The sequence below is a fragment of the Acidimicrobiales bacterium genome, from assembly GCA_036378675.1.
Lineage (GTDB): Bacteria > Actinomycetota > Acidimicrobiia > Acidimicrobiales > Palsa-688 > DASUWA01.
In genome coordinates this window covers 1-115,343 of record DASUWA010000032.1, presented here as the reverse complement: position 1 = coordinate 115,343, position 115,343 = coordinate 1, and the positions used below count along the sequence as shown (strand labels likewise).

Below are 115,343 nucleotides of genomic sequence, written 5' to 3'. Positions count from 1 at the left end.
GCGATCCTTGACCTGTGTAGAAGTGAAGCACGATCTTCCGGCCGTAGAACTGGAAGTGTGAGTTGTAGTAGTCGGCCATCGCCTGGATGGTTCGTTGGTTGTCCGCGTTCGTGTCACGCAGCTGGGCCCCGGCGAGCTGCGCCAGGGTGTTCTGGAAGCTCTGGTCGGTCGTCAAGCGCACCGCCACGTTGACGGCGGTCGGCGTGATCCCGGTCGAGGTTGCACCGCCGTTGCTGCCCGAGAACGTGACGCACGCGGGCGAGTACGGATCTCCCGGGATTTGCTGGGTCTGCCCGTTGCATGGCAGGACCTTCCCAGGCGTGTTCACGGTGCTTCCCGCGGCCCCCGCCTGGCCGGAAGAACCGGTGGCCCCACCAGACGCGGGGGTGCCTGTAGCGGTAGAGCCGGACGCCCCGGTACTTCCCGCCGCCGACGGACCTCCCTGGAACGTCTGGCTCGATGCCCCGTTCCCTGGTCCGGTACTCACCGCCCGTTTGGTCGGCACCTTGGACGGGACGGACAAGGCGACGATAACCACCAGTGCCGCGAGAGCGGCGACTGGCCCGTATCCACGCAGTAACCGGGTACGGACACCGGGAGAGGTGCCGTTGGAAGAAACTGGCATCAGCAGCTACTCCTCAAAAATGTCGGTCTTGACGCCGTGGCGGATCATCCGCCGGTCGGCCTCAGCAAGAAGCGCGAGCAGCCCGAGAATTCCGAGACCGATTCCGAGAAGCGGGCCGGCCGCCTCGCCCGTCACGGTCGCAGCCGGAATAGCGGTGCTCGGTCCCGAACGGGCCGGGGTGCCGCTCGATGGAGTTGAAGAAGTGGTTGGGGTGGAAGACGCACCCGCGAGCGCGGTCCCCGTGTCTGACGTCCCGGCGACGCTTGGGGTGCCAGCGGTGAACTGGCTGGTTCCCGGGACGCTCAGGTCCCCGAACCCGCCGAATGCGAGGTTGTAGGGGTTGCTCGGCAGGTCGCCGCTCGAAGCGTTAACCCCTCCGAGGGAGATGTTGAAGAAGCCGCCGGCGGTGAAGGAGGCGATGGTGATGTCGGCGACGGTGATTGGCGTGTCGGTCTGGCAAAGGGCGGCTTGCAACTGGTGGGTCGGGTCGTTCTGCTCGATCGGTGCAAGCGAGTTGTAGGGGGGTGAGGTGTTGGCGAATCCGTTCTCGAGACCGCTAGCAATCGGGAAGTAGTTCGGCTCGATCACGCCGGCGATGACCGGGTCGGTGATTCCGTTCCGGGTGGTGTTCGGAACGACCTGGATCGAAAGCGGGGACTCGAACTGAATCCCCTGTGCATTCGTCGCGGTCGGGAAGTTCACAGCGATGCCGATCTGGCCGAGGACCGTATTGATCGCGTTCGACACCTGTGACAGATCAGTAGCAGGGATCGACTGACCGTTGACGTTCACCTTGCCGATCTGGAAGTAGCTGGTGGGCTGTCCCCCGCCGCTGCCCGTGGGATAGATGGACTCCCAGTGGAGACCGCTCAGGCTGATCACGCCGGCGATGGTGACCTGACCGACATCCACCGTCGCGGCGGCCTGGCGGGCGCCGTTCACCAGGCCGGACCACGCCTTGCTCACGACGTGTGAGAAGGTGATCAGGTTGCCGGGTGCCGCGACGGTCCCCCCGAAGATGGTGTCGGCCTCGCCGTAGGGGGTGCCGTCCGCTACGACGTGCTCGGTGCTGCCGTCGGAGTTGTTGTCGCTCACCGTCGGGCCGGCCGAGTGTTGGTCGGAGCCGCCGGCCGACGGCGTCTCGGCTTGCAGGGGGTCGGGGACGAACTGCGCGAGCGCAGTCGGCGGTTGCCCGCAGTTGTACCCCTTGATCGCGGCTCCGACCGCGCCGAGGTCGAGCCCCTGCGATTGGGCTCGTGCGATCTTGTCGGTGTGCCCGGCCAGGGCCTCGTCGAAGATCCCCCCTACGGCGAGCGACCCCTCGTGTGGGGTCACTTCGAAGCCTTCAGCCGAGGCGGAACCGACCCCGGGACTGTCGGCGGCGGCCGCCTTTCCACCCGTGATCATCCCCGCTGCGCCGGTTACCACCATTCCGACGGCCGCAACTGCGACCGCCCAACGGCTGTACCGCCAAAGACCACTACGCCGTGCACTCAAAATGCGCGATCCCCCGATGCTGGACTAACAACTTCCGGTCAAACGACGTGACGGATGTAACACCTAGTTCGACGGTTCTCTCTCCGGTCCTGCTTTGCGGGCGGCCCCGGTTCCCCCCGGAATGTCCGCAAAGCAACGGATTGTGAGAGTAATACCCGTATCCGGCCTATACCTGTCGGGGTTCAGAAGACGGGTTGCTGGCGGGTCCAATCGGAGACTGCCTCCACTTCCGCGGCCAGCGAGATGAGCAGGTCTTCGCTGTTCGCCGGGCCCACCAGCTGCGCTCCCACCGGCAGCCCGGCCGAGGTGAACCCGGCGGGAATGTTCACCGCCGGCCAGCCGAGCACGTTCCACGGCCAGGCGTAGGGGCATGCTCCCGCCATGAGCTGATCCGTCGCCCAGCCGCTCAGGCCCTCGAATGCTCCTATGGGAATCGCCGGCTTGGCGGTCGTAGGAGTGACCACGATGTCGAACCGCTCGAACACGGCTCCGATTCGTTTGGCAAACGGACGTTCGAGCCGTTTCGCGGCACGGAGGATCGGGCCGCCGAGAAGCCGGCCCATCCGGCCGTTAGCGCGCGTACGAGGGTCGAGGACGGCCTCGTCGGGAACCCGCCGGCACCAATCGGCCACACCGGCGGTAGAGCGGGGCACGAACGAGATGCCGACCAGACCGTAGGCCGGATCAGCCTCCTCGACCTCGTGCCCGAGCCCGCTGATTCGCTCCGCGATGGAAGCGACTGCAAGCTCCACCTCCGGGTCGAGCTTGGTGGACACCAGGCTGAACGGGATCTTCTTGGAGAAGGCGATCCGAAGCCGGGGAGGAGTGGTCCGGGCCGCCTCGGCGTACGGCCGCCGCGGGGGCGGCGGTTTGTGGAGGTCTCCGGGGTGGTTGCCCCGGAGCACGTCCAGCAGGAATGCCACGTCCGCGACGTTGCGCGCCAGTGGACCGTGGCACGTGATCCCGTTGAACGCCTCAGGGTCGGGCCAGGTGGAGATCCGGCCGCGCTGCGGCTTGATTCCGACAAGGTTGGTCCACGACGCGGGGATGCGAACCGACCCCGCCCCATCGGACCCCATTGCGGCCGCGACGACTCCCGTGGCGACGGCAACGGCTGACCCGCCCGAAGAGCCACCGGGGCTGAAGTCGGGGCTCCACGGGTTGCGGGTCGGGCCGCAAGCGGTGCTCTCGGTCCACGGCCACTGTCCGAACTCGGGTGTGTTGGTCTTGCCGATGATGATCGCCCCTGCCGCGCGGAGCCTCCGGACCGCCTCGCAGTCGGCCGTCTTCGGCGTGAAGTCGCCGGGACAACCGAACTCGGTCGTCTCACCTTCCAGGTCACTGTCGTCCTTGATGGCGATGGGAACACCGAGAAGCGGCAGCCGCTCACCGCTCGACAGCCTGCGGTCGGCTTGCGCCGCCTCGGCCGTGGCTTTTTCCTCCCGGATCATCCTGAACGGATTGAGCTTGGACTGCACTGCCCTCGCACGCTCGAGCGCGTCGCCGACCAGTTCGGCGCTGCTCACGTCCCGCGACACGAGGCGGGCGGCTTGGGATTCCAGGGTTGGCTCGGGCATCAGCGACGATTGTCGCCTCGCCGGCGAAGCACGCTCAATTGCACCGTCCCGATGCCCTTGAGCTTGTGGGCCCGGATAGGACTGACGGAATAACGGTCGTCGCCCGCAACCACCTCGGCGAGGCTGGGTGAGATCAACACCGATCCTGGACGGGCGGCCATGGTCGCCCGCGAAGCGAGGTTGACGACCGGGCCGTACAGGTCGCCCGACTGCGACACGACGTTGCCCACGGCGACACCCACCCGAACCGACGGCACATCCGGGGAGTCGAATGTTTCGGCGAGCCGAAGGGCTATCTCGGCGACCATGGACGGCTCGGCCGTGAACATCACCTCGTCGCCGATCATCTTCACCACCCTGCCGCCGCCGCCGACGACGATGTCGGTAGCGAGCCTCTCGAACCGCTCGATCAATTCCGCCGTTTCGGTGTCGCTGAGCTGCTCTGCCAACGATGTGAAGCCGACCAGGTCGGCGAATCCCACCGACACGACGTTCCCGGCATCGCTGTCGGAAGCGTCTCCCACGCGCCTCGATATCGAGTCCAGCAGGTGGCGCCGCAACAGATAGCCCACCACCACCTCGAGGTCGTCGACCCGCTTGGGAGAGGGCAACAGCCCGTCGGCATCCTCCCCACCGGCCAGACCGGTCAAGACGCGATCGGTCCAGAAACCGACGACCGCATCGGCCATGCGCGAGGCCGCCAGACCGAGCGTCCGGGTCAGATGCAGGAGCTCCGGCTGCGTCAAGCCGTCCTCATCCATGAGGATCTTCGCCCTTTCCAGGGCTTTCAGGTCGTCCTCGAAAAAGGCCGGTTCGTCCTCTGGGACGTCGGGAAGCCCCATCGCCCGGCGAAGCCGCCGGGCGAGCTCGAGGTCGACGCCTGTCAGCTCGGCTAGTTCTCTCCCGGTGTACCGGCGATTACCTGAGACGGTTCCTTGTGCGACCGACTCGAGGGCGCGTTCGAGCAGCTGCTCAGGTTCCACGCCGGCGGCGCCGTCTCAAGAGCGGTCCCGCCACCAGCCGACGAATACCCGGTAAAGAATGCTCCGCGACGGTACGTGCTCGACCACCGGCTCCTGGGCGTAGAAGCGCTGGAACGCAGCAGTGTCGTCTGATGCGGGGATTCCGCCTTGACGATCGTCCATGCAGAAACCCTACGCGGCGGCGCGCTCCAGGATGTGCACCCCACAGGCGGATCCGAGCCCGATGACGTGGGCCAGGCCGACCTTGGCGTTCTCGATCTGCCTGGGGCCACCTTCGCCCCGCAGGTGCTGGCATACCTCCCAGATGTTGGCGATGCCAGTCGCTGCGATGGGGTGGCCCTTGGACTGCAGGCCTCCAGAGACGTTGACCGGTGTCTTGCCGTCGCGCCAAGGGGCTCCCGACTCGAAGAACGGAACTGCCTCTCCTGGCGGACAAAGCATGAGGTTGTCGTAGTGGACCAGCTCCGCGGTCGCGAAGCAGTCGTGCAACTCGACCAGATCCAGGTCCTCCGGCGCGACTCCCGCTTGTGAATACGCTTGTTGGGCGGCGTTGCGAGTCAGGGTGTTGACGTCGGGCAGGACCTGGCACGCCTCCTGCCACGGATCGGTCGTCAGCACCGACGCGCTGACCTTCACCGCCCGGCGCTGCTGAACGGGCGAGAGGGTCTTCAGCTTCGCTCCCGACACGACCACCGCGGCCGCGGCGCCGTCGCAGTTGGCCGAGCACATCGGCCTGGTGTTCGGATAAGCGATCATGACGTCGTTCATGATCTCGTCGAGGCTCATCTTCTTGTTGTAGGCAGCGAGGGGGTTCAGGGTCGAGTGGGCGTGGTTCTTCTCGCTGATCCGCGCGAACAACTCGAACGACGCTCCACCGTATTGATGCCCGTATTCCATGCCTATCTGGGCGAACACGCCTGGCATCGTCTCCGTGCCGATTCGTCCATCGACCGGGACGACGGCCCCGTACCGGCCTTGCGGCTCGAACTTGTTGCCGTCCTTCTTCGCCCGTCCGCCGCCGCCCAGCAATCCGGCGCCGGCGAGTTTCTCGACCCCGACCGCGAGCCCCATGTCCGTCTCGCAGGCCTTGACCGACATGATCGCGGTCCGGAGGGCGGTGGCACCGGTAGCGCATGCGTTCGCCACGTTGTACACGGGTATGCCGGTCTGGCCGATCTGCTTCTGGAGCATCTGCCCCATCGTCTGGCCGACCAGGTTCCCGTAGGCCAGAACCCCGATGTCCTTCATGTTCACGTCGGCGTCGGCGATTGCGCTGAGCGCGGCCTCGGAAGCGAGGTCGATCGGGTCCTTGTCCGGGTGCTTCCCGAACTTGGTCATGTGAATCCCGAGAATCCAGATGTCGTCGCTAGCCATGACCGATCTCCTTACTCTGCTGGTTCGAAACCGAAGCCGATCGCTTCAGTTCCCTCGTCGTCGGTACCCACCACGTAGGTCGCGAGCCGGACCTTCATCCCGGTCCGAACGTGCTCAGCGTCCGCCGGAGTGTTGATGACGTTGCCCCGCACGCTCGTGCCGTCGCAGTCCACCACACCCGCGACGAAGGGGACGGGAATCCCCGGGGCCGCGTAGGAAACGATCGTGAACGTCCGCAACTCCCCTTCGGGGGATACGTCGAAGCTCTTGAACTCCGTGCCGCTGCACGACGCACACGCGTTCCTGCGGTCAAAGAAACGAGCTCCGCAGGATGTGCATTCGCTCGCGACCAGGTGCGGGTGGTCACCGAGCACCAGGTAGCTGACCATGGGGACCTGCTGGCCCATCTCCCCTCCGTTTCGATTCATCGGGCTAGGTTCATCGGGTTAGGCGATCGATGCACCTTACGCGTCCACGAACCGTATCGCTAAGTTCGGAAGCCATGCTCGCCGCCTACGCCGCTCGCGTCTCCTCCGACGACCCCCTGTCCGCCCTCGAGATAGGAGACCAGCCTGAACCGGTCGCTCCGGTCGGCTGGACGACCGTCTCGGTGCGAGCAGCTTCTCTCAACTACCACGACCTTTGGTCGCTCCGGGGGGTCGGTCTCACCGCTGAGCAGACTCCGATGATCCTCGGTTGCGACGCGGCCGGCGTCGACGAGGATGGCAACGAGGTGATCGTGCACGCGGTCATAGGGGATCCCGACGCCGGCAGGGGCGACGAGACCCTCGACCCGAAGCGGTCGCTTCTTTCAGAGCGCCATCAGGGTGCGATGGCCGAGAAGGTCGTCGTCCCCCGCCGCAACATGATCCCCAAGCCCGCGGCCCTCTCGTTCGAAGAGGCTGCCTGCCTGCCGACCGCCTGGTTGACCGCCTACAAGATGCTGTTCAGTCGATCCCGATTGCTGCCGGGCGACACCGTTCTCATCCAGGGCGCCGGCGGCGGGGTAGCCACCGCCGCGATAGTCCTCGCCCGGTCCGCCGGCTACCGCGTGTGGGCCACCAGCCGCAGCGAGGAAAAGAGGTCGAGGGCGCTCGAGATCGGAGCGCACGAGGTGTTCGAGTCGGGTGCCCGGCTGCCTGAACGGGTCGACTCGGTTATGGAGACGGTCGGCGAGGCGACGTTCGGCCACTCTCTAAGGTCGGTCCGACCTGGCGGCACGATCGTCGTGTGCGGCGCCACCACCGGCCTCACCGTGGCGGTCGAACTGCCCAGGGTGTTCTTCCAGCAGATCGACATCCTCGGCTCCACGATGGGCAGCCGGACCGAATTGGAAGGAGTGACCGGCTTCCTGTGCGCCACCGGAGCACGACCGGTCATCGATTCGGTGATACCTCTTTCTGACGCGAGGGACGGTTTCGCCCGGATGCTCGCGGGTGACGTATTCGGCAAGATCGTCTTCGCTGTGTAACCCGTATCCGGATGGGGCCCCAACCCCACGCCCCGGCGTGAGCCGGCTGTAGCGTGCTCACGTATGCAGCGCACCGTCTTCGATGACGAGCACGAGCAGTTCCGCTCGAGCGTCAGAGCCTTCTTCGAGAGAGAGGCCGTTCCGCACCTCAACGAATGGGAACGCGACGGGATCGCCGACCGCTCCCTGTTCAAGAAGGCCGGGGCCAACGGTTTTCTCGCCATGTCCGCGCCGGCGGAATTCGGCGGCGGAGGCGTGGACGATTTCCGATACAACCTGGTGATCGACGAGGAGGTGCAGTACCTGGGCCTCGGAGGCGCGGGCCTGGGGCTCACCTTGCACAACGACATATGCCTCCCCTACTTCCTGAGCCTCGCCAACGACGAGCAGAAAGCCCGTTGGCTGCCCGGCATCTGCTCGGGGGAGCTGATCACAGCCATAGCCATGACCGAGCCGGGGATCGGGTCCGACCTCGCATCCATGTCGACAACGGCGATCCGAGACGGCGACCACTACGTGGTCAACGGGGCGAAGACGTTCATAACCAACGGCATCAACGCAGACCTGGTGATCACAGCGGTCAAGACCGACCCGACCCAGAAACACCGAGGGATGTCGCTGCTGGTCATCGAGCGGGGCATGCCCGGTTTCGACCGCGGCCGCAACTTGGAGAAGATCGGGCTCCACTCCCAGGACACCGCCGAGCTGTTCTTTCACGACGTACATGTGCCGATCGAGAACCGCCTGGGTGACGAGGGCACGGGATTCACGAGCCTGGTCACCAACCTCCCCCAGGAACGGCTGTCGATCGCCATCGCAGGTGTCGCCGGCGCACGTGCAGCACTGGACTGGACGATCGAGTACTGCAAGGACCGCAAGGCGTTCGGTCAGCCGGTCGGCAACTTCCAGAACAGTCGCTTCGTTCTCGCCGAGTGCGAGACGGAGATCCGGATCGGTCAGTCGTTCATCGACGACTGCGTCGTAGCTCTGAACCGACGTGAGCTCTCCGCCGAGGAAGCCGCAATGGCGAAGTGGTGGTGCACCGAGCTGCAGAAGAAGGTCATCGATCGCTGCCTACAGCTCCACGGCGGCTATGGCTACATGATGGAGTACCCCATCGCGCGCGCCTATGTGGATGCCCGCGTCACGACGATCTATGGCGGCACCACGGAGATAATGAAGGAGATCGTCGGCCGTAGCCTCGGCTTCTAGGTGGCTAGACGCCTTTGGGCTCCCTCTGGCCCATGAAGCCGAACATGTAGCCGGCGACCCTGCGCATCTGGATCTCCTCGGCTCCCTCGGTTATGCGGTAGCGGCGATGGTGGCGGTAGATGTGCTCGAACGGCTTGTGCCTGGAGTACCCAAGGCCGCCGTGGACCTGCATGGCACGGTCCGCCGCCTCGCAGCAGAGCCGGTTGGACCAGTAGTTGCACATCGAAACCTGCTGGGACTGTGAGAAAGCCCCTTCGGCGTCCATAAGCCACGCGGTCTTGTGGATCAGGGCCCGCAGCATCTCGCACTGGGTCTGTAACTCGACGAGCGGGAACTGGATCCCTTGGTTCTCGGCGAGCGGCTTGCCGAACGGCTTGCGCTCCCTTGCGTATTCGACCGACTCGCTTATGCAGTACTGCGCCGCGCCGAGGCTCGACGCCGCTTGGCGGATACGGTTCTCGTTGAAGAAGTGCTGCACGACCGCGAGGCCGCGCCCTTCGTCGCCCAGAATCGCGCTGTGGGGGACCCGAACGTTGGTCAGGGAAATCCGACCGTGGTCGGTGGGCATGTTGAACGTCCAGAGGAATTCCTCGATCTTGAACCCGGGCGAATCGGTCGGAACCAGGAACCCGGTGATGCCCCGGCCGTCGCCCGGGTTGCCGGACGTCCTGGCGAAGACGAGATCGTGGCCGGCGTGGTGTATGCCCGTGTTCCACGTCTTCTCGCCGTTGATGATCCATTCGTTGCCTTCGCGCCGGGCGTTCGTCTCCATGTAGGTCGCGTCCGAACCGTGGTTCGGCTCGGTGATCCCGAACGCGAAACCACGCCTGCCCGCGGCGAGGTCGTCGATCCACTCGGACTTCTGCTCTTCGCTTCCGTAGTTGATCATCAGCAGCAGCCCGACGTTGTTCCCCACGATGGAGTGCTCATTCTGCAGGTCGTTGTGCAGGCCCAGCCCCTTGGTGGCGAGATGCTCGCGGATCACCGCCATTCCCAGATTGGTTCCGTCGCGTCCGCCGTACTCGGCGGGGAACGCGTAGCGGTAGTGACCTGCCGAGTCTGCACGGCGGCGCGCCTCGGCCAGCAGGAGCTCCCACTGCTGGTTAGGTAGGCCGCCCCTCTCCCAGTCGGTCCTGGCGTCCTCGCGACGGTGGTCGAAGAAGCGGATGTTGTCATCCTGCTGTTCGAGCGGCTTGATCTCCCGCTCGATGAAATCGTCGAGCTCGGCCAGGTAGTCGACCAGGTCCTTCGGCAGGGTGAAGTCCATTAGGTATAGGTCTCCAGGTAGGTGGGGTTGTTGACTTGCAGGCGCGCAGTTACGAGCGTCCGTAATGCGCCGCGGAGCTCCTCGTTGCCGTCCAGCTCGCCGGCTCGGATCGCGCCGGCCAGCTCCCGTTCGGATGTGACCCCAACGCTTGACAGGGCCCGTTCACGGACTGATGCGTGCGCGTCGTTGAGTTCGAGCTGCCGCTTCACGATGTTCAGCGCGTTGACCGCGACCCGCAGGTGGAAACGGCGCCGGCCCGACAGCTCACCGGCGACGTCTTTTTCCAAAAACTCGACCGCTGCTTCGACGAGCTCGGCTGCGGCTGGGACCCCGTAGGGTTCATCGCTCACGGGACGCAGTCCAGCAGGTCGAGTTCGGTCTCAGCGACGCGCCTCCCTATGGTCGCCAGCTCGACCGATCGCTCCGAACCGGTCAGATGCCTCGCGGCCTGTAGCAGGCAGATGATCCCCCAGCGAAGCGTGGCGAAGACCTCCCACCATCGCAGCTGGTCGATGTCCACCTGGATGCCGCTTTCCTTTTCGTAAGCGTCGAGAAGATCGGTGTACTCCCCCATCCCGCCGACCGGCTTGGGTCCCCGAAAACGCCACGGGCGGGCGCACAGCCAGCCGAGATCCTCCATGGGATCTCCCAGGTGGACAAGCTCCCAGTCGAGCACCGCCCTGACGCCTTCCGGCCCGACGATGAGGTTGCCGAGCCGGAAATCGCCGTGAACGACGGTCGGGTCGTTTTCCGGTGGTCGTTCGCGTTGGAGATAGCGCAGCGCCCACTCGAATGTCGGTACGGGTGCGTCGGTGAGCCGAAGGATCTCGGTCCATCGGTCCAGCTGGTCGTCGTAGGCAAGTCCCGGAACGTCCTGCTGATCGGTGGTCCGCAGGCGGGCAAGGATCCGACCGCACTGGCCCGCGAAGTTGGTTCGTGCCCCGGCGAACTCCTCGTCCCTCAATATGTGGCGGGCCAGAGTCTCGCCCTCGATCCGTTGCATGATCATGTACGGGCGCCCGAAGGGGTCGGAATCGTCACCGGCGGTCAAGATGGGAGGCACGGGAACCCCCGCCGACCGTGCTGCTTCCATCGCCGCCGCCTCGGTGCTTATCGGAACCCGGTTGGACCCCTGCGCGGCGACACGGAGGATGTAGCCCGTAGGAGGGTCCCCGTATTCGAACGACCAGATCGCGCTGGTGGCACCGGCGGAGAGGCGCAGAAGGTTGGCGGGCGGCGACGGGTGCGGACCCAGCGCCTTCTCAAGAACTTCCTGGAGCGGCCGGGGGTCGCCGGCGAGGTCGGTCATTGGGCTCGCAGAAGCCGGTCGGCGCCCAGGTCCAGCGCGTGGCGGGCGTGACGTTGAGCCATCGCCATGAACATCTCGTCACCGCGGTCGGTCTGTTCGACGAGCATCGATGCTGCGACGGCCATGACCAGGCCTGCCCAGGTCAGCCGGCGGTAGTCGTGCCAGCACCGGTCCCAGTCGTAGCTACCGATCCCCGCGGCCAGGAGACCCCGGTGGTAGCGCCCGACCAGGTCATGCTCTGCTTCTCGTCGCGTGTCGGGCATCAGACCGGCCCCTATGAAGTAGGCGACGTCCTGCATCGCCGGTCCGTGAGTACATGTTTGCCAGTCCACGACCGCGACCTTCGTAGTGTCAGGGTTGAAGAGCAGGTTGTCGAGCCGGTAATCACCATGGACCACTGTCCACGGCTCAGTGTCTGCATGCACGTACGCGTCGAGTCGTTCGAAGAGGACGCCGCCCGCGCTTCGTACGTCCGGCCCGAGCCGGTCTCGGTATCGGTCGTTGAATCCAGACCACAGCTGCGGAAGCAGACCGAGCAAGAACATCTGCTGCTGCGCACGGTCGCGATGGAGCCACGGCAACTGCTCGAGCCAGGGATCTCCCCACACCGGGGCATGGAGTCCTACGAGCTCGTCGATCGCAACCCTCGCTTCTTGCAGGTCGCAACCGGCAAGCTGATCCCCGGTGCGGGCGGGATGCAGATCCTCGAGCAACAGGACAAACGCCGCGGTGGCCACGTCGATGTCGGCGTAGAAGACGCGCGGCGTGCGGATCTCCACGCGGGGGGCGATCTGCTGGTAGAAGCGCACTTCGTTCTCGTAGCTGCCCAGGGCGAGCGCCGTGGCACGGCTGGTCGGATCGGCCGACGGAAGCTTGGCGATGATGGTCGAAGGGGCTGTCGTGGGCCGGTCGTAGCGAAGGGTTAGCCGGGCGCTGCCCGACATCTGGCCGGTCCCGATCATTTCGTGAGTGACCTGGCTCACCCCGACTTGGTCGGAGATGACTCCGGCCCATCGCAGGGCATCGGTCATCCAGCCCTCAGTGAGCTGGTCCGGCGCCTCAGCAATCGGAAGACCCGAGCGGTCCGGGGCCAGGGAAGTCATGCCTTCACCCGAAGAGCTCCGAATACCAGATCGGTCAACAGGTCCGCGGCCTGGTTGGGAGTCACCGTTCTCGTATGGCGCACGAACACCTGAAGGCAGTAGCGCTCGATCATTGCGTTCACTGCGCGCGAGGTTTCCACCGGATCCGGGCCGGCGTCGAGAATGCGAGCTTTCGACGCTGCCACGAACGATTCGGCGAACAAGTTGACGAACAGCTCTGTTACGTCGTCGCGCAGCCTCCCGAGCGCGGGATCCACCAGGCTGACCTCTTCCCAAAGTTGCTGGAAACCGGCGGTCGTGGCGTAGATAGTCACGAACCGGTGGATGAGCCGGCGCAGACCGTCAATCCCTTCCTCCGGGTTCCAGGCCTTGACCTCGGTCAGCGATCTCACCGTCCACTCGCCGACGATGGCGGCGACCATCTCCTCTTTCGAGCGGAAGTACTGGTAGACGGTCCCGACACCGACTCCAGCCCGGTCGGCGATCGCGGCGATGCTCGCTCGGTTCCAGCCCGCCTGCTGGAAAACGTCCGCGGCCGCCTTCAGAATGGTCGTTCGCGTCCGGCGCCCTTTGTGTCCCAAAGGCCGTTCGGACCCGCGTTCGAAGCGCACATCCTCCGGGGCGAGCGCAGCCTCGGCTGCTCGGAGTATCGCCTTTGCCAGTTCGTCTACCGACCGCCTCTGCTTCATCGAGCGTTGGGCATCAGGCCCGTCATCGCCGCCCGTTGTAACCTGAAGCCGCGTTCATGTCAGAAACCTCTACCAGACTCAGTCGGGCGCTGCAAGGGTCGGTGGTGGCCTTGGCAGTCCTCACGGCGGTCGGGCTTTCGGCATGTCGCGGCGACAACGCCGGCGGCACTTCCCCGCGGATAGTGGACTGGCAGAGGGCTACTGCGGCGGCGATAACGCCGATGGCGCAGCGAGTGCCGGTCATGGCCCAGGAGGCGTCGGAGTGGGAGCAGGACACCTTGAGCGCTTCTGATTACCGGCCGGAGCTTGCAACCACTCTGGCAGTGACGATCCGTGCGCGCGATGGCGTGAGCAAGCTGCCCCAGTTTCCAGGCCAGCCGTTGGTCGATTCCCTCTATCTGGCATCGATGAATCTCTATGTCGCTTCGGCGCAGGCGGATGAGGCGAGCCTCGATTTAGCAACGACGGACCTCCGGCGCCAGGTCGCCCTTCTCGCTGAACGGCTGCGGGTGCTCGGCGACCGGGTGTTCGACCAGGGACGGGTCCTGACCGGACAGAGCCTCGTTTCCGGGGGGCTATCGGGCGCGAAGGTCGAGCTGCCGTCGCCGGTCCCCGATTGGACCGCCGAGGGGCTTGCCCCCGGTCCGCCGCTCGCGCCGGCGCCACAGGCATCGGTCGCAAGGCCAAATCCCCCGGTCACCGGCGGACCGGAAGTACGTCGCCGCTTGTCGCAGCTGATCGCGGACGAGGCCAATCGGGCCTCCCGTGCCGCCGGACTGACCGCCGCGGGGCAGTCAAGTGCGCTCAGCGAACTGGCGACCTACCTCAGCGAGATCGCTCACGCTGTCTGAGCCCGGGAACTTCGCGAATCGGACTTGACCTGAGCGATGATTCAGGTCTTAGATTGGCTCGAACGCTGAGGGACGCGGGCCGTGGGGGTGGTCCAGGAGCATGACACCAACCAGCTTCACCACGCGAGAAGGAGCGAAACGCGCCTCGGCGCTTGCCGTGATCGGTGTGTTGGTGGCGGTTCTGGTGGCTGTGTCTGCAGCCGCTGGGCAGAATCGGCTCGATCGCGATCGTGGGGCGCGGCACCTTGTGGTTGGGCCTGGCGTGGTGTCGAACAGCGGTTCATCGTCGCAATCGCCGGGCGCCAACGAGTCGGCCGGCGGCTCCGGCGCTTCGAGTGGTTCTGGAGCGGCCGGTGCGGTCTCGGCAGCGTCTGCGAGCTCGTCGTCGTCATCGGGATCGGGCCCCAGGATTGGATCCGGTCCTGCAGTCGCCGGGGCTTCCGGAAGTCAGGCGGTCTACGACCCGGGGGTCACCGACACATCGATAACCGTCGGCGGTTCAACGTTCCTGTCCGGACCCGCCGCGGTCTACGGGGATCAACTGGCGACCGGCCTCCAGGCCGCTCTCAACGTCATCAACTCGCAAGGAGGGGTCAACGGGCGGAAGTTCAAGCTGATCCTCTATGACGACGGGGCGGATCCCGCCAAGCAGCTCGCCAACACGAAGCGCCTCGTGGAAGTCGACCACGTCTTCGCCTTGACCATGATCTACGCCCCGGGACAACTGGGCCAGTACGTGGCTTCTCAAGGAGTCCCGGTCTTCACCGAGGGGCAGTTCGACGAAGAGTTCATCAACCCTTGGTGGTTTGCCACGGGCGGCCCTCAACGCTCCGGATCCATCGCCATCGCCGAAAAGGCGGCCCAGATGGGCGCAAAGAAGGCGGCGATCTTCTACCTCAACGCGGGCGGCGGCAATTACACCGACGCGTACGCCCAGACGGTTGCAGGGGACTTTCAATCACTCGGGATATCCGTCGCATTCACCGAGTCGATGCAACCGACCCAGAGCGACTGCACCGACGGCATGACCAAGGCCTCGACGCAGGGAGTCGACTTCATCGACTTCGAACTCGACGTCGGCCACACCATCCCCTGCGTTCTGTCGGCTCAAGAGGAGAATTACAAACCCGCCAAAGGCTGGGGCGGATACCTGATCGGAGTTCCCGCGACGCCGCAGGGAATCGGCGCCTACTCCGCCGGCATGTGGGCGGTCGACGCGTTCGCTCCCATCTACGGAAACCCGACGTACCTGCAAGCCGTCCACAATGTCAACCCGCAGGTAGAGGCCGTTTCGTCGCCGACTGCAGGCATGTACACGGCTGCGTGGCTAATGGCGTCGGGTATCCAGCAACTCGGCAGCGACATCACCCGGCAGCGACTCCGCTCGGTACTGAACACCTTCACCGACTGGGTGCCGTCGTTCCTGAATCCGTCCGACAGTCAGGAACCCCACTACACATTCCGGCCCAACTGCCACGTCGGCTTGGGCAGCTTCTACTACCTGCAGGTCCGCCAGAACCCAAGTAACTCCAGCGACTACGAGTTCTATCAGGCATCTCCTTTCCAGCCCTTCTTGGTTGACAAGCCAGCCTCGACCAACCCGCTGTACACCTGCAGGCAGGCCGAACCGTGAGCTTGGCGCTTCCGGCCACCGGGTGGCGGAGGCAAAGATCCGGACGCGCCAGGTTGACCGGGCTAACCATTTCCGCTCCGGGCTGGCAGCGAGACCTCGACGTATGGTGCGAGACGGTCGGGCTCCAACCGCCGTTACCCCAGCAGGGCCCTCTCGGGTGGACGGGGTTGACACGGGCGAGCCGGCTGAACGTCACGCTGGTCGATAGTCCCGACGACGCGCAGCCGGTCCTTTCTCTCAGCGCGGTGACCGACGACCTCGATTCGCTGCTCGAGCGGGCCAAGTCGCGAGGTTCCGACATCCTGATTCCTCCGGCCCTGAGCCCGGAGGGAGTTCGGAGTGTGGTCTTGAGCGGTCCCGTCGGCATCCAGGTACGTGTGGAGGAGCGCAGGAGCCGGGGTCTCGCGATCGTCAATGCACCGTGGCGCGTCGAGGACTACCTGCTTCTCTCCACCGCGACCAGCGCTGTGGTGCTAGCGGCTGCCATCGGCTACTTCTGCCACCTCGCCGTTCTTCACGCTCCGCATCACCAAGTGAGCTTCGGGTTTCTCATCGGGTTCTGCGCTGCGCTTGCGGGCTTGGGAGCGGCGGTCGCGTACCCTGCCGGTCTGATCGGGGGCGAGGACGACCAGGGCCAACGCACCGTGCATCCGCTTCGCTCCGAGGTGGCAGGCACGGATCCCACCGACCTGCTTTCCGCACCGCGAGCGCGTTGGCAGGTAGCTGCGCAGGCTGGCGCGACGGCAGGTATCACCGCGGCAGCGGTTCTGGGGCTTCTCTCGTTCGCCATGCTCGGAAGGCCGGTCGGGTTCTGGCTGCTGTGGGCATGGGCCGCCGCGGCCGGCGCGACCTCTGTTTCTGTTGCATCCGCGTTCGGCCGCAAGCGGGGAATCCTGTTAGCGGGGCGCCGCGCGTACGGGCTTGTGGTCCGCTCGGAACAACCAGTCGGGATGCTTCGCCGAGTCTGGCTTATCGGTGCCCTGCCCTTCGCCCTCTCCACGACGGTGGTGAACGCCGGTCTGGCGTGGAGCGCCTACCGCTTCGGGGTCTCCACCAAGACTCTGAGCTCCGACATCTTCGGTTCGGTGATCATCACGGGGGGTCTGCTTTACGTCCTCGGTCGCCAGTCTGGGCGCACCGATTGGCAGGCGGGCCGCTTGCTGGTGCCGGATCGCCTTCGCCTGCCCGCAAAGGTCCGCCTTGGTGCTCAGGGGCTGCTGTACTTCATGATCGCCGAACTCATCGCGCTGAACCTTCTCGGTCACGCAATCCCCCATCCACCGCCGGTCGCCGCGGCGGTCACGTTCCGAGCGGTAACCAGCTTCCTGGCTGGGATTGCCGGATTCGGCCTTGGAGCAGTTGCGGGAGCCTTGAACGAGGCCGGCGAGGTGGACACCGGCGCGGTTGGTTCGGGAGCCGTTCGCGTATGACTCGCCGGCACCGCGTAGGGCTCGCCCTCGCGGCTATCGCTATCGCTCTCGCTGCATCTGCCGGCGCAGCGATGGCGGCGACTCCAAGCTCGCCACCCGGATCGGCAGGAACCCGAGCCGCGGCGCCTGAGGTGCGTGCCTCTGACGTGACCCCGCCGTCGGTTCCGGCCAGCTTCGCCGGGGATGTCCAGGCGGTTGCGATTCGGATCGAAGCCGACGAACCATTGCCTGCTGGTTCGGGCGACATCCCGAGCATGTCCGGCGAAGTCAACTCCGACGAAGGCATCTCCAAGGCGCAGGCGGCGGTGGACCTACTCGGTGCCGTCACCGGCCCCAAGCTTGCGGATCCGACCGGAGACGGGCACCAATACGCGCAGGACCCACAAGCTGCCTGCAACTTCCCGCCGGCGAGCACGGCGGCGCAGAGCTACCCGCTTCAAGGCTCGGATCAGCAGACAGCGCAGTCGGAGGTCACGTGCCGCGAGGGCCCGAGTGCTACGGCACTCGCCTACTCGGCGCAGATCGGCGGAAACGCCGGCGTCACCAATTCGAACGAACTTCAGACCCTGGGCGTTTCCGCCTTGCCTCTCGGGATCAACGGAGCCACAGAGGGGCACGCATCGTTGGCACCGGACGCAACGACAGGCACCGCACGGATGTCGGCCGATGCCGAAGCGACCAGCTTCTCGATACCGGGGATGTTGCAGGTATCCCATGTTTCCGCGACCGGGTGGACGGCCGTCGGGGGAAGGCCGGGGAGCGCATCGACGCACGCCGACGTCAGCGTCAGCGATCTCGAAATCGGTGGCGCGGCCATCTCTCTCGGATCCAAGGGAGTGAGCCTCGGTTCCTCTCCTCCCGTACCGGTCGACTCTGCTCAACCCCTCGTAGCTTCGTTCAACCAGGTGGCTTCGTCGGTCGGTTGCGAGCTGACCGTCCTTTCGAGCCCCTCCACATATCCTCAGGGTCCTCTCTTCGCGCGCCCGCCGTTGCCGAACCGCGTAAACCCTGACGGAACCGACGCTGGATCCACCGCGGCGGGCCTGGTGATTCGTTGTGTCGTTCCCGAATCCATCAACACGACCAACTTCAAGCCGCTGATCCTGCAAATCCTCTTCGGGTTCGTCGGAACCGAAGCGCACGCCAGCACTCAGGCGCCCCAGTTCGGAATCGGCCCGGGCAACGACAACGGGCCGTCAACCGGGCAGTCGACTTACTCGGCCGGGCTCGCCGCGCCTATATCGGCGTCCCCTTCTGGAGTTGCGGTCCCGGCATCGCCGTCGCTGTCCAACCCCCCTGCCCCTGCGGTGACCGCCCGCCTGACGCCCACAACCGTTGCTCCGAGGGCGACCGTCGTTACAGGAGCACTCATCGGACTGCGGAGTGGGCTCGAGCTGGGCGGGCTCGCCGTTGGAGGGCTTCTCATCATCGCCGCCCTGGCGCTTGTATCACCGTGGCGGGTGTCTCTCGCTCCTCCCGGACACCCGGAGCTGTAGGAATATGCGCCTCGCACTGCCCACCGTTATCGCCCTGGGTGCCATCGCCGGGGCCGTGTACTCGATCATGGCGCTGGGAATCGTGGCGATGTTCAAGGCCACCAGGGTTCCGAACTTTGCTTTCGGGGCGACCGCGACGTTCATCGCGCTCTTTCACTATCAGGCCGTCGGCGGCCACACCTACGGGCTCCACATCCACGCGTGGTTTTTTCACCTGAACTGGCACGAACACTTCCATCCGCAGTTCTGGCAGATGGTTCCGATCAGCCTCGCCCTCGCGGCGCTCGTCGGGCTGGCGGTGGAACGGCTGGTCATGCGACCATTCGCCGAGTCCCCCACCATCGCCCTGATTATCGTCTCAGTCGCGCTGTACCTGGTGATAACGGGGATATCTGGGAAGCTCTTCGGCCTCAACGATCGCTTCGTTACGGGCAACGAAGCGCCTTTCTCGAGAGCGCACACGGTGCACGTGCTCGGTGTGTACCTCACATACGAGCGGCTCGGGATCCTGTTGATCAGCCTCGCGATCGCGGCGGCGATCTTCGCCTTCTTCCGCTACGCCCGCACCGGGCTGGCGATCCGGGCTCTCGCGGCGAGCCGTGATGTCACCCAACTCTGTGGTGTTTCGGCGCGGCGCCTGTCGGTGCTCACCTGGGTCGTAGGGACCATGCTCGCCGGGATGATCGGGATCCTCCTGTCGGCGGAGCAGGTGACATTGAACACGACCAACCTGACTGTGACCTCGGTCGCCGGTTTCATCGCCGCAGTGATCGGCGGGATGACCTCGCTGCCGATCGCCTTCGGCGCCGGGATCGGACTCGGCATCGTGCAGGAGCTGGTCCAGGCCTACTACCCGTCAGGCGGCATCCACTTCCTCGGCCACACATTCAGCCAAACCGGCATGCCTGAGGCGGTGAGTGTGCTCCTGGCGTTGGCGGTGCTGGTATCCCGGCCGAGATGGATCTTCGGAGGTTCTCGCGAAGACGAGGACTCGGGTGTCACCTTGCGGCCGCTGTCGCAGCTGCCCCTTCTCGCTCGCGCCTTCGATCCGGTTCAGGGCTGGAGATCTTGGCGATCGGCCCTCGGCCTCGATTGGACGTCAGTGGACGAGGGTCGTGGCCGGCTGGTGCGCCGCGGCTTGGGCGTTGTGCTTGCCGCCGTGCTCCTCGGCTGGCCGTTGGTGGGGCTGAACCACGATGTGTACGGGCTCGACTTCACCATCGGGCTGGTGTACTTCCTTCTGGCTCTGTCGCTGGTCGTGTTGACGGGGTGGGTTGGCCAGATCAGCCTCGCGCAGGGCGCTTTCATCGCTGTTGGTGGGGTCGGGACGTTGATCGGCGCGAACAGCCTGCACTTGCCGTTCCCGCTTCCCGTGGTGTTCGCAGCGTTGTTTTCGATGCCGTTCAGCCTCCTGATCGGAATCCCCGCGCTGCGCTTGCGAGGCTTGTACCTGGCCATCGCGACATTGGCGTTTGGGTACGGCGCTTCCCGGCTCGTCGCCGGAAATCTGAGTCTGGGTCGCGGCACAGCTCCAGTCGTCAACCTGTTCGGCTGGCACGCGCGGACGACGTTGGAGGAGTACTACTGCCTCGCAGCGATCGCCTTGGCTGTCACGTTGCTCTGCTGGAGGGTGTCGAAGACTCGCCCGGGCCGTGCCTTCTTCGCGGTCCGCGACTCGGAAGCCGTCGCTTCTGCCTACGGGATCAACACCACGAGGACAAAGATCGCCGGATTCGTGCTCGCCGGCGCCGTCGCAGCGGTAGCCGGGTCGGTGCTCACGTATGTCATCGGCCAACCAGGCCAGGGATACACGGACATCTTCTTCTCGATCACCTGGCTTGCCTATGCGGTCGTGGCGGGCATCGGCTCGATCGGGGGCGCCGCGCTGGCGGCGGGAGTCTTCGGGCTCCTCCCGCTGGTGTTCACATCCCGTGCAAGCGCTACTAGCACCGGATCGGGGTCGCTCATCGTCGCGGGCGTCCTCCTGATTCTCGTGATGATCATCAACCCCGGTGGGATCGCCTCGATGCTGCGGTTCGTGCGCCGGCGCGCCACCGTACACGGCGAATCGCCGGCGTCAGAGACCGTTTCCATCAGTCCGGTGGTCGGTCGATGAGTTCCGCTCCCCTGTTGGAAGTCGACGGCATCGCCAAACGTTTCGGCGGTGTGGTGGCGTTGGACGGCGTCAGCTTCGCGGTCGGCGACGAGGAGGTCGTCGGGATGATCGGTGCCAACGGCGCCGGCAAGACGACCGCGTTCGACGCCATATCAGGGTTCGTTCAACCTGATCGGGGGTCGATGGTCCTCCGCTCCGCGGACGGGTCGTTGGTCGACCTCGCTGCGCTGCCCGCCCACCATCGTGCACTGCTCGGCGTGGGCCGGACCTTCCAGAACGCTCGGCTGTTCGGATCCTTGTCCGTCCTCGACAACCTGAGGACGGTTCAGCATTCGCGGGCATCCACCGGCTTCTGGTCGAGTGTGTTCGGGCTGGGCCGGCGGGAGGAGCGAGAGATCGCCGATCGGGCGCGGGACGTGCTCGTCCTGGTCGGGCTCGAAGCTCATCTGGACAAGCCGGTTCAGGAACTGTCGTACGGGATGTTGCGGTTGTGCGAGCTGGCGTGCGTGGTCGCGCTGGGCCCCCGATTGTTGTTGCTCGACGAGCCGTCCAGCGGGATGGCTCAACGGGAGGTCGAGGCGCTCCCGCCGATCCTCGAGTCGGTCAGGGCCCATCTGCGGGCGTCGATCGTGTTGGTGGAGCACGACATGCCGTTCGTGCTGAAGATGTCCGATCGGATCGTCGCCATGGCCAAGGGCGCCGTCATCGCGTCCGGTTCGCCGGCGGACGTGCTTTCCAATCCTGCGGTCGTTGAGAGCTATCTGGGTGATCAGTGGCGGTCAGAGTCATCGAGGCCCGCTCGCAGGTCCCGCAAGAAGGTGGTGCCATCCGGTGCTTGATGTCCGCGGGCTGGAGGTCTCCTACGGCGCGATCCGGGTGATCGACGGAGTCGACGTAAGCGTGCGTCCCGGAGAGATCGTCGCCCTGCTCGGCACGAACGGCGCCGGCAAGTCGACGATCTTGAAGGCCGTGTCGGGAATCATCCCCATCGGCGCCGGGAGCATTTCTTTCGATGGCATGGAGCTCGCAGGTGCGGCCCCGGAGGTGGTGGTCCGCGCTGGAGTGGGTCACGTGCCCGGTGGAAGGGGGCTTCTGTCGTCGTTGACCGTGGAGGAGAACCTGCGGCTGGGCGGTCATCTGCTTTCACGGTCTTCGCTGGGAAGGGCCGTCGAAGAGGCGGCTTCCCTTTTTCCTTGGATGGCCGAAAGGCGCAGGCAGACGGCCGGAACGCTGTCGGGTGGGGAACAGCAGATGCTGGCGATCGCTCGCGCGCTGGTTTCCTCGCCGCGCTTGCTGATGGTGGACGAGCTCTCACTGGGGCTGGCGCCGGCCGTCGTCGATGATCTCATCGCGTTGCTTCGTCGGCTTCGGGACGACCGCGGCGTGGCGATCCTGCTTGTGGAGCAGCACGTGACCCTCGCCTTGTCCGTCGCAGAACGGGCGTACTTCCTCGAACGCGGCCAGGTACGTTTCGAGGGTCCGAGCGCTGACCTGCTCGAGCGGGACGATTTGCTGAGGTCGGTCTTCCTACAGGGCGCGCCGGCGGAACAGCGGGCGTCGGCGCTCGAGCGGTTGTAGCCCGCGCTTCCCGCTCGCGCGTCTACGCCTTGTAGGTGAGGATGTAGTAGCCGTAGCCGGCGAGACCGACACCGATAGTCAGCAGAAGGGTCAGGGCCGCGCTCAGGAGGATCGGATACCTGCGGACCTCGTGGAGGTTCTCCTTCAGGTAGTTGTACCGGGCCTGGAACACCGGCGGGTGGTACCAACGCAACGGTTTGCCCGACGCGGCCCGCCGCCCGGCGAAATACGCCTGGGTCCTGTCGAAGAGGATGTGAAGCGGACGACGGGCGACCAGGGCAGCGACGAAGCCGAGCGCCTTCTTGTCCCAGTTGGAGTTCCATAGCGTCAGGGTCCGGTTCCAGATCGACCCGGTCACCTTGTGGTTGGCTGCGTGCACCGCGGCGGTGTGAAGGATCAGCTCTCCGATCGCGAAGGCCGCGGCACCGATGAGGGTTGCCGCGGCGACCGAGAGGATGCCTACCGGGACGTGGTACTTCTTGCTCCACTCGCGGAGCGTGTGGCCCGCGCGCAGGTGGCTGCGGGTAAACGAGTTCCAAACGATCGCCTGGGCGAAGCAGGAGGCCAGGACACCTTCTCCAACATCGCGAATGTCGTGTCGAAGGCTCGCCGGAGTGACGGTCGTGTCCCACCAGTGTTTTACGTCGTGATTGGTCTGGGTTATCAGGAAGTAGAGAGCAGCGACGACCAGGACACCGATGTGGGCGAGGACGATTGCGTCGAGTAGCAGGATCGCCTTGTTCTTGACCCACCGGATCGGGTGGCGGTAGAGGTGGACCAGGGGCGGTGGAAGCGGCGGACGGGCGGTCGTGCTCGCACCGGCCTGGGCCTGGACGCCGGTCGGGACGGCTTCGGAGGTGCTCATCGGTGAGGCGTTGTTTCGCAGGCAAGCGAACCCTTGTTCCGGTCCACCCGATGAGTATGACGCATTGCCGGATTGGCGTGCCGTCACATTCCGTCTTGGGACCCATCGTTGTCGTCACACCCCTTTCGTAGACTTTCGAACACGCGTTCTGAGGTTTGTTGTTAGGAGGTCCCTCTTGAGCTTGTTGCTCGAAGAACGGACCGGTGAGTGGCTGGTTGCTCATCGGTTGGAAATGGAGCGCGGCGAGGCGGTCTGGCTCCAGCGCCTGGCGGAGTTCGACTTGACCGGTGAATGGGCTGCAGATGGTCAGTACACGTGCGTCGACTGGCTTTCATGGCGGTTGAAGATGGCCCGTTCCACCGCCTACGAGAAGCTCCAAGTCGCTCACGAACTACGACGCCGGCCGATTATCGCTGCGGCATTTCAGGAAGGCAGCCTGTCGTACTCGGCTGTTCGCGTGATCACCCGTATCGAGAATCCGGATCCTGAGGTCGACGAGGCTCTCGTAGATCTGGCAGAGGCAGGAACCGTCGCCGATCTAGAAAAGGCGGCGCGCTTCTACAAGCTGCACGCCGACCAGGAGCGGCCGCTCCGGAGTCTGGCGCCACCTCAGACGCTTGGCGTGCGCTCGAACCGCGACGGGACCGCCACGCTTCAGATAACGCTGCCCGAAGTTGAGATCGAGGAGTTGCTCGCCATCGTGCGTGCCTTTGTCGATCGAGCGGATGCCTTTGGCAAGTCAAACTTCAGCGGACTATGGCCCGCTCCGGCTGTGGACGAGTCCGCAGCTGCGGAAAGCCCCGCTGACGATTGCGGGTTACACGACGAGGCTGTGGATGATTCCGCAGCTGCGGACTGCCAACTCGATCCCGCCGATGAGGCACCGTTGTGGACTCGAATGGCGCGGGCGTTCGTAGACATGGCGCGAGTCGCTCTTCAGCACATCGACGGCCCTCCAATAGCCGGCGCCGACCGTTACATGGTCCATCTAGTTGTTCAGGACGGCCATACCTTCATGCTCGACGGCACCCCGATTGAGGACGACCTTGCCAATCGGATCGCCTGCGAAGCGTCGACGGTTACTCACCTGGTCGGTGAGGGCGGCGAGCCGCTCGCTCTGGGTCGCAAGACCAGGGAATGGAGCACCGCTCAGAGGCGGGCCATCATCGTGAGAGACGGCGGCATATGCCGGTTCCCCGGCTGCACCCACCGCCAGTTCGTCGATATCCACCATCACCACTGGTGGTCGAAGGGTGGTCCCACCGACGTGGCCAACGGGTATCTCCAGTGCACTCACCATCATGACCTGATCCATAAGGGTGGGTACATCGTCGAAGGTGAACCAAACGGAGTTCTGACCTTCTACCGGCCTGACCGGACGCTCATCGGGACGAGCCAACCTCGCCGGCCAGTCGTAGCAGCGATCACTACCCACCAACCATGCGCCGGTTAAAGGAATCGCTCCTAGGAGCAGGTGTACGAGTTACCAGACACATGCACGATCGTGCGCGGGCCCGAGGCCGATGATAGGCCGCCGGTCCAGGAGCCAGTAGTTGCCTCAATTTTGAAGTAGTACGTACCAGCGTTCAGATTGTTACCGGAGTTTGCGCTCGTTGTGCTGCCACCAGAGACAGTTTGCAATTGGCTATAAGTTCCACTGAGCGTCGACGAGTCGAGGATGGTGTAGCCCCCCGCATTCGTCACCGTGCTCCACGAAAAGTCTATTTGACGAGAGGTGCCACTGTGGCACGTCGCAGCAAAGCTACTTGGCGTACCTAATGTACCCGCGCCCGCGGCGCCGTTCCCGCTACCGGATTTGTTGGTCCATGCGGCGAAAGCGACGCCCCCGGTGGAGAGAAGGCCTACGACCGAAAGGATCGTGACGACACACTTCGACCACCGCCCAAACGACTTCCGTTCGGCGCCTCCAACGTGTCCTAGTCTTCCGCTCATTGTCTTAGATATCAACCTGTTCATGTATGAGGGCACGATCTCGGACGAGTGATGAAAGAACCTCATCGCGGTCGATCCCACCACCCGTCGAGCCTGGATCTGAATTCTTCTCTTCCTCCTGCTACATGCTGATCGAGAGGATCACGGGCATTGTGAAGGTTGCACCCTGGCAACCATTTGCTGAGCTGGTCGCCATTGATACAACGTTCGGCAAGGTGACCGAAGTGTTGGTGGCGTTGGCTGCGACGGTGACCGCCGAACCTATGGTGAACGTTGTGTAGACGGTGGGGCTCGTGCCGGTCGGTTGCGTCGCGCTGATCCACACGCCACTGTTGCCAAAGGTAGAAATGTTGAATCCACCGGAACTATTGGCGGTGCCCTGAGTATCGCTGGTGCAAGCTGGCGAACCCGAACCACCCGATTGTGTCACCGGGCCGTTCTGTGTGACCGCGGTGATCTTGACAGCAAAGTTCTGCGGATTGGTCACGTTCAATACGAGGTCACCACCCTCGGTGGCACCTGAGGCTTGACCAGCGACGGATCCAGGGAACAGCTTGTTGGTGAACGAGGAGCCAGCGGACACGACCGTCAGACTCAGCGTCCCGCCACCGGCAGCGGAGCTACCAGTGGCGGTGTTGGTCCAAGTCGCCCAGGCAATGCCTCCGGCGGAGAGGATTAAAACGGCGGTCCCCCCTGCGACGACATGACGGAGATAGCTCTTGCGGCCGGGCTTGGACTCGCCCAAACCTTGGTTTCGGTGGCTGCGGAGGTTCATTAGGACTCGTTCCTTCGTGGTTTCTTTGACTGGTTAGGAGGTCTGCCCTGACAAGGTCAGAGAGACTGTGAAGGCGACCCCCTGGCAGGCGTTGGGGGCCGTACCGGACATGGAGATCAGGGTGGAGATCGTTTGCGTCCCGGTCGTTTGACCTGATGTCACCGTGATCTTGGAGATTGTCAGTGGCAGGGTGGCGACGACGATGTTGCCGGCAGGGCAGCCGCTCGGGTTACCCGACGTGACCGTGGCGCCCGTGACAGAGGTGAAGTTGGCGGTGAACGAGTTGGTGTTCTTGAGGGTGAACTTAACGGTGCCAGACTGCCCCGGGTAGAGGTCGTTGGCAGCCGTGGCTGCGGCGACGGTGACGGCTACCGGGTTTCCAACGGATGCGGTGCCTGAGCCGGATCCAGATGACTTGAAATAGGCGAAGGCCAATCCGCTGCCGATTGCGAGAACCGCGACGGCGACCGCCAGACTGACTACAAGTTGTCGCTGCCTGCGACGAAGAGTTGACATCAGAAGCCCGCCACGCATTGGCCGGAACTCTTGCCGGACACCTTGTTGGGCAGCCCGTCGCTCGTGGGGGCCGGCGTATTCGAGGAGCACGCCAGCCCACTGCCGACGGTGTTCTTCTCAACCTCAGGAACGGAGTTCTCAGTGCTGGGTCCCGTGCCGGTCGTGCCGGTCAGGCTGATCCCGCCGGAGACGGTGTTGCCGCCGATCTCTGCCCCGGCGGTGCTGTTGGTCAGGGTGAGGTTGCCGCTGATCGTGTTGCCGGCGCAGGCGGGGCTGCCGTCGTCGCCGCCGTCGCCGACTAGGGCGAAGGCGGTGGAGCCGGTCGCCGACAGGTTGCCGGAGACCTTGGCACCGCATACGGTGAAGTAGTTGGGGCTGGTGGCATTGAGACTTCCGCCGATGGTGCCGGTCTGAACGTTGATGCCACCACCCGAAGCGACGGTGACGTTGCCTCCGACGCTGCCGCCGAGGATGTCGAGGCGTCCGCCGGTGCTCACGGTGATGTTGCCGGTGACGGACCCGGTCGACGTGATCGCCACGTCCTGGCCGGACGCGACCGTCACGTTTCCGTTGCTCTTGCCGCTGATAGTGGAACTGAAGTTGACGGTCTGGCTGACGACCGGCGAGGTGCTCCCAGAGTCGCTGGTGCTGCCGGCGTAGACCGCATACAGGCTGTCGCTGCCGCCGGGGAGTGTTGTGGTCGAGACGGTCGCCTTACCCGAGGCGTTGAGCGTCCCGGAACCGATGAGTGTGTGGTTGGCGGTCGGCGCTCCGAGGTAGAAGCTGACCGAGCCTGCCGGGGCAGGCCCAGATGAGGGTGTGACAGTAGCGTTCAGGGTCACCGACTGGCCGTAGTTCGACGGGTTCGGCGAGGTCGTCACAGCAGTGGATGTCGTCGCCCGGTTGACCACCTGGTTCAGCGTGGAGGAGGTGCTGCCGGAGAAGTTTCCGTCGCTGTTCGAATATGCCGCGGTGATCGGATGAGTGCCGACGCTCATGTTGGCCGGAGCCACGCACGAAGCCGTGGCCGTGGTGGTCGATGCGCTCGTGACCGCCACTGCGTTGCAGATCGTCGCGCCGTTGTCCTTGAAGGTCACCGTGCCGGTCGGGCTGGACGGCACTGGGTCCTGGCTGGCTGTAGCCGAGGCCGTCACCGTCGCCGTGTAGGTGACCGGCTGGCCGAACGCCGACGGGTTCAGAGAGGAGCCGAGCGCTGTCGAGGTGCCATAGACCTCGGTGTAGGTACCGGCGCCTGTGTAGTTGAAGGTGTACTTGACCCCTTCGCAGTCGCTCTGATTGGACGCCGGCAAATCCGTGAACGAGAACGGCTCAGCGACCTGATCACTCTGGTTGTGGCCACTCGGGTGAAGCGTTAGCCCAGTCCAGGTGTAGCTGTAGGGATAAGGATAGCTAGGCGATGACAATGGAGCGGCGGTGAACTTCGGGCTGAGGTAGGTAACACAGTGACTAGGTGCCGCGCCCGAATCTGCGTACACCGCGGACGTGATCTGCGCTGTGATCTGGGTAACGGAAATCGCTACCTGCAAGTTGTCGGTCACCGACAGCAGTAGACAATCGGACCGGCCTGGGGCAAGAGATGCAGGGCTAGCACCAGCGCACGAGGGCCACGGGTAAACAGTGCCGTGGATGGTGAAATCTCCTGCGGTGGAGGTCAGAAGGGAGTACTTCGGTAGAGCCTTGGGAGCCACACCGGAGCCAGCCGCAGCAAGCGCGGCAAGGACCAGCGCCATCACGCTGACCTTGACTGCACCTCGCATGTGTCTCGACTTTCTCACTCACAGGCTCCTACGACTCGCAAACAACTGGTGAGATCACCGACAATCCCCCGGGGAAACCAAGGGAGAATGTCGCTGTCCTCAGCGGACCGAAGATGCTTCTGGGGGACGGTGCCTGCACCGTCCCCCAGAAGGCACGCGAGTTGCTAGTTGCTGCTGTAGTGGATGGTGACGGTTGCGCCCTGGCAAGCGTCCTGGTCCGTGGTCGGGAGGTCCTTGAAGCCGACCGTGTCGGTGCCGTTGTTAGAAGCCTGCGAGCCATGATTGATGTCCTGGGCGGTCCAGTTCAGGGCCTGCTTGCTGCTGGAGCTTGTCCCGGCGGTGCCGTCAAGGGTGTAGTCGGCGGAGGAGCAGTAATAGGTACCCTGCGACCCAGCCGAAGATGTGGAGGGATCACCCCAAAGAGCGATCTCGCTGGCAGTTTCGGTGACGGTGAGGTAGGCCGAGAGGCTGCTCACATAGGAGTTCTGCGTCCCGGTATTACCAACCGTGGCGGTGAACGTCGCCGCCGCAACCCCCGGACCAAGCCCGCTGATCGTGGTGTTGGAGTAGGTGAGGCTCGAATGCGCAGTGTCGGTCGAAGCCGATCCGGTACCGCTACCGGACGAGCCCCAGTAAGCGAATGCGCCACCGCCGGCGGCGCCGAGGACAGCGGCACCGGTAGCAACACCGACGCCGATCTTGTGACGCAACTTGAGGTTGCTGAACTTGCTCATTGGTTGAATGTTCTCCTTGGGAGTTGGTTGGTTACTCGACTAGGGCGTCGGGTTCGCCACTCACTCCCCACGGGCCGGGCGACCAAATTGGGCCCGTGGTTCAACGTGTCGCCCTTCTCCAGGAACCGCTGGGGTCCTGTGTTGGAATCAGCAGGCGCAGAGCCTGCGACTGGATCCCCCAGCGGACTCACCCACCGGTGCGGGGTGGCTGAGGGGGAGACGGTCGGGGGTAACCCCCCAACACCGTCGGTGGGACAAGTAATCGCCAAGGAAGAGAAGCGGGCGCGGAGTGCTGCTCGTGTTTGAGCGGCGTGCTTCAACGGCTTCTGCCCCTTCGTGACGACGACTTGACCTTTAACTAAGGCGTCGGTTTCGCCACTAGCTCCCCTCAGATCAGGCGACCAAATGCGGCCTGAGGTTCAAAGCTCTCGCCCTCTTCCGAGCATTCGGCTCGGCGACCATCAAGATGCTGTATCAATCACTACAAAAGAGGTGGGTTTCGGCAATACGGGAACAACGATGAACCAACCGCGAAGCGCGGTTTAGCCAGGCGGGAGTCGATCCGCGCGGGCGACGGGAAAGTAGCGATGATGGTGAGCACCCGTGAGTTCATAGATCGCGCTACCAGTTCGACCATCGTTTGTCCGCACTTTCATAAGGTGCTGTCCCCCACCAACCGGACCATATGGGATGGCCCAGGTTCCTACTCCGACGACGACGATCGAGGTCCCGCCAGCCAGCGTGAATTCAACTGAACCGGAGAGCCCCCGCACCTCTAGACCGTCACGGTCGTAAGAAACCGGTTTGCCATCGGCATCGGTCCAGTTGAGCTCGTGGCGGAAATCGACGACCGGGATCGGGTCGGAACCATCGGCCGGCGCGAAACATCCGTCGGTGAAGACCCGCGCTCCGTTCGCGTACTCCCAGTGCCAGACGCCGAGCATCCCGTCCGGCAATTGAATCGCCAGCCACATCCAGAAAGGGCAGCGAGCATGATCGCGAATGCCCCAAGAGTGATCGCGCTGGCCGACCCAGTTCTCGACGCTGTGAGTCTTTCCATCGCGGGCGTAGGTGCCATTGAAGTTCCCGGACTGAATCATGTGGGATTGGTCCCAGATGATCTCCTCCCCCCGCTTCATGGTTCCGCGACGCAGCCCGTACGCGGCGGTGCGGGCCTCGAACGTCAGGTCGAGCGCGACGGGAACTCCTTGTCTGTCCTCGACCTGAAGGCGAACCGCGCGGTACGGCTCGAGGATCTCGACTGAGAGGGGACCCGCGACCGTCGTCTGGGGGTCGTCACCGTACGGCCGGCTGTGCCGCGCGTATATGAACTCGCCGTCGACCCGACCCAGCTGCAGCGAGTCCAGCTCCTCCCTTGCTGGGAAGGTGGCCATCGTGAGGATGACAACGTCGCCCTCACCCGAAGGCGGGTGGAGGACAAAGAAGTAGCTCTCCCGCCAATGCTCATGGTGAACCGCGACGTTCGGGAGCGGTTCGGGGATCTGGTGAACGAACAGCTCGTCAGCAGCGGTCAGGCGTGGCACGCCGGACATCCTGGCATGCCACCAGATGACGTTCTCGCTCGGCGTGGCGAAGTCCCAGCCCCGCCCCGGTGCACCGGCAGATCAGTCGATCAGCACCCAGAGCCCTCAGGACCGGGACTCAACGCCACGACCAAAGAGAGCCACAAGCGGCGTTCGAGATACAGTGCCGGGCCCGACCAGGTGCTTCGTGAGAGCGGACGACGGGATTCGAACCCGCGACCCCAACCTTGGCAAGGTTGTGCTCTACCAACTGAGCCACGTCCGCAGCGGCTAGCAAGGCTAGCAGAGACACCTAGTTCGCCGGCAGTGCCGATTACTTGATGCCGCCCTGCTGAACAGGTTGCAGGCAGAGGACGTGAGGGTACTGAACCCCCGGATAGAGCTCTTCGTAACCAATGGTCCCGGACGGGCAGAGAGGGCTACCTGGGTTCGAGGGGACGACCTGCACGACCTTTACGGCCGCTGACGGCGAAGAACATGGGACTGGGTCGGGCGAGTAGCGGGGGTGACCGTTTTCAGTGCCGTGCTGGGCGAGGCACTTTCCGAGCGTTGCCGCGGTGGCTGCCGCCTCCTTCTTGACCGCGTTCGATGACGGGCTCAGCACTTGAAACAGAGCGATTACCACCACTAGCACGGTGACAGCCAGCGGGACGAGTCGCCAGGCCGTTCGCCATCCGGGACGGGGAGGCCGAGCACCAGAAACCTCCCAATCAGGCGGCCTCGGCGGCGCATCGATACCCGGCGCCCAGTCGACCCACTTCTCGCCGTCGGGATCGAAGAATCGAATTGAGCCGTCGCCGGAGCGCTCCCACCGGATTCCCCGATGGACCGTCTCCTCGATCGAGGAACCAGAGGATGTCACTTAAGAAGACGCGAGAGCCGGCGATCGGCCAATGGTTTTCCGCCGGTCTGGCAGGTAGCGCAGTACTGCATTGACTTGCTCGAAAACGACACCTCCCTGACGGTGTCGCCACAGACCGGGCAAGGTTGGCCAGTGCGCCCGTGCACGGACAGCCCACTCTTTTTCTCCGACTTCAAACCGCTGGCCGGCAGACCGAGGGAACGATCGACTGCGTCGCGCAAGACCCCGACGAGAGCTGCATAGAGAACCGCGACCTCGGCGTCGGTCAGCTTCCCCGCCGGTTTGTACGGTGACATCTTCGCCGCGTGGAGGGCCTCGTCGGAGTAGGCGTTTCCGACTCCGGCGATGATCGACTGGTCGGTGAGGACCGTCTTCAGATTGCCAGGCTGACCGTCGAGCAGTTTCCCGAGTGCAGCCGTGTCAAACGAGGGATCGAGAGGGTCGGGACCGAGACGCGCCACGCCCTCGACCTCCGTAGGAGAACGCACGACCCATACCGCCAAACGTTTCTCGGTACCTTGCTCAGTCACGTCGAATCCGGACCCGTCATCGAGGCCGACACGCAAGGCGAGCGGGCCCCTGCCCGGTTTGGCCCGCGCCGGGGCCAAGGAATCTCGCCACTGCACCCAGCCTCCGCGGGCGAGGTGAAGCACCATCCACGAGGGCGCAACATCGAAGAGGAGGTACTTCCCTGTGCGACTTACGCTTTCGATCTTCGAACCACGAAGTGATTCGATCGGAGGGTCGTAGGTCTTCAAGGCGGACAGGGCCGCGACCTCGATCCGCGAGAGCGTTTTGCCGGCGCAGCGCTCGTCCAGAAAACGAGTGAGCGCCTCTACCTCAGGAAGCTCGGGCATCTACAGCCCCGTGTGCCCGAAGCCGCCGAGACCCCGGTCGGACTCTGGAAGTGCGTCGACCTGAATGAAGCTGGCATGCTCGACTCTTTGGATGACCAGTTGGGCGATCCGATCGCCGCGGTTGATCTCGAAGTCTTTCTTCGGATCGGTGTTGATCACGATGACCGCCAACTCATCGCGGTACCCGGAGTCGATGAGGCCCGGGCTGTTGGCGAGGGTGATCCCGTGGCGCAAAGCGAGTCCGCTGCGCGGCTGCACGAAGCCGGCATATCCCTCGGGTATGGCGACCCTGACACCAGTGGGAACCAGGGCCCTCCCGCCGCCGGCCTCGACGAGCGCTCCGGTGCGGGCGACCAGGTCGGCGCCGGCGTCGCCGGTCCGGGCGTAGACGGGTGGTGGAAGGTCGGGGTCGAGAAGCACCATCGGTATGTCCACGCTCCGAGGGTACCGAGCACAGACCACCTCACCGTATTTGGGTAACGTCCCCGCCATGTTGGCGTGGCTCGATCTCGAGATGACGGGGCTGGACCCGTCCGTCCACACCATCGTGGAGATCGCCACGCTGATCACCGACGACGATCTGAACATCATCGCCGAGGGTCCCGACATCGTCGTTGCGGCGAGCGCCGACGACCTCGGCCACATGGACGACGTGGTGCGGGGGATGCACACCCGAAGCGGGCTCCTGGACGCGGTCAAGCAGTCGACGACGACACTGGACGAAGCCGGAAAGTTGACCATGGACTTCCTCCGCGAGCACATCTCGACCCCGAGCACGGTACCGCTGTGCGGGAATTCCATCGGGACCGACAGACGTTTCCTCGCAGCCCAGCTCCCTGAGATCGATTCCTACCTGCACTACCGGTCGATCGACGTCTCGACGGTCAAGGAGCTGGTGAGGCGCTGGTACCCGTCCGTGTACGCAAACGCCCCCAAGAAGCAGGGTGCCCACCGTGCGCTGGACGACATACGGGAGAGCGTCGACGAGCTGCGCTACTACCGACAGATGGTTTTCAAACCCGCAGAACAGGAAGGCGACCCGGAGTAGCCACGCAGAACTTTGAAAGTCTGTTAAATCCGGCCATTCCTCCCTAGCGCTTCGGGCCTGTCCATGGCACCATGGTTTTTACGGGCCGGCGGGGACTCTCGCCGGCGACATAGCAGGGAGGTCTCGTGCGCGTAGAGCAGGCGAGCGAACCAGCCAACCATGTCGTCGAGGATGCCCCCGGGCACAGGCGCAGAACCGCCCGGGTAGCACGCCACGAAGCACGAATACGGCTTCACGAGCTGGCCGGCGATGACGAACTTCTCGAAGACGCCGACCTACTCTGCCCACAGGTCCCTCACGATCTTGGGCGCAAATCATCACCGAGGAAGAAGGACGAGCCAAAGCCCGGAAGGCGTGCCGGCTTCAAGGTGTGGAAGACACCTTTCTGGAAGCGACGCAGGCAACTGTGGGCTGAACGCAACGCGGCCACCCGGCGCATCCTCGAACAGGAGTAACTAGCTCTTCGGCTCGAACTCCAGAGCCAGCGAGTTCATGCAGTAGCGGAGCCCGGTCGGTTGGGGGCCGTCGTTGAAGACGTGCCCGAGGTGACTGCCGCAACGACGGCACCGCACCTCCGTGCGGATCATGCCGTGACTGCGGTCCTCGATCACCTCGACCGCTTCGGCGACAGCCGGCTCGAAAAAGCTCGGCCACCCGGTCCCTGAGTCAAACTTGGTCGACGAGCCGAACAGGACGGCCCCACAAGCCGCGCACGCATAGGTGCCGTCGTCGTGGTTATTGACGTATTTGCCTGACCACGGGCGCTCCGTTCCTGCCTTACGCAGTACCTCGTACTGCTCTGGGCTCAACTGGGTTCGCCACTCTTCTTCAGTCTTGGATACTTCTTGTGCCATACCTCCAGGGTACGGCTACCACGTGTCTATCCAGGGCCTCTTCTTGCCATCACGATGGGGCGGAACGGGCGCCGCTCGCAAGACCGAAATCAGTCGGGAGCGTGTTTCCGCCGGGTCGATGACGTCGTCCAGCTCGAAGTGGGTCGCCGCATTGAGGGCTTTGCCGTTGCGGTATGCAGAGGCAACCAACCGCTCGAACAGTGCCTGACGCTGACCTGGATCCTCCTCCGCTTCCAGCTCCTTCCGGAAGCCGAGCCTGACCGCGCCCTCGAGGCCCATCCCTCCGATCTCGCCGGTAGGCCACGCCACGGTCAGCGCCGGGGCGTGGAAGCTGCCGCCGGCCATCGCTTGCGCCCCGAGCCCGTAGCCCTTTCGGAGCACGACAGTGGCGAAGGGAACTGTGAGGCTGGCGCCGACGACGAACATTCGGGAGAAGTGGCGCACCTGCGCCGTCTTCTCCGCCTCGGGACCGACCATGAACCCCGGGGTGTCACACAGGAAAACAATCGGAAGATCGTGCGCGTCGCACAGCTGCATGAACCGGGCTGCCTTGTCAGCACCGTCAGAGTCGATCGCGCCGCCCAGATGCCCGGGATTGTTGGCGATGACACCGACGGGCCTGCCTTCGAGGCGGGCCAGCGATGTCACGATTCCAGGTGCCCACCCTCCGCGCAGCTCGAGCACAGACCCGATGTCCGCCACCCCCTTGATCACCCTCCGGACGTCGTAGACGCGCAGCCTGTCTTCGGGGATCGCGGCCCGAAGTTCGCGTTGGTCGGCGGCCTCCCAATCGCCAACTTTCCCTTGGAAGTAGCTCAGGTACTGCTTGGCCGCGCTAACAGAAGCGGCATCGTCCTCTACGAGAACGTCGATCACGCCGTTCGGGTACTGCACGCTGACGGGGCCTACCTCATCGGGCTCGAACTGGCCGAGCCCTCCGCCTTCGATCATCGCCGGCCCGGCCATGCCGACGCTCGCATCCTCGGTAGCGATGATCACATCGCAGCACCCGAGGAGCGCGGCGTTGCCCGCGAAGCAGCGCCCGGAAGCGATGCCGACCATCGGCACCAGCCCGCTCAGCCTGCCGAAGAGTGCGAACGCCATGACGTCGAGCCCGGAAACGCCGGGCGCGTCGGTGTCGCCTGGACGGCCCCCGCCGCCTTCAGCGAACAGAACCACCGGGAGACGAGAACGCTCGGCCAGCTCGAACAGCCGGTCCTTCTTCCGGTGCCCCTGGTATCCCTGAGTGCCGGCGAGAACCATGTAGTCGTAGGACATGACTGCGCAGCGCGAAAGTTCATCCGAAAAGAGGTGGCCGTTGATGTGCGCGGTGCCGCCGATGAAACCGTCCGCGACGGTGTTCATGATCAAATCGTCAACGGTACGCCGGGCGCGCTGCGCGGCTACTGCGAAACCCCCGTACTCGACGAATGTGCCGGGGTCACACAGGTCGTTGAGGTTCTCCCTGGCCGTTCTCCGCCCATAGGAGTGGCGCTTGGCGACAATGTCGGGTCTCGCCGCGTCCTGCGTGGCGGCACGGCGGTCGAGAACCTCTTGGAGATCGGGACGGATCGCAGTCGGGTCGGCACTCTGGACAGGGCCCGCCGTCGATTCGGCAACCACACCGTCTTCGATCAAGAGAAGCTCGTCTCCAGCCCCGACGGTTTGGCCGAGGCTCACGATCACGTCCCGCACCGTGCCACTCGATGCCGCCACTACCTCATGCTCCATCTTCATCGACTCGATGACGACGACAGGACGACCGGCGACGACCTGATCCCCTGGCGACGCGAGCACTGCAGCGATGGTTCCGACCATCGGCGCGCAAGTGGGAGTCAGCGTGGCCATGGCTGGGTCAGTATGGCCGGGTTGGTGGATTCAGACCAAAGCGGGAAATGACACGCCGACTCCGCCTCTGGTCGAGCCTCCATAGCGAGCCTTTTCCGCCGCCAGGTCGAGAGGCTTGGTGATGGCGTCGATCTCAACAGGCAACCGGTCGGCTGGCACGAGCCAGCACACCTCGAACTCGAGACCGTCGGGATCGTGGGCGTACAGCGCCTTCGTGGTCCCATGGTCGGACGCACCCACCAGAGCGCCAGCGTCGCGGAGCTTGCCGGCGGCCCGTTCGAGTTCGTCCAGGGTGTCGACCTCCCAGGCGATGTGGTAGAGGCCGACGGTGCCGCGCCCCGCCTCGGATGGACGCGCGTCCGCGCCGATCTGGAACAGCCCGAGATCGTGGTCGTTCTGGCTCGCCGGGGCCTGCAGGAAGGCCGCTTGCCCGGGGATCTCGAACTTGACCCGGAAGTCAAGCACGTCCTTGTAGAAGGCGACGGTCTTCTTGACATCTCGCACGTACAGGACGGCGTGATTCATGCGGGTGACGGGCATGACATCAGGGTACGGCGATACAAGGGCTTTGCTTGAGTCGTCTAGGTTCAAGGTGTGCGGCCCATGGCGGCAGTAGGGGTATGCGTCCTTGTCGGCGCGGCGGCGTGCAGCGGGGCTGCCGCGTCTCGCGGGACTCCTCCAGCCGTGACGGTGCCCCCTACGGCTGGTCCATCGACCACATCGACCTCGTCCACCTCGTCGACCACGCCGACGAGCGCGCCGCCTAAGCCGACTCTGCCGCCCGGTCCGCCGTACCAGGTCGGATCGACGACTGTGCAACTGGTCGACTCCAGCCGGCCGACCGTGAGCCACGGTCACACCGTAAGCAACTCCCGTGCCTTGACCACGTTGGTCTGGTACCCACTGGTTTCGCGGCGGTCCCCGCTCATCGTCTTCGCCCACGGTTATCAGGTCGGACCTGCGCCGTACGAGTCGATGCTCCAGGCGTGGGTCGCCCACGGGTACGTGGTCGCCGCGCCAGAGTTCCCTCTGACCGACCAGGACATCGCAGGAGCGAACCTGGACGAAAACGACATCAACAACCAGCCCGACGACATTCGCTTCGTAACCGACTCACTGGTGGCAACGGGATCCGCCGTGGCCGCGCGAATCGATCCTCTACGTGTCTGCGTAGCGGGCCACAGCGATGGAGCCGAGAGCGCCCTGGCGGCGAGCATCGCACCAACTCCCGCGGGCGAGCCGGCGTTTCGGGCGCTGGTAGCGATGTCGGTACAGGAGCTCCCGGGGGTGAGCCACACCTCCAACCCGCCGATGCTCGTCACCCAGGGAGACGCCGACAACATCAATCCGCCCTCATACGGATATACGACGTACCAGGACGGGGCTTCGCCAAAGTTCCTGCTCGTCATCAAAGGTGGAGGACACCTTCCCCCGCTGCAAGCCGGGAGTGCGTGGCTTGCGGGGATCGAGGCGGTGACCGAGGGCTTCGTCGACGCGTACGTCGCATCCGACGGTCCAGTGGCCCGGATCGGATCCGCGACTGCCGGTTCACCTTTGTTCGCACTCTCGTCAGGTTGAGAGTACGTTCGGCTTCGTGACAGTTGACATGGGCACCGGCAAGTTGGGGGAGCTGTTCGCCTACCCCGGGGAATGGGCGGACATGGACCGTTGGCACGCACAAGTCGCCGAGATAAGGAGGTCGACTCCCGTCCTCTATGTAGAACTCGACGGATTCACCCCGTTCTGGGTGCTGACGCGTTACGCGGACGTGTTCGCCGTGTCCCGCGACAACGACCACTGGATCAACACCACGCGCTCGGTCCTGGGGCCGGACGAAGACTGGCACCGGATGCTCGCCCAGGGAATTCCTGAGCCGAAGACGCTCATCCACCTTGACGGCCAGGACCATCGCGAGCATCGCCAGGTAACCAACGACTGGTTCAAACCTGCGACGGTCAAGCAACGGCAACCGCGCATAGAGGCGATCGCCGACCATTTCATCGGCAAGTTGCGCGAAATGGGCGGTGGGTGCGACTTCGCCAGTGACATCGCCCAGCCGTACACCCTTCGAGTGATCATGGACATCTACGGCGTCCCCGAGGCGGACGAACCACTGATGCTCGAGCTGACCCAGGGGCTGTTCGGTGCAGCCGATCCCGAGTTCATGGGCGAGGCGGCAGACCCCGAGGCGCGCTTGATCGAGTCGGTGATGAAGTTCATCCAGTACTTCAACGAGCTCACCGACGAACGGCGCAGCCATCCAACCGACGACCTCGCGACCGTCATCGCCAATGGAAAGCCAGGCGGGCACGAAATGGACGAGGCTCACCGGCTCTGGTACTACATCATCGTGGCGACCGCGGGCCACGACACGACGTCGTTCGCCCTTGCCGGCGGCATGGAAGCAATCCTGCGGGATCCTTCGCAGCTGCAGCTCATCGCTGACGACCCCTCGCTTGCGGGGAATGCCGCGGACGAGTGCATCCGGTGGACGTCACCCGTTCGTCATTTTCTCAGGTACGCCACCGAAGATTCGGCCGTGGGTGGCGTAAACATCCCAGGAGGGGGCAGGGTGCTGCTTTCCTATCCGAGCGCCAACCGGGACGAGGACCTGTTCGACCAACCGAACTCCTTCGACGTCCGCCGCCCCAACGCGGACAAGCTCCTATCCTTCGGCCTCGGGGCGCACTTCTGTTTGGGCAGCCAATTCGCGCGCCGGGAGATCCGTACGATGCTTGCGAAGCTGGCACCACAACTCGATCACATCGAACCTGCCGGGAAGGCCGAGTGGTCGGAATCGGCGTTCGTGTCCGGGGTCAAGCACCTCCCCGTGGCGTACTCCTTCAAGTCTTGACCGCTGACTCAGACCAGCTCCTTGCCGACGCCGCCCGAAGAGCGGCGCGCTATCTGGACCACATCGACGACCGGGCCGTAGCGCCGGCACAGGCCGCATTGGAGGCTCTCGGACGGTTCGACGAAAAGCTGCCGAGTCGCCCCAGCGATCCCGCGGAGACGATTGCTCTGCTTGACGAAGCTGGGTCGCCCGCGACCGTCGCGACAGCCGGGAGTCGCTACTTCGGCTTCGTGATCGGCGGCGCCTTCCCGGTAGCCGTCGCGGCTTCCTGGATCGGTGCGGCCTGGGACCAGAACTCAGCGCTGCCGGTCATGTCTCCTGTGGCCGACTCTTTGTCAACAGTTGCCCGGCGGTGGCTGGTGGAACTGCTCGGGCTGCCAGAAGGCACCGAAGCGGCGTTCGTCACGGGCGCGACTGAGGCGAACGCCTCGTGCCTGGCTGCCGCCCGCGACCACCTGCTTTCTCGTCGGGGTTGGGACGTTCAAGCTTCCGGCCTCTTCGGGGCGCCCGAGATTCCGGTCGTGGTCGGTGCGCAGGCGCATTCGACGGTGCTGAAAGCACTTGGATTCGTCGGCCTGGGCCGCAGCCGGGTGATCACGGTCCCGACCGACCACGCGGGACGCCTGCGTGCGGAGCTCCTACCGGATATCGATGGTCCGGCGATTGTCTGCCTTCAGGCCGGCGAGGTGAACGGTGGGGCCTTCGACCCGTTCGCAGAGGTCGTTCGGTGGGCCCGCTGGCGTGACGGTTGGGTTCACGTCGACGGCGCGTTCGGCTTGTGGGCGCTGGCTTCGCCGGCCCTGGCCGACAGGCTCTGCGTGGGGTTGGCGGACGCTGACTCGTGGGCCACCGACGCCCACAAGTGGCTCAATGTGACCTACGACTCGGGGATTGCGTTCGTCCGTAGGGGCGAGGATCTTCGGCGCACGTTCGCCTCTGTCGCCGGCTACCTCCCGCCCGACGGTGGCTACGAGGCGATGCACCACACCCCCCAGTCGTCGCAGCGGGCACGCCAGATCGAAATCTGGGCGGTTCTCCGGACCCTGGGCCGATCCGGCGTGGCAGCTCTTGTGGACCGGTGCTGCACCCACGCGGCGACCATCGCCCGGGGTCTCAGTGACTCTGGGCTCGAGGTCCTCAACGAGGTGGTCCTCAACCAGGTTGTCGTTCGTGCCCGGTCAGACGAGCTGACGTCCCGATGGATCCGGTCGATTCAGCAGGACGGCACTTGTTGGTGCGGGCCGACCAACTGGGACGGACACGCGGCGATGAGGATCAGCGTTTCGGGGTGGTCCACGACGGAATCAGACGTGACAAGGAGTGTCGAGGCGATGGTGCGCTGCGCTCGTGGTATCGGAGCGATCTAAGGGGCCTCCCGGCGGACCCGAGTCAGCCTCTCAGGGTCACCATAAGACCGACGTCAACTCCCCCACCAATTCGGCTGGGGTGGAGATGTATTCGTCCAGAACTTTCGACGATTTAGCCACGCGGGGCCGCTGTCGGACCCCAATTCGGGGGGACTAGGCGTTGTTATGGCCCTACTGGATGGTGCGACACGAACCCGCAGGTGGATGCAGTGGGGAACGAACCCGAAATCCAGGAACGAATCGGAGAAAAGCCAGAACACAGGAGCCTCCCAGCCACCTGGAGAATTTTGACGGTTCGTACCTTTATGGGCCGATTTTTTGGCCCTTTCTGGCACGAATTCGGAGCCGTATTTGGGTGTTGAGTGTCCGTTGGGTTTATCCCTCATTGTCCTTGTCATGGGACTTTTACCGTTCTTATCGAACTCATTCCAAAGAAGCGAGCGAGGGTCACCGGACATGACAATCCAGGCAGACAATCAAACGGCCAAGCGGCACTCACGGGCAGCACGCCACGGTGCCTTCGGCGGCCGGCGACTCCCGGTCGTCAAGGCCCTCTCGCTTGTCGGTTCCATGACCCTCGCGACCGGCGGGTTGCTGACAGTCTCCAGCGTGTTCGTTCCTTCCGCCAACGCCACCCCCTCCCTTTGCGGCGTCCCAACCGGCTCCGGCCTACAGCAGAACATCAACACGTCGATGGGGTGCGACGTGGCAGAGGGCACCTCCCTAATGAGCGGATACCTGGCCGACACGGGTCTTCAGCCCGGCCAGGTATTGACCCTCGAGGATGCCTATGAAGGTCTGTCGTCGCACAACTTCTACTACGGGAACTACACGCTCGTCCTCGGCTGTGTGTCCGGGTCGGCGAACCCCGTCACAAGCCACTACGTGATCGCGCCGGGCTCGGGTAGTTTTCCTCAGACTCCCCCGACGATCAGCAGCGGCAGCCTTCCCCAAGTCACCGCTGACTCGAACGGGAACATCGTCTGCACTTGGGCCCTCACGGTTCTGAACCAGCCGAGTGGCCAGCTGAACAGCTCGAAGAGCGACCTGTGGGTGATCTCTGGGGGTTCGGGAAACGTTGCGACGGTCAGCGTCAAGCCGCCGGTCCTCGGTGCATCGGATTCGCCGACCACCACCGTCGACCCGACCACCACCGTCGACCCGACCACCACCGTCGCACCCACGACGACCGTCGCACCCACGACGACCGTCGATCCGACCACAACCGTGGCGCCGGCCACGACCGACGATCCCACCACCACCGTGGCGCCGACCACCACCGACGATCCCACCACCACCGTGGCGCCGACCACCACCGTCGATCCCACCACCACCGTTCCGGTTGATCCGGGCACAAGCTCTCCGACCACAGCTCCGGTCCTGCAGACTGCCACGGTCTCGGATCCGGGGAACGGCCCGACGTCCAGCCACGTCCCGCCGCCGACCGACCCGGCGACTACCGATCCCGCGCACGCTTCAACTCCCGGTGGATCCAGCACGACGAGCGCCCCGGCGAGCACGACGCCCGCCTCGCACCCTGTCTCGGCCCTCGCCTTCACCGGTTCGATGTCTGAGGAGTTGGCGGCGATCGGGCTCATCCTGGTCCTCGCCGGCGGCCTGGTCCTGGGCACGAGCCGGCGCTGGATCCAGTCCCGCTCGTAGCAAAACGCGACCACTCGGGCCTGCGCACGCGGGCCCGACATACCCTGTCGATCCCCGGAAACTTCGGGCAACCCCGGGTAGACAAAATGTCCTTCAGTGATCATTGCGTCAGGCCGATCAGAACCGAGTGCCCGGATATCGCCGAGTCGTCCCCTTCGCGGTAAGCGTGGTCCTGGTTCTCGCTACGGGAGCTCTGGGCGTAGCGCTTTCGTCATCTGCGGGTTCAAAGTCCGCAGCCCTGCATCGGCATGATCGAGAGGTCCTCCAGGCGACCCTGGCTTCGCTCGGCAAGCAATACGTGCTGTTCAGCCTCAAAGAGGGTCTCGACTACTCCTCCACCGGGACTTGGTCGCTTCGCCCCGGGGACCCCGCCGACACCTCCCGGCTTCAGACCTTTGTAACCCACGCGGTCCTGCTCAACTATGGCGCAGCCCTGGTAAGTCTCGACGGAAAGACGATCAACGCGTACACGAGTGGTCCCGGCCTCCCTCCGGCTGGCGACCCGGGTTACCAACCCATGGTGGCATCCCTCACGTCGGGTCAGCCGGACGTCAGCTCAGTCATGGAAGTTGGCCGAATTCCCGTCGTCGCGATGGCCGTCCCTTTGACGGTGGGAGGACAGACGAAGGCGTTGTTCGTCGGCTTTGTGCGACTTGATCGGTCGGCGCTGGAAACCTACGTCCAGTCGATTCGTTACGGAAAAACCGGCAAGTCATACGTCGTCGACTCCCACGGAACGATCGCCGCAAGCACGGATCCTGCCGACGTCGGGAGATCGATTGGTCAACCTCGTGCAGTCCTTGCTCTGCAACGCAGCCTGTCCGGGGATTACACGCAGAATGGCTCCTTGGTCAGCTACGCACCTTTTGGTGTCAGCGGATGGTCAGGCTTCACCATTCAAGCCTCCACTGAGTTCTTTGGACCGATCCACGCCAGCAACCTTCGGGTCGAAGTCGCCATCACGGCTCTCCTCGCGATCGCCTCGGTATTGATCATCATCCTCGGGTATAAGCGCGAGATGGCGCGGCGGAAGTTCCAGGAACAGCTTGCTTACCAGGCGTACCACGACAGCCTGACCGGGCTCGCCAACCGGCCAATGCTCCTCGAACGTCTGAACCAGGCGCTGTCGAAAGCGCGGCGACAGAACCATGCTGTCGCAGTCCTTTACCTGGACCTCGACCGGTTCAAGACAGTCAACGACACAAAGGGGCACGAAGTCGGGGATGCCCTTCTCCGCGAAATCGGCAGGCGCCTTGCGCAAGTCGTGAGACTCGAAGACACGGTTGCGCGTATGGGCGGTGACGAGTTCGCCGTCGTCATGGAGGACATCGGGACCGTCCAGAACATTCAATGCGTTCGTAGTCTGGCAGAACGAATCGTGGCCGAAGTCAGCCGTCCCGTAGATATCGGGAACCTGACAGTTACTGTTGGGGCCAGCGTCGGAGTCGCGGTCAGCCGTTCTGGTCACGATGACGTCGAGACGATGCTCCGCGACGCCGACTTGGCCATGTATAGCGCCAAGGACTCGGGCAGAAACGGATACCTGATCGCCGGAGAGCACGAAGTCTTTCCCCAAGCGGAGGCCGCGCCGTCTGCGGGGTGAATCAAGCCATAGTCAACAGATGGGGTTAGGGCTGCGCCTGAGGCTTCGTTCCATGTAGATGACAGTCTTGGACGGTTCAGAATGCAGGGGCTCCCGCGCTCCTGTCGGCTCGAAACCCGCTCCTCGGTACAGGCGGAGGGCTGTGGCATTGTCCTCCACAACGCCCAGGCGCACGACGGTTGCACCCCGGTCGCGCGCCCATTCGATACCCGATTCCAGCAGTCTTCTTCCGAGGCCGAGGCCTCGACTGCCCGGATCCGTCCACATCGAAGCCAGATGGCAGATCGAGTGGTCCTCGCCGTCGAGAAAGACGGCTACCAAACCGAGCCATCGATCGTCACCCTCGACAACGAATACGCATCCCTCGTCCACCCAAGGTCGCCAGCACAGTGGACTCCGAACCACCTCGAGTTCGTAGGTGCTGCCGAAGGCGCCCGGAGAGTCGAGAAGCGCGCGAAGCCGTAGGTCCTTCAACCGTTCAAGTTCATTGATCCCGACTTGCCGTAGGAGCACATCACAAGAATGGCCAAGACGTGGAGCCAGTGCATCCGAGTTACGTGCGATTGCATATGTCAGACACGCGAGATTTGCACTACAGCGATAGTGTAAATAGGTGAGCCTGGACGATGGATTTCACCGGATCGGTTCCGATCCATATGCCGTTCCATCGGACGCCAAGGATGGCGCCAGACGACTGCGCGGTCAGTTACCTGCCCCAGTCACCGTGTGGACTGCGTACGGACCAGGCGGGACCCAGACCGGGATTACCGTGTCCTCGGTTCTGGTCGCAGAGGGGGACGCCCCAACAATCCTGGGGTTGATCGCCCCTCTGTCGGAGTTCTGGGACGCGGTGCAGGTCAGCAAACGGTTCGTCGTTCACGTTCTCGGTGCAGAGCAGACCCGGGCTGCGGACCAGTTCGCCCTTCGCTATCCGGTCAGTCCATTCGACGGTCTGAGAGTCTCTGCATCCGAGTACGGTCCCATCCTCGAGGACGTCGGGACGCGAGCCGAGGCCACCCTGACCTCGTATGTCGACGTGGGATATTCACTCTTGGTCCGAGCAACGCTCGGTGAATTCGAGTTTGCCGATGAACCGCCTGCACCTCTCATCCACTACAGGGGCCGGTACTTCACCGCGGCGTCCAGGAACAGACAGCTACCGTAAGCAGGGATGCCCTCGCCGACCGATACCGTCGAGCAGTTCATGGCGTCCTTCGTCGACGCCTGGCCACGGAGGGACGCCTCGGAACTGGCGCCGTTTTTCAGTATCGACGCCGTGTACCACAACATCCCCCTGGACCCTGTCCGTGGTCGCGATGCCATCCGTCAGACACTCGAATCCTTCATGGAAATGGGAGGATTCGTCAGTGTCGATGTAACCAACATCGTCTCCGACGGTGGACGGGTCGTCGTAGAGCGCGTCGACCATTTCACCGTCTCTGGGAAGACGTCATCCCTGCCGATCATGGGCATATTCGAGGTCCAGGACGGACTGATCACCGCCTGGCGCGACTATTTCGATCTCGGTCAGTTCGAGCGGGAGTAAGTCTTACGAACAGCCGCTGGTGGTCCCGCAGGACGGGCAGGCGTGGCAACTGCCGGCCCTCTGCATCTGGACACCACATTGGAAGCAGTACGGCGCATCAGACTCAGCCTTGACAGGCATGGCCGGCTGGTCAGCCGGCGATGATGCCCTTGGTGGCTGCATATCTGGTCCAGCGTCGAGGCTCAGGTTCTGAGTAACCGTCTCCTCGATGCCCGGCAGCGTCTGCTGGGTCCGTTCAGCCGTGGTGAGCACGCCCAGCTCAGCCCTCTCCTCGAACGGCAGGTAGTCGACGGCTAGCCGGCGGAATATGTAATCCATCAGCGACTGGGCAATCCGGAGATCCGGATCGTCGGTCATACCTGCGGGCTCGAAGCGCATGTTGGTGTACTTCTTGACGAAGGTCGCCAAGGGGACACCGTGCTGGAGCCCGAGGCTGATCGCGATCGAGAAAGCATCCATGATCCCTGACAGCGTTGACCCCTGCTTCGAGACCTTGATGAATACCTCGCCCGGCCGGCCGTCCTCGTACTCCCCGACAGTTACGTAGCCCTCGCAGTCGGCGACCCTGAAGGCGAAGGTGGACGACGTCCGCTTCCGCGGCAGCCTCTCGCGGATCGGCTGCTTGACGACGACGGTCTGGCGCTGCAGCGCGTTCTCGAGCTCTGCAACCTTGAGCGCCAGCTCAGCATCGTGAACCTCCGCCGGAGAAGCGGTCGGATCAGCAACGGTCTTCTTCGCGGTCGCCAACGGCTGCGCAACCTTGCAGTTGTCCCGGTAAATCGCAATCGCTTTGAGACCTAGCTGCCAAGCCTCGATGTGCAGTTGCTCGAGGTCCTCGACCGTGACCTCTTCGGGAACGTTAACCGTGTTGTGGTTGACGATCCCATTACCAACAAAAGCATGGGTGACAGGCACCGAGATATCGAACACCTGACGCTCGCCCGTGTCTTCCGCAGCCACGACGGGGCTGAAATGCAGGTTGTCCTCGAGGACGCTCCACAGCCACTCCGGCAGGTCTGCTCCCGCAGCCGCTACCTGACACAAGGTGTGATGAGTGACGAACTTCGTGCGTGGATCGCACAGATGACCAAGCCGGGCTCGAACCCCCGAACCACGGCCCGACCTGCCTGACCGCCCCCGAGGTAAGAGGGCATACAGTTCCTTTGGAGTTATGCCTGGTACTACGTCGGCGGTGGCATGATTCTGGAATTTCCGACCAGCTAGGGCGTGGGCGCGAGCCGCCTTATCTGGTTCGGGGAAGGGGACCAGCCTGAGAAGCTTCTGGGCCTGAGCCCCAGATGCATAGACCTCGTCATATGACTTGCGGTACGTGGGGTTGTACTTTGAAATGCGACTGTGAACGATGTTTAGGTTCGTCAGTATGGTCTGGAGGTCATCGAGTAGTCGGGATGAATCCAAACAAATCGCCCATTTTGCTGCTGATCCTGTGTAGACGTAGGCGTCCAGCGCGAGTCCTCGGAGGAATGCGAGCACCACCTGACGAGGTGAACGCAGCACTGCGTCAGGAATGCGCTTGGTCCCAGCATCCGCTCCGCAACCGAGGTACTCGAAGAACTCCACGATTGCCTTCGAGTGGACCTGAACACTCATGCACCGATCGATTGGGCGCCTAATAACCGCGTCGACGCCGAAGACCTTCTTGAAGGATTCAACTATCTCCGTAAGAACTGACTCAACCGAGTTGGTGATATTGATTGTCCAGACCGACCGAGTGATGTGTCCCTCCGAAGCGAAAGCGCCTAAGAGAAACGCGAGCTCCTCCGTCATCGCGGATGGAATGTGGACCGGCGTCTGAGAACCATATGCCGGAGTCGGGACAAAATTGTCGAACCGAGCGGGTAACGATGACCACATGTTTTGTCCGTACCTGACTGCTACCTGGTCACCAAGATCGATTTCATCCAGTCTCTTCCAGTCGAGTCCGTTCTCACCTGCGACAAGGACTCGATGATTCGGAGTGCCGGTCACTCGGTGGCCGGATCGAAGCTCGATCCTCCGGACACGCCGAACGCCGCCGTAGTAGAAGGCGTCAGTCTTGGCTGGGCCACCCAGAGACGCGACTTCGATGATCTCGTCCCTGAAAGAATCCGGGGTTTCGTCCTCGTAGAGGCTCTCGATCCTTATCAATCCGTCTGCGGTGGACACCAAGGTGTCTCCCACCACACACTTTGATATAGCGCCGCTGATGAACGGCTGCACGGCGCCCATCATTCCGATATGTCCGCGGTAGTGGATCGTGTTGTCACCCATGGAGCAAGCGAACACCGGAAGGTGGTCCGACGAGAGGTGTGGTGCGCCCACAATCGACTTATGTTCATCTACATATGCAACGATGTCGCCGATCTCTTGGTCGTCGTAGCCGAGTCGCCTTAATGCTCGGGGAACAGTCTGGTTGACGATTGACATCGTCCCTCCGCCCACGAGCTTCTTCATCTTCACGAGACTGAGGTCTGGTTCTATGCCAGTCGTATCACAATCGAGGAGCAAAGCGATGGTGCCAGTCGGGGCCACAACACTCGCCTGTGAATTGCGAACCCCGTACTGTTCGGCGGTCTCGACGGCAGTGTCCCAGGCTTCTTGAGCGGCCGAGAGAAGCTCCGGAGGCACCAACTCTTCGTCGATTCCGGCCGCCCCGTCTCGATGCATACGAAGGACGTTGAGCATCGGCTCTTTATTGTCTTGGTATCCCGCAAAGGGACCCATCCGTGCGGCAGTTCTAGCCGACGTTGCGTAGGAATGTCCGGTGAGGAGGGCAGTGAGAGCGCCAGCCCAAGCACGGCCGCCGTCGGAGTCGTATGGCAGACCCTGTGCCATGAGCAGCGCTCCGAGATTGGCGAATCCGATGCCTAGTTGCCGGAAGCGCCTGGACGTCTCCGCGATCTTCTCCGTCGGATAATCAGCGTTTCCGACGATGATCTCTTGAGCGGTAAATATCACCTCAGTCGCCGCTTTGAATCCCTCGACATCGAAGGTGCCATCGGCCCGAAGGAAACTGAGCAAATTCAGGCTGGCGAGGTTGCAGGCTGAGTTGTCGAGGTGCATGTACTCACTACAAGGATTACTTGCGTTGATCCGGTCAGTATTCGGTGCGGTGTGCCAACGGTTGATCGTTGTGTCGAATTGCATCCCAGGATCCGCACACTCCCACGCCGCCTTCGCAATCTGACGGAACAGGTCCCGAGCTCTAACGGTCTCGAGAACTTCACCGGTGCTGATACCTCGAAGGTGCCAATCAGCATCGTCCAGAACGGCTTGCATGAACTCGTCGGTGACGCGGACGGAGTTATTCGCGTTCTGGTACTGGATCGAGTAACTGTCCTTGCCATCGAGATCCATGTCGAAGCCGGCGTCACGCAGCGCACGCGCCTTGCGCTCCTCGATCGCCTTGCACCAGATGAAGTCCTCGATGTCTGGGTGATCGGCGTTAAGTATGACCATTTTTGCGGCGCGCCTCGTTTTTCCGCCCGACTTGATCGTCCCCGCCGACGCGTCGGCGCCCCGCATGAAGCTCACCGGTCCGGACGCAGTTCCTCCACCCCGGAGACCTTCCTTCGAAGAACGGATCTTGGACAGGTTCACACCTGCCCCCGAACCGCCCTTGAAGATGATGCCTTCTTCGGTGTACCAGTTGAGAATCGAGTCCATCGAGTCTTCGACAGCGAGGATGAAACAGTTGTGCACTCGCAGGTTGCCGCTGAGGTACTCGCCGCTTTCGGTTTGAATGTCGTAGACCTCGTCAACGCCGAGTTCCTCGATCCTGTCGATCTTGAGGAACTGAACGTCGGCTCCGTCCGATAGCGGATAGATCTCGCCTATCTCGCCAGTGCGGTGCCAGGTCAGCTGATCCCCGGGAATCAACTCTCCGGCCTCCACAAATCGGCCCGTCCCGTCGCCCGATGCCCGCCAAACCAGATGGTCGGGGGTGACATCGAGAGTGACGCCGGCTTTGGTGTGGATCCGCAAGACGGCCTTACGACCGTTGGCCTTGACCGCCACGATCTTGGTCAATCCGTGAGCGTCGTAGACCTTGGTGCCGACAGCGTTGGTCTCGACGAGCTTGCCGATCGGGATGAGACCCTCCGGCGTGCAGACAAGCGCTCCGTAGGGCTGGCACGCGCTTCCCTGCTGAGGTACTCCATGCACACCGATGTTGAACCAGACGGGCGAGTTGAACGCCGCCTTCTGATGGATGATCAGATACTTCAGCTCGTCGGAAAACGTCTCGGCTTCCGCGTCGTCGACGAAGTACCCATCCTTACGGCCCCACGCGGTGATGGTGTCGACGACCCGGTCGACAACCTGCTTGAGCGACCACTCTCGTTCCGGCGTGCCGAGAGTTCCCCTGAAGTACTTCTGGGCGAGGATGTTGGTCGCATTGAGGCTCCATGTCGAAGGAACTTCGACGCCCAGTTGCTCGAATGCGACTGCCCCAGTAGCAAAATTCACGATGCGCGCGTCCCGCCGATCCCAGACGACCGTGTCGTAGGGATGCTGACCAGGCGAGGTGAACCGCCTCTGGATGCCGATGCCCATTCGTTCCGGGGCGATTGCCATTACCCACCTACCTTCTAGAGAGTGTCCTGGTGCTGCGACCACAACCTGTAGTGGTGGACGGCCCCATACCAGACCGCTGCCCACAACATGAGGAACAGATTACATCACCGTAGTTTCATCGATGTCAATGGTCTCCAAGCCGCGAAAATGCTGGTCAGAGGGCGCTCGCGAAGGTTTGCACTCTGGCCCGCCCCCTCGTCCGGGCGACCTGCCTTCCAACGTTAAGTAGTTGGCGCTGTGGAGCAAAAGAGGGGTAAAACTGTGGAAGACATCTGTATTAATTGGGGGTTTTCCACAGTCGCGAAGTTCTCCGAAAAAAGTGGACGGAAGTGCGTGTAACCGCAATCGGATGCGGGTACAGTTTTTGGAGAGCCGCCGAAGCTGCCCCCTCGGCGGTCTATAACCCTGGCGCCGGCCCTCTCGTCCCCGCCCCTTCGACAGGGGGCCGCGCCGGGGAACTTTTCATAACGCGCCCAAACTTGGCAACTTCCGGTTGCCGGTAACGTCGGCGCGCTATGGGAGCGGTCCTCACAATTGACGCAGGAACCACCGGCGTCAGGGCGATGGCGGTTGGGGAAAACGGGGTTCCGAGAGGCACCGTCTACCGCGAATTCCCGCAGTACTTTCCGCGACCGGGATGGGTGGAGCACGACGCCGGCGAGATCTGGCGGACCCTTGAAACGGTCATCGCGGAGCTGGTCGACGAGCTCGGCAAAGACCGCGACAGCATTACCGCGATCGGCATCACCAACCAGCGTGAAACCACGGTGGTCTGGGACCGGGCGACGGGAAACCCGCTAGCCCGCGCCATCGTGTGGCAAGACCGCAGGACCGCGGCGGAATGCGAAAGGCTCCGAGATGCCGGCTATCTGCCCCTCATTCGGGAGAGGACCGGGCTGGTCCTCGACCCGTACTTCTCGGCGACGAAACTCGCCTGGCTGTTCCGAGAAGGAGGCGTCGAGCCCGGTCCGAACGTCGCCTTCGGAACCGTTGACAGCTGGATCATTTGGCGCCTGACCGGCGGAGGGGCGCACGCGACGGACCATTCCAACGCGTCGCGCACCCTTCTCCTCGACATCAACAAGCTCGCGTGGGACCAGGAGCTGTGCGACTTGTTCGGCGTACCAACCTCGGTGCTGCCCGATCTGGTGCCGTCGTCCGGTCGCATCGGAGTCACTGCAGCAGGGGTCGTTCCAGGCCTCCCGGCAGGCATCCCGATCAGTGGGTGCGCCGGCGACCAGCAGGCAGCTCTCTTCGGCCAAGCGTGCTTCGAACCGGGCATGACCAAGAACACCTACGGGACCGGGAGCTTCGTCCTCATGAACATCGGGAGTGAAGCACCTCCCCCAGTTGACGGACTTCTCACGACAGTCGCATGGACGGGCATCCATCCAGGCGCCACCTACGCGCTCGAAGGATCGATCTTCGTTACCGGTGCCGCTATCCAATGGCTCCGAGACCAGCTCGGGATGATCACCGAAGCCTCTGAGATCGGCCCCCTCGCGGAATCGGTCACCGACACGGGCGGTGCCTACTTGGTGCCCGCGTTCACCGGACTGGGAAGCCCGTGGTGGGATCCAGACGCGCGCGGCACTCTTGTCGGCCTCTCGCGCGGGGTTGGCCGCGCCCAGGTGGCGAGAGCCGCTGTCGAGGCCATGGCCTACCAGACGAAGGACGTAATCGATTCGATGTGCAAAGCGATCGGGTCCTCCGTATCTGAGCTTCGGGTGGACGGCGGAGCTTCCGTCATGGACTTCCTGCTGCAGTTCCAGGCCGACCTTCTCGGTGTGCCAGTCGTTCGGTCGGCGGTCAGCGACACGACGGCATTGGGGGCCGCGCTGCTCGCCGGGCTGGCCGAAAAGGTGTGGGCGTCGACGAACGAGATCGGCGCCATGTGGCGCAGTGACCGCACCGCGACGCCTGGGGAAGCCGCACCGGTCGCTGATGCTTCTTACGAGGTCTGGAAGCGAGCCGTTGCGCGCTCGCGCGCCGGGGATTGAGTCTCAGACGCCGAGGCTGGTGTGCTTCAAGCGTTCCACCGACAGGTCGTCGCCTTCGTACACGACGCGTGCGTGCGCGCCACGGCCGAAGGCGGCCAGCACCAGCTCTCCCGGAGAGCCACGCAGGACCACCAGCGGGGCTCCTCCCTTCAGTGACATGTAACCGAACCCCGGCGATTCGCCAGCAACTCCGACCGGAGACTTGCGGGTCAGCAGGCGCCCCATGACCTTCAGCCGGCCCCACAATGCTTCGTCTTGCTCCGGCTCGACTTTCCGCGGCTCCCAGCCGGACGTGGCGCGGCGAACATCCTCGTGATGCACGAAGAACTCCACCGTGTTGAACGGTTCGTCCACCAGGCGGAGAGGGGCCGGCGGGCCGGATCGGATCAGCGACACCAGCTCGTCCCATCCGTGCCCGTGCAACGCCGAAACCCGAACCTTCTCGCTGTGACCGGATAGGGCAGAGAGGACGTTGCCGGGAAGGGAGTCGGGACGCCGTTCGCGGACTACCAGATGAGCGGCAAGGTCGGAAGTACTCCAGCCGGAGCAGAGGGTTGGCGCGTCGGGACCGACTTCGATGAACAGGTCACACAGCGCCTGCCGCTCCGCCTGAGCAAAGTGACCGACCTGCGGGATCCTGTTGGCCTCCACCCGGAGCTCAGCGGAGCGCACTTGGATGAGCCTGCCTCGTAGCGCGCACGACCAACTCCGACCAGCGGGCGTCGACGATCCGCGTCAGCGCGGTGAGCTGCCGGCGCTCCCGGGCCCGAAACGGACGGCCCTGCCGGCCAAGAACGAGCACGAGCCCTGCGGCGTCCATGTCGGCCCAGGCAACGTCGTCCGGACCGTTCTCCCCCACCCTGGGAGATATGGACGCCCGGCTCCCGGCAAGGAATGCCGACAGCCACTGACCGGAGGGAACCTGCCCGACCGACACCACGTGCTCCGGTGCTCCCGGCTCGACGACGGCGGCCCAGTCTGATTGGAAGTCGCGCATGCTTCCGCGCGCCAGAGACCTCAACAACGACACCACCGATTGCTGCCCAACTAACCCCGCCGCCGTCTCGAGCGCGTCGAGCCTCGGGTCGGCTAGGGAATCTTTCGCCCGGCGCACGTCCTCCACGTCGACGCCGTCGACCTCCGATACTTCCGAGACGAGCAGCTGCACGAGCCCCTCGTCCGGAAGTTCCACCACCAGCTCGTCGATAGCACGGCCCCCGCCTCGTTCGAGGATGTCGATACCGATCAGGTCCCCCCGGACGGCGCCGATGCGGCTGGCCACCGCCCCCAAGGCCCCGGGGCGGTCGGGGACCCAGACGCGCAGGACGAAAAGTGGCACGGCCAGACGCTAGCGCTGCTGTATGAACCGGTTGTTACGTAGAGGCCACGCCAGTATTACGAATACACCGGTCCAGCGAGCGATTCGGGCGCGTCCGGAGGAATCGGTTCCGCCTCGGATCCCGGTGCAGCCCGCAGACCGCGGTCTCTCTTCGCGTAGTGGTGGACGCGTTCCTGACCCGACAGATCCTGGATCGCATCCATGATCTGCTCGGTGAAATGCCGAAGAGACGAGCCGTCTGTCCCGCCATCCTCCGACACTTCCCCTGGCCACCTCAATGGCTCCCCCATCTTGATCCTGACCCGCCGGAACGGCTTGATTGCGCGAGAGCCGATCGGCTGCACCTCGGCCGTTCCGAACTGAGCCACGGGGATCACCGGTGCCCCGGTCTGCATGGCTAGGCGCGCGACTCCGGTGTGGCCTTTGTAGAGGCGTCCGTCCGGGGACCGGGTCCCCTCCGGATAGATGCCGAGGGCGCCGCCCTGCTCGAGGACCTCTCGAGCCGCCAGCAAGGCGCGCGTCGAGGCCGAACCACCGTCCCGCTTCAAGGGGATCATCCCGACCGCACGGAAGAACCAAGCGGTCTTCCAGGTCTCGAAATACTCGGCCTTGGCCACGAACGTGACCCGCCGGCGCACCACCAGCGGCAGGAAGATGCTGTCGATGAACGACTGATGGTTGGACGCGAGTATGACGGGCCCGGTACGCGGTACTCGGTTCGTCCCCTCTCGTCGGACCCGGAAGAGGACGTACAGCAACGGTGTGAGCACGATCTTCAACGCCCAGTAGGCCATGGCCGAAAGCTACGCGTTTTGCGCGGCTTGTGTTGAAAAGAGCTGACTAACCGAGCTTGGTGAGCGACTTCTTCAGGTTGCGGACGGCCTGATGGATCCGCTTCTCGTTTTCGATCAGGGCGAAACGAACGAAGCCCTCGCCGCCCCGACCGAAACCGACGCCCGGAGACGTTGCGACCTCGGCGTCGGTGACCAGGAACTTGGCGAACTCGAGCGACCCCATCTCCCGGTACGGCTCGGGTATCGGCGCCCACACGAACATCGTTCCCTTGGGCTTCTCGAGCTCCCAGCCGATCCGGTTGAGCCCCTCGCAGAGAGCGTTCCGGCGGGAGTGGTAGATCTCGTTGACTTCCTTCGGGTACTCGGATGCCTCGTTGAGCGCGACGATCGAGGCGATCTGGATCGGCTGGAAAGTCCCGTAGTCGAGGTAGCTCTTCAGCTTGGTGAGAGCCGAAACGATCTCGCGGTTGCCGACCATGAACGCCATTCTCCAACCGGCCATCGAGAAGCTCTTGGTCAGCGTGTAGAACTCGACGGCGACGTCCTTCGCGCCCGGCACCTCGAGGATCGACGGAGGCTGGTAGCCGTCAAAAGACGTGTCGGAGTAGGCGAAATCGTGGACAAGGACGACATCGCGCTCGCGAGCAAAATCGACCAGTCTCTGCATCCACGCCAGGTCCACGCATTCGGTGGTCGGGTTGTGCGGGAAGGAAAAGACGATCACCCTCGGCCGCGGCCACGTCGATTCCCAGCTCTCCATGAGGTTGCCGAAGAAGTCCTGATCCGGGCCGAGCCGCACCTGCTGGATGTCGGCGCCGGCGAAGAGCGGGGCGTAGATGTGGATCGGGTAGCTCGGTGTCGGCACCAACGCGCTGTCCCCCGGACCGACCAGGGTCCACATCAGGTGCGACAGGCCCTCCTTCGCCCCGATCGTGGTCACAACCTCGGTATCGGGATCCAAGTCCACACCAAAGCGCCTCAGGTACAGGTTCGACACCGCCAACCGAAGCTTGGGGATTCCCCGCGACGCGGAATAGCGATGGTTGCGCGGGTTGCGTGCCGCCTCGGCGAGCTTCTCGACTGCTACGTCGGGGCTCGGGATGTCGGGGTTCCCGAACCCCATGTCGATCACATCGCGACCTGCGTGGCGCGCTTGGTCTCGAAGCTCGTTGATGATGGCGAAAACGTAGGGGGGAAGCCCATTAATCCTGCGAAACTCCACTGGAGAAGACTACTTGACCGGCACCCCCGCTCCCCCGGCATTAACCTCCGTCTCCGCTCGGAGGGCTGCCCCGATCGCTCCCGCTGCCGCCCCGAGCGCCGCCGGAACCATCCGCAGTCTCGTCCTCGCCTCCGGCGCCTCCACCAGCTCGTTGAAAGCCCGGCGGATCGGGGTCATGAGCACATCGCCCGACGTGATCAGCCCGCCGCCGATCACGATCAGCTCCGGATCGAGGATGTTCGCGAGGTTCGACAGGCCCAAGGCCACCCACCACGCGAAGCGGTCCATGATCTCCTGAGCCGACCGATTGCCCTCTGCCGCGGCAGCGGTCACGTGCTCACCGCGGACGGCTTCTGGATCTCCGCCGGCCAGCTCGACGAGCCGGTCGGCCGTTCCCGCCAGCGCCGCCTCGCGGGCAAGCACGCCAAGCCCGCTACCCGAAGCGAAGCGTTCCCAGCAGCCTTTCTTGCCGCACGGGCACAGAGGTCCATTCGGGTCGATGACCATGTGCCCGAACTCCCCGGCGTAGCGGTGGGCGCCTTCCAGCAGCAGCCCCCCGCTGACGATCCCCCCGCCGATCCCGGTCCCGAGGGTGACCATCAGAACCTCGTCCGACCCCACGGCGGCGCCGCGGGTTCGCTCGCCCCAGCAGGCACCGGTCGCGTCGTTTCCCACCCATATCGCCGACCCGGCGAAGGCGGATTCGAGCGCGGGCTTCAACTCATGGCCGGAGAGCCCGTGGAGGTTCGGAGCGAACCTCACCGTTCCGACCTCATCTACGAGTCCTGGTACACCGACTCCGATCGCGGGCACGGAACCGTCGCAGTAACGATCGACAGTGTCCCGGATCGCAGCCACAAGCGACGGTCCGTCTTTTGGGCTGTGCTGCGTCGTCTCGGTCGTCGCCGACCCGTCAGCGTTCATCCTGACGGCGAGGAGCTTGGTGCCCCCGACGTCTACCCCGAGAGCCGATGGTGCCGGCACGCCGGGCTAAGGAAGGTTGGCTTCGATCGCCCCGACGAGCTCGTCCGATGCCGGATCAACGAGAGGCCGGAACCTGCCGACGATCTTGCCGGCCGGCGACACCAGGAATTTTTCAAAGTTCCATTGGATGTCCCCCGCCTTGCCCTCCGGGTCCGGCGTCTCGGTCAGCAGGTCGTAGAGGGGATGCCTTCCCTCCCCGTTTACTTCGACCTTCTCGGTCAAAGGGAACGTCACCCCGTACGTGGTTGAGCAGAAGGTCTGAATCTCGTCGGCGCTCCCCGGCTCTTGGCCGGCGAACTGGTTGCACGGGACTCCGAGCACGGTGAACCCCTTGTCCCCGTAGCGACGCTGAAGCTGCTCGAGGCCCTCGTACTGCGGGGTCAGTCCGCACTTCGACGCTACGTTGACGACAAGGACCTCCTTGCCGGCGAGGCTGGACAGTTCCATTGGCGAGCCGTCGAGGCCCGAGATTGCCACGTCGTAAAAAGACATGGCCACACAGTAGAACGCCCTGCCGGACTATGCCTCCGCCGCGCGCTGGGGCGCGCCGGCGTTCTCGACTCGAGCCTTCAACTCGCGTAGAGCAGTGCCCATGATCCGGCCTTCCGCCCTGCGCTTCACGAAGCCGGGAAGCGGAACGATCAGGTCGACGATGAGGCTGTAGATGATCTCCGCACCGCCGTCACCCGACGGCAGCAGTTCGTACGAACCGTCGAGGCGCCGGGTTATGTCGCCTCGCTCCTGCTTCCACGAGAGTTTGGTGGGTGCCTCGCTGTAGTCGTACCGTAGCGTGTACGAAGTGCTCCTTCCGAAAGCTGCGGCCCTGAACGTAACGAGCGACGCCCGGCCCTCGTCGTCGCGCTCGGCGATCACCACGGACTTGATGTCGGCGGCCCACTGCGGATAGTCATCGAACCTGGTCAGGACCGCGTAGCACTGCTCGGGAGTGCCCCGGATGAGCATGCGCTCGGTAACCTGCTCCTGCACTGCCGGTTTACCTCCTGTGACGCTTCGCCGAGACGGTAGTCCGATACCCGCGCCCGAGGCTCATCGGAAGGTCAATTCCCAGTCAACTCGTTCCCGCCAGCTTGGCGAGCGCCTCGGCGAGGCGGCCGGCGAGCACGTCGTAGGAGTACTCGGTTTCGGCCCGGTGGCGAGCTGCCTGACCCTGCCGGCTGGCGAGAGCCGGGTCCGAGAGGAGGTCATCGACCGCCCGGGCAACCGCGGAAGCATCTGTCGGATCGCGGATCACGATGCCCGTTTCGCCGTCGACGACAGCCTCGGCCGCGCCTCCGCTGTCACCGGCCACCGCAGGTATGCCCGCCGCCCCGGCTTCGAGAAACACAATGCCGAACCCCTCTTGTTCGAGTCCGCCCCAGCGCGACCGGCAACTGAGAACGAAAACGTCTGCGCACGCATACAAACCCGCAAGGTCAACGCTCGGGATTCGCCCGAGAAGCTCCACGGGGGCACCCGTTTTGTGGATCAGGTGCTCGAGCCTGGTCCGGTCGCGGCCTTGGCCGGCTATGGCGACGTGCAGGTCCGGTTGCCGTCCCGAAGCCTTGAGACGGGCGGCCGCCTCGATCAGCACGTCCATTCCCTTGCGCGGAACGAGCCGGCTGACGCTCAGGACCAGTGGGCCGGTGGCAGGGAGGCCAAGGCGCGCGCGGGTGCTGGCCTTCTCGATTGGAGGCAGCGGCACGAACTTGGTTATGTCGACACCTGGGGGGATCTGCACGACGGGTGGAAGGTCGCGCTCGATGCGGCGAGCTTCCGTTTCGGCGTACCCGCCGGCCGAGATGATCAGCGACGCCTGTCGAAGGACGTTCGAAAGCATGCGCTTGCTCCCAGGTAGCCGGCCCGGGACGGTGACCTCGGCGCCGTGCAGGACAACCGCATAGGGAAGCCCGAGGTTCGGCCCGATCATTCCGAGAGGGATGGCCGGGTCGAGCACGACGAAGTCGGAACGTGTCCTCGTAGCGAGATCGCGCACTCGCCTGCTCAGTAGAGGATTCGGAAGCAGAACCGGCTCCCGCGTGCGCTCGATTCGGAACGATTGCTCGCGATCGAAAAGGTCGGCGTCGACGTGGGGACTGGTGAGGACGGTCACCTCTTCCGGGGGAAGCCGGCGCCACAGTTCCCAGAGATACGACTGAATTCCGCCGATCTTCGGTGGGAAGTCGTTCGTGACCAGTACATGCCGGGCGGGCGCGGGATGGATCACGCGTGGACCGTCCTCGAGTGGATCGTTGCCGCTGCGTCTATCTCGTCTTGAACTTGCGGGTCATTGTCTCTCGATGGGATCAGGTCGTTGTAGCCGAGGCGCGCCGCGGCCCAGACCGCGTGCGTCCGGATGATCGGGTCTGCGTCCGCGATGGCGCGCTCGATCGCACCCTTTATCCTTGGCGATGTTGCGTCGCCGGTGTTGCCTAGAACTATGAGCGCGTTCCTCCGCAAGTACTTCGCATCGCGGTTGGGGATGTACCACCTGCCGAGCTTGTTCAGAAGTTCGCGGTCTGGAGCTTCGAGGATGTAGAGGATGTCGACCCCGGTGAGAGCGTCTTGGGCCGGTTCGGGTGGCGCCTGACGGCGTTCCGCGAGACGGTTGATCGGGCAGGCCTCCTGGCAGTCGTCGCATCCGTACATCCGGTCGTGTAGTGCGATGCGGTATTGCCGCGGGAAGATTCCCGGCGCCTGGACAAGCCACGCGAGGCACTTGTTCGCGTCGAGATGGCCGGGCTCGTCGTGAGTGAGCGCGCCCGTCGGGCAAGCGTCGATGCAGCGCCGGCATGCACCACAACCGTCTTCGACTGGGCCCGGCGTGCGGGTGGTGGGGCCGGTAGTGGCACCGATCCGGCACTTGCGGGCTTCGTTTGGGTGTGGGTCTGCCTTTTGGGCGTGACTTTCGTCGGTATTCGGTCGATTTCCACTCCCGAACGACGAATCACCACCCAAACCGCCCCGCTCTGGCTCGTTGGCGCGGAGCGGAGCGTCAGTGACAACCGAGCCGAGCACGAAGCATGACCCGGCGCCGGGGATGAGGACGTTGGTGTTCTTGCCGTACCAGCCGAGGCCTGCGCGGACGGCTGCCGCGCGGTCGACCAGTGCGTTGTCGTCGACAAGGACGGCTGCACGCCAACCGTCCGCGCGGAGCCGGTCGGCCACCTGGTTCAGGGCCCCTCGCAAGGTGCCGTAGTGGTCCTCCCACGCGTAACGAGCCACCAGTCCTTTGGGGCGGGATTTATCGTGGGATTGTTGCCTGTCGGGAGGCGCCGGCGGCTGTCTCGCATACGTGAGCGCGCCGACGACTATGGCCCGCGCACCGGGAAGCGCCCGCGATGGGTCCGTTGATCGAGCCGGATTGCGATAGGTGAATTGCATGCCGGCGTCCCAGCCGCGCAGGCGCCCGTTGTTCAGTGCCGCCCGAGCCTCTTCGAACGGAGCCGCGTCGCAGACGCCGACGGCGTCGAGCCCGGCTCGCTTTCCCAGCCGGCGAAGCTCGCTGGCGAGATCCGCGAGATCGGCGAGATCAGCGAGCTGCGCGGAGCTGGAGGGCGCGGACACCGTGGGTCGAGCCGTTTCGGGCACCGCCCGTTTCTACCCGATGGGCGCGGAGCGGGCGTACGCGGGGGACGTTTGGGCTGATCCCGGCCCGCTTGGCGGACGTCGCCTTTCTTGGCCTCCCGGCCCTCTTGGCTCCCGCGGCCTTCCTGGTAGGACTCGCCTTCTTGGCGCGCGCGGCTTTCTTGGTGACCGGGGCCTTCCGGGTTGCTGCCGACTTGCGTGCGCCGGCGGTCCGCTTGGACGGCACCACTTTGCGGGTCGCCGCTTTCCCGCTTGCCGCCTTGCTGGCTGCTCTGGCCGTCTTGGCGGGCAGGCGCTTCTTCGAACTCGACGAGGATTTGGCTGGGCGGCGGGTCGCCGGCCGCGCGACCTTGCGAGGCGGCGCTGACTTCTTCGCCGGCGTCGCCCGCTTCTTGGCAACAGTCTTTCGGGCGGCAGATTTCTTGACGGCAGCCTTCTCCGCAACGGTCTTCTTTGCTGGACCCGTCTTCGAACTACGAACTCGCATCGGAGGAAGCTCCCGAACCGCCGGCGCGTGCCGGCCCGGATCCACGTAGCCGAGTTCGGTGCCAAGCCGGTTGTTCGGGATCAGGCTTCCCGCCACCGTTTCAAGAAGGTACTCGGCTTGCTGATCGCGTCCTCTGGCGTGGTAGCGGAAGCGAATAATCCACTCGCTGTCGCCGAGCTGGAATGCGGACCACGCCGAGTCGAACTCTTCTTCCAAGAGAAGGATTCCGCGATCCGCGAGATTGCGCCTGATCGACGGAGCGAGAGGCCGATCGGACTGCCCTCGTCTCGGCGTGTGCAGTACCAACTCCTGAGCGCGTCCGATCGCCGCGGCCTGCTCGGCGAGAACCGGAGCGGCAAACCGTTCCACCCATTCGATATCGACGCCTGCTTCGGCGGCAACTTGCGCCACCGTTCTTCCCCCGCGCAGCCGCATCTGCATCTCACGCGGGCTGAGGGCGCTTTCAACTCGCTGTCGGGGAGGTGGTGGCGGAGCAGCGGGCGCGGCAGGCAGGTCATCGATCCTTGCCAGCCGGGCCTCTTCGATCTGTTCGAGCAGATCATCATCGAGCTTGATGACGAAGTTGCCGTTCTTTGCGCCGCGGCGGCCCGCGAGTATCAGCCCATCGTGGTCCGAGGTCAATCCGACGATGTGGAGCTGTCGCACAGGCGCCCCCGGCGCGCTGAGCCCGCCGTTCGGGCTCTTCTGGGGCAAAGTAGCAGCTTGCGGCGTATGTGCTGGGGGATCCTGCTTGCTACTTCCTAGCTGGAGCGCGTGCCCGCAGCCGGTCTTCCAACGACTGTGTCCGCCGTGCGTGGCGAGGCAACTTCGACCGGATCACTTAATCCGCGCAGGACCAACGATCCCTGTGACTCCCAGTTCACCCCTTCTGGACCGGCCGAGTCGACGGTTCGCGCAGATGCGAGCACACCGGCCGCGGTGGATTTGGCGGCATCCGTCAGCCGTGCGGCCTCATTGACGGGGCGACCGATCACGGTGTATTCGAAGCGGCGGCTAGTCCCGACGTTGCCGGCGACAACTTCTCCGGAGGAAATTCCTATCCCGGTCTCGATTCCAGAGGCTGCGAGGCGAGCAGCCAGAGACCGAGCTGCCCGGAGAGCACGAGCGCGATGGTCCTCGAGGCGGGTGGGCGCGCCGAACACACAAAGACACCCGTCTCCCTCGAACTTGTTGATCCATCCGGCCTCCGCCGCGACCTCCGCCGCGACCGCATCGAACAGCGCGTTCAGCACGGCGAGGACCTTCGTCGGCTCCTGTTGCTCGGCCAATGCGCTTGACCCGATCAGATCTACAAAGAGCACCGAAGCGTCTCGCACCTCGCCCCCCAACTCGACGCCGGAATCGAGCGCCTGGCGGGCGACCTCCTCTCCGACGTGGCGTCCGAAAAGGTCCTCCAGGTACTGGCGGGACCGCATCGCTTCGACCATGTCGTTGAATCCGGCTTGAAGGGCGCCGAGCACTCCCGGGGAGGTGACCGTCACCGCCGCATCGAGCTCTCCGTCACGCACCCGTTCGAGTCCTGTACGTACCGCGTTTATGGGCTCGGTCACCGATCGGGCAGCCAGAACGGCCGTGACGCCTCCGACGAGGACTCCGCCAATTGCCATGTACAGCATGGGAGCAACGATCGGCAGTTCTTTCCGGTGCCCTGGCCGCAAAGGGATGACCGCGATGAATACGAGCGGTACAGCCGACCCGACCGCCCAGGAGATGACGAGCCGGGGCAGGACTCCGACCGTTCGTCGGCGGGGAAGGGATGTCGCGAATGCCAGACGGTAGAGCGGCCGGAGAGCCCGCTCTGTCTCGAGGTACACGATCGTTGCGAAAGTGAAACCGGTCAGGAGGAAACCGATTACGTAAGCAAGCTCCTGGCGGGTGGACGTGCCAGCAGCGAAGTTACCCGCGGCTCCGAAGACCACGGCGACGATATTGACCCAGAAGATCCAGGTCGCGGTCCGAGCTGGCAGTGAAACAAGGGCTTCTCTTAGCTCGGGGGTAATGGGTTCTCCGTCAACCGCCCATCTGTCGTGCGGTTTGAGCCATTGCCGTAGCACCAGATTGCCAATACCGAGAATCAGAATCAGGTAGCCGACGGACTCGCCGACGTTGATGAGAAGCTGCACAATCCACGGGTAGCTGCCGAACACCGGCTGCCATATGGCGAAGTATGCGGAGACGAAAAAGGCGACCGGTGCGGCCACCGTCGCGCCACGCACCAGAATTGCCCGCCTGACACCGGCGAACTCTGGCGCACTCAGTGTCACCCCCATGTTGGGAGTCTAGGTTTCGGATGCCTGGCGGAACCCTCAACCGCTCGCAGTCTGATGTTTCAGCGGAGGAACGAGCCCGGACCGGCCTAGGAGTCGGATCGCCCGCTCCTCTGCCACGTCGATAATCACCGCGTCATCGGGCTCGCGATCGCAAATGAACGAAACGACGCAGCCGTCGCACGCTTCGGTGTGGCGCATGACGCAGTCGTCGCAGCTGATCGTCAGGGAGGTCATGCCCGCATCATCTCAGGCGGATGTGACGGTCTACCCCCGTCAGGTCCGTCCCCGCCCCACAACGGCGAGCAATTGATCGACGGTGATTACGTTGGCGCCCCTCCTTGCCGCGCTCTCCCGGACCTGACGGTCATTGGTGGCCACGACCACAGCTCTCTGGGCCGGCAGCGAGTCCACCAGATCGACGATCGCCTCGTCAGCCTCGACCTCGGACGCCGTAAACCTGACCCGCATGCGGCCTCGCACCGACGAGGGCATCTGCAGACGGTTCCCGTCGTCGATCCCGTCGAAGATCACAAGCACCTCCGTGCCTGCCCGCATCGAGAGCTCGGCGAGCGAGTCGACGAGTCGCCGGCGCTGCGACGGCAAATCGCTACCCGACCACGAGGAGAGGGTGACGTTGTACCCGTCGACAACGAGAACGGCCCCCGGCAAGCGGACCAGGTGCTGCGCTGCCTCCGGCGACTCGTCGAAGATCGCGGGCGGGAGGCGAGCCGGGACCCGCCGCGCAGAGCCCGGGACCGGTCCGGACAGCATCTCGTCAACCCGCGGCGGTGGTTCGGGCGCTGCGCCGGCGCCGTATTCCGCCCGAGTCTCTGTTTCAGCGTCGATTGTTTCAGCGTCGATTCCGGCCTCGGACGCCGCCGTACGAGCCGCAGCGAGGACGTCCGCCAGCAACCGGCGGAGAGAGTCGGCTTCGGCGTTCCCTGAAACCGTTTGCCGCTGCGCCTGCGCCAGGGCCAGGTCCAGCACCTCGACTTCGCGACGAGCCTCGTCCCGCTCGCGGTCGGCTTTGGTGGCTCGATCGCGAGCGGCGCGCTCGTCGTTTTGGAGCTCCTCTACACGAGCTGCGAGTTGGGCGGCCGTGGCCCGGAGCTCCTCCTGCCCGGCTCGGGCGTCCTCGAGGGCGGACCTAATCTTCGTGTCCGCCTCCTCCGCCTCTCGGCGGCCCTTTCTGGCCAGGCTCACCTCAACCTCAAGTTGAGAGTTGAGGGTTTGAAGCGATGCCATCTCAGCTCGCAACTTTTGGAGCGCGGCGTTGGTTTCGTCGAGATGGCGCTGCGTCGCCCTCGTGGTCCTTTTTTCCTCCTCGGCTTCCTCCAACCGCGCAGCTTCGTCGACCAGCTGTCCGAGTTCCTCCTCCCAGCCTTCCGGCCGGGTGAGCCACAGCCATGAGGGCCGACCGAGAATCTCCTCTTCGGCCGCGTGTACGACCCGCTCGCGAAAGGCGCCGTCGCCTTCCAGCACGTCGCGGACCGTGTTCAGCATCCGATCCGGAAGCCTGCTGGCCTTCATAAGAGGGCGCAGACGGCCGGGCACCGGCAGAGGCGGCCTCGACTGGCTGCCAACCTTGGCCACCGCCCAAGCCAACTCCAGCGCAGGCCGCAACATGGAGACCGGAGGTTCCGCCGCTGCCACCCGGGGGATCGTATCGGCGCGAGCCAGTTTCCGGCGCAGGACAAGGCCGGCGCAGTTCGAACGAAGGGCCTGCACCTTCCGACCAAGGGCCTGCACCTTCCGACCAAGGGCCTGCACCTTTCGACCAAGAGATAGCCTCGACGGCCATGGTTCACGCCTTCGTGCTCATTGACGGGGAGCCCGCACGGGTCGCCGATCTGGCCGTCGAGCTAGCCGAACTCCCCGGAGTGGCTGAGGTGTACTCGGTGGCCGGGCACGCGGACATCGTCGCGGTCGTCCGGGTGCGGCGCCACGACGAACTCGCCGATGTCGTCACAAGAGGGATATCTCAGCTCAAGGGTGTGGTCGACACCCGCACTCTGATCGCCTTCCAGGCCTACAGCCGCCACGATCTCGAAGCCATGTGGGATCTGGGATCGGACTAGGACCCCCGGGACCGTACCGAAGCGTTCGGGCTAAAAGGTCAAACAGCCGGTATCAACGGGATCGCTCGATGTACTGTCCTGCGGTGGCGCGGGGGAACCATGTTTCAACGAGCTCAGCGACGCTCCAGCCGGCCGGCCGGCCGGGCTCGAACGCTGACGATATGGATGCAGACAACATCGACGCCTACATAGCCGGGGATCGCAGGAGAGCCCTCGCAGACCGCCGCGTCATGCCGGACAGAGTCAGCGGATCGGCTTTGTTCGCGGACATTTCCGGGTACACACCGCTCACCGAGGCCTTTGTCGACGAATTCGGACCACGTCGAGGTGCGGAGGAGATCACGATCGCGATCAATCGCGTTTTCGACGCGGTGCTCGGCGAGCTTCACCGTTTCGGCGGAAGTGTGATCTACTTCGCAGGCGACGCGGTCACATGCTGGCTCGACGGGGACGACGGCTCGTTGGGGGTGGCATGCGGCTTGGCGATGCAGGAAGCCATGACCCGCGTGGAAACCATCACGACACCCGGAGGCAGAACCGTCCAGCTGGGAATGAAGGTGGCCATAGCGACCGGAAACGCCCGGCGGTTCGTCGCCGGAGATCCCGAGATCCAGAGGATCGACGTGCTGGCGGGATCGCTTATGGACCGCTTGGCCAACGCCGAACATCACTCGGAGACAGGCGAGGTGGTCGTCGACTCGGCCACGCTTGACCGCTTGGCCGGACAGCTTGACCTCGCCCTAATACGAGGCGAGGCGTTCGAGCGCGTCGGTGTCGTCATGTCGCTGAAGGGCCCCCCTCCTGGTCTTGCGCCCCCTCCCCCGTACCCGGAGCTGTCCACCTCCATCATTCGAGAGTGGCTCCTTCCGCCGGTTTACGACCGGGTTGCGGCCGGGCACGGTGACTTCCTCGCCGAACTTAGGCCTTCGGTACCGATGTTCGTCCACTTCGGCGGCATCGACTACGACAACGATCCCGACGCTCAGCAACTGCTCGACGAGTTCATTCGAAGCGCACAGCGCGTGGTACACGGTTACGGCGGGAGCGTGCTTCAACTGATCATCGGTGACAAAGGGGCATACCTGCACGCGGTCTTCGGAACTCCTGTAGCCCACGAAGACGACGCGGGACGAGCTTGCGCTGCAGCTCTGGACCTGCTGGCTCTCGAGGGGGTCACGTCGGCGACCGACATTCAGGTCGGGATCTCGCAGGGTCGCCTGCGAAGCGGCACGTGCGGCCATCACCACCGGCGGGCGTTCACCTGCGTCGGCGACGCGGTGAACCTTGCCGCTCGCCTGATGTCCAACGCACCGATCGGGCAGGCCTACGTCACCGCCGGGATCGTCGATGAGGCGGGCGGCAGCTTCGTGTTCGAGCAGCTTCCGGATCTCACGGTTAAGGGTAAAGCGGCTCCGGTCCGGGTGAGAAGGCTCGCAGAAAGAAGCCGGTCGTCTCTTGCCAGAAATCGGCGTCCATCACATGAGCTAATTGGTCGCGCCTCCGAGCTGAACACCCTCCTCGATGTGGCCGAACAGGCTCGTCTCGGAAAGGGCCGGGTCGTTGGCGTCGTGGCCGATGCCGGGATGGGAAAATCGCGTCTCGTCTCTGAAGCAGTCAAAGTGCTCGAAGACGGTGCCCTGAGAGTCTTCCTTGGGGCAGCGTCGTCGGTCGGATCTGCCAGCTACCTCGTTTGGCGGGACGTATGGACCGGCCTCCTGGAGGTAAGCGCAGATGGCGATCCGCTGGCCGCCGCAACCCGGGCCATCGCCGCAATCGACCCCGGTCTGCTTCCTCGCCTGCCGTTGTTGGGGCCCTTGCTCGGGATGACAATCGACGACAACGACCTGACCCGGACCTTCGAGGCCAAGTTGCGCAAGGAGTCGTTGGAGTCGCTCCTGCTCAGGTATTTGACCCTCCGGGCTGCGCAGGAGCCGCTCCTGCTGGTCTTGGAGGACTGTCATTGGGTTGACGCGCTCTCTTTGGATCTCCTCGAAGCTCTCAGTCGAGTCGTGCAAGCGATTCCTGTGCTGGTACTACTCACCTACCGCCCGGGTTCGTTCACCGCAGAGAGCCTCCGAAATTCCACCGTTCTCGATCTCACCCGGCTCGATCACGCGAGCAGTCGACAGTTGCTCGCTTCGCGGCTGAGCGAACTCTTCGGCGAGATCACTCCACCAGAGTCCCTGCTCGATCGCTTGTCCGATTTGGCCGACGGCAATCCCTTCTATCTCGAAGAGCTGGTCAACTACCTGCGCGCGCACGACGTCGACATCAGCGACAGGACGTCGGCTGCGTCGGTCGAGCTGCCCGACAGTCTCGCGAGCCTGGTGTTGTCGCGCATCGACATGCTGGCGGAGTCTCCGCGACGAACCTTGAAGGTCGCCAGCGTGGTCGGGCGCCAGTTCGCTGTGGGGACTCTTATTGGCGCGTACCCGGAGTTAGGCCGAAAAAGGAAGGTCGACGGCTACCTGCGCAATCTGTGCACCGAGGACTTGGTGCAGCCAGAGGACCCCGCACAGTCGGCTTACGCGTTCAAACACGCAGTGACCCGTGAGGTTGCCTACGACAGTCTCCCCTTTGCTCAACGAGCCGTCCTTCACGGTCGGGTCGGGAGCTGGCTCGAAAACACCAGCCCGGAAGCGCTCGACCTTCTCGCACACCACTTCTGGTTCAGCAGCGACGATGACAAGAAGCGGGAGTATCTGGTCAGGGCCGGCGACGCAGCTCAAGCTCAGTATGCGAACGAGGCAGCGGTCGACTACTTCCGTCGAGTCGCGCCGCTGCTGACCGATGTCGATCGAATTGCGGTGCTGATGAAGCTCGGCGCAGTGCTCGAGCTCAAAGGAGAGTGGGCCGAGGCAGAAGCAGCCTTTACCGAAGCCCTTCAGCTAGCAGACACGCTCGCCGACGACCGTGCTGCAGCGCAGGCCCGGACCGCCAGGGCCGACCCAATCCGAAAGCAAGGGCGCTTCGACCTCGCGGTGGACGAACTCGACATCGCCGGCCAAAGCTTCGATTCGCTAGGTGACACTGCCGGGCTCGGACGGGTTGCCCACCTCCGCGGCACCATCGCAGCCCAGACCGGCGATTACCCGGAGGCCCGCCACCAGTACGGGAAGAGCCTGAGCATCCGCGTCTCCTTGGGCGACCACAAGGCCGAGGCATCCGTTCTCAGCAATCTCGCCATCGTTGCGGAGTACGAGGAGGATTACGACCAAGCGCAGTCCCTCAACGAACAGGCGCTGGCGCTCCGAACCCGGATCGGCGACAGATGGGGAATCGGCGTATCACGAAACAACCTCGGGATGATCGCCTTCCTCCGCCACGATTACCCCTCGGCGAGAGATCACCTCGAGGAAGCGCTCCGAATCGAGATGGAGGTCGGTGATACATGGATGATGGCGATCGCGCGGCACAACCTGGGTAACGCTTCACGTGAGCTTGAGGATAAATCAGCGGCAGGCCGCCACTATGCAGATGCGCTGAGCACCTACAGCATCGCCGGAGACAAGTGGGCACAGTGCCTCTTGTTTGAGGACATAGCAATGATGGCCGCGGAATCGGATCCCCTCTCGGCTCTCCAGCTCCTTGGTGCGGCGTCGGCGCTGCGCGAATCGATCGGATCGCCCCGGGTAGCGGCACAGGAGGCGGAGATAGAGGCTCAGTTTTCCAAGGTCCGGCAGCGACTGGGCGAAGACGCCGTCAAGCAGGATGCGGCGGGACGGGACCTCGACGAGGACGCTGCTCGTGACCTGGCTATATGCCTCTGTACGTCCAACCAGTAGATAGGACGCCTAAGACAAACGGCCATTTCGCCCCAGGCGCCACCTGTGTCTGAACTACCGTCCCCCCGCACTGACGATTTTGAAGGGGCGAGAGAGGCTCGTCCCCCACCGTATGGGGGTCGCAAATGAGGTCGGTTCGTACCTATCGCCGGGGAATCCCTGCCTACTTGGCAGCTTTCGCGGCTGCATCGACCATCGTCGGTACGAGTCTTCTGGTGCAACCAACTTCCGCCGCTTTCGCGGACGGCGGCGTGCCGGCACCGACCATCACCGCCCCCGCTTCCAGCGCGACACCTACGGTCCCCGTGAGTGGAACCGCGTCCACCGGAGCATCCGTCGGCGTTCTCGACGGTGGAGTCCTGGTCGGCACAGCTACTGCCGACTCTGAGACCGGCAATTGGTCCACCGTCCTGAATCTGTTGCAGGGGAACCACTCGCTCACCGCTGAGCAGACCGTCTCGGGGCAAACGGGCCCTGCGTCTGCTCCCCCCGTGAACGTGAACGTGACCAGCAACCAGGTGGCGACGAACGGATCGTTCGAGCAGCCAGTGATCGGCCATGGTTTCCCTGGAGAAACCTTCAACGGGAACTGGTCGAACTTCTCGACGGGAATCCCGGACTGGGCAGCGACCAACGGATGCGGGATAGAGCTTCAAACGCAGGCAACCGTTGGTGTGACCCCATTCGACGGCAACCAGTACGCGGAGCTCAACTCCAACTGCGTGAGCGGCATCACCCAGACGGTCGCCACCGTTCCCGGGACGCAGTACATTTTCAAGTTCGCATATCAAGCCCGCCCGAACACCAGTCCGGCTGACAACACGATGGCAGTGCAGTGGAACGGATCGTATTTGGTGGGCAGCGCTCAGCCGGGAAGCGGACTTCAAGGCGGTACAGGTTGGACGGTTGCGCAGTATGCGGTTACTGCGACTGCGACAACAGCGGCCATCGAGTTCGACAGCACGGAAAACCCCAGCCTGGGTTTCCCGGACAACAGCTTGGGTGACTTCGTCGATGGCGTGTCGCTCACACCAGCCGCGGCCCAGGATTCCAACACTTCGTGGTTGACCGCCAAGTACCTCGGCACTCCGGGCCAGGTCGGCGCAAGCCAGTCCCTCAACTTCCAGGGGGAAGCCCTCTGGTACGACTTCTCAGTCACCCCCGGAGAGCAACTTCAGGTCTCACTCAGCAATGTTGCTGGCGATTACAACATCGCTGTCTTCTCGGATATCAGCCAGGCCTTCAATGCGCTCAACAATTCGACGCCTAACCTCGCCGCTTTAGGAGCGGAAGCGCCCGGCAGCGCCGCGTCGCCGTCGGCTTTCTCCCCTTCGGCGTTCAGCCCCTCGGCGTTCAGCCCGTCCGCGTTCAGCCCGAGCGCCTTCTCGCCGTCTGCCTTCTCACCTTCGGCATTCAGCCCGAGCGCATTCTCACCCAGCGCTTTCAGCCCGTCGGCGTTCAGCCCGTCGGCCTTCTCGGCCGCTTACTCAAGCGCGCAGCTCGACAGCCTGTTGGCCGTGTCGACAGCACCGGGAGCCGTGGATAAGTCCGTCACCGTCAATACCTGGAACAACACAGGCAACTTCTACGTCCGAATTACCGGAAACAATGGCGCCTTCGTGCCCTTCTCGCCCTACACACTTACCGTGACGAACTTGGGTGGGCCGTGTGGCGGCGGCTTGAGCAGCTTCTCTGGCGATCCAACCATTAGCGGCGCCGGCGGGCCGAGCTACTCGACAGTCATAATCGCTGATTCAACTCTCATGCCCAACGTTGGTCAGACGTACACCGGGGGGAACCCCTTGTACACGCCGTTGCAGCAACTGGCGCTGGCGACGGGCGGTGTCGTGGTCGACGTCGGCAAGAGTCAGATGGTCAACGACCTTCAGGCCCAGGCAGCAGCGAATCCAGGCTGCCCTTATGCGCCCGATCTCGAAGCGGCCGCGATACAGAACATCATCAACTCGTACCGAGTGACCCCCACCAACCTCAAGAACGTTGTCATCGTCGGTGACGACGACGTCATCCCGTTCTTCCGCTATCCGGACAACGCCGGGCTTGCGGGCGAATCCAACTACCAGCCTCCGCTGTTGTCGACGTCATCGCCAGAAGCTGCGCTGGTCAACAACTACTACGTCAGCGACGACCAGTATGGGGCTGCCAACCAGCTGACCATCCAAGGGGTAACCGTGCCTTTGTCGACGGCGGCGGTGGGCCGCTTGGTCCAGACCCCGGCCGACATCCTTGCCACGGTTAACAACTACCTCGGGGGCGCAAGGACGATTTCCCCTACCTCGTCACTGTCGGTCGGCTACGACTTCATGGGCCCGCCTGCCACACAGGTTGCGAGCGCATTTCAGTCGGGTATCGGCGGGACGAACAACTCGACCCTCATCAACAACGGTTGGACGGCGTCAAACCTGCAAAGCGCTCTGTTCGGCAGCCACCATGATCTCGCGTTCTTGGCGGCGCACTTCAGCGCCAACAACCTCCTCGCGGCCGATCAAGCCACGACGATGACCACGAACCAGTTCGCAACTCTCGTCGGCACGACGCTTCGCAACTCCCTTGTCCTCGGCGCGGGCTGCCACGCGGGATACAACATCGACCCCGCTGACGCCATCCCCGGCGTTACCGACCCCCTGGCCTGGCCACAGACGTTCGCCCAAGCGGGTTCAACCCTGATCGCCGGCTCGGGCTACCAGTACGGCGACACGAACTACGTGGCCTACAGCGACCAGCTGTACGTGGACATCGCGCAGCAGCTGGGCTACCAGCCGTCCAGCGGGCCAGGTCCGGTTCCTGTGGGCTTGGCCATGCTTGCCGCGAAGCAGAAATACCTGGCCGGCGTGGTCCACCTCGGCGGTATCGAGGAGAAGGCGCTCCTAGAGACCACCCTGTACGGGCTGCCGATGATCGGCGTGCAGGAACCGCATCAGGCACCGGCTCCCGGAGGCTCTGCGAGCGTCGCGACCGCTTCCCCCGTTGACCCGAATCCCCCGAATCCCCCGAATCCCGCCAACCTGTTGGGCCTGCAACAGGCCAATATCGACTTCTCTGGCTTCAGCCTTAGTCCGACCACAGTTACGCCGCCGGGCAGCAACACTTCGTTTACCTACGACTCGGGTGCCCAAGGTGTGACCGCGGCGCCTGGCGGACCCGTGCTCCCCGTCCAGACCTACAACGTCAACGTCACTAACGAGACCCTGAGGGGCGTGGGCTTCGTCAGCGGCAATTACACGGATACGACCGGCACCAATCCGTTGACAGGGGATCCCGCGACCGAAACCGGAAACCCGCAGGTGGTCCCCTTCGGATCCCCCGTGTTCTTCCCGCAGACCACATGGAACCCGAACTACTTCGGGACCCTCCTGAATGGCGGCGACACCGAGCTGGCCCTGACGCCCGTCCAGTACATGTCGGACTCAAATGGCGCCTCAACGGACACGATGCGTACCTTCAGCGATGAAGGCCTTCGCCTCTTCTACAGCAACAACACTCAGAAGTACGGAGCTAACACCCCCGCGCTTGCCGCGCCACCCACGGTCAGCAATGTGACCGGTTCGATTAGTGGCAATACTGTCACCTTCTCGGCCAACGTGACCGGTGATCTGTCAGCCGGCATCCAGGATGTCTGGGTGACGTATACGGGTCTTCCGGGAGATCCGAACCACGGCAAGTGGCAATCGCTCGACCTAACCCAGAACGCATCAGACTCGACGTTGTGGACCGCGCAGATGTCCTTCCCCAACCCGAGCGGCATCGTGTTCATGGTGCAAGCGGTGAACGGCGTGGGCGAGGTCAGCATGGACAACAACAACGGCTACTACTTCACTCCGGGCGTCACTGTAGGAGCGGTCGTACAGAACCTAACGCCCCACACGCTGGCGTTGAGCGGAGGCACAAGCGGCACCTTCCTGAGTTCGGCCACCGTGTCAGCGACTCTCTCGCCGGGCCTGACCAACGCCCCGATAACCTTCGACCTCGGCCCGTCTTCAGTGACGGCACCCACCAATTCGAGCGGCGTGGCTACCGCCACGATCCCGCTAATTGAGCCTCCCGGGACCTATACGCTTACAGCAAGCTTCGCCGGGGACGCCAGCGACCAGCCGGCAGCGGCTCATGAGAGCTTCCAGATCAGCAAAGCAGCTACAAGCCTCACGCTCTCACCGCCGACCGGCCAGATTTCCTTTGGTGTCAATAGTGGCGCCAAAGCCACGCTGACCTCAGGAGGCACTCCCCTCGCACAGAAGGCGGTGTACTTCGTCATTTCACAGTCCGGGACGCCGATCGGTGCCTCCGTAGGGATCACCAACAGCAAGGGTGTCGCTCAGGCAGGCATCATCAACTTTGTCCCAGGTACCGGCGCAGGCGGTTACAGCCTGACGGCATACTTCGGGTCGAGCACAACGCCGCTACCGGGTGGCACCTACAACGCCACAGACCCGGACTACCTGGCCTCGACATCGTCTGCAGCATCTGTAAACGTAACCGCATTCACGCAAGTGATTAGTGGCACGCGCTCCGGCAGCCTGACGATCAACAGCGGTCAATTAGTGCTTATAACCGGGCACGTCACTTCGTCAGTCACGGTCAACTCTGGCGGCGGCCTCGAGGTGTACGGCGGATCAATCTCTGGAGCAGTCAGCTCGAATGGCGCAGTTGTTTTCATACTCTGCAACGCCACTCTCGGTAGTTCCTTGTCCGTCAACGGCAGCACCGGGTTCGTATTCATCGGAGGAGGAATGGGAACGGGGTGCGCGCCGAGTTCTGTCGGAGGCACTACGACTCTCAGCAAGAACACCGACGGCGTGGAGATCGCCAACACCTCGGTGAACGGATCTCTGACCGTGAGCAACAATACGGGGCCGACCTCATCGAACAGTGGTCTCCCAGCCGAACCAGAGGTCGCGGGCGATTCGATCGCCGGCTCCCTGTCGTGCGACAAGAACCAGCCCGGTGTTACCAACGCGAACCAACCGAATACCGCGTCGAGCAAGTCGGGGCAGTGCGCCGCTCTCTAGTCAGCGCCTGTTCCGCCTAGCGGCGCCCCAGCTTCATCGACACCCGAACCAACCGGTCCAACCGTTCAGCCGCCGCCCCGCTGTCAAGCGAGGCTGCGGCCTGAGCCAAACCCTCTTCCAGATCACCGGCGATCCCGGCCACGACCAGACCAGCGGCTGCATTCAGCACGACGATGTCACGGTGGGGTCCCTCATCACCGGCGAGCACTGCGCGGGCGCACCCGGCGTTGGTGGCTGGGTCTCCTCCGACGAGCTGATCCAACATCGCCGGCGCAAGACCCAACCCCACGGGATTGACCACCTCCGGTTTGATCTCCGCCGCCGGGTCCAACCCATCCGAAGCACGCCACCGGTACATCGTCGACGGGCCGGTGGTCGACAGCTCGTCCAGACCGTCGGCGCCGTGGACCACCATCACTTCTGCCGCGCCGCCGGCGGCAAGCACTCGAGCCATCTTCTGTGCCATCGCCGGGTCGCCCACACCGACGACCTGCCTGCGAACCCGAGCCGGGTTGGCCAACGGCCCCAGGAAGTTGAACGCAGTCGGGACTCCGAGCTCGCGCCGCACCGGGGTCGCGTGCCTCATCGCGGGATGGAAACGGGGCGCGAAGCAGAATGCGATACCCGCCTCTTCGATACAACGGGCGACCCCTTCTGGCCCAAGATCGATCACCACCCCGAGTGCCTCGAGAAGGTCAGCCGAGCCCGCCTTGGACGAGGCCGCCCGCCCGCCGTGCTTGCAAACCGGCACGCCGGCGCCGGCGACAACCAGCGCGGCGATGGTTGAGATGTTGATCGTCCCGCTCCGGTCGCCGCCGGTCCCGCAGGTATCGACCAACCGGTCTGCCAGCTCCGGTGCGACGACCACCCGCTCGGACGCTGCGAGCATGGCGGACACCAGACCGGTCATCTCCTCGACGGTCTCGCCCTTGCAGCGCAACCCGAAAACAAACGCGGCCACCTGCGCCGGCGTCGCATTCCCCTCGAGCACCTCACCGAGGGCGACCGCCGCCTCGAGGCTGGTGAGATCCGAACCGGTGGCGATCCTACCCAGGACGCCTGGCCAGCCGCCCAGATCGTCGATGGTCAGGCCGGCTCCCGGACGCTCCGTGTCGCTCAACCGGTGCGCCGTCTCTCGGCTCAGGCAGTGCGACGCCGCCGGCGAAGGATCCGCCGCCGCTCGCGCTCGGTCGCCCCGCCCCACACGCCGTCCTTCTCCCGGACCGCCAGAGCCCATTCCAGACACGCTCGCTGCACCGGGCACGAGGCGCAGATCGCCTTGGCGTCCTCGGCGTCCTCATCCGACACCGGGTAGAAGATGTCCGGATCCACGCCACGGCACGCTGCCTTCTGCCGCCACGCAAGCGCCCTGTTGTCCTTCAAGTCACTCATCAGCGATCCCGTCGTGCCGGTCTTTCCGGGGTCAACCGGTCGGAAACCGTAGTTTGGCCGAACGGTCTGTGGGTGTCTAGCCCGTTATTTCCCCGACAAGTCCTCTAGCAAGCTCATCTTGGTGTCCTCGGAAAGGAGGGTCTCCTCCCTGTATTCGGGATGATCGATACCAAGCTTGACCGGTTCATCACGAAAACGCGCCACCTGCGCCGGACCTAGAGAGAACGCCACGTAGTGCACCGAGGCGGTCGTTTCTTCCCTGGTCAGCTGCGCTGCGTGGGATGTATCGACCCTGGCCGGGACGATCTCGGCGCCAGAACCTTCGCCGATCACCAACCGGGGAGCTTGCTCGATCCCGGTCAAACGAGGCAGCCAGTACTCGAGCTCCTCCTTGGAGGTGAGCTCGATGAACATGGTCGCCGAAAGCTCGCCGACGCCGGGAATCAGCGGGTTGTAGGTGTTGAGCTCTTCCTGGATTGCCTCGTCGCTATAAAGCTTCTCGGCTCGCGCCATCTCCTGGATCTGAAACCGGATCGTGTCGCGGTTCTCGAAAACGAACGTCACGATGGCGCCCACCGGCACTCGTCTGACCTTCTTCAGCTGGATGATGCGGTCGCGAAACTCGGCGCGCTCTCGCTCGTAGGCGCGGGCGTCGGCGATATCGCCGAGGGTCAGCGGGGTGCTAGCCGGCGACATCCGTCACGCCTCCTCGTCGGCGGTGATTCCGTAGGCCCGCGCGATGAACTGCAGGGGGTGGAGCGCGTTTCGCCCCGTCTCCTGCGCTATCGCGCCGTTGGCTAGATGGCAATCCCCCACCACAGCATCGGGTTCCGCCCGCTCTATGGCCTCGCGGAGAGGCTGCGCCACCTTTCGGGCCAGTTCGTAGTTCTCGCTGCGCAAGCCCCAAGTCCCGTCGATCCCGGAACACTTCTGCACAAGGATCACCTGGGTCCCGGTGAGCTTGATCAGGTCTCGGCTGCGAAGGCCGATGTTCTGCGCCTGAAGATGGCACGGGGCGTGGTAGGCCGTTTTCTCGGGCACCTCGCCCTTGAACTCCGTGTCGATGCTCGTCTCTTCAGCCTTGTGCAGTCGCCAGACGAACTCGGCAGCGTCGTAGGTGTGCTCGGCAACGAGGCGCGCTTCGTCGGTGCCGAGGTACTCGGGATAGTCACGCTTCAACACGTACCCGCAGGTGGGTTGCGGCACAACCACATCCCGACCCTGACGAACCACGTCGGCGAGAGCGGCAACATTGCGAGCCGCTTGCTTTCGGAAAGGCTCGAACTCCCCGCTGTGCAACCAGGGGGCGCCGCAGCAACCGACGCCTTCGGCGAGCTGACAATTGACCCCGTTGTGCTCGTACACCGCGACAAGATCCTTGCCCACGTCCGGGTTCTGGTATTCGACCATGCACGTAGGAAAAATGGCGACCTTCGCCTGCTCGGACCTGCCCAACAGTTCACCGCTCCGCGCGACACGCTTCTTGAACCACGTCGAGAAGCGGACCCGCGCGTAAGGGGGAAGCAAGCGCTCGGAGGCGATGCCGATGGTCTTGTCCATCATCTTGCGGACAAGTGACCCCGGCTTGCCGGTCATGGCATTGACGACCGGAGCGCTCGCGGTGCCGACCCTGCCGAGCAGGTCGGTCCGGCCGAGCGCCTGTGTGGCCAGCTTCCCGCGAAGCGTGCCACCGGTCTTGTTCTTGACCGCTTCGGCACGCAACATCAGCCTCGGGAAATCGAGCTGCCACTCGTGCGGAGGAATGTAGGGGCACTTGATATAACAGAGCTTGCACTGGTAGCACTCGTCGACGACCTGGTCCTGCTCCTGCGATGTCAGAGCAGCGACGTCGCCGTCCTTGGCATCGATCAGGTTGAACATGGTCGGGAACGACGGGCACAGCGACAGGCACAGCCGGCACCCGTGGCAAAGGTCGTAGACGCGGGTCAGCTCACCGCGGAGGTCCGCCTCGTCGAAATATGCCGGATGGTCAGGGTCGTATGTGGTCGTCAACGGCTACTCCAGAGAGGATCCAAGGCGGAAGCGCAGGCATCGGAGGTAGGTTCCGCCGTTTGGGCGTGAATTTCGACAGGGTTCGGTCCGAACCCACACCCAAACGCAGATTCCACGCCCAATCCACGGATCGGGCCGGTGTTTTCGACGGCGAGCGGGGGCGGAACCGCCACCAGCGACGGTTCGCGCACCCGCTCGAAGTTCGGACGAAGAAAACGCCTAGCTGACGCCGGCGAGCCCGTTGCTGAACCGGCCTGCGTGGCTCTTCTCGGCCTTGGCGAGGGTCTCGAACCACTCGGCAATCTGGTCGAAGCCCTCCTCGCGGGCGGTCTTGGCGAAGCCCGGGTACATCTCGGTGTACTCGTAGGTCTCGCCCTCGATGGCGGACTTCAGGTTGTCCTCGGTGGCCCCGACCGCGACGCCGGTGACCGGGTCGCCGACCTCGGCGAGGAAGTCGAAGTGCCCGAACGCGTGGCCGGTCTCGCCCTCGGCGACGGAGCGGAAAAGCGCGGCGACGTCGGGATAACCCTCGACGTCCGCCTTCTGAGCGAAGTACAGGTACCGGCGGTTTGCCTGGCTCTCGCCGGCAAACGCTTCCTTCAGGTTGTTGTGTGTCTTGCTGTCCTTGAGGGCAGGCATCAGCTGATTTTCTCCTTTGTTTTGTTGCTCGAGATCTTGGTTTGGCTGCTTGGGCTACCCGGGCTATCCGGACCCGGGGCCTCCGGTGCCGGCTGCAGAGGCCTCGAGGGCCTGGCAGTCGGCGCACAGCCCCCGGAGTACGACCTGGGCGCTGCCGACGGCGAAGCCTTGACGTGCCGACGCCGGCACCTCCACCGTGGTGTAGTCGGCGTAGAGGTCGCGAACCTTCCCGCAGCGGTTGCAGACGAGGTGGTGGTGCACGTCGACGTTGGGGTCGAATCGGCTGGAGCCGGTCCCGAGATCCAGCTGATGGATCTCGCCCATATCGGCGAGGTCGTTGAGAGTCTGGTAAACGGTCTTCAGCGACATCGTCGGCATCCGGGTCCTTGCCTCCGCGTACACGGACTCCGCGGTCGGATGGGTTTCCGCGCCCCACAGGACGTCGAAGATGCACTCCCGTTGCGGGGTCACCTTCAGGCCCCGCTCCCGGAAGAGCTCAACCATCTCCGCCGGCGACCTCATACGACAAATATTAGTAGATAACAATCATTGTTGGCAGAACCTGGGCCAAGTTCTCACGAAGAACTCACCTCCGCGAGGTCGGTGACCTTGGCCTTGGTCAGCCGCTGTAGGACCGGCGGAGTTATCCGGAACACCGACCGTGGAGTGCCGGCGGCGGCCCAGACCTCGTCGTGGTCAAGAAGCGTCTCGTCCATGTAGACCGCCAAGGGCTGCGAGTGGCCGATCGGCGCGACCCCACCGATCGCGAATCCGGTGCGATCCCGCACGTACTTTCCGCTGGCCTGCTCGACCGGCTCCCCTACCAGCGCCGCCAGCTTCTCCTCGTCGACGCGTATCGATCCAGATGCGAGGACCAGCACTGGTTCGTCGCGCTCGACGGCACGAAATACCAGGGACTTCACGATCTGGGCCACCTCGCAACCGATAGCCGCGGCTGCCTCGGGGGCGGATCGGGTGCTTTCCGGCATCTCCATGACGTCCCCCGCCATACCCAGCTGACGCAGTTCTTCCGCAACCCGGGCGGCGCCGCCCACCAGTTCGGCCACTCTTGATTTGTAGTTGATCCGCAACCACGCCGCGAAAGAACCGGGCTAGCTAGGGTGGAGCGCCGTGCCGCCCCCCTTCGACCGTCGGTTGTCGCTTGAGCGAATCGCCGGCGAGGAATTCGACGTGCTCGTGATCGGCGGCGGAATCACCGGTTGCGGTGTGGCGCTCGACGCCGCCAGCCGAGGACTTCGAACTGCGCTGGTCGAGGCCCGGGATCTCGCTTCGGGAACGTCGTCGAAGTCATCGAAGATGGTCCACGGAGGACTCCGCTATCTGCAGCAGCACGACTACCGCCTGGTGTACGAAGCCCTGCACGAGCGCCAGCGCCTCCTGGAGAACGCTCCCCATCTGGTGCATCCGTTGCCCTTCCTGATTCCTCTCTTCGGCAAGGACGGTGTCATCGCCAGTTCCGTGGCTAAGGCTTACTCCGTAGCCCTGTGGACCTACGACCTGACCGGCGGGTTACGTATCGGGCACCGTCACCGCAGGATCGCTTCGGACGAAACCTTGAGGCACATCCCGATGCTGCGGACGGACCGCCTGGTCGCGTCCTTCCTGTACTGGGATGCCCAGGCCGACGACGCACGGCTCACCCTTGCCGTGGCCCGAACGGCCGCCGCACACGGAGCGGCGATCGCCAACTACTCCCCCGTCGCCGAGCTGATCGAGGAAGGCGGGCGCGTGCGGGGTGCCCTACTCGCAGACGGAACCCGGATCCGCGCCGGAGTCGTGATCAACGCCGGCGGCGTATGGTCCGAGCAGATCGCTTCCCTCGGGGGGCATAGCGCCGGCAGCCCGGTCAAGATCCGTCCCGCTAAGGGGATCCATGTCGCGGTCCCAGCCGAGAAGCTGCCGTGCGACTTCGCATCGGTACTTACGGTTCCCGGTGACCGGCGATCGGTCTTCGTCGTTCCCTGGGCGGCTAACGAGATCGGCCCATCGAGCGAAAATCGATCCGGCCCGGCGCGCTACACCTACATCGGCACGACCGACACGGACTACGACGGGCCGCTGGACGATCCCCAGTGCACCCTCGATGACGTCGAGTACGTATTGCGCGCGGTGAACGCCTGGACGACCGCCGGCATAACGCCCGACGACGTCACCGGAAGCTGGGCCGGTCTGCGGCCGCTCATCAGCGACGCCAAGAGCGCGCGGACCGCCGACCTCTCCCGCAGGCACAGCGTGACTACCTCCGCAAACGGTCTCATCACGGTCACGGGCGGGAAGCTCACCACTTACCGCTTGATGGCCGCCGACACGGTCGACGCGGCTGCGAAGGTTCTGAGCCCGCACCGTCGAATCGGGGCCAGCCGCACGAGACGTCTTCGCCTAGTGGGAACGCCGAGCGGGCGAGCCTGCAACGGTCTTCTGGAAAACCGGTATGGGACCGAAGTGAGCGATGTCCTCGCGCTATCCCGTGATGAGTCCGTGTTCGCGGAGCCCATCTCGGAGAATCTTCCATACATCGGGGCGGAAGCGGTATACGCGGCCCGGCACGAGATGGCCCAAACCCTCGACGACATCCTCTCGAGACGAACCCGGGCACGGATCCTGAACCGGGACGCGGCAGCCGAGGTGGCGCCCGCCGTCGCGAAGCTCGTGGCGAAGGAACTCGGTTGGGACGAGGCCGAGCAGGCCAGGCAGGTTCAGGCGTTCCGAGCTGCGGTCGAAACGGAGCGGCAGGCGATGAGCGCCGAGCCCGAAGAGCGCGCAGCCGCCAACCTGTGACCCGACCACCGCTTCCTGCCGAGCTCGGGCCCGACGCGGCAGCGACGCCTCCGAGGTTCGGCAAACCGGCCGAACTCGACGGAAAGTTCCTGGACCGGCTCGCCGGCGAGTGCGCCAAAATCGATGACGGCGCCGCAGCCAGAGTTATCGCGGGCCGCGATTGGTGGCCGCTGTCGGTGCAATGGGCGGTCGAGGGCGTCAACCCGACCCTTCCCGCGGTGGTTGCGACACCCGGCGATGCCGCACAAGTCGCTGCAGTCCTGAAGCTCTGCAACGAAGCCAGAGTTCCGGTCGTGCCTTTCGCGGGCCGCAGCGGAGTCTGCGGCGGGAGCTTGCCCGTCTTCGGTGGGGTGGCGCTCGACCTGACCGGACTCGCGGGCATCGTCGAAGTCGACGACACTTCCCTCCTCGTGAGAGTCCAGGCCGGAACCTGGGGAGACGAGTTCGAGGCGACGCTTCGTTCGAAGTACGAGAAGACCGCAGGTCATTGGCCGCAGTCGATCGCGCTGTCAACCGTCGGTGGCTGGGTGGCGTGCCGCGGCGCCGGCCAGTACTCCACCCGCTACGGGAAAATCGAGGACATGGTCGCCGGCCTGGAAGTGGTACTCGCCGACGGGTCCGTACTTCACACCGGAGGGAAGGCGCCCCGCGCCGCGACTGGACCGGATCTCACCCAGCTGTTCGTAGGAAGCGAAGGCACCCTCGGTGTTATCACCGAGGTGCTCCTCAGGGTTCACCCCGTCCCGCCGGCGGAGCGGCGAGCGGCCTACGGTTTTCCAACCTTCAACGATGGGCTCGAAGCGTGCCGAACGATCCTCCGTCGCGGAGCCACACCGGCGGTGCTCCGGCTCTACGACCCCACCGAGACGCAGCGAAACTTCGAGATCGACGGCACGGCTGTGCTGATCGTGGTCGACGAAGGCGACCCTGGTCTCATCGACTCGGTCATGAAGGTCGTGAACGAGGAATGCCTCACCGCCGGCGCCAGCACCCTCGACGACGTGATCGCCGAGCGGTGGCTGGACCACCGCAACAACCTTCCGCCTCTCGAGTCGCTCGCCCGCGCGGGCGTCGTCGCAGACACGATCGAGATATCTGCCAAGTGGGCCGCACTGCCCGGCATCTACAACGACGCGATCGCGAGAGTCACCGCGATCGAAGCCACCCTCGCGGTGTCCGCTCATCAGTCGCACGCGTACACCGACGGGGCGTGCCTTTACTTCACCTTCGCCGGGAGGCCGGCGACGGCCGTGATCGAGGAGAAGGAGCGTTACTACCGGGCGGCGTTCGACGCGGTCACCGGGGCGACCGAGGACAACGGGGGTGCGATCTCCCACCATCACGGGATCGGTCTCAACCGAGCCCTGTACCTCGAACATCACTTGGGCGCCGGATTCGGGCTCCTCACCAAGCTCAAGGAATCTCTCGATCCCAACGGAATCCTGAACCCAGGCAAGCTCGGTCTCTCCTCGCCGTTCGGTGATGGCCCGCTGCTATGACGCAACTCGAAAGGGTGACCAGCAACCGATGAGCATCCTGGTGGTGGACGTCGGAACCAGCAGTGTCCGTGCCGCAATCGTCAGACCCGACGCAACCGTCGAACAAGTCCGGCGCCGGTCCCTTCCGCCATCGGTTCCCATGCCGGGACTGGTCGAGTTCGACCCTGCCGCGATGGCGACAGCAGTCCTTGAAACTGCGCGCGAGGCGCTCGCTGCCGGCGGCCCGGTCGAGGCGGTCGGCATAACCGCGCAGCGAGCCTCCGCGATCGCGTGGGATTCGAACACAGGTCAACCTCTCGGGCCGGGACTCGGCTGGCAGGATCTGCGCACGGTCGGAACCTGCCTCGAGCTTCAGGCCGAAGGAATCCGCTTCTCCCCCAGCGAGTCGGCGACGAAGTTCGCGTGGCTCCTCGACCAACTCGCCCCCGAACAACGAGAAAACGCGAAGCTCGGCACCGTCGACTCGTGGATCGCGTGGACACTGAGCGGCGGCCGTCTGCACATAACCGATCCGAGCAACGCAGGGGTCACTGGTCTCTACAGCACCGACGGGAGTGGCTGGCACAAGGCGCTGACCGAACGTCTCGGCATCTCTCTTTCGGCCCTGCCGCAAGTCGTCGACTCGACCGGCAACCTAGGGACCGCCGGCGAGCTGGCCGGCGAGTTGCCGATCTGCTCCCTCATCGGAGATCAGCAAGGATCGCTTGCCGGCCAGGGATGCACCAAGGCCGGGCTTGCCAAAGTGACCTTCGGCACCGGAGCGATGCTCGATGTCTGCACCGGGGATGCGCGACCGAGTTTCGCCACGCGCGGTCGAGGTGGATGTTTTCCCATCATCGCTTGGACCCGGAAAGGCAAACCGACCTGGGGAGTCGAAGCGATCATGCTCGCTGCAGGGACAGCAGTCGACTGGATGGTCGAGGACCTTGGCATCCTCTCCAGCGCCGCAGATTCTGAGACGGTCGCCGCGCAATGCGACGACACGGGCGGCGTCGTGGCTGTCCCTGCTCTTCTCGGCTATGGGACGCCTCAATGGGACTTCGGCGCGCGCGGCGCCGTGTTCGGCCTCACCCGAGGATCGGGAAAACCCGAGCTGGTACGGGCAGTGCTCGAAGGCATCGCTCACTCCGGAGCGGACCTTCTCGAAGCCGCCGAACGCGACGCCGAGCTGAACGTCGAGCACCTGAGGGTTGACGGAGGCATGAGCGCCAACGTCGTCTTCGTGCAGGCACTCGCCGACGCGTGCGACCGTCCGATGGAGATCTCCCGGGAGCTCGAAGCGACCACCCTCGGCGCCGGACTGCTAGCCGGCCTGACAACCGGCGCGTGGAGCGGCTTCGACGACATCGCGGCAACATGGAAGCCCCGCGCCGTGATCGAACCGAGCGGACGGCCCTCAAACCGGGACCGCTGGCGCGCGGCAACGGAGAAAGCCGCTCGCTGGTACCCGGAGCTCAGCGAACTCGGCTTCTAAACCGGGAGCTCCTGCTGAACATCGAGCACCGGGGCGTGAAGATCCCCGAGACGGTCGACTCTCTCCACGACCTGCTCGGGCTCGAAGCGCAGCATCGATGCGTCCTTCGACGACAAGGCGTTATCCAGCTCGTCCCACGTGACCGGTGTTGAGACGCTCGGACGCTCCAACGCCCGCACGGAGTACACCGCGACTGTCGTTTTGGATGCGGTGTTCTGGCTCCAATCGATGAACACTTTCTTTTTCCTTCGGGACTTCTCCATCACGCTCACGATGAGGTCCGGATGCTCCCGCTCCAGCAGCTGCGCAACCGCCTGGGCAAAGGGTTTCACCCGGTCGTAGTCGGCGCCGCTGTTGAGGGGTGCGTAGACCTGGATTCCCTTGCTGCCTGATGTTTTCGGCCAGGCCTGCAGCCCGAGCCGGTGAAGGGCGTCGCGAAGGATGACCGCAACCTCCGCGCACGTGATCACGTCGGCCGGGGCGCCCGGATCGAGATCGAACACGACAGCGGTGGGCACCTCCAGGTCGGGGGCTTGGGCCAGACTCGGATGGACCTCGATCGAAGCGAGGTTGGCCACCCACACGAGCGCGGCCGGCTCGTCGATGAGGCAGTAGTTGACGTCCCCCATGAGCACCGACTCCACCCAGGGAGGCTTGTGCGACGGGCAGTTCTTCTCGAAAAAAGACGTCGCGTTGACGCCGTTCGGCCACCTTCGAAGCGTTATCGGTCGCCGGGTCAAGTGGGGAACCATCACCGGCGCGATCCGGGAGTAATAATCGATCAACTGACCCTTGGTAAAACCGGTTTCGGGCCATAGCACTTTGTCGAGATTGGAGAGGCTGAGGCTCCGCTGCCCTATACGAACTTCTACACGCTGTGGCTGCGGCACCGGATCAGGCGGACCTCTTCTTCGCCCGGGCGAGGCTTTCCTCCAACGCCGCCATCAGATCGACGACCGGTGCAGCCGGTTCGGGCGCCTCCGGAGCCACGACCTCCTCACCCTCGGCCTTGGCGTCGATCATCGCGAGAACCTTCTCCCTGTAATCGTCGTGGTACTTCTCGGGCTCGAACGGCGCCGACAACGACTCGACCAACTGCTCCGCCATCTTCAGCTCCCGCTCGCTCGGTTGAGTGTCCGCAGTCTTCGGCACTTCGAGCTCCCCAGTGTCGACGACCTCGTCGGCGTACAACATGGTGGAAAGAACCAGAACGCCGTCCTTGGCGCGGATGGTGGCGAGGTACTGCTTGGTGCGCAACACGAACCGGCCCATGGCGACCTTTCCGGTCCGGGCCATCGTCTCCGCGAGCAGGGCGAACGGCTTCTCTGCTCGCCCGTCAGGAACGAGGTAGTAGCTGTGCTCGAAGAAGAGCGGATCGATGTCGGAGAGATCGACGAACTCCTCGATGTCGATCGTTCTCGTCGCCGCCGGGTCGAGGCCGGACAGCTCCTCCTGGGTCACCGTCACGTACCGGCCCCCGCCGATGTCGTAACCCTTGACGATGTGGTCGTAGGCGACCTCCTCACCGTCGATCGAGCACACTCGCTTCTGGTTGATGCGGCCGCCGTCCTCGTCGTGCAGTTGGTGGAACCGGACGTCTTTCGGAGATGTCGCGGTGACAAGCTTGACCGGTACGTTGACCAGCCCAAAGCTGACCGAACCGCTCCAGATGGCCCTAGGCATGACAACATTCTTCCCTGATGTCAGACGCTCTGCATATCCTCACGCCGGAAGGCGGGCATTTCCTCACGCCGGAAGGCGGGCATCCTGACGCCGGAAGGCGGGCATTTCCTTGAGCCGCAAGGCGGGCATTTCCTTGAGCCGCAAGGCGGGCATCCTGACCCCTCCGTGAGCGCGGCCGGCGCCCGGATCGCAGAACTGCTCAGCGGTGCGGTTGCCAGCGGCCTTCGGGACCCGTCCGGCTCCGATCTGGTGTTCGAGGAGCGGATCGCGCTGTCGCCCCTCGGTCGTGGGTCCGCCCCGATGGACGTGTGGGCGGTGGACGGAGGTCAGGCGCTGATCGCCGACGCCCGGTGCCTGCAGGTGTACGCGGCCAGAGCGGCCCGCGTCCGCTGGACTGGCGGCAGCTCGGTCCTCGAGGACGAAGGAACCCTGCAAGCGTTCCTCTTCGGTTTGGGCGAGGAAAGGCGATCTTTGTCGGCGTTGGGGGCTCCGGTCTCGCCCGACTCTCCTGTCGACGTGAACCTGGTGAGGGACTGGAAGGAATGGTCGATGGTCGCCCGTTGCGTGGAAGAGGCGGACCCGGGCGGAATGGTCCTCGTGGACGGCGACCTTCAACCGGATTGGCGGATTCCCTCGTCGTGGCTGGCGTCGTTGTTGGCCCGGGCGGCGGAGCGCGAGGTGTTGGTCGCCGGCGTCACCAAGCACACCTCACTTTCGTGGAACGGCGCTCCGCTTCTCGGCCAGCTGGAGCGGATCGCGGACGAGTCACTGGGACAGCGTCAGTGCTGGTGGGTCCCGGTGGCGCGGACGCGTCCGGATGTGGGCGCCGGCATCCAGGTTGTCGTGGCGAGGATGGATCCTGACGCCCGCTTCTCGTTCAGGGTCGACTTGCCTGCGGATTGCGATCCCGCGCCGGCGTTGTCTTCTTTGTCGGCCCTCTGCGACGACGCTGCCTTCCCCGGATACCCGTACCCGCTCAGCGTCGCCGACCGGCTCGCCGCATGCGGCTCACACGTACGCGAAGAGGTGTGGAACCAGATCGAGGAGGAGCTCGACCGTCTGGGCGTGCCTCTCGACGTCCGGGAAAGGGCCTTCGCCGACCGTCACCGGCTGATGGAGCGGGCCTAGCGGGCCTGGCGGGCCTAGCGGGCCTATCGCGCCCAGCGCGCCCAGCGGTCCTGCTCTGGTGCGGGCGGTGTGGGGCCTCGTGAGCTGCGAAATCTGGTACATCCGGTTTCTCCGGTACATACGCGACCTAAACCTCGTCGTTTGTCCCACAGAAACCGGATGCACCACAAAAACTCGGCACCCCCGACGAGACAAGCGGTCACACAGGAGCGTCGCACCGGGCTGACAGACTGGCCCCGTGACGGACCTGACCGTGGCCGACCAGACACGACCGGACCTGCTCGCCGGCGCGCGCCACATCCGCGGCCGCCTCTACGGGCGCAGCGTGCTCGAGGGGGTGTTCAGGGCAGCGCCGGACGAGGACCTGTTCATCGGCGAGCTGCTCGTCGCGGTGGACGAGGCGACCGACCGGCGTTACCTGTTCCGGGTTGTCGACGTCACCTACGGAAGCGAGCACCGCGAGCCCGGATGGGCGGAGCGCGTCGCCGGGACGCTGCTTGCCGATGACGAGCGCGGTGAATCGGGCCTCCACCCGTTGCACGAGCAGGGCCGGCGAACCTACCGGGTGGCGGAGTGCCGCTGCCTCGGATATCTGGCCCCACCTGAACCGGGATCGGGCGGGGTGCGGACGGCGTTTCGAAAGCCGAAGAGCCTGCCCTCGCAATTCGCAGCTGTCGTCGCGCCGCAGGCGGAGGACTTCGCGTTCCTGGCGGGAAGGATGGGCGACCTTCCGATCGGACGGCTGCGCAGCGGCGAGGCCGTCGTCGACTTCACCGTCGGGATCCCGGGAGAGTCGCTCGCCACCCACGTGGGGATCTTCGCGACCACCGGCATGGGCAAGTCCAACCTGATGCAGGTCTTGGCCGCCGGGGTGATGCGGGCGAACGGGCGCTACTCGCTGCTGCTCGTGGATCCTCACGGCGAGTACCGAAACGCGCTGGCCAGGCATCCGTGGGCCGGCGAGATGCTGCGGGTCTACGCCAACCGCTCGCTACCGGGTTCTTCGGCCTTGCGCATAAGCCTCGGCGAGCTGACCGTGGACGACCTGAGAACGGCTTACGAGTGGAGCCGTCCCCAAGAGGAGGCACTTTACGAACTCGAACGGCACTATGGCGTCGATGGTCTCTCTTGGCTTGCCGACTTCGCGGCCATCGAGGACCTCGCCGGTTTCAGGGACGTGGAGATCTCGTCGAGGGTCGCGCTGAACACCTTGCAGGTGGTCCACCGGCGCGCCCGCCGGATAGTGGACCTTCGGTGCATCGCGACGGACAGCGGGTTGTCAGCGGGTCAACGGATCATCGACGAGCTGCTCGCCGGGCGGGTGGTTCTTGTCGACGTGAGCGGCTTGGGTTCGACGGAGGAAGTGCTGGTTGCATCGTTCCTCGCGAGGCGTGTGCTCGAGACCTGGCAGGGCGCGTACCTCGACGACCCGGATCGACACCTACGGATGCCGGTCGTGTCTATCGCGCTCGAAGAGGCTCAACGAGTGCTAGGGGCGAGCAAAGACAGGGAGTCGAATGTTTTCCCGCGAGTCGCACGCGAGGGAAGGAAGTTCAACGTCGGGCTGTGCGCGGTCACGCAGCAGCCGAAGCTGCTCGAGGACGAATTGCTCAGCCAGTTCAACACCTTCTTCATTCTCGGTCTCGCCGACGAGAAGGACCGCAACATGCTTCGCTCGTCGTCGAAGCAGGACATCGGCGCGCAGAGCGCCGAGATACAGACGCTTATGCCCGGCGAGTGCCTGCTCGTCAACCTGCACGCACCGTTCGCAGTCCCCGCGCTCATCGATCTCTACAGCGATCTGGTCAAGCGGACCCCGGCGCCTCCCGCAGCCAGGCCGCCCGCTGCCGCCAACACGGCAGCGCTGGTCGATTAGGAGTCGAATAGGAACAGCCTCGCTGCCGCGCTAAGTGGACTCGAAATCCCCGGCGCCGGCGCGCAACTCACCAAGCAGGCCGACGAGCTCGTCAAGCTGAGCCGCAGTCAGCCCCGGCAGGTCGAACACCTCACGATTGACCGCATCGGTCGCCTTGAGGGCGACGCGCCTGCCCTCCTCGGTGATCTCCGCAAGGGTGGTGCGTTTGTCGGTTGCGTGCGGGACCCGGCGGATAAGGCCCTGCCTCTCGAGGCGGTCGACCGCGTTGGTCACGCTGGTCGGGTGGACCTGTAGCCGGGCGCCGACCTTGTTCAACGGGAGGGCTCCCGTCCGGCTGAACGACAGAAGCATCAGGACCTCGTACCTCGCGAAAGTCAGTTCGAGAGGACGTAGGACCGCGTCGATCCGTGCAAGGAAGATCTGCTGCGCGCGGAAGACGGAAGTCACCGCCGCCATCCCACCGGCCGCCTCCGCCCAGCCGTGGGCCTCCCACTGACGCCGCGCCTCGGCGATCGGATCGAATCGCAAAGGTCGGGGGCGGGCCATGCCGGGCGAACCTACCCGTCGATCTCCACCCGCCACCCTGCGGGTTGCATCCACAGCCGCCGGCGCGGGCCGGGCCTTCCGATGTCGCCGTCCTCGTAGCCCGCATCCCCCTGCCAAAGGGTCGCCGCGAGCGACCCGTCCGATTCGAACCCGAGGTGTGTTGCGAACCGCTCTGGCGTCCGGGACGCCGCTTCTGACAGCGCCGACTTCACGTCGTCCTGGCGGCCCACCCACCACAGCGTCGTATAGGTGGGCGGCGCCAGCTCCACCTCGCCGGCATCCCTCGCTGCCATCGCCGCCGATGGGGACATCCACTGATGGTCGTGGATCTCTCCCTGGTCCACCACCACCTCGCCGTCGGCTTCAGCGAGGAAGAACCAGGTGGCAAACCTCCTTGGGGCTGCGGGCGGGGGAATCCAAAACGACAGGGTCACCAGCTCCCGGTGGGAGAGGTCCAATCCCGCCTCCTCCCAGGCTTCGCGCACCGCGGCCCGCCTTGCAGCAGAGATCTCGGCGCTCTCGTCGTGTCCGGTCACGCCTCCCGGCTCCAGCGCCATGTCGCCTGGATCGACCTGCCCACCGGGGAACACCCACATCCCCCCGAACGCACCTCGCGAGTTCCGGCGGAGAAGCAGAACCTCGATTCCGCCCGGGCCGTCGCGAAGCGGGACAACCGTCGCCGCGGGTGTGGGCTCAGTCACGGACCCAATTCTGCCGGGCAGACGCGGAAGCGGGCCGGAAATGCTCCAACACATCCCCGGCCAACGACTGGACGTCCCCCCGCCTGAGCCGCCGGCGACCGCGCTCGAGCCGTCGGGTGAGGTCGCCGGCGAGAATGATGCGAGCTCCTCCCCGCCTTACGCCCTGCCGCGAGAAACGGGGGGCACCCGCAGGCGAATCGCAGTGGATGGCAATCACCGGCCTCGCTTTCACGCCGAGCCGTTCGCCAACTATCTCCGCCTGCCACCTGACCGCGTCGGTTTCCAGCCGGCGCTCCCCGAAACGCACGGAGAGCACTCCTATGCGAACCGGGGCCCGGGTCGTCTTGCTGTCGATCACCCAAACCCCGGTCGGCCCGATAGCGAGATGATCGATGTTGGCTTTGCTGCCCGGGACGGCCAGGTCGTGAAAAATCTCCCACCGCTTGGGCGGAAGCTCCTCGAGAACCGACGCGGTGGCGACCTCGCCGCCGGCGCCGCGAAGCCACCGTTTCGTATCGGAATCACCCCGCCACAGGAGAACCCCGACCAATAAAAGAGCCAGCGAGCCCTCGATCACGAGACGCCTCTCGCCAGCGGCCATCCGGTAAACCAGCCAACCGGCCGCCACGACTCCGGCGGCAAGGGTGACCCTCAGCCCGTCCTTTCGGCGCCGGCGACCGCGTGCGTGCTGGTAGCCCTCCCGAGCCGATTCTCCAGCGATACCCCGCGACCCCACCCCACCAGGATAGGGTCGAAACAACATGCTTGTGATTCGTCACACCCCTCTGGTTTCCTGGAGTCGATGAGGATCGCTGCGATCGGAGACGCCCACCTCGGCCGCTCCTATCTCCCGCTCACCACCGAGGGTGGGGTCAACCAGCGTGAGTACGACTTCGAGCGGTCCTTCGAGGCAGCGGTGGAGCTCGCTCTGGCCCAGTCGCCCGACCTGGTCGTGTGGCTCGGTGACATCTTCGACCATCCCCGGCCGACCTATCGCTCCTACCGGGTTGCCCAGCGCGGCCTCTCCCGAGTCCGGGACCACGGGATCAAGGCCGTCGTCATCAGCGGGAATCACGACACGCCGCGGCTTCCCGGGACAGGCAGTCCCTACTCCGCGCTTGCCGACACCTTCCCTGAGATGCACTTCGCCCACCGGTTGGCGTACGAGAAGTTCGACTTTCCCGGCCTGGTCGTCCACGCAGTGCCGCAGATGATGACGGTGGACGCGGCGCTGGAAGCCCTCGACGAGGCCGCTCGCAGGCGCGAGCCCGGGAAGACCAATCTGCTTATCACTCACCCGCGGATCACCCAGCTCCAACCGAGGCACGCCGACATCAACGAAATCGAGGTGGACGCCGGGAGGCTGCAGTCCGACTTGGTGCTGCTGGGCCACTACCACACCTTCGCCAAGGTCGATACAGGTCTCTGGTATGCCGGCTCGACCGACACCTTCACCTTCGCCGACGACCCCGACAAAGCGAAGGGCGTGGTGGTTCTCGATACCGACACCGGCGACTGCACGCACCTCCCGCTGAGCGGTTGCCGCCCCCTGGTAACGGTGGAGACGGTCTTCGCTCTCGGCTTGTCGCCGGCGGAGGTGCAGGACCGCGTGATGACCCGGGCCGCCCAGGTGCCGGCGGGGGCGGTCGCCCGCCTTTATATCGACGGCGTCGATCCCGAGGTGTACCGCATGCTCGACATGCACGCGATCCGCGAAGCTGCGTCGGCGGCTCTGCACCTCAAGCTCGAGCCCCAGTTCGTAGCCACCACGATGCACGCGGAGCTTCCGAAGGTCACCACGCTTGGAGCGCAATGGGACGGCTACATCGGCGGGCAGGACCTGACCGGGCTGGACAGGGACCGGATCCGGTCGCTCGGGCACGACTATCTGGACCAGGCCATACTCGCCGCCGGCGGAGGTGCGTGAGGCCCGGATGCTCCTCACCAGGATCTACCTGCGCAACTACCGGGTCTACGAGGACGAGCTCGAACTGGAGATCCCTCCGGGGCTGGTCGGGATTTACGGGCCCAACGGTTCGGGCAAGTCGACGCTCCTGGAAGCCGTCCTCTTCGCCTTGTGGGGCAAGGCTCGCACCACCAAGGAGCAGATCCGCTCGACAGGCGTGGGCGGAGATTGCCTTGCCGAGGTGGAGTTCGAGCACGAGGGGCACCTCTACCTGGTCCGGCGGGTGCTGCGCGGGATCAACTCCACCGTTTCGGTGGAAGTCCAATGCGATGGTCTGGTCATGTCCACCGGGACGCGCGACGCCGAGCGTTACGTCGAATCGGTGCTCGGCATGGACGACTCCGCGTTCCGGGCATCGGTGTTTGCGGAGCAGAAGCAGCTCGCCGCCTTCTCCAACCAGTCGCCCGCGGATCGTCGCCGACTTGTTCTTCAGCTGCTCGGGGTAACTCCCCTCGACGCGGCGAGGGACGCGGCCCGGCGCGACGCCCGCGAGCTGAACGATCGCCACGAACAGGTTCGCAGAACGCTTCCCGATCTAGCGGTCCGCCAGGTCGAGGCCGAGGACGCCGAGGCCAAAGCCCAGGCTTCAGAGGTGCTGGCCGAGCAGGAGCGGGCTGCGGCAGCCGCAGCAGAGGAACGACTCGCCGCGGCCGAAGCCGCCTTGGCCGTGCTGGACCGATCCCGCCAGGTCCACGAGTCTCTCGTTCAGGAGGGCAAAGCCGCTCGCGGCGAGCTCGACTTGCTGAAGGACCGCGTAGCCGCCGAACGCGCCGAGCTCGCCGAGCTCGAAGCTGCCGCCGGCGACCTCGTCCGTCTAGAAGCAGAGTCCTCCGGTCTCGAGGAGTCCGAAACGGAGCTCGACGCGATGCGCGAGGCCGCTGCCGCGGCCGAACGCCTGGCCAAGGCGCCGCTGCCGACCGAGGTGCCGCCCGTCGATGAAGCCGCCATCGAGGCTGCTCGAGCCGAGGCGGGAGAAGCTCGCGACGCATCTGCACGGCTTACCGCCCTCGTCGACGCGGCAGTCGCTGACGCGGATGGGGCGAACGAGCTGTTCCGGCGATCCGAGAGCCTGTCCGGAGAAGCGGACTGCCCAGTATGCGGCCAGGCCCTCGGTACCGCGTTCGAGAAGGTCCAGGCGCACCGCGCAGAGGAACTGCAGCAGGCCGAGCAGCGAAAGGCCGAGCTGACCGAGCAGAAGGCCCAAGCCCTGCGCCTGGCACGCGAGGCCGAGGGTCGGTTGGCCACGCTCGTCAAGCAGGCCGACGCCCGGCGCGCCGAGCGCGCGGCGTGGGAGCAGGCCGCCAACCGCCACGCCGAGGCAAGCGCGGCTCTTGCCGGCGCCTGGGTCAAAGTCCTGGATGCTTCGCCGCCCGCGAGGCAACGCCCGGCGCTCCCCCCGCTGGCAGGGCAGCTCGCCGGCGAGGTGGCCGAGCTCCGGCGAGCCGTCGAGCGGATCCGCTCGGCCATGGCGGCGGCGGACCGGGTGCGCGGGCGGCTGGAACGCCGCCCGGTGCTGGAGCAATCGCTGGCCGACGACGTGCAAAAAGTCGGGGCCGCCGAAGAGAGGGTCGAACAGCTCCGGGTCCGAGTACGCGAACTGAATTTCGACCGGTCCGCTCTGCAGGCCGCGGAAACCGCGCGGGATTCCGCGGCGAGCGCGGCCAGGGCCTCGGCGGATGCGGCAAGGGAGGCCGCTCTTGGCGCGGCCACGCAGAGGGAGCGCGCGTCTGCGGCGGCTCAGCGGCTGGCCGATGCCCAGGAGCAGCACGCCAAGCTGGCCGGCGTCGAATCGGAGGCCCGGCACGTAAGCAGGGTCGCCGATCTCCTGTCCGAGTTCCGCAACACGGTCGTCGCGTCGGTGGGACCGCGGCTGTCGCTGCACGCGGCGCAGCTCTTTTCGGAGCTGACCGATCACGAGTATGACGAGCTCCTCGTCGACCCCGAGACCTACCAGCTACAGATAAGCGACGGGGGCCGGGTGTTCGGCCTCGAGAGATTCTCCGGGTCTGAAGTGGACCTCGCCAACCTTGCTCTTCGGGTCGCCATCAGCGAGCACATTCACTTCCAGTCCGGCGGATCGGTGGGCCTGCTCGTGCTCGACGAAGTGTTCGGACCCCTCGACGAGGACCGCAAGGCACGCATGCTCCTCGCGCTCGAACGCCTGAGGGGGCGCTTCCGCCAGGTGCTGGTGGTGACCCACGACTCGGAGATCAAGGAGCAGCTCCCCGGGGCGATCGAGGTGGTCAAGCTCACCGGCAGGCGCGCCGCCGCTTGTGTCGTCGGGGGCTGGGGCGACTGAAGCCGCTGATTCCGGACCTATCGGACGGTGGTGGACATGGCGCTCTACGTAGCGCGGGCGTCCACTACTGTGCCCCGGACACCGTGGTTACCCGCCCCATCAACGCGTCCCGTTTTCCCTGTTTCGACGGTCTTCGAGCGCTGGCCGCGCTGTCCGTTGTGGCTGTTCACACGACCTTTGTCTCCGGGTTCACCGGCCGGAGCGGGATCGGCAACTACACCTCACGGCTCGAGATCGGCGTCTCGGTCTTCTTCGTGATCTCGGGGTTCCTCCTCTACCGGCCGTTCGCGGTCGCGCACTTTGAAGGGCGAGACGTGTCGATCCCGCGCTTCTGGACACGCCGGCTCAAGCGGATCATCCCCGCGTACTGGGCGGCCTTCATCGTGGTCACCTACGTGATGCATGCGGACAAGATCCGCCACGGCTGGGCGGCGGTGCCGGTGTATCTAGGTTTCGCCCAGATCTACTCGCCCTACTACGCCCTGTCTGGCATCACCCAGGCGTGGTCGTTGTGCACGGAGATGACTTTCTATCTGGCGCTGCCGCTGTGGGCCTGGTGCATAGGCCGTCGCCGGCGAAGCCCGGACAGCCAACTGCGGTTGGAGCTTCTCGGCCTCGGCGGATGGGTCGCAGTCAGCTTCGTCTACAGGTCGATCGTCCTCACCGCCCACGGGCAGCTTGCGCTCACCATGCCCAACTGGCTGCCGGGCTACACCGATCTGTTCGCCCTGGGGATGCTTCTGGCGGTCTTCACCGCGTGGACTGCGAGCACCGGACGCTCGCCGAGGTCTCTCGACCATCCGTCTGTTCCCTGGATCAGCTGGGCGATCGCCGGAGGCTTGTTCGTGTGGGTTTCCAACATCGGTCTACCGGTCAAACCGGTGACGGCATCTCCGCTCGGCCTGAGCCTGGCCCGCCAGACCCTTTACGCACTGTTCGCGTTCTTCCTCGTCGCGCCGGCGGTCGTCGGCCCGCAGGATGAGGGCCTGGTGCGGCGACTGCTTCAGACACGGCCCCTCGTGTTCCTGGGCACCGTGTCGTACGGCATATACCTGTGGCACGAGGCGTGGATCGACAGGTTCCTGCATTGGAGCGGTGATCGGTTGTTCACGATGTCGTTCCTCGAACTTCTCGCATTCGTCGTCGCCACGGCGACGGCCGCAGCGAGCGTCAGCTATTTCGCGATTGAACGTCCGATGCTGCGCGGAAGCATCCGCATACCGAGACTCCCGAGGCGGCCCCGAGCGATCCCCGTCTCCGCGGTGAACACCGAACCCGATACGGCTGCATCGAACGTCGCCACCGTGGGAGCCGCCACATGAGCGAAGACCCTATGCTCGGGGCCGACCTCCGCGGGACTCCACTGGTCGCGGTCGACTCGGGCGCTTCGAAGATCGGCGACATCGCCGCATCGTCAGGCTTGCGAAGCATCGACATGTTCGCGTGGAGGGATCTCGACCATCCCGAAGCGGGCGGGTCGGAAGTGCACGCAGCGCGCATCGCGGAAAGGTGGGCGGCAGCCGGTCTGGACGTGACGCTCATCGCTTCGCGGGCTCCTGGTGCGCCCCGGAACCACGGGAGAGACGGCTACCGCGTGGCGCGCCCCGCAGGCCGGTACCTGGTGTTCCCGGCCGCGGCGGCAAGGCGAATTGCGAGGCGCAGCGCGCCCGCTGATGGGGTGGTCGAGGTGTGGAACGGCATGCCCTTTTTCACCCCTGTTTGGAGCCGGCGACCGAGGATGACGTTCCTCCACCATGTGCATGGACAGATGTGGAATCTGGTGATGCCCGCGCCGCTCGCCTCGCTGGGCAAGGCATTGGAGGCTCGCGTCGCGCCGCGCTTCTACCGCCACGATCCCGTCGTCACCCTGTCCGAATCGTCACGGGTCGGGATCGTGGAAAAGCTCCGCCTCGATCCTTCGCGCGTGACGGTCGTGCCTCCCGGCGTTGACGACCGGTTCCGCCCGGCACGCCACATCAATCCTCGACCGCTGGTTGTCGCTGTCGGGCGTCTTGTTCCCTACAAGAGGTTCGACCTGCTCATCGAGGTGCTGGTTCGGCTGCGCGAGCAGCACCCGACTATGGAAGCCGTGATAGCGGGCGAGGGCGCGGAGCGCACGGCGCTGGAGGCACTGATCGCCCGCCACGGGGCCGCCGAGTGGATCAGCCTTCCCGGTCACCTCGACGACGACGCGCTGGTCGCTCTGTACCAAGGCGCGTGGGTGCTGGCTTCGACCTCAGCCTACGAAGGATGGGGCCTCACCATCAGCGAGGCGGCCGCCTGCGGAACTCCCGCAGTCGCCAGCCCAATCGCCGGCCACTCCGACGCGGTGCAGGACGGCTACAGCGGATACCTCGCGCAACCTGGTGACGCGATGGTCGCCGCGATCGGAGCGCTTCTCGACAACGACATCCTGCGCCGCCGCATGCGCCAAGGGGCCATAGCCAACGCGGGGCGACTCAGCTGGGATCGAGCGGCATTCGAATCGATGCGAGTGCTCGCGTCTGCCGCCACGCCGAAACTCGGCGCACGAAACCGCGCGCGCGCAGGATCCGTCTAAGTCGCTTCCATCGACGCCGGAGGAGCTGGGCTTCGCCGACGGCCTCTACGACCGCAACCGCTGACAACAGGACGAGCACCGGCTCGAGGGTCGCACGGAAGCGCGTCTGGCCATAAGTCAGCAGCACCGCCACCACCACGTCGACAGCCACGGCGGCCATCGGAAAAATAGGTACTCCTCTGCGCCGCAGGACCACCGCCCCAGCTACCGAGAGCGCGGCGAACCCATAAAACGAGCCCAAGCCGACTTGCGCCCACAACAGCGGACGGCCCTCGATGAAACTGTCGAGCTGGAGCTGGTTTTCCGGAGCGTAGAAACCGAATGTTCGCCCGAGCCTCACCGCCTCGATGGCCGGCAGTCCGCTCAGGTGACCGCTCACGTAGTGAAGGCCGCGACGGAGCGCGACTGGGTCGACTGCCGATTCGTCCCCGTGAACACCGACCGCCGACCGGGCTGCGCACTCCATGGACCAGTACCCGCGCAGCGGGCCGTGCCACATCGAGTCGCAGTTCGCCGCGGCGACTGTCACTCCGAAGCGATCCGAGATGAGCACCGGGTGGGAGAATCGGCTGAGATTGAATCCGATCCACGGGGCGACCACAACCACCACGCCTGTCACGCCGATTCCCGCGAGACGCAGTCGCTCCGGTCGGCTCGTGCTCTTCGCCAGCCAAGCGACGGGCACCAGCACGAGAAGGGCGAGCAGGATGAGCTCGTCACGGGCCAGCGCTGCGAGACCGACGGACAGGCCGAGCAAAGCGGCTGCGGTCCGCGTCGGTCTGCGCCACATCCGGTAGGCGGCCCAAAGCGCGAGCATGGTGAGGATCGGCGATACGGTCTCGGACATTGCAAGCCCGTCGCTCATCCACATGTTTGGGTAAACCGCGATACCGAACGCGGCAACAACTGCGACCTTGCGGCCGGCTACTTCTTTTCCGAGTCCAGCGGCGACGGGAACGGCAAGCGATCCCAGGATCGCAGACCAGATCCGGTGCGCGAAGAAGCTCTTCAACCCGACGACGGAGCAAACCGCCATGAGCAGTGTGAAGAGCGGCGGGAGCTTCGCGGTCTGGAAGTGTGCGCCTGTGTGGGCATAGACGAGCGGCTCGATCCAGCCCTTTCCGTCCGAAAGAAGATTCGCCTGGCCCACATATTCGAGTGGATCGCCTCCCGCGGCGAGATGAGGTCGCGCAAGAACCGAAGCCAAACGGATTGCGAGACCGAGCAGGAAGGCGGCCGCGAGGAACGCTCGCCAATTCCGTTCCCACCCCTTCAGCTGTTCGGGCGCGGGCCGGGGTTTGGTTTGCACTACGACAACGCCGCCTCGACCCGACGACGATCAGCCCCCAACAGAAGAAGGGCTCCGGCTACCCCGGCGAATCCAGCCAGCCTCGCAAGCGACCACCAGCCCGAAGGGAGAAGCATCTCTCCGAACACCATGCTCGCACCAGCCAGCGCGCAGACGCTCGAGACGACATTCGAGATCGTGGCAACCATGGACGCGGCGTGGCGTTGTAAAGCGAATTGGAACACCACCATTCCCGCGAAGGTCACGATGACAAAGACCCACGGATAAGGGGACGCCAGCGAGGACAGGGAACCGCTCACAATGCCTTGCCCGACCACTTTCGCGGCGACGGCTTTCTCGGCGACCGCTCCCAAGCCGTAGAGCATTCCGGCCGACGCCGCGAACGAGACAGCCGACAGGGCTGGCGCCGCCTTGGCGCGGGCACCGAGCCAAGCCGCGCTTGCTGCTGCCAACGCAACCGGGATGGCCAGCGCCGTGAGCGAACCTGTTGGCACGGAGCTCGCCAAATGAGCCCCGGGTCTGGAGGAAACGGCGATCGCCGCCACCGCCCCGATCACGAGGAAGAGAGCAGATCGTTCCCGTCGACCCAATCGCTCCCCCAGCAGCGGCCCGCCCACCACTACGAGAGCAACGAGCCCGGCCGCGAGTACCGGTTGCACCACCGAGACAGGGGCCATGGTCAGCGCGGCGACCTGCAGCAGCAGGCCGGCAACCATCGCCGAGAATCCGGCAAGCCACAGGCGGGAACGGCTCACCGTTCTGATCAACGTTGCCGGATTTGCCCCTAGTGGCGGAATTTGAACGAGGGCCCGCTTTTCGAGAATGTACCCGGCGTCGTACAGGACCGCGGAGACAACAGCCACCGCCGTCCCTGCGATCAGTTTTGGGCCGCCGGCGGGCGCCAGCGCTGCTGTGACGACGGTGCTCAACTCAGCGGATTTCCTCCGGTGGGAGCGTATGCGAGCGGGACCGTCGGGCGTAGGCAGTGGCGGCGCCGGCGGCGGCGTCCGCCCCCAGCATTGCCAGGCCGAACCAAGCGATGTCGTTGGCTGAGCTCAGCGCGCTCGGCCAGTCAATCGTGGGCAGGTAATCGTGGGCGACTTGCTGCTGGACTACGTAAACCGGCAGGAGAATGAACGAAGCCGCGGCGAGGAGTCTGACGGCGAGCCTCCCGCGAGCGAGTAGGCATCCGGCCGCCGTTGCGGAGAGCGCGGCCGCACCTATCGCCGGTCTGCTGGCGGTGGTGATCGCGATGCCCCAGACAAGTGATGCAACGACCGCTGCGATGATCGACGGCTTCAGTCCTCCGGGTGAGACAGCCGCACGCAATGAAGCCGGCAAGATCCCCGGCTCGTAGAAGCGGTTTCGGCTCCTGCTACCCGAAGACCGTGAACGCCGGTCCCGCGCCGGCCAGGCCGCGAGACCCAAACAGAACAGCAGCGCAGCCGCCGACGCAGCGATCGCTGCCCAGACGACGCGCTGCGGCCGCCATTCGATGTGAACCGCCGTTGCGCCCCTGAGGGCTCCGGCCGGGACCAGCCAGCCCGTCGCGTAGCCGTCGACGAGCTTCGGAGCCCCGAGCGAGTGCCCCGCTGCCGTCGCAGACCATCCGCTGCTGAAGCTTTGGCCCAGCACCAGCCAGAACGGATGCCCGCCGGAGCGGACGGTGAGGTCCCAAGAGGTGCGGTCGTGGTGATCGATCTTGACAGTGGCGGGAGGAGCGACTCCGGTTTCCGGAGGTGCTGAAGCTGGCGTGAGCTGGTTGGGGCAGACGGATGCAAGGGCCAGCGAGTCGATCGACCACCCCGACGGCAGGCGGGGGCTGGTCGAGACCTTGTGCGCGCCGGGCCCGAGGGTGATGCCCTTAGTTGAGTTGCCACACGCGCGGAGCTGAAGAGGCTGCCCGGTGAGGGCGTCGTTGGTGGAACCCGCAACTTGGATGTCTACGGGATTCCCGTCGATGCTCAGAAGTCCGTGCTGGCACGCTTCGGGGAGCTGCGTGGGAGATGGGGGTTGAATCACTCCGGGAACGCCGAGCTCGGCTATGCCGACGGGCATGACGTCGGTTACGCCCGCGAACGTCGAGTAGTAGTCGACTGAACGGACGTCCCTGACCGCATCGATCGTGACCTTCACGCTCGACCCCGAGATGGGTGCGAAGTTGACGGTCACCTGCGTGGTCGAGTTCTGCGGCCGGCCGTAGCCCACGCGCGGAACTTCGACGTCGACTGTTCTCGACCCGGACTCGGTGCCGATGGTAAGTCGCGCCGGGAGGGAGTGGCGACCGTCGTTCAAGACTTGAAGGTTCAGATGGTCGAACGTGATCGGTTTGTTGGCCTGGAAGCCCAGCCACTCGCCCTCTTGCGGCCCGGTCTCCGCGATCCAGGCGGTTGACGGATCGCCGTCGATCGCCTCGTTCGCGCGCGCGAAGCGGTCGCCGTCGAGCCGGGTCGAAGAGTTTGCTGCGACGACGATTGCCGGATTTGTTGTCTGGGCCGGCGACCCTTCTGGCACTGCCGGTGGGGTCAGCCCGATCAACCGGTTGATCAGGTCGTCGGCATCGCCGGTATTGATCTCGGCCGTTCCATCGACGGAGAACGTTCGCCCTGTGGGCAAGGTGAATGTCCGGGACATCTGCGGCTCGGGATCATGGCGCGGAACTTGGACCTGCCTGTGTCGGTTCATCAATATATAGAGCGGGTCGGAAGCCGACGCCGGGCCCAGTGCTGACAGAAGATCCCGAGGCATCCGCAGCGTTTCGGTGGCCGGTTCTACGCCCGGGATGCCGATCTCGGAGAAGCCGACCTCGGGAAGTCCGTCGTAGCGTTTGTTCCTTCCGCCGCTCGCAGCGTCGACCGTCACTTCGAGGCGCTCGAAGGTTCGCAGCGGGAAAGACACCTCCTGGCCCGGCGCCGAGTACGAGTCCGCGTTCAGGTTCACGACGACAGGCTTCCTGCCGTCGAAGGTGAGGGTTACCTTCGTGATCCTCCGGTTCGGTCGTTCCAGCTGTGCCTGCAAGAGAGTTATGTGATCGGTGGTGACTTGATGCAGAAGGTCGATCCGGATGCGGCCGCCCGCAACCGGCGAGTGCGCGCCGAACGTCCACGCAGTCGACGGGTCGCCGTCGAGCGCGTTGATGGGTCGATTTTCGGGGGTGAACGACAGCGGATCGCCGTATCCGGTCGCCCGGACGTCCTTGACGCCGGTCACGTCGGTCACGGTCTGGGCCGCGGTCCCGGCGCCTGGGAACAACGGCAACGAGTAGTCCGACGGGTTGTTCGTCAACGGCTGAACGCCCGGTTGGTCGATCTGGCCGACGTTGTCCCGAAGGCTTCCCCAACGCGACGATGCGAGCGCGTTCGTGTCGGTAACGACGAGCGTCGCGCCATTCGCGGCCGCCGCGCGAAGGCCGGCGGCGTCGCCGGCGTACGACGCGCTGTAGATGATGGGTTGATCGAGAGAGCCACCCGAGAGGAGCCCCGCGGAAGCCGCTTCGACGAGGCCGCTCCCGTCGCCGGCGAGGATCACCGGTTGAGAAGCCGGCTCCGCGCGAACCATCGCCCTCGGACCGGTCACGTTGAACACGGCAAGCGCGGGCGGCTGCGGAGTTCCCGTTGGGATGGCAAGCCGCTGCTCGCTGTTCAGTGGGTACCTGACCAACGGCGCCGGGTTCGGGGCACCGAACAAGGTGGGATTGCCGAGGTCCGCCCTTTGGGACGTCATTTGTAGCCACATCACTTGCGGCAGAGGAAGGTGGTAACGCTCGTACTGGAGATCGGACTGAACGAGAATCTGGCCGGCGCTCATCAGCCTCGCGATCGGAGCGACCGCGCCCACGTCGAGGTTGCCTTCTTGCAGCGGCTCGTCGAGAGCCCGCAACAGGTTCGCCGCGGCGGGCGTGCCGGTGGGAACGACCTGCCTTTGCACGTACGGCCGGTCGAGAAGCCCGCTTGCAACCGGGTCCTGGGTCACGCCCCACGAGTACGCCGCGAAGTCTTCCCCGGGAAGGCCGAGGACACGATCGCTTCCTGCCGAATCGAGGTAGGCGGAAGCCTGTTTCCAATACTCTGGGAGTTGCGAGGGGCGGTCGAGGTTCGCGGCGATGAGGTTGCCCGACCACAGCGGCGGAAGATCCGCGGCGATGAGCCCGAAACAAGCGCCGGCCGCGACCAATCCGACTCCTGGACGAGCGAGCCGCAGCGATGAAACGCCCGCGCCGATCATCAGCGCCAACCCCAACACGACGATCGGCACGATGCGGTCGACCGACCGCAACGCGAGAGCGATCGTCGAACCCGACGACGCGCTCTTCAGAAGGTCGCCGTAAAGGGAGGCGTGCCCATATGGGTAAGCGCCTACCGCGATGACCGTTCCGATGAGAACCAGAGCGACCGAGTAGCTGCGGTAGGCCCACCTCGCGAAGAATCCGAGTACGACCGCGACCGCTGGGACCAGATAGCTGACCGACAGAAGCCAGGGCGACTGGCTGTACCGGACGGACGCGAGGGTCCAAGGCTGGACCTTGTCCCATCCGTAGAAGTACCAGTAACCAAGGCCGCGCAGCACTTCAGGGGCGGACGACGTGTGTGAAACGGTCGGGACGGTCTCGGTGACACGGAGGACGTTGATTCCGTAGGCGCCCTCCGCCCAGAGGCCGGCGGCCCACCACAACGACACGGCAACGCTCAACAGGGCGATCCGGCCCCCGACGGCTGCAGCGCGACGGCCGGTCACCTCATGGGTCACGAACGCGGCGTAGATCAGCCACGACGCCGGGGCAACCAGCACGAGGACGATCGACGTGGCGTTGACTCCGCCCACCAAGGCAACCACGAGAGCGAACAGCGCGGGATGCCGCCAACGACCCGACCTCGCAGCCATAACGGTCAGACCGACCATCCACCCGAGCGCGGCCCACGGCATGACGATGGCTGACGTGCGGCCGAGATAGTCGATCAGGTAGGGGCTGAACGCGTAGGCAAAGGCTGCGACCCATCTGCCCGGTCCTTCCAAACCGAGACGGCGCGCGCAGTACGCGACGCCGAGTCCGGCTGCCAGCACAAGTGACCCCATCCAGAGACGCTGGGCAACCCAGACGGGGATGTGCAGCCAGCTTGCCGCGGCGTAGAAAGGCCCCATCGGGAATAGGTAGCCGATGTTCTGGTGGGTGACCGTCCCCAGTCCTGTGTTCGGATCCCACAGCGACGCGGCGCTTTCTGTGAGCCTCCCGGGATCGAGGTACAGGTACTGCTTGGTGTCCGCCGCGACCATCCCCGGCTTGCTGAGAAGTAACGGGATATAGCTGGCCGCGGCGAGCAGGCCGGCGAGGATCAGGTCACTCCGTCGGCTTCGCACAGGGGCGGCAGTGTAGGTGCGGAGCGAGAATCCGCCGAGTCACCGGCCAATATGGGTACTTTTCTCATGTGGCCGTGACCGAAATCGGCACCACCAGGCCTCGTCTCGCTCTGGCGGTTCTGTCGCTGGTGCTGTTCGTTACCTTTCTTGACAACACGATCGTCGGGGCCGCCCTGGCGCAGATCCAGAACGAGCTTCACGCGGGGATTACCGCGCTGCAGTGGATCGTGAGCTCGTACGCGCTCGCCTTTGCCGCGCTCATGCTCACTTTTGGAACGCTCGGTGACCACCTCGGGCGCCGCCGGATGATGGTGGTCGGCCTCGTCGTGTTCACGGCCGGTTCGATCCTCTCTGCTGTCGCGACGACCTCCGGAATACTGATAACCGGACGGGTGATCATGGGTGTCGGCGCGGCCGCCTCCGAGCCGGGGACCCTTTCGATGATCCGGCAGCTCTACCCCGGCGGCGAAGAGCGTTCCCAGGCGCTTGGGGTGTGGTCCGCGGTTTCCGGTTTGGCGCTTGCCCTCGGACCGGTTGTGGGCGGGGCACTGGTCGGTCTGTGGTCGTGGCGGCTCATTTTCGTGTTCAACGTGGCCGTGGGCGTCATCGCGATCGCGGGCGTGCGTGGGGTGCTCCCGGAGATCGTCACGCCTCAACGGCGTCGTTTCGACGTGGCCGGATTCGCTCTCGGTGCGCTAACGATTACCTGCGGCGCGTTCGCGACCATCGCCGGCGAGACCAACGGCTACTCGACGGCCTGGGTCGAGCTCCTCTACGCCGTGTCTGCTATTGCGTTTCTCGCCTTTATCTGGGTGGAGAAGAGAGCCGAAGAACCGGTCCTGGATTTGCGGTTCTTCCGCTCCCCGATGTTCGTGAGCGGAAACACCCTTGCGTTCACCGGATACTTCTCCACCTTCTCCGTGTTCTTCTTCATCCCCCTCTACATCGGGCTTCTCGGCAATACCTCGCCTTACCATCTCGCGATCGACTTCATCCCGATGGCGGCGTGCCTGATCGCGGCATCCGCGCTCAGCGGGTTCTGGATCGGCCGCAACGGGCCGGGTTTACCGATGGTCATCGGCTCGATTGCCGCCGGCGTGGGGATCCTGCTGACCAACGCGTACATCAAGCCGACGTCCGGAATCGAGCTGTTCGGGTGGAGCCTGGTGCTCGTCGGCGTTGGACTGGGCGTGGTGATGGTTGCAGTCACCAGCGCAGTCCTGGGTGCAGTACCGGCCGAACGATCGGGAATGTCCGCATCGTCGGTCAACACCAGCCGCGAGTTGGGTGCAGTTGCGGGTGTGGCAGTGCTCGGAGCGATCCTTTACGGCCAGATCACCAGCCACCTTCTGCACGAACTCGACCGGATCCCGGGCCTCTCGCACGCCGCCCGCGACCAGGCAATCGTTGCGATCACCACGGGCAATATCCCGACTACCGGTCCTCTGGTCAAGGTCGTCGGCCAGGTGCTCCCCAGCGTGACGTCCGCGTTCACGCAGGGGCTCAACTTCGTGCTCGCAGCCGCGGCGGCGCTCATGCTTGCCTCTGCTGTGCTCGCCGCAGTCCTGGCGTCCCGAGACCGCGCCGCTACCCCGACGCGCTGATCGGCCGGAGCGAGTTGGGCGTAAATCTCGCGTTTGGGAGTGGAATTCGGCCGGATCGCGCACGATTCCACACCCGAACTCGCGTCTGGCCCACCAGGCGGCGTCCCTCGACCGTACCCCGACCCACTCCGCCGGTCTGGCAAAATGGTGGTTGACGGTGAGTCGGTCGGGTGGCCGCGGCCGGGCACGACCCGGTCGAGGAAGGTCGGGACTCCGCAGGGCAGGGTGCTGGCTAACGGCCAGTCGAGGCGACTCGCAGGAAAGTGCAACAGAAAGCAAACCGCCGATGGACCGACGGTCACAGGCAAGGGTGAAACGGTGCGGTAAGAGCGCACCAGCGCACGGGGTGACTCGAGCGGCTATGCAAACCCCACTCGGAGCAAGGTCAAGCGTGGGACGGCCGGCCCGGCCAATGTCCCCAGGTAGACCGCTCAGATGGATGGCCACCGATCCGGTTTCGGCCGGAAAACAGAATCCCGCCTACAGACCGGCTCACCGTCACTAGCCCTCTGAGCAGGGATTTTTAGGACCCCGCCGCCCACACCTTGTGCGGGGATTCACAGAACGGGCGCAGGGATTCTCGAGGATTTCCCCCATTCGATATCGAAGCGCCCGTGGGTACATTTGATCTATGGGGGAAACAGCGGTCGATGTCCTGGAGCGGGAGCATCACGACCTGCGCGCGCTGTTCGAGCGGGTACGAGATCCGGACGCAGATAGGGGCGCAGCGTGGTTGGAGATCGTCAAGCAGGTAGCCACTCACGTTGCCATTGAACGCACTTTCATTTACCCGGTAGTGAAGCGTCGCATGGCCAACGCGCCCGGGCTGGCCGACGACCTCCGTCACGACTACAAGCGAATGGAACGCCTGCTCGTTCTCACCGAGCGGCGAAAGATCAACTCGCCGGACATGCCCGACCTTGTCAACGACCTGCTCAATGTGTTCGAGTCCCACCAGGATCGGTGTACGCGCATCCTGATCCCGACCATGCTCGAAACGCTCAAGCCAGTTGAACTGGACGAACTTGGCGACAGGATGCGAGGTGCTGAAAACGTGATCCTTTCGCATCCACACCCCCACCTACTGGCACTTGGCCCGGTCTACCCGATGACGACGCGGGTTGCATCCTTCTGGGACCGAGTAAGGGATCGCACGGTCCAGAACCGCTGACTGGGGTAATCACCGGCGGCATCGATCCGCGAGCGATCAATCCGACGTGGGCTATCCAAAGTAGAGCGGGTCGGTTCGGTCTCGCTTCGGCGACGGACCTTCGGCCTCCTTGGGTCGGACCGTTTCAGCCGGGATGGAGCGAGTCCACTCGCGCACGGCCCAACGCTCAGCGATGCGCCACTCGCCATCGCGCCTTTCCATCCTGTCCACATAGCGGAACCCTGACACGAAGTTCAACGCGGGATCGCTCGCTGGCTCCCCCCAGTGATGGGCCATCCCGTAGGTCTCGCTGCGCGCGGTGTCGCCATCTACCTCTATCAGCTGGTTTCCGACCATGTGCATGGTCCCCGTAAACCGGGGAAGCACCTTCCCGAGCCAGCTCACGTAGCCGTCCGCGTCACCGTCGAATCCTGTGTGGTGGTCTATCGCGCCGTCGTGATAGCAGGACCGGATCAGAGCAAGGTCGAGCCGGTCCACGCCGCGGCAATAACGAAGGACGACTTCGGAGATCTTCTGCTTGTCCTCGTAGGGAGCATCCACGATCGCGCCTAGAGGTCCGCCTGATCCGGGAGACAGTCCATCGCCCAATCGGGCCAGCTGCGCGGCGGCTCACCCGAGGCCTGCCTGCTGAACTCGCCGAGGAACCACCGGCGATATGCCACGAGGAGAGGTGGTGTCCGCAGCGCAAGCAGGTACTTGCCCTCTTCGCAGTAGCGATCGACCTCGTCCCACATTTCGCCCAGTTCGTTCGCCGCCTGACCGGAATCCTTGGGGAGCGTGAACGTCAAATCGATTTCGGCGTCTCCCCGGGCTACCGCTTCGTCGAGCTCGCTCGACGTTGTGTTGGTGAACCCGGCGTACCTCTCCTGTAGGGCTCGATCCAACGAGAGGAGGCGCGAGGGAACATGCGAGTCGGCTCCTCTTTCTGCCAGGTGAGCGAACTCCCGCATCACCTCAGAACTGTGTTCGGTCGTCTGCCGGTGGATGTCCAGCGGGATCCTCATCAAGTGGACCTCACCGAGGCCTTCGGTCACGTTGCCGGCTCCAAGCTCGAGCAAAGGAACGGCGAATCGCCTTCTTCTGACGTTCCCAGCCGACGAAGCAGGTCGTCGAGGTCGGGAACCGTCGAGCCGACCCCTTGTCCGGAAACCGTGGCTCCGGCCCTCGTTTCGACCGCTGACCCGGGGGATCCGTGATCGAGGCAGAACCAGACCCTCTTGCCAGCCGCCGTGGGTTCGGTACCCCACGACTCTGCCAGTCGATCGACCAAGCGGAGTCCCCGCCCAGTCGTTGTGTCGATGGAATAGTGGTGAACCCGGGGCATGACCGGCGACCGGTCCTCCACCTCGACGCAAAGGCGATCAGCGGTCGTGTTCACGACAACTGAGCACCCGGTCCGAGCGTGCAGGGCCACGTTCGCCAGTAGCTCGGAGAGAAGCAGTGAAGCGTCATCGAGCCTGTCCTCCCAACCGAGTTGGATCAGGGTCTGGGCGAGAAAACGGCGCCCGACACGAACGTCTTCTCGCTCACCGTTGAGTTGGAGGACCTCGCGACGTTCTTCGCCGGCGTCCACGCCACTATTCACCTTTCCCACCCGAACAACTCAAACGCTCCAGACGGCCGAGGAGCTTACTGCCGATAACCCGTGGGCGCGGGCGTCAGCGGGGGGACACCGGGGAGATCTTGATGTAGGCCCGGGTCTGGTCGGACATGGGGAATGCTCTTTGATACAGCTTCCTGCCGAGGCCGAATGCGCTTTCCAGCGTCTTCTCGGCGTATGGCCATTCGTCTGCGTCGAGGACTCGGGCATGTCCGATAACGACCATTCCGGTTGGCTTGCCGCGAAACGTCGCCGGCGCCACCAGGACCTGCGGGTTGTTACGGATCCGCTTGACCTTGCCCGAACACGCTCTTTTGGATCGTCGACTCGCTGTGATTCAGCCGAGATAAGACGTCAAGACGGTTGGCATTGGTATGAACGCCTGACTCTCGTCCGTCATGACAGGTCCGAAAACTTCGGTCTCGACCGACTCCGGACTGCCGGGTTCCGTCGACGGCCCGATCTCGCGGATCTTGCCTAACACCGCCGCGAGCTCGCCCGTCCCGACGACCGGTTGATCGAGGACCTGTCCGATCGCCGCATGAGCTGCGCGGAGCCAGGTACGCAGCGCTTCCTCGGTCGTCCTGAGCTGCTCGACGTTGGTCTCCTCGCGGGCGACGATGCTCGCCACCTCCTGTCGCGCGGAGGAGAGGGTGTCGGCGGCCTCTTGGTCGGCTTCTTGCCGACGCTGGGAAGCCCACGCCTCTGCCTCCGCGCGTATGGAGTTGCCTGCGGCGACTGCGATCTGCAGAACTTCGGTGACTTTTTCCCCGAACGCCCTCACGGCGTCCTGCTGCGAGTCGGGAACGGATTCCGGCTCGGCTGATCGCCGTTCCGATTCCATATCCTCCAGGCGCGCCTGGGCCTCTTGATACTTCTCGTCAGCCGACTGCAACAGGCCCTCGACAGACTCGAGACGGGCCCGTAGATCGTCGAGCCGGTTCTCGGCTTCAGAGGCTCGATCGATCAGAGCCTTCTGCTGTCGGGCGAGGTCGGCCAGAAAACTGCGGACTTCGTTCTTGTCGTAGCCACGGAACGCACCGGTGAAGGAACGACCGGCGATTCCGTCGGCAGAAACACGTCCGGGATCGTTGACTGATGCCGTCATGCTCCCCTCACCCACTTCTTGATGCGAGTTCCGGTGAGACTGAAGGTTCCGGCACCTCCCAACAGCACGCCGCCCACGATCAGTAGCACCCAAGGAAGCGGCGATGCATTGATCGGACGGAAGAGTCCAAGATCGGTCCCGGCGCCCGACGGAGTAGGTCCGCTGGTAAACGCGAGCCCGGACCGAGATCCAGGCGCCGCGCCCGCCGCCGGCTTCAGCGTGGTGGTCGTCGTGCTTGCGATCTGACCCACGCCTCCGTGTGTAGTGGTCGGTGGCGTCGATGTCGACGTGGTTGGGTTCCGGGGAGCTGTCGTCGGACTGGTCGTGGTCGTCGATCCAGTCTGCGGAACGCTGTTGGTGACCGGCGGCACCGTTGTTGTGGTTGTCGTCGTCGTACCTCGGTGCTTCACTGTCGTCGACGTCGTCGACGTGCTTGACGTGGTCGACGTCGGGACGATGCACGGCTTGTACCAGAAGACCTTGTACTTGTCGTCGGACCCGATCGAACCGGTCACTTCGACGTCGACCTTGATGTGATACCCCTGGTTGGGGTTGGCTTTGAGCCCGGTCACGTCGAGCTTGTACGGCTCACTCCAGTCGAGTGCGGGGCCAGGTCCGTGTCCCTGGAACGCGAAGCTCCCGCGGCCGAGTGTCGGCGCCACCGGCCCGAACTTGCCGCTGGGCGGCTGAGCCGAATAAGCGACGGTGGTCTGGCGAAGACCTGTATCAAAACCAAAGAACGAGAGCGCGAACTGGCACGACACGTGCGGATGGTTGGCGTGATCCACCTTTCCGACGTCCGTCAGCACGTTCTGGTCGATCTTGATGGTCCCGTTGTTTCCGGGAGGAGCCCCGCCTTTGTTGCCTTTTCCCCCCGATCCCTGCGCGGCTGCCAAGCCGGCGGAACCCACCGACATTGCGGCCACTCCAAGGAGTACTGCCGCCACTCCCAGCGCCCTTCTCATGCCCACCTCGCGATCTGTTTCCGAGGTAAGTGGGTAAGTTGGCGGATTCGCCCCTCTCCCCCGCTTTGCCCCGGAGTATACCCATCAAGGTATTAGGCGAAGAGTCCGAATTTCCTGCTTAATCAGGTCAATAAGTACTTTCGGCTCGATCCTTACGGATTCGGGGACGCAACGACATAGACGTTGTCGGCGAAGTGACCGGCGCGGAACGGCGATGTGTAGTCGCACGTGATGAGCATTAAGTCCTGGTCGTACTGATCGGAGAAGTACTGCTGCGGTAATGCTCCTTTCACCGCGCGGCCGACGACGCTGACGGCAAACGCCCGATCGCCTGAAGGGAAGCCCACGACGATGACGTCGCCGGCGGCGAGCGAACCAATGAAGGCCAGCGGGCCTGGGTCATTGCGATAACCGACATGGCCGTCCAGGACGAGCGCCCCGGTATCGCCGTGGCGGTACCAACCGAGCTGGTGGTAGTTGGTCGGAGCGTCGAGAAGGCCCGTTTCTGGTCCGGTCGTTTGCACATGCACCTCGCCGGCCACCGCCGCATGCGTGCGGAGGCGCGGCACTGAAAGCGATGCCGGGGCCTCCGGCTCCGACACAGCTGCCGGAGTGGAAGTCGGCGGCGAGGTGAGTGGAGGTTGGGTTGTGCCGGCACCGCCCGAAGGACGCTGAAGCTCCACGGTGAGCGCGTGGTCTGTGTGGCTACCCGTCAGAGCAGCGAGCCCGGCTCCGAGAAGGGCGACACCGGCCGCCGCCGGTACAAGAGCGAGCAGACGGCGAGAAAGGCCATGAGTCGGTTCGCCAATGGGCCGCGTAAGAAACCCGGGATCGTCGGGAAGCGACCGATACAAGACCGGCTCCACACGGCTTCCCGCATGAGCGGTTGGAGCCTCGGCGAGAATCCGGCGTGCCTCGGCGATGAGTTCTCGACTCGATGCCAAAAGAGCCGCGGTATCGCCTGGCGTATTTTTAGGAATAGCGGAGCGCTGACCGTCAAGATCCGGGACTATCCCGCCATCCCTCATGCTCATCTCCCCACACTACCTACGCCTCCAATTTCGACCATGTGAGCGGTATCCCTCCGACCGAACTGCTCCATAAGGCTTCGAACGGGCCTTGACTGTTACCGCGACGCCGAGGAGAGTCGCGAAGTGACAACTATCCAGCAAGCGGACTTCGGTAGGACAGGTCACCGCAGCACCCGGGTGATATTCGGCGCTGCCGCGCTTGCGAGGATGCGACAGGCACGAGCCGACGAGATCCTCGAGACGCTTCTCGAGTTCGGCATCAACCACGTAGACACAGCGGCCTCGTACGGCGACTCGGAAGTACGGGTGGCCCCGTGGCTCACGGCGCACCCAGGCCGTTTCTTCCTCGCCACCAAGACCGGCGAGCGATCGGCAGACGGCGCACGAGCCGAACTCGAGCAGTCACTCTCCCGACTAGGTGTGGACCACGTCGACCTGATCCAGCTCCACAACCTGGTCGAGGAGGACGAGTGGCAGCACGCCCACGGTCCGGGTGGCGCAGTCGAGGGCTTGGCACGCGCCCGGGACGAAGGGCTCGTTCGGTTCATCGGGGTCACCGGGCACGGGTTGCGGATCGCTTCGATGCACAGCAGGAGCCTCGATCGGTTCGATTTCGACTCGGTCCTGCTCCCCTACAGCTACCTGCTGCTCACCCTTCCTCGCTACCGGGAGGATGTCGAACGGCTGCTCGAAACTTGCGCGGAGAGGCGCGTCGCGGTTCAGACGATCAAGTCTGTCGCGCGCAGGCGGTGGGGTGCCGACGCCGCGCCCAGGTACAGCTGGTACGAGCCGATCACCGATCCGGACTCGATCGAGCGATCGGTGCGCTGGGTGATGTCGAACCCCCAGGCGTTCCTCAACACTTCCAGCGACGCCCGGCTTTTGCGGCCGACCCTGGAAGCGGGCTCACGAGCGGCATCGTCTCCGTACGGACCGGGGGAAGATGCAAGCACCATGCACGACGATGTCGAACGACTCCAAATGGTGCCCCTGTTCGACGGCGCCGACCTCGAGAGGATCTGATCGCCGTTCCTTGACCGAGGTCAACTAACCGGTACCCTGGTTGAGGTGAGCGACGATCAAACCGGCGATACAACCGACGCCGTCACCGCCGCGATCCAGACGCTGTTCCGGCTAGAGGGCAGCAGACGCATCCATCAACAGCTGGCCGCGGCCGCCGGCGTGTCGATATCGCAGCAGGCCTACCGGCTCCTCGGACGGGTCGTGGAGTCGGGACCGACGTCTCCCGGTCAGCTCGCCGTGATGCTCGACCTCGACCCGGCGATCGTCGCACGTCTGCTACGCCAGCTCGACGAAGCCGGGCTGGTGAATCGCCGGCGCCACGACGACGACGGGCGCATGACCGTCGTCGAGGCAACCGAGATCGGTCAGGAGACCTTCGACAGGATGCGCGAAGTCATCTGGCGGCACATGCGAAGGGCACTTGCCGCCTGGCCGGCCGCCGACGTCGCGACGCTCTCGTCTCTACTGGACCGTTTGGTCGAGGATGTCCAGCGCCACCCGTACCCCTCGCTGGACGAAGCCGATCACGATCCCTTGAGCGCTCCCAGCGGAAACGTCTTCTCGAACGTTCCCTCCAGATAGCCCGGTCCGTCGGCCGTCGGGAGGAACCATCCCGTCGGGCACATGGTGAGGACTTCCACGAAGCTGAAACCCTCACCCTCGACGGCGACTTGGAACGCCCTCTTCATGTAGCGCTTCGTCTTCGCTATCGAGCCGGCGTTGTTGACCGCCCCTCGGGCGACATAAGCGACTCCGGGCAGGGCGGCAACCAAGTCAGCAACGGGTACCGGGTAGCCGTGATCCTCTGGCTCGCGCCCGTCGAGGCTGGTCTTGGTCCTCTGGCCCACCACGGACGCAGCCGTCATCTGCCCGCCCGTGTCCCCGAACACGCCGTTGTTGAGCATGATCACGGTTATGCGCTCGCCCCGGGCGGCCGCGTGCAGGACTTCGGCAAGACCTTCACTTGCCAGATCGCCGTCGCCTTGAAGGGTGAAGACGGCGGCTTCGGGCCGCACCCGTTTCACGCCGGTCGCAACGGCAGGGGCGCGCCCGTGAAGACACTGCAGGAAATCGATGTCGGCCAACGAGACGATGTTCGTGTAGCACCCGTGCCCGACAACCCCGATCGCTTTGGTCGAAAGTTCGAGCTCGGATATCACCTCGAGAAGCAGCCGCCATGCGACCGGATGCCCGCAACCGGGACAAAGGTGGTGCTCCCCGGAAAGCTGAAGCGGCGCAAGCGCTTCGGCGACCTTGCGGGCCGCCGCAGAAGGCGGGCCTCCCGAAGTGCCAACACTCATCTCAGCGCTCCTTCACCGATCAAGCCCCTCACACGGTCACGGATCCACGGCACAGTCAGAATCTCGCCCTGGCGCATCCCGCTGAAGTCGATGCTGACCCTCCCGATAGGAACCACCGGAACGCGACCTCCGATCGCCAGGCGCACATCGTCGATCATCTGCCCTGCATTCACTTCGAATACCAGGACCTTCGATGCCGATGCACACGCGTCGGAGAGAGCAGCCTCTGGAAATGGCCAGAGACTCACCGGGCGAAAGGCTCCCACGGGGCAACCGTCGCTGCGCAGCTCGCCGACAACCTGCTCGACGAAGGGCGCCGCGGTGCCGAACGACACGATCACCGTGTCGGCGTCCTCACAGGAAAAAGACTCCCACCTCTGCTCCGCCCGCGCGACATCCTCGAACTTGTCGGCGATGCGTTGCCAGTGAAGGTCGGGGCCAGGCCCGGGATCGTTGGCCTTGCCCATCGCCCAGGTCCAAATCTGCCTCGACCGGCCAGTTCCGCCTCGGGTTCCATCGAGTGCCCAGTCCTTAGGGGGAAGAGGCCCGAACTCCACGGGCTCCACGTCGACGCTCATGTAGGTGTGCGAGATGAGATAGTCGCCGTACATGATGACGGGGGCCCGGTACAGGTCGGCCAGATGGAACAGAAGCTGAGTCTGTTCGACCGCTTCGGTGACATCCTTCGGGGCGAGGCAAATGGTTCGGTAGTCGCCCCAACCGCCGCCGCGGGTGCACTGGAAGTAGTCCTGCTGTCCTCGCGCCATGTTGAACACGACGAACGGCACCTCGTTAAGCGCGGCCTCGGCAATTGCTTCTTGCATCAGCGCGATCCCTTGCCCGCACGAGCCCGTCGCTGCTCGAGACCCCGCGGCTCCGGCGCCGAGGGTCATGTTGACCGCCTCGATCTCGCTTTCGGCATTCATGCAAACCCCGCCGGCCGCCGGCATCCTTTTGGCCATGCTCTCCAACAGGTCTGTGAAGGGAAGCATCGGGTAACCGGCGAAGAAGCGGCAACCCGCAGCAATCGCCGCTTGGGCGACGGCGTCGCTCCCCTGCAACAACCTGGCGGGCATCAGCCGGCCTCCACTTGAGGGGTTTCGAACTTGAAGACGTCGAAGCAGAAGTCGGGACAAACATCGCGGCAAGCGCGACACGCGGTGCATCCCGGTGACAGAAGCGGGAAGTGGTAACCGGTCGAGTTGACCTCGCCGGACATGGTGAGCACGCCTGGGCGGCAGGCCGTGATGCAGAGCTCGCAGCCCTTGCACCGCTCCACGTCGATGGTGACCGTGCCTCTGCTTACGGCGACCCTGCCTTCGAAAGTCGGGCTCACGCCGGCGAAACCGCCCAGGCGGGATCGGAGAGGGGCGTCGCGGACGCCGCCCCAGCACGGATAGCCTTTTCGTTGTTCTCGATGTGCTGGACGCGGTAGGGAGGGACAAGTTCCCTCATCGCACCGACCAGAGCGTCGGCAGTAACCAGGCCGGTGATGGAGGCGAACGCTCCGAGCAGCACGAACCCGGCCGCCATCGGCGCGCCAATCTCGTCGGCAATGTCGCCGGCTGGCACCCCAACGAGGGGCCACTCGCCGGGTTCGATGTCGCCTGCGACGCTCGAGTTGTACACGACGGGTCCTCCCGGGCGGATCCGCGCGGCGACTCCGGGCCAGTAGCGACCGTGCATGACGAACGCCGACCACGCGGATTCAACGATCGGAACCGCTCTCAAACCCTCGTCCGCGACGATCACGGACGCCTCGGTCTGACCGCCTCGCATCTCGCCGCCGTAGTGGGAGCTCATCAGCACCTGCCGCCCCTCCGCCGTGGCGGCCATGGCGAGGGTCTTCGCGGCCAGCTGGATGCCTTGGCCGCCAATCCCCGTCAACAGGACCTCTCGCTGCACCCCGCCAACGCTACCACGTCGACCCCAAGACTGGAATCCGGTTCCACCTCGCACGAGAGACCCTTGCTAGGTTCTCGGCCGGATGCAGTTGCTCATCGGGGACCTCCTGGCGGACGCCGCCAAAGCCAGACCGGCGGGCATCGCCGCGACCATCGACGACCGCAGCACCACCTTCGGCGAACTCGACGCCGGCGCCAACCGCCTCGCCAACGCGCTTCGGGGCGCAGGCGTTTCTCCGCGGGACGTCGTCGTTTGGTCCTCGCCGCCCAGCTTCACTTTGATCGAGGGCTTCGCCGCGACCGCCCGTCTCGGCGCGGTCTTCGCGCCGTTGAATCCCTCTCTGAAGCCGGACGAGGTTGCTGGGGTGATCGAGTACCTCGACCCGCGGCTTGTCGTCGCCGACGACGCGCCGCGTGAGGCCGCTCGGTCCCTGGCTGTCCCGACAACCGCGGTCGACGAGCTCGTCGGCGCGAGCGCTCCTTCGAGTTCTGCGACCCCCGTCGCCGATGTCGCATTCGACGACTCATCGACCCACGTCATCTACCTCACCAGCGGGACCACCGGGCAGCCGAAAGGAGTGGAGGTCAGCCACCGGGCAAGCTGGCTTCGCTCGTTTCCGGGGGGATCTACCTTCGCCGCGGGCCTGCGGGGTGACGGTGGGATCCTCGCCAGCTTCCCGCTGTTTCACTACGGAGGATGGCATTACGTTCTCGAGGCCTGGCATCACCGGTGCGCGATCCACGTTTGCCGGCGCTTCGACGGTGAGATCCTCGTCGAAACCGCCGACCGTTGGAGGCCGTCCGCGATGTACTGCATCCCGGCCGTTTGGCAACGGGTACTCGCGGCGCTCCCCGAAGGAAGCGATTCCCTGTCCTCGGTGCTTCACGCAGACACGGGCACGTCAGCCGCTTCCCGGGACCTTCTCGACCGGCTCAAGTCGGCGATGCCGCAAGCCACCCGATCGGTGCTGTACGGATCGTCCGAGGGCGGCCATCACACAACCCTGTTCGAGCGCCAACTCGACGACCATCCTGGAAGCGTCGGGCGGGCTTCGCCTCCCGGAGTCATCATCGTTTCGGCCGAAGGAGAGATCCTCTACCACAGCCCCACGGTCATGAACGGTTACTACCGGTTGCCGGACGTGACTGCCGCCGCTGTCAGGGATGGGTGGTACTACACGGGCGATGTCGGGGTGATGGACGACGACGGCTTCGTGTACATAACCGGGCGCCTCCGGGAGGTGATAAGGACCGGGGGCGAAAGCGTCGCCCCTACCGAGGTGGAGGCTGCTCTTGCCGGAATGCCGGGCCTTGCAGACGTCGCTATCGTCGGGATGCCTGACCCGACTTGGGGCG

At 64.7% G+C, this 115,343-nt stretch carries 102 protein-coding genes, 1 tRNA gene, 1 other RNA gene and 1 riboswitch (1 of these 105 running past the window's edge); of the genes, 38 read left to right on the top strand and 66 right to left on the bottom strand.

Going from position 1 to position 115,343, the window contains the following annotated elements; translation table 11 throughout:
* The 7 genes from VFZ97_11875 to VFZ97_11845 form a co-directional block, all read right to left on the bottom strand.
* Positions 1-625, bottom strand: the start of a protein-coding gene (locus VFZ97_11875; protein HEX6394133.1) for a hypothetical protein. 1,052 nt of this gene lie to the left of the window's left edge; the window shows 625 of its 1,677 coding nt (coding positions 1-625); the start codon lies at positions 623-625; its stop codon lies off the left edge, out of view.
* A 6-nt stretch (positions 626-631) separates the two neighbouring features.
* Positions 632-2,122, bottom strand: coding sequence for a hypothetical protein (locus VFZ97_11870; protein ID HEX6394132.1), 1,491 nt, complete (start codon positions 2,120-2,122; stop codon positions 632-634).
* A gap of 182 nt (positions 2,123-2,304) precedes the next feature.
* Positions 2,305-3,699, bottom strand: a complete 1,395-nt coding sequence (locus VFZ97_11865) for an amidase (protein ID HEX6394131.1) — start codon at positions 3,697-3,699, stop codon at positions 2,305-2,307.
* Positions 3,699-4,682, bottom strand: a complete 984-nt coding sequence (locus VFZ97_11860; protein HEX6394130.1) for an adenylate/guanylate cyclase domain-containing protein — start codon at positions 4,680-4,682, stop codon at positions 3,699-3,701. Before VFZ97_11860 ends, VFZ97_11865 begins: the two co-directional genes overlap by 1 nt.
* Before the next feature lie 15 nt (positions 4,683-4,697).
* Positions 4,698-4,844, bottom strand: a complete 147-nt coding sequence (locus tag VFZ97_11855; protein HEX6394129.1) for a hypothetical protein — start codon at positions 4,842-4,844, stop codon at positions 4,698-4,700.
* Positions 4,845-4,853: 9 nt separating this feature from the next.
* Entirely contained in the window at positions 4,854-6,056 is a 1,203-nt protein-coding gene (locus tag VFZ97_11850; GenBank protein HEX6394128.1) for a thiolase family protein, read from the bottom strand.
* A gap of 11 nt (positions 6,057-6,067) precedes the next feature.
* Positions 6,068-6,484 (bottom strand): OB-fold domain-containing protein, encoded by a 417-nt coding sequence (locus tag VFZ97_11845; GenBank protein HEX6394127.1) that lies wholly within the window; start codon positions 6,482-6,484, stop codon positions 6,068-6,070.
* Between the two features lie 74 nt (positions 6,485-6,558).
* On the opposite strand from VFZ97_11845, the gene VFZ97_11840 reads away from it, so the two are divergent.
* Positions 6,559-7,527: a zinc-binding dehydrogenase gene (locus VFZ97_11840; protein HEX6394126.1), complete on the top strand. Its 969-nt coding sequence runs from the start codon at positions 6,559-6,561 to the stop codon at positions 7,525-7,527.
* Positions 7,528-7,590: 63 nt separating this feature from the next.
* Positions 7,591-8,739 carry an acyl-CoA dehydrogenase family protein gene (locus VFZ97_11835; protein ID HEX6394125.1) on the top strand — a complete coding sequence of 383 codons (1,149 nt, stop codon included), beginning with the start codon at positions 7,591-7,593 and terminating at the stop codon, positions 8,737-8,739.
* A 4-nt stretch (positions 8,740-8,743) separates the two neighbouring features.
* Here the strand turns inward: VFZ97_11835 and VFZ97_11830 are convergent, their stop codons facing one another.
* The 5 genes from VFZ97_11830 to VFZ97_11810 are packed head-to-tail and all read right to left on the bottom strand — an operon-like array spanning position 8,744 to position 13,107.
* Positions 8,744-10,006, bottom strand: a complete 1,263-nt coding sequence (locus VFZ97_11830; GenBank protein ID HEX6394124.1) for an acyl-CoA dehydrogenase family protein — start codon at positions 10,004-10,006, stop codon at positions 8,744-8,746.
* On the bottom strand, positions 10,006-10,356 hold the full coding sequence (locus VFZ97_11825) for a DUF6285 domain-containing protein (GenBank protein ID HEX6394123.1): 351 nt from the start codon (positions 10,354-10,356) through the stop codon (positions 10,006-10,008). Before VFZ97_11825 ends, VFZ97_11830 begins: the two co-directional genes overlap by 1 nt.
* The gene (locus VFZ97_11820) at positions 10,353-11,315 is read right to left on the bottom strand and encodes a phosphotransferase family protein (protein ID HEX6394122.1); all 963 of its coding nucleotides are present in this window, start codon (positions 11,313-11,315) and stop codon (positions 10,353-10,355) included. Before VFZ97_11820 ends, VFZ97_11825 begins: the two co-directional genes overlap by 4 nt.
* Positions 11,312-12,418, bottom strand: coding sequence for a phosphotransferase (locus tag VFZ97_11815; GenBank protein HEX6394121.1), 1,107 nt, complete (start codon positions 12,416-12,418; stop codon positions 11,312-11,314). The genes VFZ97_11820 and VFZ97_11815 overlap by 4 nt, the downstream gene beginning before the upstream one ends.
* Complete coding sequence (locus VFZ97_11810) at positions 12,415-13,107, bottom strand: helix-turn-helix domain-containing protein (GenBank protein HEX6394120.1); 693 nt, start codon at positions 13,105-13,107, stop codon at positions 12,415-12,417. The genes VFZ97_11815 and VFZ97_11810 overlap by 4 nt, the downstream gene beginning before the upstream one ends.
* Positions 13,108-13,211: 104 nt before the next feature.
* On the opposite strand from VFZ97_11810, the gene VFZ97_11805 reads away from it, so the two are divergent.
* The 7 genes from VFZ97_11805 to VFZ97_11775 all read left to right on the top strand — a co-directional run bounded on the left by VFZ97_11805 (position 13,212) and on the right by VFZ97_11775 (position 22,211).
* The gene (locus VFZ97_11805; protein ID HEX6394119.1) at positions 13,212-13,958 is read left to right on the top strand and encodes a hypothetical protein; all 747 of its coding nucleotides are present in this window, start codon (positions 13,212-13,214) and stop codon (positions 13,956-13,958) included.
* A 100-nt stretch (positions 13,959-14,058) separates the two neighbouring features.
* Positions 14,059-15,591, top strand: coding sequence for an ABC transporter substrate-binding protein (locus VFZ97_11800; protein HEX6394118.1), 1,533 nt, complete (start codon positions 14,059-14,061; stop codon positions 15,589-15,591).
* Between the two features lie 167 nt (positions 15,592-15,758).
* Positions 15,759-17,021: a hypothetical protein gene (locus tag VFZ97_11795; protein HEX6394117.1), complete on the top strand. Its 1,263-nt coding sequence runs from the start codon at positions 15,759-15,761 to the stop codon at positions 17,019-17,021.
* On the top strand, positions 17,018-18,517 hold the full coding sequence (locus VFZ97_11790; GenBank protein ID HEX6394116.1) for a hypothetical protein: 1,500 nt from the start codon (positions 17,018-17,020) through the stop codon (positions 18,515-18,517). Before VFZ97_11795 ends, VFZ97_11790 begins: the two co-directional genes overlap by 4 nt.
* Before the next feature lie 4 nt (positions 18,518-18,521).
* The gene (locus tag VFZ97_11785; protein ID HEX6394115.1) at positions 18,522-20,633 is read left to right on the top strand and encodes an ABC transporter permease; all 2,112 of its coding nucleotides are present in this window, start codon (positions 18,522-18,524) and stop codon (positions 20,631-20,633) included.
* Positions 20,630-21,472: an ABC transporter ATP-binding protein gene (locus VFZ97_11780; GenBank protein ID HEX6394114.1), complete on the top strand. Its 843-nt coding sequence runs from the start codon at positions 20,630-20,632 to the stop codon at positions 21,470-21,472. Before VFZ97_11785 ends, VFZ97_11780 begins: the two co-directional genes overlap by 4 nt.
* On the top strand, positions 21,465-22,211 hold the full coding sequence (locus tag VFZ97_11775; protein ID HEX6394113.1) for an ABC transporter ATP-binding protein: 747 nt from the start codon (positions 21,465-21,467) through the stop codon (positions 22,209-22,211). The genes VFZ97_11780 and VFZ97_11775 overlap by 8 nt, the downstream gene beginning before the upstream one ends.
* A gap of 22 nt (positions 22,212-22,233) precedes the next feature.
* Here VFZ97_11775 and VFZ97_11770 read toward each other — a convergent pair whose 3' ends face one another.
* The gene (locus VFZ97_11770; protein ID HEX6394112.1) at positions 22,234-23,076 is read right to left on the bottom strand and encodes a hypothetical protein; all 843 of its coding nucleotides are present in this window, start codon (positions 23,074-23,076) and stop codon (positions 22,234-22,236) included.
* A gap of 175 nt (positions 23,077-23,251) precedes the next feature.
* Between VFZ97_11770 and VFZ97_11765 the strand changes: the two genes are divergently transcribed.
* Entirely contained in the window at positions 23,252-24,529 is a 1,278-nt protein-coding gene (locus VFZ97_11765) for a DUF222 domain-containing protein (protein HEX6394111.1), read from the top strand.
* 621 nt (positions 24,530-25,150) lie between these two features.
* On the opposite strand, the gene VFZ97_11760 is transcribed toward VFZ97_11765, so the two are convergent.
* The 9 genes from VFZ97_11760 to dut form a co-directional block, all read right to left on the bottom strand.
* On the bottom strand, positions 25,151-25,804 hold the full coding sequence (locus VFZ97_11760) for a hypothetical protein (GenBank protein ID HEX6394110.1): 654 nt from the start codon (positions 25,802-25,804) through the stop codon (positions 25,151-25,153).
* Between the two features lie 33 nt (positions 25,805-25,837).
* The gene (locus VFZ97_11755) at positions 25,838-26,320 is read right to left on the bottom strand and encodes a hypothetical protein (protein ID HEX6394109.1); all 483 of its coding nucleotides are present in this window, start codon (positions 26,318-26,320) and stop codon (positions 25,838-25,840) included.
* Positions 26,320-28,116, bottom strand: coding sequence for an Ig-like domain repeat protein (locus tag VFZ97_11750; protein ID HEX6394108.1), 1,797 nt, complete (start codon positions 28,114-28,116; stop codon positions 26,320-26,322). Before VFZ97_11750 ends, VFZ97_11755 begins: the two co-directional genes overlap by 1 nt.
* A 146-nt stretch (positions 28,117-28,262) precedes the next feature.
* Positions 28,263-28,832 carry a hypothetical protein gene (locus VFZ97_11745; GenBank protein HEX6394107.1) on the bottom strand — a complete coding sequence of 190 codons (570 nt, stop codon included), beginning with the start codon at positions 28,830-28,832 and terminating at the stop codon, positions 28,263-28,265.
* Positions 28,833-28,868: 36 nt separating this feature from the next.
* Positions 28,869-28,952: riboswitch (cyclic di-GMP riboswitch) on the bottom strand.
* A gap of 422 nt (positions 28,953-29,374) precedes the next feature.
* Positions 29,375-30,376: a hypothetical protein gene (locus VFZ97_11740; protein ID HEX6394106.1), complete on the bottom strand. Its 1,002-nt coding sequence runs from the start codon at positions 30,374-30,376 to the stop codon at positions 29,375-29,377.
* A 192-nt stretch (positions 30,377-30,568) separates the two neighbouring features.
* Positions 30,569-30,641, bottom strand: a tRNA-Gly gene (locus tag VFZ97_11735).
* Between the two features lie 48 nt (positions 30,642-30,689).
* Positions 30,690-31,238, bottom strand: a complete 549-nt coding sequence (locus VFZ97_11730) for a hypothetical protein (protein ID HEX6394105.1) — start codon at positions 31,236-31,238, stop codon at positions 30,690-30,692.
* Positions 31,235-32,095: a DNA-formamidopyrimidine glycosylase family protein gene (locus tag VFZ97_11725; GenBank protein HEX6394104.1), complete on the bottom strand. Its 861-nt coding sequence runs from the start codon at positions 32,093-32,095 to the stop codon at positions 31,235-31,237. The genes VFZ97_11730 and VFZ97_11725 overlap by 4 nt, the downstream gene beginning before the upstream one ends.
* Positions 32,096-32,530, bottom strand: a complete 435-nt coding sequence (gene dut / locus VFZ97_11720; protein HEX6394103.1) for a dUTP diphosphatase — start codon at positions 32,528-32,530, stop codon at positions 32,096-32,098.
* 55 nt (positions 32,531-32,585) lie between these two features.
* Here dut and orn point away from each other — a divergent pair, with 55 nt between their 5' ends.
* Positions 32,586-33,143: an oligoribonuclease gene (gene orn, locus VFZ97_11715; GenBank protein ID HEX6394102.1), complete on the top strand. Its 558-nt coding sequence runs from the start codon at positions 32,586-32,588 to the stop codon at positions 33,141-33,143.
* A gap of 125 nt (positions 33,144-33,268) precedes the next feature.
* Positions 33,269-33,598 carry a hypothetical protein gene (locus VFZ97_11710; protein ID HEX6394101.1) on the top strand — a complete coding sequence of 110 codons (330 nt, stop codon included), beginning with the start codon at positions 33,269-33,271 and terminating at the stop codon, positions 33,596-33,598.
* Here the strand turns inward: VFZ97_11710 and msrB are convergent, their stop codons facing one another.
* Genes msrB through VFZ97_11695 form a run of 3 tightly spaced genes read right to left on the bottom strand, consistent with a single transcriptional unit; the run spans position 33,599 to position 36,385 of the window.
* Positions 33,599-33,997: a peptide-methionine (R)-S-oxide reductase MsrB gene (msrB, locus tag VFZ97_11705; protein HEX6394100.1), complete on the bottom strand. Its 399-nt coding sequence runs from the start codon at positions 33,995-33,997 to the stop codon at positions 33,599-33,601.
* 15 nt (positions 33,998-34,012) lie between these two features.
* Positions 34,013-35,845 carry a carboxyl transferase domain-containing protein gene (locus VFZ97_11700; protein ID HEX6394099.1) on the bottom strand — a complete coding sequence of 611 codons (1,833 nt, stop codon included), beginning with the start codon at positions 35,843-35,845 and terminating at the stop codon, positions 34,013-34,015.
* Between the two features lie 30 nt (positions 35,846-35,875).
* The gene (locus tag VFZ97_11695) at positions 35,876-36,385 is read right to left on the bottom strand and encodes a VOC family protein (GenBank protein HEX6394098.1); all 510 of its coding nucleotides are present in this window, start codon (positions 36,383-36,385) and stop codon (positions 35,876-35,878) included.
* Positions 36,386-36,448: 63 nt separating this feature from the next.
* On the opposite strand from VFZ97_11695, the gene VFZ97_11690 reads away from it, so the two are divergent.
* From VFZ97_11690 to VFZ97_11670, 5 genes are all read left to right on the top strand, one after another.
* A complete protein-coding gene (locus VFZ97_11690; protein ID HEX6394097.1) occupies positions 36,449-37,423 on the top strand; it encodes a hypothetical protein in 975 nt (324 codons plus the stop codon).
* Positions 37,424-37,439: 16 nt separating this feature from the next.
* The gene (locus VFZ97_11685) at positions 37,440-38,699 is read left to right on the top strand and encodes a cytochrome P450 (GenBank protein HEX6394096.1); all 1,260 of its coding nucleotides are present in this window, start codon (positions 37,440-37,442) and stop codon (positions 38,697-38,699) included.
* On the top strand, positions 38,696-40,066 hold the full coding sequence (locus VFZ97_11680; GenBank protein HEX6394095.1) for a pyridoxal-dependent decarboxylase: 1,371 nt from the start codon (positions 38,696-38,698) through the stop codon (positions 40,064-40,066). The genes VFZ97_11685 and VFZ97_11680 overlap by 4 nt, the downstream gene beginning before the upstream one ends.
* Before the next feature lie 456 nt (positions 40,067-40,522).
* Positions 40,523-41,728: a hypothetical protein gene (locus VFZ97_11675; protein HEX6394094.1), complete on the top strand. Its 1,206-nt coding sequence runs from the start codon at positions 40,523-40,525 to the stop codon at positions 41,726-41,728.
* 127 nt (positions 41,729-41,855) lie between these two features.
* Complete coding sequence (locus tag VFZ97_11670) at positions 41,856-43,331, top strand: diguanylate cyclase (GenBank protein HEX6394093.1); 1,476 nt, start codon at positions 41,856-41,858, stop codon at positions 43,329-43,331.
* Between the two features lie 12 nt (positions 43,332-43,343).
* Here the strand turns inward: VFZ97_11670 and VFZ97_11665 are convergent, their stop codons facing one another.
* Positions 43,344-43,805: a GNAT family N-acetyltransferase gene (locus VFZ97_11665; protein HEX6394092.1), complete on the bottom strand. Its 462-nt coding sequence runs from the start codon at positions 43,803-43,805 to the stop codon at positions 43,344-43,346.
* Positions 43,806-43,944: 139 nt separating this feature from the next.
* Here VFZ97_11665 and VFZ97_11660 point away from each other — a divergent pair, with 139 nt between their 5' ends.
* Both VFZ97_11660 and VFZ97_11655 read left to right on the top strand, forming a co-directional pair.
* A complete protein-coding gene (locus VFZ97_11660; protein ID HEX6394091.1) occupies positions 43,945-44,496 on the top strand; it encodes a flavin reductase family protein in 552 nt (183 codons plus the stop codon).
* 6 nt (positions 44,497-44,502) lie between these two features.
* Positions 44,503-44,877 (top strand): limonene-1,2-epoxide hydrolase family protein, encoded by a 375-nt coding sequence (locus VFZ97_11655; protein ID HEX6394090.1) that lies wholly within the window; start codon positions 44,503-44,505, stop codon positions 44,875-44,877.
* Positions 44,878-44,880: 3 nt separating this feature from the next.
* Here VFZ97_11655 and VFZ97_11650 read toward each other — a convergent pair whose 3' ends face one another.
* On the bottom strand, positions 44,881-49,452 hold the full coding sequence (locus VFZ97_11650; GenBank protein ID HEX6394089.1) for a vitamin B12-dependent ribonucleotide reductase: 4,572 nt from the start codon (positions 49,450-49,452) through the stop codon (positions 44,881-44,883).
* Positions 49,453-49,967: 515 nt separating this feature from the next.
* Here VFZ97_11650 and glpK point away from each other — a divergent pair.
* Positions 49,968-51,452, top strand: coding sequence for a glycerol kinase GlpK (gene glpK / locus VFZ97_11645; protein HEX6394088.1), 1,485 nt, complete (start codon positions 49,968-49,970; stop codon positions 51,450-51,452).
* Between the two features lie 3 nt (positions 51,453-51,455).
* On the opposite strand, the gene VFZ97_11640 is transcribed toward glpK, so the two are convergent.
* The 13 genes from VFZ97_11640 to VFZ97_11580 form a co-directional block, all read right to left on the bottom strand.
* On the bottom strand, positions 51,456-52,124 hold the full coding sequence (locus tag VFZ97_11640; protein ID HEX6394087.1) for a TIGR03085 family metal-binding protein: 669 nt from the start codon (positions 52,122-52,124) through the stop codon (positions 51,456-51,458).
* Complete coding sequence (locus VFZ97_11635; GenBank protein ID HEX6394086.1) at positions 52,111-52,791, bottom strand: hypothetical protein; 681 nt, start codon at positions 52,789-52,791, stop codon at positions 52,111-52,113. The genes VFZ97_11640 and VFZ97_11635 overlap by 14 nt, the downstream gene beginning before the upstream one ends.
* Before the next feature lie 56 nt (positions 52,792-52,847).
* Positions 52,848-53,585, bottom strand: a complete 738-nt coding sequence (locus VFZ97_11630) for a lysophospholipid acyltransferase family protein (GenBank protein ID HEX6394085.1) — start codon at positions 53,583-53,585, stop codon at positions 52,848-52,850.
* Between the two features lie 46 nt (positions 53,586-53,631).
* Complete coding sequence (locus tag VFZ97_11625) at positions 53,632-54,807, bottom strand: aminotransferase class I/II-fold pyridoxal phosphate-dependent enzyme (protein HEX6394084.1); 1,176 nt, start codon at positions 54,805-54,807, stop codon at positions 53,632-53,634.
* A 9-nt stretch (positions 54,808-54,816) separates the two neighbouring features.
* A complete protein-coding gene (locus VFZ97_11620; GenBank protein HEX6394083.1) occupies positions 54,817-55,791 on the bottom strand; it encodes an ROK family protein in 975 nt (324 codons plus the stop codon).
* Between the two features lie 6 nt (positions 55,792-55,797).
* Entirely contained in the window at positions 55,798-56,283 is a 486-nt protein-coding gene (locus VFZ97_11615) for a glutathione peroxidase (protein ID HEX6394082.1), read from the bottom strand.
* Positions 56,284-56,310: 27 nt separating this feature from the next.
* Positions 56,311-56,778: an SRPBCC family protein gene (locus tag VFZ97_11610; GenBank protein HEX6394081.1), complete on the bottom strand. Its 468-nt coding sequence runs from the start codon at positions 56,776-56,778 to the stop codon at positions 56,311-56,313.
* Between the two features lie 82 nt (positions 56,779-56,860).
* Positions 56,861-58,015, bottom strand: coding sequence for a glycosyltransferase family 4 protein (locus tag VFZ97_11605; protein HEX6394080.1), 1,155 nt, complete (start codon positions 58,013-58,015; stop codon positions 56,861-56,863).
* Positions 58,012-59,379, bottom strand: coding sequence for a QueG-associated DUF1730 domain-containing protein (locus VFZ97_11600; GenBank protein ID HEX6394079.1), 1,368 nt, complete (start codon positions 59,377-59,379; stop codon positions 58,012-58,014). The genes VFZ97_11605 and VFZ97_11600 overlap by 4 nt, the downstream gene beginning before the upstream one ends.
* Positions 59,321-60,577: a septation protein SepH gene (gene sepH / locus VFZ97_11595; protein ID HEX6394078.1), complete on the bottom strand. Its 1,257-nt coding sequence runs from the start codon at positions 60,575-60,577 to the stop codon at positions 59,321-59,323. The genes VFZ97_11600 and sepH overlap by 59 nt, the downstream gene beginning before the upstream one ends.
* 47 nt (positions 60,578-60,624) lie before the next feature.
* Entirely contained in the window at positions 60,625-62,154 is a 1,530-nt protein-coding gene (locus VFZ97_11590; protein ID HEX6394077.1) for an adenylate/guanylate cyclase domain-containing protein, read from the bottom strand.
* 36 nt (positions 62,155-62,190) lie between these two features.
* On the bottom strand, positions 62,191-62,388 hold the full coding sequence (locus VFZ97_11585) for a hypothetical protein (protein HEX6394076.1): 198 nt from the start codon (positions 62,386-62,388) through the stop codon (positions 62,191-62,193).
* A gap of 39 nt (positions 62,389-62,427) precedes the next feature.
* Complete coding sequence (locus VFZ97_11580; GenBank protein ID HEX6394075.1) at positions 62,428-63,807, bottom strand: NYN domain-containing protein; 1,380 nt, start codon at positions 63,805-63,807, stop codon at positions 62,428-62,430.
* Between the two features lie 146 nt (positions 63,808-63,953).
* Here VFZ97_11580 and VFZ97_11575 point away from each other — a divergent pair, with 146 nt between their 5' ends.
* The 3 genes from VFZ97_11575 to VFZ97_11565 all read left to right on the top strand — a co-directional run bounded on the left by VFZ97_11575 (position 63,954) and on the right by VFZ97_11565 (position 73,041).
* Positions 63,954-64,232 (top strand): Lrp/AsnC ligand binding domain-containing protein, encoded by a 279-nt coding sequence (locus VFZ97_11575; GenBank protein HEX6394074.1) that lies wholly within the window; start codon positions 63,954-63,956, stop codon positions 64,230-64,232.
* A gap of 161 nt (positions 64,233-64,393) precedes the next feature.
* Positions 64,394-68,017, top strand: coding sequence for a tetratricopeptide repeat protein (locus VFZ97_11570; GenBank protein HEX6394073.1), 3,624 nt, complete (start codon positions 64,394-64,396; stop codon positions 68,015-68,017).
* Positions 68,018-68,142: 125 nt separating this feature from the next.
* Positions 68,143-73,041, top strand: coding sequence for a hypothetical protein (locus tag VFZ97_11565; protein HEX6394072.1), 4,899 nt, complete (start codon positions 68,143-68,145; stop codon positions 73,039-73,041).
* 16 nt (positions 73,042-73,057) lie between these two features.
* Here VFZ97_11565 and trpD read toward each other — a convergent pair whose 3' ends face one another.
* The 7 genes from trpD to VFZ97_11530 all read right to left on the bottom strand — a co-directional run bounded on the left by trpD (position 73,058) and on the right by VFZ97_11530 (position 78,152).
* On the bottom strand, positions 73,058-74,161 hold the full coding sequence (gene trpD / locus VFZ97_11560; protein HEX6394071.1) for an anthranilate phosphoribosyltransferase: 1,104 nt from the start codon (positions 74,159-74,161) through the stop codon (positions 73,058-73,060).
* A 20-nt stretch (positions 74,162-74,181) separates the two neighbouring features.
* The gene (locus VFZ97_11555; GenBank protein HEX6394070.1) at positions 74,182-74,433 is read right to left on the bottom strand and encodes a WhiB family transcriptional regulator; all 252 of its coding nucleotides are present in this window, start codon (positions 74,431-74,433) and stop codon (positions 74,182-74,184) included.
* Positions 74,434-74,517: 84 nt separating this feature from the next.
* Complete coding sequence (locus VFZ97_11550) at positions 74,518-75,129, bottom strand: DUF3501 family protein (protein ID HEX6394069.1); 612 nt, start codon at positions 75,127-75,129, stop codon at positions 74,518-74,520.
* A 3-nt stretch (positions 75,130-75,132) separates the two neighbouring features.
* Positions 75,133-76,446, bottom strand: a complete 1,314-nt coding sequence (locus VFZ97_11545; GenBank protein HEX6394068.1) for a heterodisulfide reductase-related iron-sulfur binding cluster — start codon at positions 76,444-76,446, stop codon at positions 75,133-75,135.
* Positions 76,447-76,665: 219 nt separating this feature from the next.
* Positions 76,666-77,085 carry a rubrerythrin family protein gene (locus VFZ97_11540; protein ID HEX6394067.1) on the bottom strand — a complete coding sequence of 140 codons (420 nt, stop codon included), beginning with the start codon at positions 77,083-77,085 and terminating at the stop codon, positions 76,666-76,668.
* Between the two features lie 63 nt (positions 77,086-77,148).
* Entirely contained in the window at positions 77,149-77,607 is a 459-nt protein-coding gene (locus VFZ97_11535; protein ID HEX6394066.1) for a Fur family transcriptional regulator, read from the bottom strand.
* 53 nt (positions 77,608-77,660) lie between these two features.
* Complete coding sequence (locus tag VFZ97_11530; GenBank protein HEX6394065.1) at positions 77,661-78,152, bottom strand: YbaK/EbsC family protein; 492 nt, start codon at positions 78,150-78,152, stop codon at positions 77,661-77,663.
* A 64-nt stretch (positions 78,153-78,216) separates the two neighbouring features.
* Between VFZ97_11530 and VFZ97_11525 the strand changes: the two genes are divergently transcribed.
* The 3 genes from VFZ97_11525 to VFZ97_11515 are packed head-to-tail and all read left to right on the top strand — an operon-like array spanning position 78,217 to position 82,857.
* Positions 78,217-79,884 (top strand): glycerol-3-phosphate dehydrogenase/oxidase, encoded by a 1,668-nt coding sequence (locus VFZ97_11525; protein ID HEX6394064.1) that lies wholly within the window; start codon positions 78,217-78,219, stop codon positions 79,882-79,884.
* Positions 79,881-81,383, top strand: a complete 1,503-nt coding sequence (locus VFZ97_11520) for an FAD-binding oxidoreductase (GenBank protein ID HEX6394063.1) — start codon at positions 79,881-79,883, stop codon at positions 81,381-81,383. The genes VFZ97_11525 and VFZ97_11520 overlap by 4 nt, the downstream gene beginning before the upstream one ends.
* Positions 81,384-81,411: 28 nt before the next feature.
* Positions 81,412-82,857 carry an FGGY family carbohydrate kinase gene (locus tag VFZ97_11515; protein ID HEX6394062.1) on the top strand — a complete coding sequence of 482 codons (1,446 nt, stop codon included), beginning with the start codon at positions 81,412-81,414 and terminating at the stop codon, positions 82,855-82,857.
* On the opposite strand, the gene ligD is transcribed toward VFZ97_11515, so the two are convergent.
* Together ligD and VFZ97_11505 are read right to left on the bottom strand one after the other, a co-directional pair.
* Complete coding sequence (gene ligD, locus VFZ97_11510) at positions 82,854-83,747, bottom strand: non-homologous end-joining DNA ligase (GenBank protein ID HEX6394061.1); 894 nt, start codon at positions 83,745-83,747, stop codon at positions 82,854-82,856. The two genes, VFZ97_11515 and ligD, sit on opposite strands and share 4 nt — an antisense overlap.
* A 4-nt stretch (positions 83,748-83,751) precedes the next feature.
* Positions 83,752-84,540: a Ku protein gene (locus VFZ97_11505; protein ID HEX6394060.1), complete on the bottom strand. Its 789-nt coding sequence runs from the start codon at positions 84,538-84,540 to the stop codon at positions 83,752-83,754.
* Positions 84,541-84,705: 165 nt separating this feature from the next.
* On the opposite strand from VFZ97_11505, the gene VFZ97_11500 reads away from it, so the two are divergent.
* Together VFZ97_11500 and VFZ97_11495 are read left to right on the top strand one after the other, a co-directional pair.
* Positions 84,706-85,668 carry a DNA double-strand break repair nuclease NurA gene (locus tag VFZ97_11500; protein ID HEX6394059.1) on the top strand — a complete coding sequence of 321 codons (963 nt, stop codon included), beginning with the start codon at positions 84,706-84,708 and terminating at the stop codon, positions 85,666-85,668.
* A 238-nt stretch (positions 85,669-85,906) separates the two neighbouring features.
* Positions 85,907-87,544: an ATP-binding protein gene (locus VFZ97_11495; GenBank protein ID HEX6394058.1), complete on the top strand. Its 1,638-nt coding sequence runs from the start codon at positions 85,907-85,909 to the stop codon at positions 87,542-87,544.
* Between the two features lie 30 nt (positions 87,545-87,574).
* On the opposite strand, the gene VFZ97_11490 is transcribed toward VFZ97_11495, so the two are convergent.
* The 3 genes from VFZ97_11490 to VFZ97_11480 are packed head-to-tail and all read right to left on the bottom strand — an operon-like array spanning position 87,575 to position 89,527.
* Positions 87,575-88,090, bottom strand: coding sequence for a MarR family transcriptional regulator (locus VFZ97_11490; protein ID HEX6394057.1), 516 nt, complete (start codon positions 88,088-88,090; stop codon positions 87,575-87,577).
* An 11-nt stretch (positions 88,091-88,101) separates the two neighbouring features.
* A complete protein-coding gene (locus VFZ97_11485) occupies positions 88,102-88,791 on the bottom strand; it encodes an NUDIX hydrolase (protein HEX6394056.1) in 690 nt (229 codons plus the stop codon).
* Positions 88,784-89,527: a nuclease-related domain-containing protein gene (locus tag VFZ97_11480; GenBank protein ID HEX6394055.1), complete on the bottom strand. Its 744-nt coding sequence runs from the start codon at positions 89,525-89,527 to the stop codon at positions 88,784-88,786. The genes VFZ97_11485 and VFZ97_11480 overlap by 8 nt, the downstream gene beginning before the upstream one ends.
* 66 nt (positions 89,528-89,593) lie before the next feature.
* Between VFZ97_11480 and VFZ97_11475 the strand changes: the two genes are divergently transcribed.
* The 4 genes from VFZ97_11475 (at position 89,594) to VFZ97_11460 (ending at position 95,616) form a co-directional block, all read left to right on the top strand.
* Complete coding sequence (locus VFZ97_11475) at positions 89,594-90,718, top strand: metallophosphoesterase (GenBank protein ID HEX6394054.1); 1,125 nt, start codon at positions 89,594-89,596, stop codon at positions 90,716-90,718.
* A 7-nt stretch (positions 90,719-90,725) separates the two neighbouring features.
* Complete coding sequence (locus VFZ97_11470) at positions 90,726-93,056, top strand: SMC family ATPase (protein HEX6394053.1); 2,331 nt, start codon at positions 90,726-90,728, stop codon at positions 93,054-93,056.
* 83 nt (positions 93,057-93,139) lie between these two features.
* Positions 93,140-94,378, top strand: coding sequence for an acyltransferase (locus VFZ97_11465; protein HEX6394052.1), 1,239 nt, complete (start codon positions 93,140-93,142; stop codon positions 94,376-94,378).
* Complete coding sequence (locus VFZ97_11460) at positions 94,375-95,616, top strand: glycosyltransferase family 4 protein (protein ID HEX6394051.1); 1,242 nt, start codon at positions 94,375-94,377, stop codon at positions 95,614-95,616. The genes VFZ97_11465 and VFZ97_11460 overlap by 4 nt, the downstream gene beginning before the upstream one ends.
* Here the strand turns inward: VFZ97_11460 and VFZ97_11455 are convergent.
* The 3 genes from VFZ97_11455 to VFZ97_11445 are packed head-to-tail and all read right to left on the bottom strand — an operon-like array spanning position 95,516 to position 102,280.
* On the bottom strand, positions 95,516-96,925 hold the full coding sequence (locus VFZ97_11455) for a glycosyltransferase family 39 protein (GenBank protein HEX6394050.1): 1,410 nt from the start codon (positions 96,923-96,925) through the stop codon (positions 95,516-95,518). The genes VFZ97_11460 and VFZ97_11455 overlap by 101 nt on opposite strands.
* Entirely contained in the window at positions 96,925-97,854 is a 930-nt protein-coding gene (locus tag VFZ97_11450) for a DMT family transporter (protein HEX6394049.1), read from the bottom strand. Before VFZ97_11450 ends, VFZ97_11455 begins: the two co-directional genes overlap by 1 nt.
* A 1-nt stretch (position 97,855) precedes the next feature.
* Positions 97,856-102,280 (bottom strand): alpha-(1->3)-arabinofuranosyltransferase family protein, encoded by a 4,425-nt coding sequence (locus VFZ97_11445; protein HEX6394048.1) that lies wholly within the window; start codon positions 102,278-102,280, stop codon positions 97,856-97,858.
* 68 nt (positions 102,281-102,348) lie between these two features.
* Here VFZ97_11445 and VFZ97_11440 point away from each other — a divergent pair, with 68 nt between their 5' ends.
* From VFZ97_11440 to VFZ97_11430, 3 genes are all read left to right on the top strand, one after another.
* Positions 102,349-103,884 carry an MFS transporter gene (locus tag VFZ97_11440; GenBank protein HEX6394047.1) on the top strand — a complete coding sequence of 512 codons (1,536 nt, stop codon included), beginning with the start codon at positions 102,349-102,351 and terminating at the stop codon, positions 103,882-103,884.
* Between the two features lie 158 nt (positions 103,885-104,042).
* An RNA gene (rnpB, locus tag VFZ97_11435) (RNase P RNA component class A) lies at positions 104,043-104,383 on the top strand.
* Between the two features lie 132 nt (positions 104,384-104,515).
* Positions 104,516-105,055, top strand: coding sequence for a hemerythrin domain-containing protein (locus VFZ97_11430; GenBank protein ID HEX6394046.1), 540 nt, complete (start codon positions 104,516-104,518; stop codon positions 105,053-105,055).
* Positions 105,056-105,106: 51 nt separating this feature from the next.
* Here VFZ97_11430 and VFZ97_11425 read toward each other — a convergent pair whose 3' ends face one another.
* From VFZ97_11425 to VFZ97_11395, 7 genes are all read right to left on the bottom strand, one after another.
* Complete coding sequence (locus VFZ97_11425; protein ID HEX6394045.1) at positions 105,107-105,595, bottom strand: nuclear transport factor 2 family protein; 489 nt, start codon at positions 105,593-105,595, stop codon at positions 105,107-105,109.
* An 8-nt stretch (positions 105,596-105,603) separates the two neighbouring features.
* On the bottom strand, positions 105,604-106,089 hold the full coding sequence (locus VFZ97_11420) for a hypothetical protein (protein ID HEX6394044.1): 486 nt from the start codon (positions 106,087-106,089) through the stop codon (positions 105,604-105,606).
* Positions 106,086-106,628, bottom strand: a complete 543-nt coding sequence (locus VFZ97_11415; GenBank protein HEX6394043.1) for an ATP-binding protein — start codon at positions 106,626-106,628, stop codon at positions 106,086-106,088. Before VFZ97_11415 ends, VFZ97_11420 begins: the two co-directional genes overlap by 4 nt.
* A gap of 85 nt (positions 106,629-106,713) precedes the next feature.
* Positions 106,714-106,917, bottom strand: coding sequence for a hypothetical protein (locus VFZ97_11410; GenBank protein ID HEX6394042.1), 204 nt, complete (start codon positions 106,915-106,917; stop codon positions 106,714-106,716).
* Between the two features lie 75 nt (positions 106,918-106,992).
* Positions 106,993-107,763, bottom strand: coding sequence for a DivIVA domain-containing protein (locus VFZ97_11405; GenBank protein ID HEX6394041.1), 771 nt, complete (start codon positions 107,761-107,763; stop codon positions 106,993-106,995).
* The gene (locus VFZ97_11400; protein HEX6394040.1) at positions 107,760-108,728 is read right to left on the bottom strand and encodes a hypothetical protein; all 969 of its coding nucleotides are present in this window, start codon (positions 108,726-108,728) and stop codon (positions 107,760-107,762) included. Before VFZ97_11400 ends, VFZ97_11405 begins: the two co-directional genes overlap by 4 nt.
* Before the next feature lie 152 nt (positions 108,729-108,880).
* Positions 108,881-109,762, bottom strand: a complete 882-nt coding sequence (locus VFZ97_11395; GenBank protein ID HEX6394039.1) for a class F sortase — start codon at positions 109,760-109,762, stop codon at positions 108,881-108,883.
* Between the two features lie 120 nt (positions 109,763-109,882).
* Here VFZ97_11395 and VFZ97_11390 point away from each other — a divergent pair, with 120 nt between their 5' ends.
* Together VFZ97_11390 and VFZ97_11385 are read left to right on the top strand one after the other, a co-directional pair.
* Positions 109,883-110,782: an aldo/keto reductase gene (locus VFZ97_11390; protein HEX6394038.1), complete on the top strand. Its 900-nt coding sequence runs from the start codon at positions 109,883-109,885 to the stop codon at positions 110,780-110,782.
* 45 nt (positions 110,783-110,827) lie between these two features.
* The gene (locus tag VFZ97_11385) at positions 110,828-111,364 is read left to right on the top strand and encodes a MarR family transcriptional regulator (protein HEX6394037.1); all 537 of its coding nucleotides are present in this window, start codon (positions 110,828-110,830) and stop codon (positions 111,362-111,364) included.
* On the opposite strand, the gene VFZ97_11380 is transcribed toward VFZ97_11385, so the two are convergent.
* Genes VFZ97_11380 through VFZ97_11365 form a run of 4 tightly spaced genes read right to left on the bottom strand, consistent with a single transcriptional unit; the run spans position 111,307 to position 113,988 of the window.
* Positions 111,307-112,083 (bottom strand): thiamine pyrophosphate-dependent enzyme, encoded by a 777-nt coding sequence (locus VFZ97_11380; GenBank protein HEX6394036.1) that lies wholly within the window; start codon positions 112,081-112,083, stop codon positions 111,307-111,309. The two genes, VFZ97_11385 and VFZ97_11380, sit on opposite strands and share 58 nt — an antisense overlap.
* Positions 112,080-113,159, bottom strand: a complete 1,080-nt coding sequence (locus VFZ97_11375; GenBank protein ID HEX6394035.1) for a hypothetical protein — start codon at positions 113,157-113,159, stop codon at positions 112,080-112,082. The genes VFZ97_11380 and VFZ97_11375 overlap by 4 nt, the downstream gene beginning before the upstream one ends.
* The gene (locus VFZ97_11370) at positions 113,159-113,419 is read right to left on the bottom strand and encodes a 4Fe-4S dicluster domain-containing protein (GenBank protein HEX6394034.1); all 261 of its coding nucleotides are present in this window, start codon (positions 113,417-113,419) and stop codon (positions 113,159-113,161) included. Before VFZ97_11370 ends, VFZ97_11375 begins: the two co-directional genes overlap by 1 nt.
* Positions 113,416-113,988, bottom strand: a complete 573-nt coding sequence (locus VFZ97_11365; GenBank protein HEX6394033.1) for a 2-oxoacid:acceptor oxidoreductase family protein — start codon at positions 113,986-113,988, stop codon at positions 113,416-113,418. The genes VFZ97_11370 and VFZ97_11365 overlap by 4 nt, the downstream gene beginning before the upstream one ends.
* An 82-nt stretch (positions 113,989-114,070) precedes the next feature.
* Here VFZ97_11365 and VFZ97_11360 point away from each other — a divergent pair.
* Positions 114,071-115,343: class I adenylate-forming enzyme family protein (locus VFZ97_11360; protein HEX6394032.1), on the top strand; the 1,273-nt coding region annotated here is incomplete at its 3' end.

What these genes read in the sequence shown, in the direction of transcription:
- VFZ97_11490 (HEX6394057.1), bottom strand. Translation starts at nt 88,090, where the DNA reads ATGGCCCGCCCCCGACCTTTGCGATTCGATCCGATCGCCGAGGCGCGG.
- VFZ97_11790 (HEX6394116.1), top strand. Translation starts at nt 17,018, where the DNA reads ATGACTCGCCGGCACCGCGTAGGGCTCGCCCTCGCGGCTATCGCTATC.
- VFZ97_11830 (HEX6394124.1), bottom strand. Translation starts at nt 10,006, where the DNA reads ATGGACTTCACCCTGCCGAAGGACCTGGTCGACTACCTGGCCGAGCTC.
- glpK (HEX6394088.1), top strand. Translation starts at nt 49,968, where the DNA reads ATGGGAGCGGTCCTCACAATTGACGCAGGAACCACCGGCGTCAGGGCG.
- VFZ97_11375 (HEX6394035.1), bottom strand. Translation starts at nt 113,159, where the DNA reads ATGCCCGCCAGGTTGTTGCAGGGGAGCGACGCCGTCGCCCAAGCGGCG.
- VFZ97_11835 (HEX6394125.1), top strand. Translation starts at nt 7,591, where the DNA reads ATGCAGCGCACCGTCTTCGATGACGAGCACGAGCAGTTCCGCTCGAGC.
- VFZ97_11760 (HEX6394110.1), bottom strand. Translation starts at nt 25,804, where the DNA reads ATGAACCTCCGCAGCCACCGAAACCAAGGTTTGGGCGAGTCCAAGCCC.
- orn (HEX6394102.1), top strand. Translation starts at nt 32,586, where the DNA reads ATGTTGGCGTGGCTCGATCTCGAGATGACGGGGCTGGACCCGTCCGTC.
- VFZ97_11590 (HEX6394077.1), bottom strand. Translation starts at nt 62,154, where the DNA reads ATGGGGGTGACACTGAGTGCGCCAGAGTTCGCCGGTGTCAGGCGGGCA.
- VFZ97_11855 (HEX6394129.1), bottom strand. Translation starts at nt 4,844, where the DNA reads ATGGACGATCGTCAAGGCGGAATCCCCGCATCAGACGACACTGCTGCG.
- VFZ97_11630 (HEX6394085.1), bottom strand. Translation starts at nt 53,585, where the DNA reads ATGGCCTACTGGGCGTTGAAGATCGTGCTCACACCGTTGCTGTACGTC.
- VFZ97_11575 (HEX6394074.1), top strand. Translation starts at nt 63,954, where the DNA reads ATGGTTCACGCCTTCGTGCTCATTGACGGGGAGCCCGCACGGGTCGCC.
- VFZ97_11550 (HEX6394069.1), bottom strand. Translation starts at nt 75,129, where the DNA reads ATGTCGCCGGCTAGCACCCCGCTGACCCTCGGCGATATCGCCGACGCC.
- VFZ97_11395 (HEX6394039.1), bottom strand. Translation starts at nt 109,762, where the DNA reads ATGAGCATGAGGGATGGCGGGATAGTCCCGGATCTTGACGGTCAGCGC.
- VFZ97_11380 (HEX6394036.1), bottom strand. Translation starts at nt 112,083, where the DNA reads ATGAGTGTTGGCACTTCGGGAGGCCCGCCTTCTGCGGCGGCCCGCAAG.
- VFZ97_11615 (HEX6394082.1), bottom strand. Translation starts at nt 56,283, where the DNA reads ATGTCTTTTTACGACGTGGCAATCTCGGGCCTCGACGGCTCGCCAATG.
- VFZ97_11845 (HEX6394127.1), bottom strand. Translation starts at nt 6,484, where the DNA reads ATGAATCGAAACGGAGGGGAGATGGGCCAGCAGGTCCCCATGGTCAGC.
- VFZ97_11785 (HEX6394115.1), top strand. Translation starts at nt 18,522, where the DNA reads ATGCGCCTCGCACTGCCCACCGTTATCGCCCTGGGTGCCATCGCCGGG.
- VFZ97_11725 (HEX6394104.1), bottom strand. Translation starts at nt 32,095, where the DNA reads ATGCCCGAGCTTCCTGAGGTAGAGGCGCTCACTCGTTTTCTGGACGAG.
- VFZ97_11695 (HEX6394098.1), bottom strand. Translation starts at nt 36,385, where the DNA reads ATGCCCGTCACCCGCATGAATCACGCCGTCCTGTACGTGCGAGATGTC.
- VFZ97_11675 (HEX6394094.1), top strand. Translation starts at nt 40,523, where the DNA reads ATGACAATCCAGGCAGACAATCAAACGGCCAAGCGGCACTCACGGGCA.
- VFZ97_11585 (HEX6394076.1), bottom strand. Translation starts at nt 62,388, where the DNA reads ATGACCTCCCTGACGATCAGCTGCGACGACTGCGTCATGCGCCACACC.
- VFZ97_11780 (HEX6394114.1), top strand. Translation starts at nt 20,630, where the DNA reads ATGAGTTCCGCTCCCCTGTTGGAAGTCGACGGCATCGCCAAACGTTTC.
- VFZ97_11470 (HEX6394053.1), top strand. Translation starts at nt 90,726, where the DNA reads ATGCTCCTCACCAGGATCTACCTGCGCAACTACCGGGTCTACGAGGAC.
- VFZ97_11755 (HEX6394109.1), bottom strand. Translation starts at nt 26,320, where the DNA reads ATGTCAACTCTTCGTCGCAGGCAGCGACAACTTGTAGTCAGTCTGGCG.
- VFZ97_11700 (HEX6394099.1), bottom strand. Translation starts at nt 35,845, where the DNA reads ATGGCCACGCTGACTCCCACTTGCGCGCCGATGGTCGGAACCATCGCT.
- VFZ97_11535 (HEX6394066.1), bottom strand. Translation starts at nt 77,607, where the DNA reads ATGAGGTCGCCGGCGGAGATGGTTGAGCTCTTCCGGGAGCGGGGCCTG.
- VFZ97_11505 (HEX6394060.1), bottom strand. Translation starts at nt 84,540, where the DNA reads ATGCCTAGGGCCATCTGGAGCGGTTCGGTCAGCTTTGGGCTGGTCAAC.
- VFZ97_11570 (HEX6394073.1), top strand. Translation starts at nt 64,394, where the DNA reads ATGGATGCAGACAACATCGACGCCTACATAGCCGGGGATCGCAGGAGA.
- VFZ97_11475 (HEX6394054.1), top strand. Translation starts at nt 89,594, where the DNA reads ATGAGGATCGCTGCGATCGGAGACGCCCACCTCGGCCGCTCCTATCTC.
- VFZ97_11400 (HEX6394040.1), bottom strand. Translation starts at nt 108,728, where the DNA reads ATGAGAAGGGCGCTGGGAGTGGCGGCAGTACTCCTTGGAGTGGCCGCA.
- VFZ97_11770 (HEX6394112.1), bottom strand. Translation starts at nt 23,076, where the DNA reads ATGAGCACCTCCGAAGCCGTCCCGACCGGCGTCCAGGCCCAGGCCGGT.
- VFZ97_11820 (HEX6394122.1), bottom strand. Translation starts at nt 11,315, where the DNA reads ATGACCGACCTCGCCGGCGACCCCCGGCCGCTCCAGGAAGTTCTTGAG.
- VFZ97_11565 (HEX6394072.1), top strand. Translation starts at nt 68,143, where the DNA reads ATGAGGTCGGTTCGTACCTATCGCCGGGGAATCCCTGCCTACTTGGCA.
- VFZ97_11690 (HEX6394097.1), top strand. Translation starts at nt 36,449, where the DNA reads ATGGCGGCAGTAGGGGTATGCGTCCTTGTCGGCGCGGCGGCGTGCAGC.
- VFZ97_11405 (HEX6394041.1), bottom strand. Translation starts at nt 107,763, where the DNA reads ATGACGGCATCAGTCAACGATCCCGGACGTGTTTCTGCCGACGGAATC.
- VFZ97_11655 (HEX6394090.1), top strand. Translation starts at nt 44,503, where the DNA reads ATGCCCTCGCCGACCGATACCGTCGAGCAGTTCATGGCGTCCTTCGTC.
- VFZ97_11840 (HEX6394126.1), top strand. Translation starts at nt 6,559, where the DNA reads ATGCTCGCCGCCTACGCCGCTCGCGTCTCCTCCGACGACCCCCTGTCC.
- VFZ97_11555 (HEX6394070.1), bottom strand. Translation starts at nt 74,433, where the DNA reads ATGAGTGACTTGAAGGACAACAGGGCGCTTGCGTGGCGGCAGAAGGCA.
- VFZ97_11650 (HEX6394089.1), bottom strand. Translation starts at nt 49,452, where the DNA reads ATGGCAATCGCCCCGGAACGAATGGGCATCGGCATCCAGAGGCGGTTC.
- VFZ97_11810 (HEX6394120.1), bottom strand. Translation starts at nt 13,107, where the DNA reads ATGAAGCAGAGGCGGTCGGTAGACGAACTGGCAAAGGCGATACTCCGA.
- VFZ97_11815 (HEX6394121.1), bottom strand. Translation starts at nt 12,418, where the DNA reads ATGACTTCCCTGGCCCCGGACCGCTCGGGTCTTCCGATTGCTGAGGCG.
- VFZ97_11540 (HEX6394067.1), bottom strand. Translation starts at nt 77,085, where the DNA reads ATGCCTGCCCTCAAGGACAGCAAGACACACAACAACCTGAAGGAAGCG.
- VFZ97_11460 (HEX6394051.1), top strand. Translation starts at nt 94,375, where the DNA reads ATGAGCGAAGACCCTATGCTCGGGGCCGACCTCCGCGGGACTCCACTG.
- msrB (HEX6394100.1), bottom strand. Translation starts at nt 33,997, where the DNA reads ATGGCACAAGAAGTATCCAAGACTGAAGAAGAGTGGCGAACCCAGTTG.
- VFZ97_11865 (HEX6394131.1), bottom strand. Translation starts at nt 3,699, where the DNA reads ATGCCCGAGCCAACCCTGGAATCCCAAGCCGCCCGCCTCGTGTCGCGG.
- VFZ97_11430 (HEX6394046.1), top strand. Translation starts at nt 104,516, where the DNA reads ATGGGGGAAACAGCGGTCGATGTCCTGGAGCGGGAGCATCACGACCTG.
- VFZ97_11515 (HEX6394062.1), top strand. Translation starts at nt 81,412, where the DNA reads ATGAGCATCCTGGTGGTGGACGTCGGAACCAGCAGTGTCCGTGCCGCA.
- VFZ97_11800 (HEX6394118.1), top strand. Translation starts at nt 14,059, where the DNA reads ATGACACCAACCAGCTTCACCACGCGAGAAGGAGCGAAACGCGCCTCG.
- VFZ97_11745 (HEX6394107.1), bottom strand. Translation starts at nt 28,832, where the DNA reads ATGAGCAAGTTCAGCAACCTCAAGTTGCGTCACAAGATCGGCGTCGGT.
- VFZ97_11850 (HEX6394128.1), bottom strand. Translation starts at nt 6,056, where the DNA reads ATGGCTAGCGACGACATCTGGATTCTCGGGATTCACATGACCAAGTTC.